Origin of the sequence: Pseudomonas sp. MF5691, assembly GCF_016405645.1 — a bacterium.
Classification (GTDB): domain Bacteria; phylum Pseudomonadota; class Gammaproteobacteria; order Pseudomonadales; family Pseudomonadaceae; genus Aquipseudomonas; species Aquipseudomonas shahriarae.
On record NZ_JAEKDC010000004.1, the window covers coordinates 57,672 to 173,014 of the forward strand.

Consider the following 115,343-nt stretch of genomic DNA (forward strand, 5'->3'; position numbering starts at 1 on the left):
ACATCAGCATTCCAAAACTTGATGGGCTGGAGGTTCTCTGCAGGTTCAATGCAATGAGCACGCCAATGAAAACCCTGATCTTGACGGCACAATCCCCGACACTTTTTGCGACACGCTGCATGCGTTCCGGTGCTGATGGCTATGTTTGCAAAGAAGGCGACCTAAGTGAACTGCTAAGTGCCGTCAGAGCTGTACTTTCAGGTTACAACTATTTCCCAAGCCAGGCATTAAACAGCACTGGCACCGATGTGGGCGAAAACGAAGAATTGAATCTTTTCAAAGCCGTTAATGACCGAGAACTTATGGTCCTACAACTTTTTGCGCAAGGCCGTACAAACAAGGAAATCGCCAAAGGCATGTTCCTTAGCAATAAAACTGTTAGCACTTATAAAAAACGACTTATGCAAAAACTTAAGGCCAAGTCCTTGGTAGAACTTATCGAGATGGCAAAACGCAACGCGTTAGTGTGAGAAACAGGATGCCAAGGCGTTTAAAGGACTATCTAATCATTTTGAGTACCGGGCTGTGCTTGAGTACAGCCGTGCCAGCCGCTCAAACCGCTCCAGAACGCTACGCACTGCTGAGTCGTGCCGGCATCGTTCAGTTGGACACTCAACTGACCCCCACGCAACGCCATTGGCTACAAAACAAACGGGAACTGCTGCTGGGAGCCTCGACACCCGACTACCCACCTTTCGACATCACCGCCAGCGGTCATGACTATGAAGGTATTACTGCCGATTACGCGGGCATCCTCGCCAAAGCCCTGGCATTGCCCGTCACTGTGGTGCGCTACCCCTCGCGGGAGGCGGCAATCCAGGCACTGGAAGAGGGGAAAATCGACCTGCTGGGCAGCGCCAACGGATTTGAAGCGAGCAACGCCGACATCGTCCTGTCAACACCCTATGCGGTCGACCAGCCGGTACTGGTCACCCGTGATACAGAAACCCGCCCGCTCGATGACGGGCTGGCGGGCCTGCGCTTGAGCCTCGTCTACCACTACCTGCCCTTGAAGGAAGTCGAAGCGCTGTACCCCAATGCGATCATCCAGGTCTATCCGTCCTATTTGAATGCGCTGAATGCCGTGGCCTTCGACCAGGCCGATGTGTTTCTCGGCGATACCATTTCCACCCATTACATGATCAACAAGGGCTACCTGAAGAACATCCGCATGGCCAATTTCGGCAAGCACGAAGCATACGGTTTCAGCTTTGCCGTGCACCGCGACCAGCAGACCCTGCTGGACATCGTCGATACGGTCCTCGCCGGTGTCGGGACCTACGAGCGGGAGAACATCGCCAAACGCTGGAGTGCAGGCAGCGATATCCTGCTGACCGACCATAAGTTGCAGTTGAGCCAGCGTGAAGAGCGCTGGATCAAGGATCACCCAGTGGTGAAAGTGGTCATCAACGAAACCTTCGCGCCACTGACGTTCGCCGATTCAGATGGCCAACTGCGGGGCATGACCGCCGACCTGCTGGAGTTGATCCGGCTCCGTACGGGCTTGCGTCTGGAGTTCCAGAACACCCGCAACGTCAACCAGATGATCGAACAGGTGGAGAACGGCAATGCCGACATCATTGCCGCCATCAGCCCCAGCCGCGAACGCGAAGCCAAGCTCAATTTCAGCCGCCCGTACCTGCAGAACTCCTATGTCCTGCTGACACGCAAGGAACCTGGGGCACCCTCGAGTCTTGAGCAACTGGCGGGAAAAAAACTGGCAATCACCGAAGGCAACCCCCTGGTGGAGTACCTGCGCCGCGAATTTGCGCAGATCACCCTGGTAGAGGCTAGCGACACCTTCAAAGCCTCGGAAATGCTGGCCCAGGGGCAGGTAGATGGGGCCGTCAACTCGTTGGTGGTTGCCAACTACTTCCTCTCATCCCACTTCTTTCAGGGCCGGTTGCAGGTCAGTTCGAGTATCGGCACGCAACTGGCCTCTTTTTCCCTGGCGACATCACGCAGCGCCACCGAACTGGCCTCCATTCTTGACAAGGCCCTGCTCAGCATCGCGCCGGACGAACTTGGGGTCATCAACAACCGCTGGCGTGGCTACACGGCCGCCTCCGACAGCTATTGGCGCAACTACCACCGTCTGATTATCCAGATCGTCAGCGCCGCCGGGCTGCTGCTGCTTACATCCCTGGCCTGGAACGGCTACATGCGCCGGCAGATCAAGCAGCGGCAGATGGCGGAGCGGGCCCTGAGCGATCAATACGAATTCATGCGCGCCCTGGTCAATGAGACCCCTCATCCGATCTACGTGCGTGATCGCAATGGTTTGCTACAAACCTGCAATGACAGTTACTTGCAGGTCTTCGGCGTCAAGCGCGAGGACGTCATCGGCAAGAGTGTCATGCAGATCAACCTGGAAAACGAAGCACAAGCCCGTCAGTACCATGCCGACTATCTGCGGGTAGTCGCCGAAGGCAAGCCGCTGATCCTGGATCGCGCCCTGCATATTCATGGGCAGCACCTGACGATCTATCACTGGATCCTGCCGTACCGCGATTCGGTCGGTAAGGTCCAGGGCATCATCGGCAGCTGGATTGATATCAGCGAACGCCGCCAATTGTTCGATGACCTGCGCGGCGCCAAGGACCGTGCCGATGAGGCCAATCGCGCGAAAAGCACATTCCTGGCGACCATGAGTCATGAGATCCGCACCCCCATGAACGCGGTGATCGGCATGCTGGAGCTGACCCTAAAGCGTGCCGACCATGGGCATCTGGATCGTCCGGCCATCGAGGTGGCCTACAACTCGGCCAAGGATTTGCTGGAGTTGATTGGCGACATCCTCGACATCGCACGCATCGAGTCGGGTCGCCTGAGCCTGGCGCCGGAACGCGTCAACCTGCGGGAACTGATCGAGTCGGTGGTGCGTGTGTTCGATGGGCTGGCACGCCAGAAGAGTCTCAATTTGCTACTGGAGTTCAATCCCGGCGTTGAAGAACGTGATGTGCAGATCGACCCCCTGCGCTTCAAACAAGTCCTGTCGAACCTGGTGAGCAATGCCATCAAGTTCACCGAGCAGGGCGAAGTGAAGATCAGGGTGGATATCCAGGCCACCGGCGAGCCACAGCAAATCGAGATGAAACTGGTGGTCGAGGACACCGGCATCGGGATCAGCCGGGACGATCAGCAGCGCCTGTTCGAACCGTTTTCCCAGGCCGACAATTCCGGGCACCTGGCCAGGAGCGGCGCCGGTCTTGGGCTGGTCATCTGTCGTAGCCTATGCGAAATGATGGGAGGGCAACTGACCCTGAGCAGCGTGCCCAGGGTCGGCACCCAGGTGTTTGTCTCGCTGCAGATGACCAGCCTGCCACCTGCCTACCCGCTGATCGAGCTCAAGCCTGCGACCCAGGATGCTGCGGCGGTGCTCAATGTGCTGGTGGTGGACGACCATCCGGCCAACCGCCTGCTCATGTGTCAGCAACTGGGTTTCCTCGGGCACCGGTTCACTGCAGTCCAGCATGGCGCGGCGGGGTTCCAGGCCTGGCGCCAGGAGCACTTCGACCTGATCATTGCTGACTGTAATATGCCGATCATGAACGGCTATGAACTGGCACGGTCGATCCGCGAACATGAACAACGGGAGGACATCACGCCCTGCATCATCCTGGGCTTTACCGCCAATGCCCAGCCGGAGGAAAAACAGCGCTGCCGGGATGCAGGCATGAACGACTGCCTGTTCAAACCCATCAGCCTTACCACACTGGAGCGCCATCTGGCCGAGATCACCCCACTGTCGCCAGGGCGGATCTTTGATCTCGATAGCCTGAACACCCTCACCGGTGGTGATCCACTGTTAAGCCAGCGTCTGTTGGAAGAATTGTTGAGCAGCAGCCGGCGTGATCGCGAGGAACTCATGGCAATGCTCGGACAAGGCACGCTTCAGGACCTGGTCGACCAGGCCCACAAGATCAAGGGCGCTGCCAGGATCGTCCAGGCCCGCACACTGGCCAAGCAATGTGAGGTGCTGGAACAGGCTGGCGAGGCAGCCGACCCGGTGCAGGTCGAGATTTGGATCAAGGCCATAGAACAAGCCATGCTCGACCTTGAGCACGTGCTGCAGGAGCAGTTGGAGAATATGGCGCCATTGTAGGGGCGGGCTTGTCGGGTCGCCGCATCGCGGCGATGGTCATTAACGTAGACGTGGGGGGCCCGCCCCCCAGTGTTCTTCCCGGCGCCATCGCAGGCAAGCCAGCACCCACAAGGAATGCAGCTGCGCTCACTCAGCAGTCAGTCAACCGCAGGAAGATTGCCGCCAGTTGCTCAATCCCCATCTGATCCTCAAGCCTGAAACGCGCCAGTTTCGGGCTATCCAGATCCAGCACCCCAATCAACCGCCCATCCTTGATCAATGGCACCACCAGCTCACTGTTGGAAGCACTGTCGCAAGCAATATGCCCGGCAAAGGCATGCACATCTTCCACCCGCTGGGTTTGCCGTGAAGCCGCCGCCGCACCACACACCCCTCGACCAAACGGGATCCGCACACAGGCGATCTGCCCCTGGAAAGGCCCCAGCACCAGTTCCTCATCACGATTGAGATAGAAGCCCGCCCAGTTCAAGTCATCGAGTTGGTTGAACAGGAACGCCGAAAACTGCGCCGCGTTGGCGATAAAGTCGCGCTCATCGGCCAGCAGCGATTCCAGCTGTGCACAGAGCATGGCGTACCCATCAAGGCCGCTGCCCGACTGTTGCAAATCAATCATGGCTGACGCTCCAGCAATTTAAGCCCCACCCAGTAGCGGGCGAACTGGTAGGCGCAACGGCCGTTGCGATTGCCACGGCCGGTGGCCCAGCGCACCGCAAGGATGTCGAGTGCTTCATCGCGCTGCCACTGCAAACCCGCTTTGTTGGCCAACTCGCCGATCCAGTGCTCCACCACGTCCAGGAAGTGCTCCTGGGTGAAAGGATAGAACGACAGCCACAAGCCAAAACGGTCGGACAAGGCGATCTTGTCTTCCACCGCTTCACTGGGGTGCAGTTCACCGTCCACGCGTTTCCAATTGTCGTTGTCGCTCTGGTTTTCCGGTACCAGGTGACGACGGTTGGAGGTGGCGTACAGCAGCACGTTTTCCGGGGCCTGCTCCAGCGAACCGTCGAGCACGCTCTTGAGCACACGGTAATCGCCTTCGCCGGCCTCGAACGACAGGTCGTCGCAGAACAGGATAAAACGCTGGGGCAGCTTGAGCAGTTGCTCGACCACCCGCGGCAGGTCGGCCAGGTGGTCACGCTCGATTTCGATCAGGCGCAAGCCGGCTTTGGCATGCTGGGCCAGCAAGGCGCGGACCATGGACGATTTGCCAGTGCCACGCGAGCCCCAGAGCAACGCGTGGTTGGCGGGCAAGCCGTCGAGAAACTGCTGGGTATTGCGGGCCAATTGCTCGCGCTGCTTGTCGACTCCAATCAGGTCGGACAGGCGCATATCCAGGCTGACTTCCAGGGGCAGCAGAAAACCGCTGCGCCCCTCACGCTGCCAGCGGGCCGCCAGGCAGTGGTTCCAGTCAATCACCGTGCGAGGCGCTGGCAACAGGGGTTCCAGACGAGCAAGCACCGCATCGGCCCGCTCAAGAAAGGCATTCAATCGAGAATCCATGACTATTCCTGTGGCAAGTTCTTGTAAAAGATGGCGTATTGGCAACCCTGACGCAGTTGCCAGACGACTGCACCTGAAAAAACGATTCATACCGGGCAAGGCGGACGCTGAAGATGTTCAGCTATGCTTGCCAGGCGAAGGGAAACGTAAAGTGGCTCAGCACCCAATGGATATCAAGTTCGCCCACCGCTTGTCTTATAAACAAGCCAGACTGACTGTGCTGGTCGGTTTCGTATTGGGAACCTTGCTCAGCCTGATCCAAATCGGCATTGATTATGCCAGCGAAGACGCGTCCATCAACCGTGAAATACACGCGCTGATTGAAATCAGCCATAACCCCGCCTCACGCATCGCCTACAACATCGACGCCGAACTGGCCCAGGAACTGACCCTGGGCCTGCTGCATTCCCCCGCCATCACGCGGGCACAGTTGGTCGACAACAATGGCCTGGTGCTGGCTGACGTTAATCGGCCGCGCACAGAGAGCAGCTACCGCCCCATCAGCGACTTTTTGTTCGGCGCCAACCGCCAGTTCGAAAACCGGTTGTATCTTACCCATATGCCCGGCGAATCCCTCGGCGTATTGCGCCTTGACGTCGATACGTACGCGTTTGGCAGCCGATTCCTACGCCGAGCGGAGATCACCCTGCTCAATGGCTTTGCTCGCAGCCTGATCCTGACCGGCATCCTTCTGGGCCTGTTCTACGTGATGCTGACCCAACCCCTGGTGCGGATCATCCGCGAGCTGAGCACCCGCAGCCCAGGCAATGCGCCCCTGGCTCGCCTGGACTGCCCGCCGGGGCACGAACACGATGAGATCGGTGTACTGGTCAATGTCGCCAACCAACAGTTCGAGAATATGGAGACCGAAATCCAGCAACGGCGCCACGCCGAGGACCGCCTGACCGAGTACCTCGGCCAACTGGAAGATATTGTTTCGGCGCGTACCACCGAGCTCAAGGCGATCAACCAGCGGCTAAGCCAGTCCAACGAGGAACTGGAAGCGTCGAAAATGACTGCCCTGGGCATGGCCCAGGCGCGTGCGGCCTTCCTCGCCAACATGAGCCATGAAATCCGTACCCCGCTCAACGGCCTGCTCGGCATGATCGCGCTGTCCCTGGACAGCACACTGAATGCCGAGCAGCGCCAACAATTGTCGATTGCCCATGACTCCGGCAAGGTCCTGGTAGAACTGCTCAACGATATTCTCGACCTGTCCAAGTTCGATGCTGGGCAACTGGAACTGGAGAGTATCCCCTTCGACCTCGGCTCCCTGGTGGAAGACACCGCCAACCTGCTGTCGCAGAACGCCGCCCCCAGCGTCGAATTGACCTGCCTGATCGACCCGCAGTTTCCCGCCCAGGTCGTGGGTGATCCGACCCGGGTGCGGCAGATCGTCAGTAACCTGCTGTCGAATGCCTTGAAGTTCACCCGTTTCGGCCGCGTCGACGTACGCCTCAGTGCACAACCCGATGGCGTGCGCATCGAAGTGTGCGACACCGGCATCGGCATTGCCCAGGAGGCCCAGACGCGGATTTTCAAACCTTTCACCCAGGCGGGCGCCGGTATTACCCGTCAGTTTGGCGGGACTGGCCTGGGGTTGGCGCTGACCCACAACCTTTGCGAGGCCATGCGCGGGCGGCTGACCATCAGCTCGGAAACCGGCTTCGGCAGTCAGTTCTGCGCCGAACTGCCACTGCCCGCCCACACACCGGCGGCGCGGCTGGGACCATTGACCGGCGAGGTCGCGGTGATTACCGGGGCCAGCAGTGGCCTGGCAGAACTGCTGCTGACCTTGCTGCCGCACTGGGGATTGACGCCGCAGTGCTACACCATCGACGACGACTTGACCGGCCTGGCGCCGGACATCCTGATCACCGACTGCCCCGAGTGCCTGTTCCGCCTGCGCCCGACCGTCAGCGCACCGATTCTGCTGATTACCGCCTACGGCAACTTCATGCCCAGCGAAGAAGTGGCCGCCCTGGCCCCCCTGCAACAGCAGGCTCGCCCGCTGAGCCGCGCTGCGCTGTATCAGGTCCTGCACCGCACCCTGCGCGCCGACAGCGAAATCGTCCTCGACCTGGCCCAACTGGAAACCGGCCCGGTCGCGCATCGGGCGCGCATTCTTTTGGTGGAGGACAACCCGGTCAATCAACTGGTGGCCAAGGGCATGCTCGGCAAGCTGGGCTGCGAGGTGGTGGTCGCGGCCCATGGCGGCGAGGCACTGAAGCAACTGGAAGAACAGCGCTTCGATATGGTGCTGATGGACTGCAACATGCCGGTGATGGATGGCTACGAGGCGAGCCGGCAGATTCGCCGTAGCGGGCGCTGGCCGGAGCTGCCGATTGTCGCGCTGACCGCCAATGCCCTGGCCGAGGAGCGCGAACGGTGCCGGGCCGCCGGTATGAACGACTACCTGGCCAAACCCTTCCGCCGCGAAGAACTCAACGCCCTGCTCGACCTCTGGGTGCCGACTACGACAAGTCTGTGATCTGCCGGAGCAACTGATCCAGGCCATGGCGCAAGGCGTCCGCCTGGCTCAGGTCCACACCACTGTCACACAACAGGCGGGCCTTCAGCGGCTGGACGCGCTCACGCAACGCCTGGCCCGCGTCGGCAAGACACAAGTGCACTTCGCGCTCATCCCGGGTACTGCGCCGGCGCGTGATCAACGCCAGCTGTTCGAGGCGCTTGAGCAACGGCGTCAACGTGCCGGAGTCGAGCAACAAGCGCTCCCCCAGCGCCTTGACCGTCGGCTGGGGCGGCGCAACGGCGTGCCACTCCCACAACACCAACATGACCAGGTATTGCGGATACGTCAGGCCCAACTCGTCGAGCATCGGTTTGTAGGCCCGCGTCACCGCCCGGGAGGCGGCGTACAGCTTGAAGCACAACTGGTCATCCAGGGCCAGGGATACGGCAGGCAAGTCGGTCATTTGAGCAACGCTTCGATCTCTTGGGTCAGTTCCTGAGGTTTGGTGGTGGGGGCAAAACGCTTGACCACCTGACCGTCGCGACCGATCAGGAACTTGGTGAAGTTCCACTTGATGCCCTTGGAGCCCAGCAGACCCGGTGCGCGCTGTTTCAATTGCACAAACAGCGGGTGGGCCTCGCCGCCGTTGACATCGACCTTCTTGAACAACGGGAAACTGACGCCGAAATTCAGCTCGCAAAACTCTGTAATGGCCCCCTCGTCACCCGGTTCCTGCTTGCCGAACTGATTGCACGGAAAGCCCAATACCACCAGGCCCTGGTCCTTGTACTGCTGCCAAAGCTGTTCAAGGCCTTTGTACTGCGGGGTGAAACCGCACTTGCTGGCGGTATTGACCACCAGGATCGCCTTGCCGGCGAAGTCCGCCAGGGTCTTTTGCTCGCCCTTGATGGTGGTGCAGGGGATGGTCAGCAGGTTGTTGCTCATGAGAACGCCTCGGATGCAGAGAAGGTTGTAAAAACATAGCGAGCAATTAAATTGTATGCAATTTAATTGACCAGACTGATAACCCGACATCAGCTTGTGACGAGGGGGGCTTACCCCCTCATCACCACAGCCCCTCGCTACAGGGGATTTCAGCGGGGAACCAGGTCCAGGCACACCGAGTTGATGCAGTAACGCAAGCCAGTAGGCGGCGGACCATCCGGGAACACATGCCCCAAGTGCGCATCGCACCTGGCACAGGTCACTTCAGTACGGATCATCCCGTGGCTGACATCACGAATCTCAATCATCGCGCTATCAGCAATCGGCTGATAAAAACTGGGCCAGCCACAACCGGCATCGAACTTGGTCTTTGAATCGAACAGTGGCTCATTGCAGCAAATGCAGTGATACACACCATCGGTCGTAGTCGCGTTGTACTTGCCGGAAAACGGCCGCTCGGTGCCCTTGAGACGACACACTTGATACTGCGCCGGGTCGAGCATTTCCCGCCATTCATCCAGGGTCTTATCCAACTTTTCCATCAATCCACCTCGACAACTGAAAAAGCCTGATCTGTGTCTTTTCCATGGATCAGGCGGCACGTATGATTGCGCCTCTTCAAAGCGCCAGTCTGGCACCCGCGTTATCGGCATTCAAACGTATTTATGGGTCAGGCCACACGCAGGATTCCCAGCACGGTAGTCTTCACATCGTCTGGATCGTTCATTTTCGGGATCACATCGCCATGCAGGTCAGCAAATCGAACAAGCTCGCCAACGTCTGCTACGACATTCGCGGCCCAGTGCTCAAGCACGCCAAACGCCTGGAAGAGGAAGGCCATCGCATCCTCAAGCTGAACATTGGCAACCCGGCGCCCTTTGGTTTCGAAGCACCGGACGAAATCCTCCAGGACGTGATCCGCAACCTGCCCACCGCCCAAGGCTATAGCGACTCCAAAGGCTTGTTCAGCGCGCGCAAGGCCGTGATGCAGTACTACCAGCAAAAGCAGGTGGAAGGGGTCGGTATCGAAGATATCTACCTGGGCAACGGCGTCTCCGAGCTGATCGTGATGGCCATGCAGGCCCTGCTCAACAACGGCGACGAAGTGCTGGTGCCGGCGCCTGACTACCCGCTGTGGACGGCGGCCGTGACCCTGGCGGGCGGCCATCCGGTGCATTACCTGTGCGACGAGCAAGCCAACTGGTGGCCGGACCTGGCTGATATCAAGGCCAAGATCACGCCCAATACCAAGGCGCTGGTGATCATCAACCCGAACAACCCGACGGGCGCAGTGTATTCCAAGGAAGTGCTGCTGGGCATGCTGGAACTGGCGCGCCAGCACAACCTGGTGGTGTTCTCCGACGAGATCTACGACAAGATCCTCTACGACGACGCCGTGCACATCTGCACCGCCTCCCTGGCCCCGGACCTGCTGTGCCTGACCTTCAACGGCCTGTCCAAGTCCTACCGGGTGGCGGGTTTCCGTTCCGGCTGGGTGGCCATCTCCGGGCCCAAGCACAATGCCCAGAGCTACATCGAAGGCATCGACATGCTGGCCAATATGCGCCTGTGCGCCAACGTGCCGAGCCAGCACGCGATCCAGACCGCGCTGGGTGGCTACCAGAGCATCAACGACCTGGTACTGCCGGCCGGCCGCCTGCTGGAGCAGCGCAACCGTACCTGGGAACTGCTCAACGACATTCCCGGCGTCAGTTGCGTCAAACCCATGGGCGCCCTGTATGCGTTCCCACGGATTGACCCGAAGGTCTGCCCGATCCACAACGACGAGAAGTTCGTCCTCGACCTGCTGCTGTCGGAAAAGCTGCTGGTGGTCCAGGGCACGGCGTTCAACTGGCCGTGGCCCGACCACTTCCGTGTGGTGACCCTGCCGCGCGTGGATGACCTGGACATGGCCATCGGGCGCATTGGCAACTTCCTGAAGTCCTATCGCCAGTAACCCGGCTTTCGCTGTACGGCCCGCAAAAGGTCGTACAGCGAGTATCTGGCAACACATTCTGTACCCAGACACACCTTCTGCTCCGCCCGCTTCCCCTCTACCCTGTACTTACCCGCAATCGTGGGGCGCAGACGCCAGCCAAGGGCAATTTTCACGGGTCCCAAGCCTCGGAAAATCCCTGCAAGCCTCTACATTCATGCTGTAGGACACAGTTTGAAATAGTCGCCCGGTTGAATAGCCCACTGCCGCACCTTATATACCCCGCAGTACGCGACATATTAAGCATGAGGAGAATTCTACAACCATGATGCGCATCCTGCTGTTCTTGGCCACTAACCTGGCGGTCGTGCTGATTGCCAGCATCACCCTGAGCCTTTTCGGCTTCAACGGGTTCATGGCGGCCAACGGGGTTGATCTGAACCTCAATCAGCTGCTGGTTTTCTGTGCCGTCTTTGGTTTTGCCGGCTCGATCTTCTCGCTGTTCATCTCCAAGTGGATGGCGAAGATGAGCACCAGCACCCAGATCATCACCCAGCCACGCACCCGGCATGAGCAATGGCTGCTGCAGACCGTCGAGCAACTGTCCCGCGAAGCCGGGATCAAGATGCCCGAAGTCGGCATCTTCCCGGCCTACGAGGCCAACGCCTTCGCCACTGGCTGGAACAAGAACGATGCTCTTGTTGCCGTCAGCCAGGGTTTGCTGGAGCGTTTCTCGCCCGACGAAGTGAAGGCCGTGCTGGCCCACGAGATCGGCCACGTCGCCAACGGTGACATGGTCACCCTGGCATTGGTCCAGGGCGTGGTGAACACCTTCGTGATGTTCTTTGCACGGATCATCGGCAACTTTGTCGACAAGGTGATCTTCAAGAACGAAGGCGGCCAGGGTATCGCCTACTACGTGGCGACCATCTTTGCCGAACTGGTACTGGGCTTCCTTGCCAGCTCCATCGTGATGTGGTTCTCGCGCAAACGCGAATTCCGCGCCGACGAAGCCGGCGCGCAACTGGCCGGTACTGCCGCCATGATCGGCGCCCTGCAACGCCTGCGCTCCGAACAGGGCCTGCCGGTGCATATGCCGGACACCCTGAATGCCTTCGGCATCAACGGTGGCGTCAAGCAAGGCCTGGCGCGGATGTTCATGAGCCACCCGCCACTGGAAGAGCGGATCGACGCACTGCGTCGTCGCGGCTGACAGCCAGCGGGTAAAAAAAGGGGCGATTGAATCGCCCCTTTTTTGTGGGCGCGTGATTTACAGCGGCGCCAACCGGTAAACCCGCTCCTCCAGCCGCGTGACACCGCCCTGGGCGAACTTCGGGCTCTCGGCCAGGATATCCCTCTGCTCCAGGACGCTCAGGCGCCAGTGCACTCCCAGCAGCCCACGGACTTCATCGTCGCTCACGGCAAACGGCGGGCCTCCCTTCAGGGCCTGCTCATAGTCCAGGCTGATCAGCAGGCCACTGTCCACCTGCGGCGCAATCGCCTGCAAATGCGCGGCATAACGCTCGCGCATCAACGGCGGCAAAGCGATCAGTGCCGCCCGGTCGTAGAGGGCCGTGCAGCCCGCCACATCTTCGCGGCTCAACTCGAAGAAGTCACCGCACCACAGCTCGATAGCGCCTGCCTGATACACCTTGAAGCTACCCCGTTGGCTGACTTGCGCAACCAGGCGCTGCTCCTGGAAAAACTCTTCAATGGCCTTTTCCGCCAGCTCCACCCCCAGGACTCGATGTCCCTGGTTCGCCAGCCAGACCAGATCCAGGCTCTTGCCACATAGCGGCACCAGCACCCCCACCCCGCCGGCCAACCCCAGGCCCGGCCAGTGTCGCTGCAAATAGGGATTGACCTCGGGCAGGTGAAAGCCGATCTGATTACGTGCCCAGCGGTCATGCCAAAAGGTGGAGTCCATGAATAATCCTGAAAATTCGATCAAATAGCGCTAAAACTTATATTAGATTTAGATCAATGATCTGATTGAAGATGGTCCCATCTTAACCTTGAGGACCCCACTCATGCTGCCCAGCCTGTTTATTTCCCACGGCTCGCCCATGCTTGCCCTGCAACCCGGCGCCAGCGGGCCGGCCCTTGCACGCCTGGCGGCGGACTTGCCACGCCCCAAGGCAATCGTGGTGATGTCCGCACACTGGGAAAGCCGTGAACTGCTGGTCAGCGCCAGCCCCGCCCCAGAGACCTGGCACGACTTCGGCGGCTTCCCCCGCGAACTGTTTTCCGTGCAGTATCCGGCCCCGGGCGATCCGGCACTGGCCCAGCAGATCGTCGAGTTGCTCATCGCCGATGGCTTGCAAGCCCGCCTCGATCACCAGCGCCCGTTCGACCATGGCACCTGGGTGCCGCTGTCGCTGATGTACCCGGCGGCCGACATCCCTGTGGTGCAGGTCTCCCTGCCCAGCCATATGGGCCCAGCCCTGCAAACCCGCATCGGCCAGGCACTGCGCGGCTTGCGCGAACAGAGCGTGCTGTTGATCGGCTCGGGCAGCATCACCCATAACCTCGGCGAACTGGACTGGCAGGCCGGGCCGCAAAGCATCGAGCCCTGGGCACGGGAGTTCCGCGACTGGATCGTCGAGCAGCTCGGCGCCGAGGATGAAGCTGCCTTGCACGACTACCGCCGCCAGGCACCCCATGCAGTGCGCAGCCATCCCAGCGATGAGCACTTGTTGCCACTGTATTTCGCGCGCGGTGCGGGCGGGCAGTTCAGTGTGGTCCACCAGGGGTTCACCCTGGGAGCCTTGGGGATGGATATCTATCGTTTTGCTTAACCACGGTTTTTTGTAGGGCCCCGGGGAAACCCAGGCAAAAAAAATCCCCGAACCAGTCGGGGATTTTTTATGTTCGATCAATCAACCCGAGGGCTGATCAATCTTCGCGATAGCGACGCAGCTTGAGCTGCTTGCCGGCAACGCGGGTGTCTTTCAGCTTGGCCAGCAACTTCTCCAGGCCATCTTCCGGCAGTTCTACCAGAGAGAAGCTGTCACGCACCTGGATGCGACCGATCGCTTCACGTGCCAGGCCACCCTCGTTGAGGATAGCGCCCAGCAGGTTCTTGGCAGCGATGCCATCACGCGCACCCAGCGCGGTACGGCAGCGAGCACGGCCTTCGGCCAATGGAACCGGCGCACGACGCTCACGATCACCACGGTCCGGACGGTCGCCAGTACGCTCTGGACGATCACCGCGCGGGGCGTTGTTCGGCACCAGTGGACGTTCTTTCTCGATCGCCGCCAGGGTCAGGGCCTGACCGTTGGTAGCCTTGCGCAGCAGGGCTGCAGCCAGGGCGCGTGGGGTGCAACCGATATCGGCGGTCAGGCGGTCCAGCAGGTCGCCGTGGGTCGATTCAGCGTCAGCCACCAGCGGCGACAGGCTGTTGGTCAGTTTCTTGATGCGGGCATCGAGAACGGCCTGGGCATCCGGCAGGCGGACTTCGGCAACTTTCTGACCGGTTACACGCTCGATCACTTGCAGCATGCGGCGCTCACGCGGAGTCACCAGCAGCAGTGCACGACCTTCGCGACCGGCACGGCCGGTACGGCCGATACGGTGAACGTAGGACTCTGGGTCGTACGGCATGTCAACGTTGAACACGTGGGTGATACGTGGAACGTCGAGACCACGGGCAGCTACGTCGGTCGCCACAACGATGTCCAGACGGCCATCCTTGAGGGAGTCGATGACGCGCTCACGTTGGTTCTGGGCAATGTCACCGTTCAGCGCAGCGGCTTTGTAGCCTTTGGCTTCCAGGGCACTGGCCAGGTCCAGGGTCGCTTGCTTGGTGCGCACGAACATGATCAGGGCGTCGAAATCTTCGACTTCCAGCAGGCTCAATACAGCCGAGGTCTTCTGGTCAGCGTGAACCAACAGGTGAGCCTGTTCGATCGCGGTAACGGTCTGGGTCTTGGTCTGGATCTTCACGTGTTGCGGATCGCGCAGATGGCGTTCGGCAATGGCACGGATCGACTGTGGCAGGGTAGCCGAGAACAGTACGGTCTGACGGGTCGGTGGCAGCGCCTTGAAGATGACTTCCAGGTCATCCATAAAGCCCAGCTTCAACATTTCGTCAGCTTCGTCGAGAACCAGGTGGTTCACGGTCGACAGGACTTTTTCGTCACGACGCAGGTGGTCGCACAGACGGCCCGGCGTGGCGACAACAATCTGTGCGCCATTACGGATTGCTTTCAGTTGTGGGCCCATAGGCGCGCCGCCGTAAACGGCCACAACGGTAACGCCCGGCATTTGCTTGGCGTAGGTTTCGAAAGCGGTTGCTACTTGCAGCGCCAACTCACGGGTTGGCGCCAGGATCAGGGCTTGCGGCTCGCGCTTGGCAGGATCGATGCAGTGCAGGATTGGCAGGGCGAACGCGGCGGTTTTACCGGTACCGGTTTGCGCCTGGCCAATCATGTCTTGGCCGGCCATGATGATCGGGATCGATTGCTGCTGAATAGCCGAAGGTTCTTCGTAGCCGGTCGCAATGACGGCAGCAAGAATGTTCGGGTTAAGATTAAAAGCGGCGAAGCCGCCGGTTTCCTGGGTCATGGGTCTGCCTCTAAGTGCATCCGCAAAGACCCATGCTCCAAAGCTGCGCATGCCGTGTTGAGACTCAAGAGTCGCCCTGGCTGCTTTGTCGGCGGGGATTTGCGAAAACGAATGAATGAAAAAGATTCGTCAAGGGAGAGTCCGCTGTGCGGACGTGCAGCCGAAGCTGACTTCGGGGAATTGCGCTACCTAAACGCGGCCCGGTTAAAGGCCGGCGCGCACTATACCGGAAATCCCTGAAAAAGGGAGCTTTTTTTATCGGAAAAGGCCATTCCACTGCTCTGTGTCACTGGCTTTGCGCATCTTCGCAGGAACGTCTATTTTTCAAAGGCCCGGCCCCGTTGGTCATTGCGCTTAAACGCTTCACCTTTTGCAGTGGGCCCTTCGGTCCGAAACTGCCTTTCGCGCCCGAGGATGCCCCCATGAGTCAAGCCAGTAGCAGCCGCGTCAGCCGTGAACTACAAGGGCATGTCCTGCTGCTGGGGCTCGATCGGGTAGCCAAGCGCAACGCCTTTGACCTCGATCTGCTCAACGAACTGAGCCTGGCCTATGGCGAATTCGATCGTAATGAAGAAGCGCGGGTGGCCGTGGTGTTCGGGCATGGCGAGCATTTCACCGCCGGGCTGGACCTGATCAACGTCGCCCACACCATGGCCCAAGGCTGGCAGCCGCCGCTGGGAGGTTGCGACCCGTGGGGCGTGTTCGCCGGGCCCAGGGTCAGCAAGCCGGTGATCGTTGCCGCACAGGGCTATTGCCTGACCATCGGTATCGAATTGATGCTCGCGGCAGATATCAACCTGTGTGCCAGCAATACGCGCTTTGCGCAGATGGAAGTCCAGCGTGGGATCTTCCCTTTTGGTGGCGCCACCTTGCGCCTGCACCAGATCGCCGGCTGGGGCAATGCCATGCGCTGGCTACTGACTGGCGATGAGTTCGATGCCCATGAGGCCCTGCGCCTGGGGCTGGTGCAGGAGGTCATGGCCAGCGAAGACCTGCTGCCGCGGGCGCTGGCCCTGGCCAGCCGGATCGCCAGCCAGGCGCCGCTGGGCGTGCAGGCGACTTTGACATCGGCACGCCAGGCGCGGGATGAAGGCGAGACTGCGGCGGCGGCCGGGTTGCCGGTGCTGGTCGAAAAACTGCTTAACAGCGAGGATGCCAAGGAAGGAGTGCGAGCGATGCTGGAGAAGCGGCCGGGGGTGTTCAAAGGTTTGTAAGCAGTCAGTGATGACCTCATCGCAGGCAAGCCCGCTCCCACATTTGACCGCATACACCTGTGGGAGCGGCGGTGCGACGATTCGACTTGCCCGCGATGGGCCAGTACAGACACCTACGTCGCCGGCCGAACAGCCTTGATCAACGCCTGCAACGAATACCCCAGGCGCGGCGCCAGCGCCTCGGCCCGCGCAGAAACCGCCGCCAGGTTTAGCGTCTGGTCCAGGTCCGCCGGCACGATGAGGATCACATTGCCCTCCTTCACCGGCAGCTCCCAATAGTGTCGATGATAAAGCCCGCGCAACAGCGCAGCACCTAGCGGCTTGCCATCATCGGTCGCCCACTGGTTGATCACCAGCCAGCCGCCGGGGTTGAGTTTCTTCTGGCAGTTTTCCAGGAAGGTCCAGGCCAGGTGGCCAACCCCAGGCCCCACATCGGTATACAGGTCGACGAAAATCAGGTCTGCCGGCTCTGCCGTCTCCAGCAATTCCAACGCATCGCCCACGCGGATGTACAACCGCGGGTCATCATCCAACCCTAGATACTCGATAGCCAGGCGCGGCACGTCCGGACGCAGCTCAATGGCCTCGACATCCTCCAGGGGCAGGAACTTGAGGCACGCCTGGGTCAGCGTCCCGGCCCCCAGGCCGAGAAACAGCGCGCTTTCGGGCTGCTCATGGCACAAGGCGCCAATCAACATGGCGCGGGTGTAGTCGTACTCGAGCCAGCTGGGGTCGGCGGTGAACACACAGCTCTGCTCGATGGCATCGCCAAACTCGAGAAAGCGGTAGTCAGCCACTTCCAGCACGCGAATCATGCCGAAGTCATCATGGACCTCAGCCAACAGGCGCTCGACGCGCTCCTCAGTCATTTCATCTCCTAACGGGCCCGGGCACGGGTTCAAGCCGCCTGGTAGCAAGCGGGAAAGGCGCGATTGTCGGCCAAGCAGCGCCAGCAGGTCACGTACTAATTGCTGATAACATGCACACTCCCGACATTCATTCGAGTTCACGATGAGCCAACCTTGGAGCCCCGACAGCTGGCGCGCCCTGCCGATCCAGCAACAACCCCGCTACCCCGACGCCGCACATTTGCTGCAGGTCGAGCAGAGCCTGGCCAGTTACCCGCCACTGGTCTTCGCCGGCGAAGCCCGGGAGCTGCGCCGCCAGTTTGCCGAGGTGACCCAGGGTCGCGCGTTCCTGCTGCAAGGTGGCGACTGCGCCGAGAGCTTTGCCGAGTTCTCCGCCGCAAAGATTCGTGACACGTTTAAAGTGTTGCTGCAAATGGCCATTGTCATGACCTTCGCCGCTGGCTGCCCGGTGGTCAAAGTCGGGCGCATGGCTGGCCAGTTCGCCAAGCCGCGCTCGGCCAACGATGAAACCATCGACGGCATCACCCTGCCCGCTTACCGTGGCGATATCGTCAATGGCATCGGTTTCGACGAGAAAAGCCGCGTCCCGGACCCCGACCGCCTGTTGCAGTCCTACCACCAGTCCACCGCCACCCTGAACCTGCTGCGGGCCTTCGCCCAGGGCGGTTTTGCCGACCTGCATCAGGTGCATAAGTGGAACCTGGACTTTATCGCCAACTCCGCCCTGGCCGACAAGTACAGCCAACTGGCGGATCGCATCGACGAGACCCTGGCCTTCATGCGCGCCTGCGGCATGGACACCTCGCCACAATTGCGCGAGACCAGCTTCTTCACCGCCCACGAAGCGCTGCTGCTCAACTACGAGCAAGCCTTCGTGCGCCGCGACAGCCTGACCAATGATTACTACGACTGCTCGGCCCACATGCTGTGGATCGGCGACCGCACGCGCCAGCTCGATGGCGCACACGTCGAGTTCCTGCGCGGGGTGAACAACCCGATCGGGGTCAAGGTCGGCCCGAGCATGAGCCCCGACGACCTGATTCGCTTGATCGATATCCTCAACCCGGACAACGACCCCGGCCGCCTGAACCTGATCGCGCGCATGGGCGCCAGCAAGGTCGGCGATCACCTGCCCAACCTGATCCGTGCCGTGCAGCGCGAAGGCAAGCAGGTGCTGTGGAGCAGCGACCCGATGCATGGCAACACCATCAAGGCCAGCAGTGGCTACAAGACCCGGGACTTCGCGCAGATCCTCAGCGAAGTGAAGGAATTCTTCCAGGTCCATGAAGCCGAAGGTACATACGCCGGCGGGATTCATATCGAAATGACCGGGCAAAATGTCACCGAGTGCATTGGTGGTGCGCGACCGATTACCGAAGATGGCTTGTCGGACCGCTACCACACCCACTGCGACCCGCGGATGAATGCCGATCAGTCGCTGGAGCTGGCGTTCCTGATTGCCGAGACACTGAAGCAGGTTAAACGCTAGGACCGCGAGGCCCGCTGTGGCGAGCGGGCTTGCCACAGCGGCCCTACCTGCCCGCCTCCATTGCCAGCATCGCCACCCGCAACCGGGCCGCACTGGGCCGCTGACAGTTGATCTGCACCTGTTCCAACCCCAGCCAATCAGCCATCTGCTGCAAATTCAACGCCAACGCCAACATCCCCGCCTCGTCCAACCCCGGCTCTTCTTCGTGCACCGCATGGACCGCCAGCCGCCCGTTGGCGCGCTCGGCCCGTAAATCCAAGCGCGCCGCAATCCGTTCGTTGTGCAGGAATGGCAGCACGTAATAGCCGTACACCCTTTTGTCCTGCGGGGTGTAGATCTCCAACCGATAACGGAATTCGAACAGCCGCTCGGTACGGCTACGCTCCCAGATCAGTGAATCAAAGGGCGACAGCAAGGCGCTGGCCGTGACTTTGCGCGGGACGCTTGGCTCGGGCAGGCAGTACGCCGGCTGTTTCCACCCCTGGACCTGGCAGGCCTGCAATTGCCCATCCTCGACCAGCTCGGCAAGGCGCCCGCGACTGTCTGCTGGCTCAAGGCGAAAATAATCACGCAGGTCCTTTTCCGTCCCCACGCCCAACGCCGTCGCGGCATGCAGCAGCAACCCACGTTGGGCACTGTGCTCACTCAAGGGCGCCTGTTGCAGAATCGCCGGGGCAATGACTCGCTCGGGCAAGTCGTACAACCGCTCGAAACCACGGCGCCCGGCCACCGTCACCAGGCCGGCAGCGAACAACCACTCCAGCGCCTGCTTCTCGTCACTCCAGTCCCACCAGGGCCCGGCGCGTTCCTGACGGGTCGACAGGCTGCCAGCCCCCAGCGCGCCTTGCTGCTCGACGATGGCCAATACCCGGTGGATGGTGGCCTGTTGCTCGCGTCCAAAACGCGCCATCTGCTGATAGATCCCCAGCCCCTCGGACGCACGTTGCATACGCCAGCGCATCAGCGGATACAGGGCCATGGGCAGCAGCGAGGCCTCATGCCCCCAATATTCAAACAACGTGCGCCGCCGCCCCTGACTCCAGGCGGCCTGTTCCAGCAGCAGCGGCGAATAATTGCCCAGGCGGGAAAACAGCGGCAGATAGTGGGAACGCACCACGGCATTGACCGAGTCGATCTGCAACACCCCCAGGCGCTCGATCAAGCGATTGACCTGCACAGCCTTGACCTGCACAGGCGGTTGGCGCCCGGAAAAGCCCTGGGCCGCCAACGCCATGCGACGCGCCTGCTTAAGGGAGAAACTCAGATCTGCGGGCATGTGCATCTCCTGATTTGGCCCACAGACTGTAGCGCGAAGCCGTCATTTACCCAAAGGATCGTTCCAGGAATGCCGGTGGCGCTCATGCTCGACATCCCTGCGGGTCAAGCCGATATCCTTGAGGGATTCATCACTCAACTCTGCCAGCAACTGCCGCTCGCACTGCAGGGCGTACCAACGCGAAACCCTTTGAAACAGCCCAGCAAAGCGGCGCTTCGCCAGTAACCCATGATCGATTCGACCTTTCATCATCTCGCCCTCCACTGGGGATGACTAAAGTCTGTGCCTGGCGCTAACATCAATCCAACGAATGTTTTTTATGAAATACATCTCAGGGATTGATCAATTGCCCAACTACCCCAGTATCGATACCGAAGTGCTGCGCACCTTCGTCGCCATTGCCGACCTGGGTGGTTTTACTCGGGCTGGCGAGCAGATCAATCGCACTCAGTCAGCGGTAAGCATGCAGATGAAGCGCCTGGAAGAGGACGTGCTGCAACGCAAGCTGTTCGAGCGTGACGGCCGACAGGTCAAGCTCACGCCCGAAGGCCAGGTGCTGCTGGGGTATGCGCGGCGCATCCTGAAGCTGCACAGCGAGGTGTTCAATACCTTGCGTGAACCGCACATGGTCGGGCTGGTGCGCATCGGTACGCCGGACGACTACGTGATGCGCTACCTGCCCGGCATTCTCCAGCGGTTCTCCAAGGCGTACCCGCTGATCCAGATCGAGATGCACTGCGAAGGCACGCCAGTGCTGATGCAGCGACGTGACCTGGCATTGACCGTTATCAGTCGCGAACCGGGGAGCGAAGTTGGTGAACTGCTGCGCACCGAACGCATGGTCTGGGTGGCCTCCCACTGCTTCTGCGTGGACGAACATGAAGTCCTGCCCCTGGCAATTTCCGGCATGAACAGTTATTGCACGCACTGGGCCACCGCGGCGCTGGATGCCGCGGGGCGTCCGTATCGCCTGGCCTATCACAGCTCCAATGGCGCAGCGATTCAGGCGGTAGTCGGTGCAGGCCTGGCCGCGATGGTGATGATGGAAAGCCTGGTCACCGACGATCTGCGCATACTCGGCAGCGACGAGGGCTTCGGCACGCTGCCGATGGTCAATTTGCGACTGTTGCGCAATCCCGCCATGGCCTCCCCGATCACCGAATGCCTGGCGCAGTACATTGTTGAGGGCTTCAGACCTTAAAGGTCAACATCACCGCGCACACCACCAGGAAGCCGCAGAACAACCCGCGCAGCAATCGCTCCGGCAATGCGTGGGCGATCTTCACCCCCCAACTGATGCTGAGCAGCCCACCAACGGCGAGGGGCACGCCGATCAGCCAATCCACTTCCTGATGCCAGGCATAGGTCACCAGGGTGACGCTGGTACTGGGCAAAGCCAGCGCCAGGGACAAGCCTTGGGCGACCACTTGGGTGGTGCCGAAAATACTGGTCAACACCGGGGTTGCAACCACCGCACCACCGACGCCGAACAACCCGCCCATGGAGCCGGACACCGCCCCCAACACCCCGAGCCACGGCCAGGAATAGCGCATCTGCGGTGACGGTGGCGCATTGCTGGTGACCATGCGCAACAGGTTGTATGCCGACAGCGCCACCAGAAACGCAATAAAGCCAATACGCATGATCCCCGCATCGATCCCCACCGCCCAGATCGACCCCAACCAGGCAAAACAAAAGCCCATGAGCCCCAGTGGCAAGGCATGACGCAGCTCGATCCGATTGCGCTGGTGATAACGCCACAACGCCAGCATCACATTGGGCACGACCATCACCAACGCAGTCCCTTGGGCGATTTGCTGATCCAGGCCGAACAGCACGCCCAGCACCGGGATCGCGATCAGCCCGCCGCCGATGCCAAACAGACCACCAACGGTACCCAAGGCTACGCCCAGCACCACATACATCGCCATATCCACCACAACTACACCCCCACCGTATCAAGCCCTGCATGCTACGCAGTCCCCTCTGGCATGGAAACGCACAGCAACGCACAATGGCTATGCCAAATCCGCACAAGCGAGCCCCCATGAACCCCACCACCTTGACTGATCAACTGGGCCTGTTCCTCGATGTGTTGGAGGCAGGCAGTTTTTCTGCTGCCGCGCGCCGCCACCCCCTCACGCCTTCCGCCGTGGCCCGCCGGATCGACAGCCTGGAAAGTGCCGTCGGTAGCCGGCTCTTCCTGCGCAGTACCCATGCGGTGCTCCCCACGCCGGCAGGCACGGCGTTTGCCGAGCGTGCACGGCGGATTGTCCGGGAGCTGCAACTGGCCCGAGCCGAGGCCGTGTCCTTGAGCCATGCGCCCGAAGGCCTGATTCGCGTGGATGCACCCGCCGCGTTTGGGCGTCGGCACCTGGCGCCCGCAATCGCAGACTTTCTGACGGTCTACCCGGGGCTGGATGTGCACCTGCACCTGATCGACAGCTTTGTCGACATGCAGGGCGAGCACTTGGGCAAGGTTGATCTGGTGCTGCGCGCGGGGCATATCGTCGATACACGGCTGATCGCCACGCCGCTGGCCAGCATCGTGCGCATCGCCTGCGCCAGCCCGGCCTACCTGAAGAACCGCGGCACTCCGACCCATCCCAGCCAGCTCAACGAGCACGATGGCCTGGACTGGGAAGGCTTGGCGCCAATGTTCGCCTGGCGCTTTGAACTCGATGGCCGCAAGAACACCTACCGTCCGCAGCGCATCCGCATGAGCGCCAACAATGCCGAAGCCCTGCTATCCGGCGCCCTGGCCGGGCTGGGCATCGCACACCTGCCCACCTGGCTGGCCAGCGAGTATCTGGTGCGCGGTGAACTGGTGCCGCTGTTCTGCGAAAACGGCCTGCCTACGGCAGAAACCGCTGGCATCTACGCCCTGCGCCTGGAACAGCAGGCCAACGCCCGCAGCCGCCTGCTGCTGGAGTATCTTAAGAGCCGTTTCAGCCCTGTTCCACCGTGGGATCTGGCGTTACAAAGCGGCTGGGGCTGACCGCTGCCACAGAATTATCTGGCGCGTTAAAGGTTTGGCCGCTAGATTCCAGAGCAAATACGTTTTAAGGCACTGCCATGACCGACACTTGCGATTCCCTGCTCCTCAACAACCAACTGTGTTTTGCCTTGCACTCCACATCGTTGTTGATGACCAAGGTCTACAAACCCCTGCTGCAAGCCATTGGCCTGACCTACCCACAGTATTTGGCGATGATGGTGTTGTGGGAAGAAGATGGTTTGACCGTAGGCGAAATCAGTAGCCGCCTGCTGACCGATCCCGGCTCACTGACACCGCTGCTCAAACGCCTGGAAGCCGAGGGCCTGCTGAGTCGCACCCGTAGCCGCAACGATGAGCGCGTAGTCGTCGTAGAGCTGACCGCAACCGGCCGAGCGCTGCGGGACAAGGCCATGGATATCCCCCAATGCATTCTCGGCGCCAGCGGTATGCAGATGGAGCAACTGCAAAAGCTGCAGGCGGATTTGCTGGAATTGCGCAGGAACCTGCAGGGTAGCGTCTGACCCTCACACTGTTTTCGACCGAACATCCCCCCTATAGGAGCCGGCAAGCCGGCTCCTATAGGGATTGGGATTAGCTTGGAAATTTATATTGCGCACTAAACATTTGCGCGATACATTCACCTCACCACTTACTTAGCGCGCAAACTTTTAGCGCAAACAAAACCGCGAGGAATCTCCCATGCAAACTCTGTATACCGCTGTAGCCACCGCCACTGGCGGCCGTGATGGTCGTGCCGTTTCCAGCGACAACATCCTCGACGTCAAACTTTCTACACCCAAAGAGTTGGGCGGCGCTGGCGGCCAGGCCACCAACCCCGAGCAACTGTTCGCCGCTGGCTATTCGGCCTGCTTTATCGGCGCCCTGAAATTCGTCGCCAGCCAGAGCAAACGCAAAATCCCCGATGACGCCTCGATCACCGCCCACGTGGGCATCGGCCAGATCCCCGGTGGTTTTGGCCTGGACATCGACCTTCACGTGTCCCTGCCAGGCCTGGAACAAGATGAGGCGCAAAGCCTGGTGGATGCCGCACATCAGGTCTGCCCTTACTCCAATGCCACCCGTGGCAACGTCGATGTGCGTTTGCATATCACGGTGTGACTGGTCACCAGGCATAAAAAAACCCGACTCTTGGTCGGGTTTTTTATCAGTAACGCCAGAATTACTTCTTGGCGCGACCTTTGTACGAACCACCTTCACGGGTGTCGATCTCGATCAGGTCGTCGATTTCGATGAAATCAGCCACTTGCAGTTCGGTACCGTTAGCCAGCTTCGCCGGCTTCATCACTTTGCCCGAAGTGTCGCCGCGAGCGGAACCTTCGGTGTAGGCAACCTTACGCACGATGGTGGTCGGCAGCTCTACGGAAACCAGGCGCTCTTCGAAGAAAATCGCTTCGCAGACGTCGGTCATGCCTTCTTCGATAAATGGCAGAACGGCTTCGATGTCTTCAGCGTTCAGCTCGTACATGGTGTAGTCGGTGGTGTCCATGAACGTGTAGGTGTCGCCGCTGATGAAGGACAGGGTCGCTTCTTTACGGTCGAGGATTACGTCGTCCAGCTTGTCATCGGCGCTGTATACGGTTTCGGTCTTGTAACCGGTCAGCAGGTTCTTCAGCTTGGTCTTCATGATTGCGCTGTTACGACCAGACTTGGTGAACTCAGCTTTCTGAACCAACCAAGGGTCGTTGTCGATACGGATCACGGTACCGGGTTTCAGTTCTTTACCAGTTTTCATTACGAATATCCGAAATTTGGATGGGATTTACAAAAATCAAGGTCGCGTATCATATCCAATTTTCATAAAACTGTACCAGCGCCGTCGCAAGATCAGCCTGCAAGGCCTGTTCCAGACACCATTTTTCGGCGTGCTCGGTCAGTTCCGGCCAATGCCCCAGCAGGATTTTCCAGCTTGAGGCCATATCGCTGTCGGTGTTCCAGGCTTGCCATAGGGCGATCAGCGCGGCTTTTGCGGGTGCCGACAGGGCCTGGGTATAGAGCGCGAGGAAGGCATCGAGCTTGTCCAGGTGGATATCTTCGTCCTGGCGGTAGATGTGCCATAGCAACGGGCGCCCAGCCCATTGCGCACGCACAAAGGAGTCTTCGCCGCGCACGGCATTGAAGTCGCAGCACCACAGCAGGCGGTCGTATTGTTCCTGCCGCACGAACGCCAGCACCTGTACCGTCAGCGTCCCGCGCAGGTGAATATCCCCTGCGGCCAACGCCTCCACACCCAACCAGCGCTGCACGTCGCCAAGAATGCGCCCTTCCGGCACCAACAGATGAGTGGCTTGCCCATCAGCCGCCAACACGTCTAGCCAACTGGCCAGCCCGGCGTTTTCATAGGCAAACAGCGACATCAACCGCGCGCCCTTTGCGGGAAAGACGCCCAGCCCTTGCAGGAATTTTTGCCGGCCCTGCAAATCACGCTGAAAGGCTTGGCGCCGCTCGATCAGCCCGGCCTCACGCAGCAAGCCCCCCGTGCCAGGGCGAAATCCCGGAAAGAAGAAATACTTTTGCACACCCTTGAACTTCACCGACGGCAGGCCGTGGCAACCAACGACCCATTCCTCGGCGCTTAAATAGTCGAGGTTCATCCACAGTGGCGAGTGCTCGCACCCCGCCATGGCCTCCATATAGTCATGGGGCAATTGGCAGGCAAATGCGGCAATCACCACATCAGCCGCTGGCGTAGGCGCCCAGTCCTGTGACCAGTGACGTACGTCGACGCCCTCTTGCCACTGCTGGTCCAACTGCACATCCACCTCTGGGCACATGCGCTCGAACGCCCGCAAGTCATCGACCCATAGGCGCACCACGCAGGCGTGTTCTGCTGCCAATTGCCGGGCCAGGCGCCAGGTCACGCCGATGTCGCCGTAGTTGTCGACGACGCTGCAAAAAATATCCCAGCGGGCTTTCATTCCGGGCTCCATCATTCAAAGGCTCGATTGTCCGCATAAATGCCGTCATGCAGAAGGGTTGATCGCGATTATTCTGCACGCTGGCTATGCGACAATCCCTCGCTCACCGCAACTGTCCGCCAGGAGGCCGCCATGTCCGATCGCCCGATGTCGCTGTTCAAACTCAGTATTGCCGTGGCCCTGGGCCTGTGGCTGGGCTTTGTCGCCATCGCGCTGACAGGCTGGCTGGCCTCGCGCTACCTGCTTGAACAACCTGTGGCCGCCGTCACCCAGGCCGTGCAACAACTGGGCAAGCCGCCGACCGTGACGCCAGAGCCGCCCAACCAAATGTTTGAGCAATACCAACAGAACCTGCACAAGCAGGAACAACAACAGACGCTGGACCAGGCGCGGGCCAACCCGCGCAACCTGTCCAACCCCAAATGCCAATTCTGGCTCCAGCAGGACCAGAACGCCCCCAGCGACAAGAGCCGGGCCAACGTCCTGCAATTCTGTGATTGAGCCGCAAGCCCCCATGAATAAACATGCCGTCCTCCAGTTGATCCTGGAAAAACTCGCCGCCGACCTGGATGTGGCGCAACGCGCCGCGCAAACCGCCTACGAGACCGCGACCCACGAAGAAAACATCGCCGAGAACAAATACGACACCCTGGGCCTGGAAGCGTCTTACCTCGCCGCCGGGCAAGCCAAACGCGTGGAGGAAATAAGGCAATCACTGGTGTTGTGCCAGAACCTGAACCTGCGACCCTACGATGAGCAACGGGGTATCGAAGTGGGCACCCTGCTCGGCCTCGAAGATGACAACGGCCGCCAGCAATGGCTGTTCCTCGCGCCGGACGCGGCAGGCCTGAAAGTCTATGTGGTGGGGCAGTTGGTGACCGTCATCACCCCTCGCTCGCCGCTGGGCAAAAGCCTGCTGGGCAAGTTCGAGGGGGATGAGGTGGAGATACTGGTAGCGGGCGCCCGGCAACAGTTCGTGGTGACCGAGGCCCGCTAGGTCGGTCAGTGAACCGGCAGTTCAACGCCGTCGAACAGCTCTTCCAGCTCCTGCTTGTTATGGCACTGGATCGCCTTGGCCATGACTTCACGGGTCAGGTGCGGGGCGAACTTCTCGATGAAATCGCACATGAAGCCACGCAGGAACGTGCCGCGACGGAAGCCGATCTTGGTCACGCTGGACTCGAACAGTTCACTGGCATCGAGCACCACCAGGTCGCTGTCGAGCTTGGTATCGACGGCCATCTTGGCCACGATGCCGACGCCCAGGCCCAGGCGCACGTAAGTCTTGATCACGTCGGCATCAGCCGCGGTGAACACCACTTTGGGCGTGAGGCCGCGATGACTGAAGGCTTCGTCGAGCTTGGAACGGCCGGTGAAGCCAAACACGTAGGTGACAATCGGATATTCCGCCAGCGCTTCCAGGGTCAGCTTCGGCAGCTTAGCCAATGGGTGCCCCTGGGGCACCACGACGCAGCGGTTCCAGCGATAGCACGGCATCATCACCAGGTCGCCGAACAGCTCCAGGGCTTCGGTGGCGATGGCAAAATCGACAGTACCGTCAGCTGCCATTTCCGCGATCTGCATCGGCGAGCCCTGGTGCATGTGCAAGGCCACGTCCGGGTACTGCTTGATGAACGAACTGATCACCGGCGGCAGCGCGTAACGGGCCTGGGTGTGGGTGGTGGCGATCGACAGGGTGCCTTTTTTCTCGTTGGAGAATTCCTGGGCGATCTGCTTGATGCTTTCAACCTTGCGCAGGATCTCACCGGCCGTGGTGATGATGCGCTCACCAGCGGGTGTGACGCGGGTCAGGTGCTTGCCGCTGCGGGCGAACACTTCGACGCCCAATTCGTCTTCGAGCAGGCGGATCTGTTTACTGATACCCGGTTGCGAGGTGTAGAGGCTTTGAGCCGTGGCGGAAACGTTGAGGTCGTGGTGCGCCACTTCCCAGATGTAGCGCAATTGTTGAAGCTTCATATGTGTCCCTCAAAGCAGATAGACGCCACGGATATCAGCGACGGTATATAACTATATTAAAGGTTGGATTGATAAATCTAGAACTTTTTATCGTTTACGCCCCATCACACATCATCACTGCGCCGACGCTGCAGCAAAGGCACCAGATAGACCGGTACCTGAGACAACTGCAACACCCGCGCCGCGGTACGCCCCAGTGGCGTCGAGATCCCTGCGCCCTGGCTATGACTCCCTACGATCAACAAATCCACCGAGAGTTTCTGCGCCTGGTCGAGAATCACTTGGGCGGGATCCCCCTGGATCACCCGCACCGAACGAATCGCCTGCAAGTCCTGCTCGCCGTCCTGCAACTCTTCACGAAAACTGTCCAGCACCCGCTGCTCGATGTTCGCCATTACTGTATTGAGCCCCTGGCTCTGCCATTCGCTCAAGGCCTGTTCATCAAGATAGGTTTGAAGCACCGACTCTGCGAACAGCCCGATCGGCTCTACCACATGAATCACATACAGATCCGCCTTGAACGTGCGTGCCATCGCCAGCGCATGCTGCATCACGTAAGGCGCATAAACACCCAGGTCTGAGGCGTACAACATCGACCGAATCATAGAACCTCCCGGGCTGCCAGGATGGCGGGGATCGTTTCAGCTTAGCAGCGCCTCCGCGACTGCGATGAACTTAGCTCTGGACCTGGACTTTTGGCTCATTGCTCACGCCATGGGGCACATGCCCGGTGGCCACAACCTCCCTGGCTTTCTCGCAATGGCCGGCCTGGTCGTCAAAAAACACGTCGGCGGCGAACGCCTCAAGGAACGCGGATTTTTCCAGGCCGCCAAGAAACAGCGACTCATCCAGGCGGATGTCCCACTCGCGCAACGTACGGATCACCCGTTCGTGGGACGGGGCCGAACGCGCCGTCACCAACGCCGTGCGGATCGGGCAGGACTCATCGGGGAACTCACGTTGCAACAGATTGAGGGCGGCCAGGAACCCTTTGAATGGCCCGCCGCGCAGCGGTTCGCGGGCCGCTTGCCGCTCGCTGGCCTGGAAGGCTTCCAGGCCGCCGCTCTGGTAGACGCGCTCGGATTCGTCGGAAAACAGCACCGCATCGCCATCGAAGGCAATCCGCAATTCGGCACTGCAAGCCCGGCGGGCGCCGCCAGACAGAATGGTCGCAGCCGCAAAACCGGCATCCAGTGCGCTGCGCACATCTTCGGCATGGGTGGAGAGGAACAGGTGGCAGCCAAACGCCGCCAGGTAAGGGTGGGGGTTGCGCCCACCGACAAAGGCCGCGCGGGAAATATCCAGGCCGTAATGCTGGATCGAATTGAACACGCGCAAACCGGTATCGGCACTGTTGCGCGACACCAGCACCACCTCGACCCGCGCGCGGCCCAGGCTGGCATTGAGGGTCAGGAGCTTCTTGACCAGAGGGAACGCATCCCCGGGTTCAAGGATTTCTTCCTCGTGGTCGATCTGGTACTTGCGGTACGCCTCGACGCCCTGGGCCAGATAAACCTTGTGGCTTTCGCCCAGGTCGAACAGTGCCCGCGAGGAAATCGCCAGTACCAGTTTGTCGCTCATGCCTTTGGCCATGTCTGTTCCTCAGCCGTTGCGTCGATCAATAAAGCCCAAGGCTTGATACAGCGCCTGCATCCGCGGCATTTCACAGCCGGCGGCCTGGGCGGCAGCCAGCGGACGGGCGTAGATCGCAGCCAGTTCCAGGGGGCGCTGGTGCAGATGATCGTGATACATGCTGGGCCAATAGTCCGTCAAACGCTCGGTCATGTTGAACATCTGCGCGGCGTAGCCAGGTGCAATTTCATGGCCGCATGCATGGGCGCCTTGCACCACTTCGGCCATCAGGCCCTGGATCAATTCCCGGCTGGATTGGTCAGCCATCAACTCCGAGGTATTGGCACCGAGCAGCACCGACAGGCCGTTGTATGGCACATTCCACACCAGCTTATGCCAGCGTGCCTGGTCCAGGTCAGGCATGGCCTGGGAGTCGATCCCGGCCTGGCGGAACAGCCCGGCGCCCTCCTCCACAATCGCCTGGCGGCGGTCTGCATCCTGTGCGGCATTGCCACTGTGATAGCCAAGATTGACCCGGCCCATGGCCTGGTGCTCGACGATCCCCGGCCCGGAACGGTGTACGCAGATATAACAAAGCCCGCCGAGCAAATGCAGGGACTCAGGCAAATGTTCGCGCAGGCCGTCCTCGACACCCAGGCCATTTTGCAACAGCACGACTTTGGCATCCGGCGCCGCCACCTGGGCAATGGTCGGTGCCAGCTCAACGTTGCCGGTGGTTTTGGTGCCCACCAGCAGCCAGTCGCAAGGCGGCATGTCGGCCGCATTGGCATAGGCCTGGACCGGGTGCAGGCTCAAGGCCCCATGCACCGAACTATTGAGTTGCAAGCCACGTTCGCTCACCGCCGCATATTCGCTGCGCAACAGGAAATGCACGTCAAAACCGGCACGCGCCAGCATCAACCCGTAAAAACCACCGATGGCACCGGTGCCGATAATCCCGATGCGCGGCCCAGGTTCAACTGCACTCGTCATGGCAACTCCTCTGGTTCTTGTTGGAGCGCCTCATTTATAGCGTCGCTGAGGTCACTCGGGTTCAGGCCCACCTGTAGTGCGCCGTGGAGTTGACCCTCGCACACTACAAATAAAGCCGGCAAATGAAAGATCCCGTAGCGCGCAACCGCGCCGCCATTGTGCCCAGCGTCGACCCAGCAGATGCGCGCCACCGGCAGATTCCAGCCGGGTAGCTGCTGGCGCGCCCAACGGCAACTGGAACAGCCGACACTGGTAAACACCAGCAGCGAAGCACCAGGCAGCGCCAGCAACTGCTGGTCGATATCCAAATCCGTCAATTCAAACGCTTTCACTCGATCCGCACCACCACCTTTAACCAGGCAACACACTATCAGGCCACACGACAACACGCGCAATTGCCCATTGTCGAGCAGGCTTGTACGCGCTAAGGTTCGGCTCCCCGCTGCATTTAAATCATGCTGTGCTCCGCCGCACGGGGTTCGCTGGCGGCCGGCACCCGTGACCCTGACGAGTAACACGATGGCTGATTTACCGATCAACGACCTAAACGTCGAATCCAACGAGACCCTGATCACGCCCGATCAGCTCAAGCGCGAAATCCCTTTGAGCGACGCTGCCCTGCAGACTGTCACCAAGGGCCGCGAAGTCATTCGTGACATCCTCGACGGCACTGACCACCGCCTGTTCGTGGTGATCGGCCCTTGCTCGATCCACGACCTCAAGGCTGCCCATGAGTACGCCGAACGCCTCAAGGTGCTGGCTGCGGAAGTGTCCGACACCCTGTACCTAGTGATGCGCGTGTATTTCGAGAAGCCGCGTACTACCGTCGGCTGGAAAGGCCTGATCAACGATCCGTACCTGGACGACTCGTTCAAGATTCAGGACGGCTTGCATATCGGCCGCAAGTTGCTGCTGGACCTGGCTGAAATGGGCCTGCCCACGGCCACCGAAGCCCTGGACCCGATTTCCCCGCAGTACTTGCAAGACCTGATCAGCTGGTCGGCGATCGGTGCACGTACCACCGAATCGCAAACCCACCGCGAAATGGCCTCCGGCCTGTCCTCGGCCGTGGGTTTCAAGAACGGTACCGATGGCGGCCTGACCGTGGCGATCAACGCCTTGCAATCGGTTTCCAGCCCGCATCGTTTCCTGGGGATCAACCAGGAAGGTGGCGTGTCCATCGTCACCACCAAGGGCAACGCCTATGGCCACGTAGTACTGCGTGGCGGTAATGGCAAGCCCAACTACGATTCGGTCAGCGTGGCCTTGTGCGAACAGGCGCTGACCAAGGCGAAGATCAAGCCAAACATCATGGTTGATTGCAGTCACGCCAATTCCAATAAAGATCCGGCACTGCAACCGCTGGTGATGGAGAACGTGGCCAACCAGATCCTGGAAGGCAACCAGTCGATTATCGGCCTGATGGTCGAGAGTCACCTGAACTGGGGTTGCCAGGCGATTCCAAAAGATCTGGCCGACCTGCAATACGGCGTGTCGATCACCGATGCCTGCATCGACTGGTCTGCCACCGAGACCACCCTGCGCAGCATGCACGCCAAGCTCAAGGACGTATTGCCCAAGCGCAAACGTACCTGACGCACACAAAAACGCCGGGCTAAGCCCGGCGTTTTTTTATGTGCACATATTTGCTTTCACAGCTTCGCGGCATGGCGCTGGTGGCGCTCCATGTAGCGCTCCACATAGGAACAGGACGGGATCACCGTATAACCCATGCTCTCGGCGTATTGCAGCGCCTCTTCGGTCAGCGCAGCAGCAATGCCGCGCCCACGCAGGGCATTGGGCACAAACGTGCGGTAGATATCCAGGGTCTGTTTCCCCAGGTCCATGTAGGTCAGATAGGCACGATGACCGTCCACATTGGTCTCGAACTGATGACCAGCCTGGTCATGGTGGATGGACAACGCCTCGCTCATCACTACTCCTCGCGGGTCTTGGTTTCTGACCCCTACCTTACCGATGTTTTTCCGGCGAAGGAACATCTACGCCACCCCGTGCCGGTTTCGACAACGAAAAAAGCCCTACAGCACTCACGCCCCGCACCAAGGAATAGTAGGCACCAATCCTGTCATTGCTCAAGGGACGCTCGTCATCCATCAGGCTGGCGGACATAGAAAGGGCTGATCGAACATCCGATGGTCGATAGCCTGAACATTGCCGGCAGTTGAAGCTTGAGACGAACCGACGCTTTTAAAGTCACCTCTACATGCGCGAAAGATGCCCGTCAGCGCCCGGGCAATCTGAACAATAGTATTTGCGCAGATATATAAATTGACATCGGCTTACAACGTTTAACACTTGCCAGGCGGTGCTTTCAGCCTGGATCCAATGTTTGCCTGCGCAGCAAAAACTGGATATTTTTTATACAAACTCGCTAAAGATTAGCCAAAATAGATTCGGCACAAGAATTTTTTTTGCTTCTTGCGCTACGTCAGTTTACTTACTACAAGTAATGGGTAGTATGTACGCCGGCTATTAGCTCACTCTGAGATAGTAGCCATTAAATAGAAAGTCCTTGAAGGGGAACACGATGAACAACGTTCTGAAATTCTCTGCTCTGGCTCTGGCCGCAGTTCTGGCTACCGGTTGCAGCAGCGTCTCCAAAGAAACCGAAGCTCGTCTGACTGCAACTGAAGACGCAGCAGCTCGCTCCCAGGCCCGTGCAGACGAAGCCTACCGTAAAGCTGATGAAGCTCTGGCTGCTGCTCAAAAAGCACAACAGACTGCTGACGAAGCTAACGAGCGCGCTCTGCGTATGCTTGAAAAAGCTAGCCGCAAGTAATAATCCTTCGGGGTTGTTATCAAGCCGATCCATTTTTGGATCGGCTTTTTATTGCCTGGGATTCAGCTATGGATCCAAGGCAATAAAAAGCCCGCCAGGAGCAATCCATGGCGGGCTTCGATTGACGGCAGGTGTTACTGCTGCAAATCGACCGGCATGCTGGTGACCATCGGCGCCGCTCCCGGCTCGCCGATCTGCGCCGGCAAGCCATCTTCGGCCGCGACGACATCACGCACTTCATCCCAGTTGACCCGCAGGTTGTTGGCCAGGTCTTCGCGCTTGAGCATCGCATTGATGACTGCCGTGTGCTTGTCGACCACCGACGGCGTGCCATCGTCGTTCAATGGCGCATGGGCTTCGAGGTAGACCTTGCCGCCGCTGATGCCGAACTTGTAGGCATCATTGATGATTCGCACAGGCGTGCCCACCGGGACCATCTTGGCCATCTCCAGCACGTTGTTGTTGAACATGCGGAAGCAGCCATGGCTGGTACGGGTACCAATGCCGAACTTCTTGTTGGAACCATGAATCAGGTAGCCCGGCGTGCCCAGGGTGAACTTGAACGGCCCCAGGGGGTTGTCGGGACCTGCCGGCACCACGTTGGGCAACGGGTCGCCGTCGGCAGCGTGCTCGGCCTTGATTGACGCCGGCGGGGTCCAGGTCGGGTTGGGAGTCTTGGCGATGATGCTGGTATGGGCAATCGGCGAGCCCCAGCCTTCACGACCGATTCCAAGCGGGAAGGTGTACACCACGTCCTGGCCCTTGGGGTAGTAGTAAAGACGGTACTCGGCCAGGTTGATCACGATGCCTTCCCGGGGACCCGGCGGCAAAATGAAACGGGTCGGCAGCACAATCTCGGCCCCGGCACCCGGCAACCAGGCATCGACGCCGGGATTGGCCGCGACCATCTCCGAATAGCCCAGGTCATAAGTCACCCCCAGGTCGGCAAAGGTGTCTTCGTACTTGGCCTTGATCACCTGGACCTGGCCGACAATGTCTTCACCCGGTGGTGGCAGGGGCAGTTGCAGGGCCGCAACAGGACCGGCTGCACACAAGGCAGCGAGAGACAGGCAGCGGGTGACGACAGGCAGGCGCGACAACATCCGGAAAATCCTTCGCAGATCGACGGGGGTAAAATGGCGATTGTAGCGTGTACCTGCCCTTAAAGCTCGAAGCGCAGTTCAGGCCAGATAGGCGGCGTACCCCGCTTTTGCGATTCGAGAATCGCCCGGCACAAGGGGCAGAGGCGCTGGTCCTGGAAGATCGAACGATCCACCGAAGACCAGCGTGGCTGGGCCGGCAGCAATGTGCCGCAGAGCGTGCGATCGATGGTACCGCCCAGCTCCAACTGGCGCGTCACCAGATGCACCTTCACTTCCTGGCAGGCGAACAGATCCAGCTGCTCGTCGGGCTCGATCAGTTGGTAGGCAAACAAGGACCAGGCAGGACGCGACGACATCGGGGGCTCCAAATCGGGGGCGCCACCTTAGCCGAAAGACCGCTGCTAGAAAAGCGTCATAACAGCGGTTTTAGCGTCGGCCAGACATTTTCCAGCAACTTGGCCTGGGCACCGACTGCCGGGTGCAGTTGATCGGCCTGCATCATCTCCGGATGACCGCCCACGCCCTCAAGGAAAAACGGCACCAGCGGAACGTTTTTTTCCTTGGCCAGCGCACCATAGACTTGGGCAAACGCAGTGGTATATCGCGGGCCATAATTGGGCGGCAACTGCATCCCCAGCAGCAACACCTTGGCGCCACCGGCCTTGGACTGGTCAATCATCGACGCAAGATTTTGTTGCAATTGCGCAGGCGGCTGCCCACGCAAGCCGTCGTTCCCCCCCAACTCGATAACCACCACGTCGGGCTTATGCTCTGCAAGCGCCGCCGGCAGCCGCGCCAAGCCTCCGGCACTGGTGTCGCCGCTGATGGAGGCGTTGACCACTTTATCGGCGAAACCCTCCTTCTTGAGGCGTTGCTCCAGCAGTGCGACCCACCCTTTGCTGGTATCCAGGCCGAAACCGGCACTGATACTATCGCCAACGATCAGGACAGTACCCGCCGCTGCGTTCTGGGCCATGCACATCAGGGCCAGGCCAGCACTCAAAAACCATATTCGCATCGGATTCTCCATGGGCGCATGCATTCTCACCGCGCAGAACCTTAGCAAAGTGGTTCCCAGCGCGGAAGGTGAACTGACCATCCTGCACGAACTGAGCCTGGAACTGAACAAGGGCGATAGCCTGGCTATCGTCGGCAGCTCCGGTTCCGGAAAATCCACGCTCCTTGGCCTGCTGGCCGGGCTCGACCTGCCCAGCAGCGGTGAAGTGACCCTCGCCGGCCAGGCCCTGAGCGTCCTGGACGAGGATCAACGGGCACGTATCCGCGCTGAACACGTCGGCTTTGTGTTCCAGTCGTTCCAGTTGCTCGACAGCCTCAATGCCCTGGAAAACGTCATGCTGCCCCTGGAGCTGGACGGGCGCAAAGACGCCCGCGAGCGCGCCAGGCACTTGCTCGAACGTGTCGGCCTGGGCCAGCGCCTGACCCATTCACCCCGCCAGCTCTCCGGCGGCGAGCAGCAACGCGTGGCGATTGCCCGGGCGTTCGCGGCCGAGCCGGACGTGCTGTTTGCCGATGAACCCACCGGCAACCTCGACAGCCACACCGGCGAACGCATCAGCGACCTGCTGTTTGAACTCAATAAAGAAAACGGTACCACCCTGGTGCTGGTGACCCACGACGAGCGCCTGGCCCATCGCTGCCGACGCCTGATCCGCCTTGAAGCCGGCCTGATGGTCGAGCCCCTGGAGCCTTGATGGCACGTTTGCCGCTGTTGCGCCTGTTCAGCCTTGCCCTACGCCAGTTATTGCGCGATGCCCGCGCCGGTGAATTGCGCGTGTTGTTCTTCGCCCTGCTGGTGGCCGTGGCCGCCAGCACCGCCATCGGTTATTTCGGGGCGCGGCTCAACGGCGCGATGCTACTGCGCGCCACCGAGTTCCTCGGCGCCGACCTGGTGCTGGAGGGCAGCTCCCCTGCCCGTTCCGAGCAGGTCACCAACGGCACGCAACTGGGCCTGACGCACGCCAGGGTGGTGGAGTTTTCCAGCGTCATCGCGACCGACAACGGCATTCAGCTGTCGAGCATCAAGGCAGTCAACGAGCAGTACCCGCTACGCGGCCAACTGAAAAGCGCGGCCGAACCGTTCGCCGAAGAAACCTCGGGCGGCGGGCCGAAAGCCGGTGAAGCCTGGGTCGAGGCACGTCTGCTTACAGCACTGGACCTGAAAGTCGGCGACAGCATCGACGTGGGCATGAAAACCCTGCGCCTGGCGCGCGTCCTCACCTATGAGCCGGATCGGGCGGGCAACTTCTATAGCCTCACCCCTCGGGTGATGATCAACCTGGCTGACCTTGAGGCCACCGGCGTAGTGCAGCCGGGCAGCCGGGTCAGCTACCGCGAGCTGTGGCGCGCGCCGCCAGCCAGTACCGCCCTGCAGACCTATCGCGACCAGATAACGCCGGGGCTGGCCGCCAACCAGCGCCTGCAGGACGCACGGGACGGCAACCAGCAGATCGGTGGTGCCTTGGGCAAGGCCGAGCGCTACCTGAACATGGCCAGCCTGGTTGCCGTGCTGCTGTCCGGGGTGGCCGTGGCGCTGTCGGCGAACCGCTTTGCCAGCCGCCGCTTCGACGCCAGCGCACTGTTGCGCTGCCTGGGCCTGTCGCGCCGGGAAACCATGCTGTTGTTCAGCCTGCAGCTGACTGTCCTGGGCTTGCTGGCCAGCCTTGCCGGTGCGGCACTGGGCTGGCTCGCACAGTTGGGGCTGTTTTACCTGTTGCACGACCTGCTGCCGGCAGACGTGCCGCCGGGTGGGCTGCTACCCGCCGTAGCCGGCATCGGTACCGGGCTTGTGGCCCTGGCCGGTTTTGCCCTGCCCCCTCTGGCGGCCCTGGGCCGAGTGCCGCCGCTGCGGGTATTGCGGCGCGACTTGCTGCCGATCCCCTCCAGTACCTGGATGGTGTATGGCGCCGCGTTGTTTGCCCTGGGCCTGATCATGTGGCGCCTGAGCCTGGACCTGGTGCTGACCTTCGCCCTACTGGGCGGTGGGGTTATCGCCGCGTTGATCCTCGGGGGCCTGCTCCTGCTGTTGTTGCAAAGCCTGCGCCGCCTGCTGGCACGCGCCGCCCTGCCCTGGCGCCTGGGGCTGGGCCAGTTGTTACGCCACCCATTGGCCGCGGCGGGCCAGTCCCTGGCGTTTGGCCTGATCCTGCTATCGATGGGTTTGATCGCCTTGCTGCGTGGCGAGTTGCTGGACACCTGGCAGAACCAGTTGCCAAAGGATGCTCCCAACTATTTCGCCCTCAACATCCTCCCGGCCGACAAGGACGCCTTCGGTGCCCGCCTGCTTGAACTGCAGGCGCAGGCAGCGCCCTTGTATCCCGTGGTGCCGGGACGCCTGATCAGCATCAACGGCGAGCCGGTGCAGGAAATTGTCAGCAAGGACTCCAGTGGCGATCGTGCGATACAACGGGACCTGAGCCTGACCTGGGCCGCCAACCTGCCCCCAGGCAACACCCTCACATCAGGCACCTGGTGGTCTGATCAGCCGGGCGATGCCATACCAGGCGTGTCGGTCGAGGCCAAGGTCGCCGACAGCCTCAAGCTCAAGCTCAACGACCACCTGATCTTCACCGTTGGCGGGGAAAACCGTGAGGCCCGCGTCACCAGCCTGCGGGAGATCAACTGGGACAACTTCCAACCCAACTTCTTCATGATCTTCCAACCGGGCACCCTCAAGGACCTGCCGGCCACCTACCTGACCAGCTTTTATCTGGCCGCCGGCCATGACCAGCAGATCGTCGACCTGTCCCGAGCCTTTCCGGCAGTGACCATCCTGCAGGTCGAGGCGCTGCTCGCCCAATTGCGCAGCATCCTGGCCCAGGTCACGCTGGCCGTGGAGTACGTGCTGCTGTTTGTCCTGGCGGCTGGCATGGCGGTGCTGTTCTCCGGCCTTCAGGCCACCCTGGACGAACGTATCCGCCAAGGCGCCTTGTTGCGCGCCCTGGGGGCGGAACGCAAGTTGCTGGTCAAGGCCCGGCGCATCGAGTTCGGGCTACTGGGTGCGGTCAGCGGACTGCTGGCGGCGCTGGGTACCGAACTGGTGACGCTGGTCCTGTATCGCTATGCCTTCGACCTGGTCTGGCACCCCCATCCGTGGCTGCTGGTGCTTCCGGTGATTGGTGCCGTGTTGATCGGTGGTGCCGGGGTATTCGGTACGCGTCGGGCGTTGAACGCCAGCCCGCTGGCGGTATTGCGCGAAGGTTGAAACAAAAAAAGCCGGCTCCCCCCTGGGAGCCGGCCTTACTACAGGCGCCATCGCCAGCAAGCCGACTGCTACTTGATGTACTCGATGCCGGTGATCCACCAGCACACTTCACCGCCTGGCGTCTGCACAATGGCTTCATCGTCCACCTCTTTGCGCAGCAATGCCCTGGCCATGGGTGAGTCGATGGAAATGTAGTCCATGCGCTCATAAATCTCGTCATAGCCCACGATTCGAAAACGCTTGGTCTCCCCCTGCTCGTTTTCGATATCCACCCAAGCCCCGAAGAACACCTTGCCCTCCTGCTCGGGCATGTATTCCACCACGCGCATATCTTCCAGGCGTTTGCGCAGGTAACGCACCCGACGATCGATTTCGCGCAGCAGCTTCTTGTTGTACTGGTAGTCGGCGTTCTCGCTGCGGTCTCCCAGGGAAGCTGCCCAAGTCACTTTGCGCGTGGTATCAGGACGCTTTTCTCGCCACAGGTAATCAAGCTCCTTCTTCAGCGCTTCATGACCTTCTTTGGTAATCAGCTTGGTACTCAAAAGCGTCACATCCCCCGCAAACTTCCATTGGTTCAAACCAGCGCTACACCCACCAGAGATGCACTGGCTGCCTGACGGCAACTGGTCGGCCTTGATAATAAATGAACGCCAGAAAGTAGCCAGGCCTGATTCCCAGGGTCAACCGGGACTAGGCAAACTGCCTGCATCCACGCCGCGCTGCACCTCGACCTTTTGCTCGGGAAACAAGGTGGCGTCCAGGCGATTCAACACCGCCTGCAGATCGCCCCTCAGGCCCGATAACTGCCCCATGCTGCTCGCCAGTTGCTCAGCCTGTTGCTGGGTTGCACGGTCCAGCGCCTGCAGCCTGAACGACTCATCTTCGATCTGACGTGCCCAGCCCTCCAGACGGCGTTGTTCTGCCTGCTGCACCTGCGCCTGCTGCTCTTCACGCCCCTTCAACGCCAGGGTTCTTTGCTGCAAGTCAGTTTCCAGCGCCGCCAACTGTTGATTGGCCTGCGCCAATGCATTTTTTTCCCGTAGCAACTGGCTTCTCTGCTGCTCAAGTTCCTCCTGCTGCTCAAACGCCGCACGCTTCTGTTGCGTCAACTCTTGCGCCACCCGGGCAAGATTGGTCAGTGTGGTATCCACCTCATGCAGGGTCGCCTGATCCGGCACCACGGATGGCGGGACGACTTCGGAAGGTGCCACAGGCTCCTGCACTCGCGGAGCCGGCTCCTCGGGCTGCGGCGCCTTCGTCGGAGTAGGTAATGGCTCCTCAGGGATTAACGCCGGCAGAACTACGGCCGGTTCATCGTCCGGCTCCTGCGTCACAGCCTCATTACGATTTGCCGGATTGGGCGGCGACACCATTTTTGACGAGAAACGAATGGACGGCACAATCAACTCGGCGCTCTCGATCGCAGGCAGGCCAATGACTGAAGTCCCCAGGGTGATCACCTTCATCACCAATACCTTCTTGATCATCAGTGAGTGGTGATCTTCAGGCCTCGCCGTCGGTAGCTTGCTGCCCTTCAAGTCAATGAAGTGATACGCCACCTGCGACGACGAGCAATTGCCATCCTTGACCCCGGATGCGGTGGCCAGGGTGATGATCTGCTTGAGCACGCTCATCGCCAGTTGCAGGTTCTCCTTGGACTCGATCCCTCCTAGAAAATACCGCTCGGCCTTTCTGCGCAGTGCGGCGATATAGACCCGCGAACTCCCAGGCTCGACCTCTTCGTCCAGGCTATAGACGAGAAAGTTCGCAGCGATTTGCGGTACCGCAAAGCAACAGAGCAATGCACCGTTAACCGGGGAATCATGACCAGAATGTTCAAGAACAAGAGTACGCAGAAGCATCATGAGTATCGGACTCCTTTACGGTAGTACTTCATATACACGCCATCTATGAAATCAAAATCAACATATCACCAAGAACAACACAATTGTTTCAGCGAGTGATTGAGGCACATGTAGGACTTACCTTATTCCAGCGACTCAGCGTTTCCAAACGCCCCTATTGAACGTACCATTTTTTAACAAAGCAGCGCCTTAAACACTTGATCAGTACTTTTTCCCACAACGTTCGGCAATTCTCAAACCGAAGACACTGGCTTATAGAGCCCCGTCTACTCAGCATGCCCCGGCAAACAACCAAGTAGAAAAGCCCAATGATCGAAATAACAAATCTAACAAAAAAAACAGGACAGACGATTGCCATCGACAACTTGACGTTCAGCGTTCCCTCCCGGGAATGCCTGGGATTGTTTGGACATGAGGGCGCAGGCAAAAGCACATTACTCAAATTGCTCTCAGGCGCAATCAAGGCAACTTCCGGCACCATAAAAATACATGACACAAATATCTCAACCCACCCCATAAGAGCGAAAAAAATAATAGGTTATCAACCTGAAGCGGCACTCGGCCACGGCAACATGACAGTCAAGAACTTCCTCGGTTTCATCGCCGAAGTTCGCGGGCTGCGTGGCCTGCAAAAGCGCAAGATGGTGGATCGGGCAATCACCCGCCTAGAGCTCTGGCGAGTACTTGACTCACCTATCGCCACCCTTCCTGCGGGGCACCAACGCAAAGTGGCGTTGGCCCAAGCCATCCTGCATGACCCCAGGCTGCTGTTACTCGATGAGCCCACAGCAGGCCTGGACCCCTTGCAAAAGCAAAAGGTCGGGACGCTCATCCAGTCCCTGGCGGAAGACATGACGGTAATTGTCGCCTCGCGCAATCCCGAAGAGTTCTCGTGTATTTGTCAACGGGCGCTGGTTATGGCCGAGGGCAGATTGCTGGCCGATGCCCCTGTCAGCGAGCTACAGCGCAGTTCGCACTATTACCAGGCAATCACCCTGGCCGCCGATGCCCCCCTCGACCTGCTGGCGCTGGCCGTGCTCCCGGGAGTGGCCGGCATAGAGGAAGACCGGCATACCGCCGGCAGCGTGACCGTGCTCGCGATGCCGGGGCAAATCATCTATCCACACGTCAATGCCCTGGTCGCCAACCGTCGCTGGAAGATCAATACCTTGAGCCTTGAGCCGGGGCGCCTGAGCGATGTCATCCACCACATGAGCCAGGAGGCACTCAATTGAAACGTCTACCCGTGATATTCAAGCGGCAACTAAGCAGTTACTTGTCGAGCCCGACCACTTACTTAAGCATCGCGACTTTCTTGATTGCCAACACTGTGCTCGGCTTGTTTGTAGGAAACTTCCTGGAAAAAACTCCGGAAAACTTACACGCTTTTTTTCAGTTCCATCCTTGGCTTTACCTTTTTTTCATTCCTATTATTTCAACACTGCTTTGGGCGAACGAGCACAAAGACGATGCATTTTGCTTTACAAGCACCCTGCCAGTCTCCGCCCTGGAGCTGACACTGGGAAAATTCCTGGCCGCCTGGACACTCTGTGCGCTCACGATTTTATTGAACTTCCCATTGGTCATTACCATAAATTATCTGGGCATCGCGGACAATTCGACCATCTTGGCTCAGTCCATCGGGAGTTGGCTACTGGCAGGTGCTTATCTTTCATTCGCCTGCCTCATCTGTGTACTGGCCTATAACCGTCTGATTATTTTTGTGATCACACTCGCGCTACTATTTGCAGTAAGCACGTTATCACTAGTTCTGGATATGTTGGACCATCAGGCGCCCATCTGGCTGATCGATAGTTTGATTTCACTCAATCCACAGATGCGTTTCAGCTCGATAGATAGCGGCCTTCTGACGCTGCATGACACGTTGTACTTCATAAGTATGATCATTGCGTTCCTCACCGCAACCACCCTTACTTTAAATTTCAGGAAAAGCTGAGAAAGGAACCCCCCATGAGGAACCTCATGAACTTCGGCGTGACGTTGATCGTCATCGTCCTGCTTTTTCTTGCCTTTAACCTGGTTTGGGCACTGAAGCTGCCCAATTACCGCCTGGACTTCTCAGAGAAAAAAATCCATACCCTGTCGCCTTCGACGCAGGCCCTGCTCGCGGGGCTTGAAACCCCCATGGAGGTGTATTTTTTCAACGCCAGTCACGCCCGCAAGAGTGAAGCATTGAAAAGCCATGGCGCGTACATCGCGCTGCTGCTCAAAGCCTATGAAGGCGCATCAAACGGCAACATCACGCTGCACCTGATAGACCCTGAGCCCTTTTCAGAGGAGGAGTACCAGGCCGAGTCATTGGGCCTGGATAGAACGCAGGGGCTGTTCGGGCTCATCGGCACCCGCGCCAACCATGAACCTCAGAAAATCGAACGCTTCGACCCGGCCCAGGCGAACTTCCTGGAGTATGAGATCAGCCACTTGGTCCACAACGTCGCACGCCAGGAACAGCCAGTAATCGGCCTGATCAGCGGCTTAACCGTGGACGGCAGCCGGGATGAACGCAATCAGCAAATCACACCGCCTTGGCAGTTGCTCAAGGAAATCCGCGCTCAGTTCAATCTGGTGAGCCTGGGCAACGACATTTCGCGTATCCCCGGGCACATCAAGACCTTGATGGTGGTGCAGCCCGCTCGACTACCGGAACAAGCGCTTTTTGCCATTGATCAATTTGTCCTGGCTGGGGGCAAGCTGCTGATGTTTATCGACCCCCTGGATGAACCGGGCTCAACCACCGAGAACCCAGGCCAGCAAAACCTGCTCGCCGCATGGGGCGTGCAGGTGCCAGCAAACCAGGTTTTGGCAGACAGCCTCTACGCAACGCCGGTAGTGGTGGCGAACGGCCAAGCACCCGTACGCCATCCGGGGGCGCTCACCCTGACCCGAGAATCAATGGCGCAGAGCGATATCAGCAGTTGGGGCGTTGACAGGGTGACACTGTTGAATTCCGGTACGCTCATGCCCCTGAAAAAAAGCCGCACCACCTTCACTCCCCTGCTCTGGAGCTCGGAGCGAGCCTATACGTTCGATGGCGCACGCTTCGCCCAACAGGATGGGTTCGACGCCATGCTCAGCGAAGCCGCCATGCGCGGCCGATCGAGTGTGATCGCCGCACGGATACAGGGACCCGCCTACTCCGCCTTTCCTGACGGCATCAACGGCCAGAAAGCGACGTTGCAAAAAGCCGCCAATATCCATGTAGTGCTAGTTGCCGACACTGACTTGCTCAGTGACCGCGTCTGGCTGGCCGCACGCACTGCCAATGGACACCAAGCGCAGCGTCCGGGCAACGCCAGGTTTGTCTTCAACACCCTGGATAACCTGGCGGCACCTGACACACTAAGCGCTATCAGCCCCCGCGCAAGCGACGGGCCACAGCCAGGGTTGCTGGACAGAATGCGCAACGAGGCCGCGCAGTCCTACCGGAAAAAAGCCAACCTTCTGGAGCAACGTCTGGACCAGGCAGAAAAGGAGTGGCAGACGCTCAACGCGCCTTTATCGAGGCTGGGAAGCCAGGCCCTTTCCTCCAATGCGCTGTTGCAGGCGCTGAACAAAGAACGCCTGCGCTTGCGCCTGGAACTTCACACCCTGAAGAAGGAAGCCTACAAGGACGTTCGGCAGTTGGAGCGCACGGTAGCCCTGCTCACTATCGTCACTGTTCCGTTGATGGTGAGCCTGCTGGGGCTGGGGATTCTCATCTCGCACCGACGCCGCCAACATCCACCCGCCGCGGCGTTCTATTGAGCGTCGCGGTCAGCGGCGGGTAATCAAACCCTGGCGCGCTACGCGGGTCAGGTGTCGGATGAACTCACCGGCATCGTCGGCGTTGGGCGCCTGGATCACCGCCAGGTCAAAGCTGTTCGTGGCAAAGCGCGCCAGGGACTCGCCGTCTTCGACAAACTGGATCAAGAAAGCCGAAGGGCGGCCAGTACGGCGGGGCCAGCCATCCAGATAACGCAATAACGTCGGTTGGTGCTTGCCGCCAAGCAGGATTTTAGGGTTGCGCTGAGTGAGGCCCGCAGTGATCGGGGCCAGGCGTACAAGAGGTCGTAGTGCATTCATCGTGTCGTGTCTCTGCCTCAAAAGTCTGCGGGCAGGTGAGAGGCAACACCGAACCAGCGCTTTAGCGGTATTTCGAAACCTGGAGCAGGCTTCTGTCGGGGCTGCAGTGAGTCCCTGTGGCGCCCCGCAATTAGCTGTTTAAATCGGCGCATGCAGCATCCTAGAGAAGCCGGTGGGGCGGTGTCAAGAATCCCCTACAACGAAAAAGGCCCGCACGGGCGGGCCTTTAACACGTGTGCTGCAAGATCAATTGGCGATGGCGCGATCGACAGACAGTTTGCCAGCACCTTCGAACAGGACCGCCACCGTGCCGCCCAGCAGCGCCAGGGCGAACTCATAGCCGTTGTTGGCCATGAACAAACCGTTGCTGATATGCACCGAGAATATCGCCACCAGCGAGACAATCGTCAGACCCAGCGCCGCTGGGCGTGCCAGCAGGCCAATGATCAGCGCCAGGCCGGCAAAGAACTCAGTGCCGCCCGACAACAGCGCCATCAGCGTACCTGGGGCCAGGCCGATGCTCTCCATCCACTGCGCCGTGCCCGCCAGGCCACCACCGCCGAACCAGCCAAAGAGTTTTTGCGAACCGTGGGCGGCAAAGATGATGCCGACGAAAATCCGCAGGACAGTCAAGCCGAAGCCTGCACGGGTGGACAGAACGTTTCTGATCATTGGGCTCATGTAGATAATCCTTTTCGATGATGGGGTTGGTTGGCCGCTATATTAATCAGTTTATAGAATGATAAAAGCCGAAAATAGCGTTAATCAATATCGATTAATTAGATTATTTGCGTGAGACGATCTTGGACGCCACCGGCTCCAGAGAGTCCCGTTCCCGATCAAATGCCAAGTAGTACTTGTTCACGCTATTAACATAGCTGACGCCACCCATTCCAACCTGCTCCATGGCGATGCGCTCCACCTGGAAGAACCACTGATTGGGGTTCAACCCCCGACGCCTGGCCTCGGCGCGCATGCCCTGCACCCGTTCCGGGCCCATGTTGTAGGCGGCCAGGACGAACGCCATACGTTCGCGCTCATTGAGCTTGGGGCTGGCGAAGAACTTGCGGCGAATCAGCGCCAGGTAGCGCGCCCCTGCCTGCACATTGCTGTCCAGAGTCTGGATATTGTTGACCCCCACACGCTGGGCGGCCGACGGGGTGATCTGCATCAGGCCGGTGGGCCCGCTGCCACTTTTCGCGGCGGGATTGAGGGACGATTCCTTGAAGGCCAGGGCCGCCAGGTTCAGCCAGTCCATGCCCTGTTCCCGGGCATGTTTTTGCAAGACCGGGCGCAGCTTTTCGAGGCGCTGGCGATCGGCCCGCGCCAAGGGGTAACGCACTTGGTAGAGGCGCCGATAGATACGCTGGAACGCTACATCCTGGTCTGACGGGGTCTTGTAGGTTTTCAGGAAGCGGTCGATGCTCGCCCGCAGCATCGACGCATCCTGGCGCACGAACCAGTACTCCTCACCCGGCTCACTGATCGCCACTTGCTTGTCGAAACGCAACTTGGGCAGGATCTTCGACCAGCGCTCGGCAATCGGTCGCTCGACAATGGTCAGGTGGAAGATCCCGGCCTGGACCATCTCCAGCACATCTTCCACCGCCAGGCTGGGGTCCACCCATTCCACCTTGACCGGCGGCAGCTTGCGCAGCGCCAGCTTCTGGTTGATCTGGTTGACCGCCTCCCCTGCTGCGCTGCCCGTGGTCAGGGCCAGGGTGCGCCCGGACAGCTGCTCCAACCGAGTAAACCGCCGCTGGCCCTTGAGACCCACCAGCCACAGCGGCACGTCACTGGCAATCGGGTCACTGCTGCTGATCTTGTGGGCAGCCGTCGCATCCAGCAGCTCACCGGGCGCCACCAGGTCACCTTCGCCACGGGCCAGCGCGCCCAGCAACTGATCCTTGGCCTTGGGAATGATCTTGAGGTTGATTTCCTGGCCATCGCGGGCGCGGCCATTGAGGTAGTGTTCGAAGGCCCGCAGGCGATGATACTCGACACCAATTGACTGGCCCTGGACTTCACCGGAGCTGTTGCGACTCTGGTTGACCAGCACGCGCAACGTGCGACTGCTGCGGATTTCGGCCAGGTCGCGGACCTTGCCCGGCTTGGTCACTTCCAGCGGCCCGTCCAGACGCGCAACCGCCGCGTTGGGCAGCAGTAGCGTCAGGCATACCATGAGCAATGCCGAGGGTCGGATCATCCGCTCTCCGGAAAGAACAAGGCCCCATGCACCGCGAAAAACGCCACATTGGGGGACAGAAACAGAGCGCCAGAGGCGCAGACTTTGGGCGCAAGGGTGTCACAGCAGCAGGCCTTCGGCCAACCACGGTGTGACTTGCGACGTTCAAAGACAGCGATAACTCGTTGTAGTTCTTGGCTTTTCTTATAAATCCACAGCTCTGATAGACTTTCCGGCCGCAGGCGGAGATAGCACCATGCAACTCATTGATATTGGCGTCAACCTGACCAACCCCAGTTTCGACGACAAACACCAGGCCGTGCTCGACCGCGCCTATGCCGCCGGCGTGGGCCAGCTGGTGGTCACCGGCACCAGCGTGCACGGCAGCGAACAAGCCCTGGAACTGTGCCAGCGCTGGGATCCAAGCGCCCGACGCTTGTTCAGCACCGCGGGCATTCACCCCCATAGCGCCAGCGACTGGAACGCCGACAGCGAGCGGCAACTGCGTGACCTGCTCAGCCAGGACCGGGTGCGTGCCGTGGGTGAATGCGGGCTGGACTTCAACCGTGACTTCTCACCCCGCCCCCAGCAGGAAAAAGTCCTCGAAGCCCACCTGGCATTGGCCGTCGAATTGCGCTTGCCGGTGTTTCTCCATGAACGGGACGCCAACCAGCGCCTGCTGGAGATCCTGCGCGACTACCGCGATCAACTGCCCGCCGCCGTGGTGCACTGCTTCACCGGCGAACAACGCGCACTGTTCAGCTACCTCGACCTGGACCTGCATATCGGTATCACCGGCTGGATATGTGACGAACGCCGTGGCACACACCTGCACCCGCTTGTCAGGGAAATCCCCCGGGGCCGCCTGATGCTGGAAAGCGACGCGCCCTACCTGCTACCGCGCACCCTGCGGCCCAAACCGAAGAACGGGCGCAATGAGCCAGCCTACTTGCCGGAGGTGTTGCGCGAAGTGGCCCTGCACCGCGAAGAAAGCCTGGAAGACCTGGCCCAACACAGCACCGCCTGCTCCCGTGCGTTTTTCGGCCTGCCTGCGTTGGATTGACGCGGCGCATTGACCCACATCAACACCCTTTTTCCGAATAGCGGCACAATAATGGCACCTTGCCAAAACTGTTTCCGCTATCAGAGAAAACCTTCCATGGGTGCCTGGCTTAGCAATATCTCGCTGAAGTACAAATTCTGGGCCGTGAATGCGGTCGCTTTCATCACCACGCTGCTGCTGGTGCTGTATGCCGTGCACCTTGAGCAACAGGCCCGCAGCCATGCCTCCCAAGCCTCGGCACAAGCCCAGGGGCGCTTGCTCGGCGCATGGCCGGCGGGGCAGCCGCTGCCCAAGGACGAGCACTGGCTGGTGTTCCAGCGGGGCCTGGCTCCCGAACTGGCAGAGCAGGACCTGTCCGCCCTCAGCGAGGCCAATGGCTGGGTCGAGTTCAACTCTATGCCGCTGTTCGGCGAAAACCCGTTGCTGGGCGCCGAGGTCATCTCCCGCGCCGACGGCCAGCAAATCGCCGTACTGGCGTATGCACCGAGCCTGAGCCAGGTGTTTACCGAACGCTTCACCAACTACGCGGTGGCGGTGCTGATCCTGATGCTGGCGATGCTCTGTGCCTCGCAACTGCTGATCCGCTTTTTGCTCGCCCAACTCAACACCTTGAAAGACGTGATGCTGCACGTAGAAAAAACCGGCGACCTCTCGGCCCGCGTTCCCCTGGCCTGCAAGGACGAAGTCGGGCAGATGGCCAGCGCGTTCAACGCCATGCAGGCCGGCTACCAGCGGGTGGTCAGTACTGTGGCGCGCACCGCCAAACTGCTGGACGACGGCGCCGCGCGCCTGGCCAGCAGCATGAATGAAGTCCAGCACGGCATGCTCGGCCAGCAAAGCGAGACGGACCAGGCAGCCACCGCGATCAATGAAATGACCGCCACCGTGTATCACATTGCCCAGCACGCCGGCGCCACACGGGACTTGTCACAGACCGCCGACACCCTGGCCGGCAGCGGCCAGGAAGTGGTGACCCGGGTCCAGCGTTCGATTGCAGGGTTGTCCACCGGCGTGCAGCAAACCGCCGAGATGATCCAGAAGCTGGCCGAGGACAGTCAGAAGATCAACGGCGTGGTCGGGGTGATCCATAGCATCGCCGAACAGACCAACCTGCTGGCCCTCAACGCCGCCATCGAAGCCGCCCGCGCCGGGGAGATGGGCCGCGGCTTTGCCGTGGTGGCCGATGAAGTGCGCAACCTGGCCAAGCGCGTGCAAAGCTCCACCGATGAGATCACGCGCATGGTCTCGGCCCTGCAGGCCGGCACCCGGGATGCGGTGGATTTTATGCAGGAAAGCTCGTTCAAGGCCGATGACTGCGTGCAGCAGGCCCAGGAAGCCGGCGCCTCACTCGCGGAAATCACCAGTGCCGTGGCGCAGATGCGCGAGAGCAACACGCAGATTGCGGTCGCCGCCGAACAGCAAAGCCATGTGGCCGAAGAGATGAACCGCGCGGTGGTGAGCATCCGTGATGTCACAGAAAACACCGTGCAACAGACCGTGGACTCTGCGACCACCAGCAACGAACTGGCGACCCTGGCTGGCGAGTTGAGCAAGGCGATCGGTCAACTGAAGTTGTGAGGTTTGCCTGCCGTTCAGCCAACGCTTGCCGTTGGCTGAACCCGTCAATTGGCTATAACCCCCATAGCCAACCCCAATTCGCCGCCCCTGCCCGCCCCACCTAAACTCTGTTCATCGAGTATCAATGGACAGAGGATTTATCATCATGGGCAAACGTCACCCCAATCTCCCGGCCTGGCAATGGCGCGCCTACCCGCAGAACCATCAGCACCCGACCAACCTGGTGTTGCACCTGATTGCAGTACCGCTGTTCATCGTCGGGTTTCTGCTGATTGTGTCCGGGGTGTTCAGCCTGAGCTTGGCCAGCTTTGCCATCGGCGTGGTCGGCGTGTTGGCCGGCCTGGCCCTGCAACGTCATGGGCATAGCCTGGAAGCCCAGGCCAGCGAGCCGTTCAGTGATCGTAAGGATGCAGTACAGCGCCTGGTGGTCGAGCAGTTCGTGACCTTTGCGCGCTTTGTCCTCAATGGTGGCTGGTGGCAAGCCTGGCGTCAGCGCCACCGCCACTGACGCGGGCTCAGGCGAAGACCACCACGGTCTGGCGGCTGATGGCGATCAACTGGCCGTCAGGCCCCCACAACATCGCAGCGGCATGACCATAGCCGTCGCGGGCATGCTCGATCTCGACGTGGTACTGGCACCAATCCAGGGTCGTCAATTGCGCCAGAGGCTGGATGAATTCGATGGTCCAGGTCAGGGTGCTGCCCGCTGCAGGCCGCTTCAGGTGCGGTAGCAGGGCCGGCGGCCAGGCATCCACCAGCGCGAGGATATGCGCTTCGGTCAAAGGCTCCTCCTTCACATCCCCGCGCAAACGCACCCAGCCGCCCATCTCCCGGGATTTGTTGCCCGTGAACGGCAAACCGCCGACGCTCCAGCGCATTGCCAGGTAGCGCATGAACTCAGGCGTCACGCCTTTGATATAGGGCAGTTCCTGGCATTCGTCCCAATGCTTGAAGGTTGGCGCGGGCAATGCTGGCACGTCGATCTCCGAAGGCCGTGATGCGCCGAAACTGGCCTGTGCCAGGGTCATTACTTCCCCACCCTGCACCACCCGCCCCAGCAACTGGCTGACCGCCTTGCCTTCGCGCAGCACTTCCACTTGATAGCTGGCAGAGACGTCTGGCGCCACCGGCCCGACAAAGGTCACGGCCAACGAACGCAACGGCCGGTCTGCCGGCACCTGGGCGCGCAAGGCTTCGTATTGCAAGGCGGCGACCAGGCCGCCAAACGTGGCGCGGCCCTGGGCCCATTGCGCCGGGATAGACACGTCCAGCGGGTTATTACGGGCGGCGTCGAGCAAATCACTAAAGCGCATGGCGACCTCACATCAAGAAAATCGATTGTGCGATCTTAACCAGCGTGCCAGCCAGGTACAGCGCTTATTCCGGCCAAATACCCAGACAGATAAGCCGCCGCCTCAGAAACACTCCGCCGCCAGCTTATCCAGTACCCGATCCGCCTTGCCTTCGGCCTGGGCCATGGTGCGATGCCAGACTGCAACACAAGGTTGCAGATCCGCCTGGTGTTCGGCCTGCGCCAGCCATTGCCAGCAGTCATGCCAATCCCCCAGTGCGCCTTGGGCGGATTTGAGACGGGACATGGCCTTGGCCGGCAATTGCCCCAATTGCGGATAAGCCTCGGCCGCGTAACGTACGCGCTTGATCAACAAGCGCAGGCGATGGCGGTCGTGACCGGGATCGTGCAGGGCCGCATCAAGGGTCTGCCATTGCTTGGCCAGCCGTTTTTCGATGCGCGCCCGCAGCCCCTTGAGTAGTTTTTGATGATCTGACGCGCGGATAAAGCGGGGAAAGGCATCCAGGATCAGCAGCAGTTGTGCGACTTCCGGGCTTTGCGCCACCTGCCGATAGGTTTGTGGCTGCTGGCGCAGACGCCGCGCCGCAGCGTCGTGATAACCGTGCTGCTGCAAGTACGCCGCCAGCACCTCACGGTCGCGCAACGGCGTGGTCAATTGGCCGACTGCGCTGGCGGCCGCTTCCAGTTGCTCGACGCCGGGCAGCCCGCGCAAGGGGCGCAGCAGGCTGCGCAGGCGCCGCACCGTGGTGCGCAGGTCATGCAGCGCTTCGTCATCGGTAACCGCCGCCAGGCGCGCCTGGCAACTCAACAATCCGACTTCCAGGCCAATGACCTGGGTGACCAACTGATCCACCAACGCCGACATGCTGCTTCCCCTGATAAACAACGTCCATGTACCTGCGCAAAACAGGCGTCTGGAACTACCTTAACCACTACCCCGGCATGTTGCGCTGACTCGGATCAACGCCCGGCGCGCGACTCACGGATATAGAAACGGGCTTTTTCCGCTTTGCTGGCGCACCCTTCGAACGCTTCGAATTGTTGCTGGGTCTTGGCGCCAGTCAGCAACGACAGGGCCTTGGAATAGCTGACCGTGCCGGCGAAACCTTCAGCCTTGGCCAAATCCAGTTCGTGCCACGCCGCGTCCAATTGGCTGCCGCAGCTATCGCGATAGGCCGTTTTGCCGGCACAACCGGCCAGGGCCAACACAATCACAGGCAAACACATCCAGGCTTTCATCAATGACACCTCAAGAAAAGAAAACAGTCGTGGGATGTAGACGTTGCCTACATCGAAAAGTGCCTTATCACACAGCCTGAAATGCCTAGCGCCGATAGCCAAAGCATACCCGAGCAACTAGCTCGGCTTATGAAAATAATCACTCTTGTCAGCTAGGATTGAAGCAGCCCCCTGGTTGGGTGCATTGTGGACAGCTGTTTTGCGAAGGATCCGATCATGAAAAAACGCGTTGCATTGGTCCTGGGCTCCGGTGGAGCGCGGGGTTATGCCCACATCGGGGTGATCGAAGAGATCGAAAAGCGCGGCTATGAAATCGCCTGTATCGCCGGCTGCTCCATGGGCGCGGTGGTCGGCGGGATCTATGCCGCAGGCAAGCTTAAGGACTACCGCAACTGGATCGAAAGCCTGGACTATCTGGACGTGCTGCGCCTGGTGGATGTGAGTTTTCGCCTGGGCGCGATACGCGGCGAAAAAGTCTTCGGGCAGATCCGCAAGATCGTCGGCGAGATCAATATCGAAGACCTGCGCATTCCCTACACCGCCGTCGCCACTGACCTGACCAACCAACAGGAAATCTGGTTTCAGGAAGGCTGCCTGCACCAGGCCATGCGCGCCTCGGCGGCGATTCCCAGCCTGTTTACCCCGGTGATGCAAGGCAACCGCATGCTGGTGGACGGCGGCCTGCTCAACCCGCTGCCAATCGTGCCGGTGGTGTCGAGCCATTGCGACCTGATCATTGCGGTCAACCTCAACGCCACCAACCAGAAGCACTACACCCTGCCGGTAATCCAGCGCCCGCCGGCGTTCAAGAGCCGCTTCGACAACCTGGTGCGCTCGTTGGGTTCGCACCTGCCGTTTCGGCGCAAACAGGCCGAGCAACTGCTGTTGCTGGAACAGGAAGCGCTGCAGGCGCAAGCCGCTGATATCAACCCCTGGCTCGAGGGCGCCGAGCCCGAAGCCCAGCAACCGGCCGCCGCCCCAGAGTCCGCTGGTGCACCGAAATCCGCTACCGGTTCGTTCATCATCGACAACGTGGGGCCGGCATCGCTGCTGGATCTGATCAACCAGAGTTTCGAGGTGATGCAGACATCGTTGGCCCAGTACAAGATCGCGGGCTACCCGCCGGATGTGCTGATCAACGTGCCCAAACGCGTGTGCCGGTTCTTCGAGTTCTACAAGGCGCCAGAACTGATCGCCCTGGGGCGTGAGATTGCCAGTGATACGTTGGATCGGTATGAGAGTGAGCAGAGTTGAGAGCTTCGCTGGGGCTTGGGGCCCTATCGCGGGCAAGCCCGCTCCCACATTCAGATTTGTGAATGCATTCAAAAAGTGGGAGCGGGCTTGCCCGCGATGAGGCCGGTCCAGCCACCACAATCCCTCAGCCCTCAGCCCCCAACAACCGATACCCCACCCCCGCCTCGGTCACGATAAAGCGTGGCTGGGTCGGGTCGTCCGCCAGCTTCTGGCGCAAGTGCCCCACCACAATGCGCAGGTAGTGGCTGTCTTCGGTATGGGTCGGGCCCCAGATGTCCTTGAGCAACTGCTGCTGGGTAATCACCCGGCCTGGATAACGCGCCAGTTGCGCCAGCACCGCGTATTCCTTGCGGGTCAGGGCCACGTCGACACCGTCCAGCAACACCCGCCGATAGGCCAGGTCGACCGTCAGCGGGCCAAACCGCAGCGCCGCCTGCTGGGCTTCTCCGACAGGCGCCTGGCGTAGCAGCGCACGGACCCGGGCCAGGAACTCCTGGATGCCAAACGGCTTGGTCACATAGTCATTGGCGCCACCGTCCAGCGCCTGGACCTTCTGCCCTTCGCTGGCCCGTACAGACAACACCAGCACCGGGGCCGTCGACCATTCGCGCAACTCACGCAGCACCTGCTGGCCGTCCATATCCGGCAGGCCCAGGTCCAGCACCAGCAGGTCCGGCTTGTTCAATGCGGCCTGGGCCAACCCTTCGGCGCCGGTTCCAGCCTCAATTACCTTATAGCCCTGGGACGCCAGGCTGATGCGCAAGAACTTGCGGATCTGCGGCTCGTCATCAATGACCAAAATCGTCGCAGTCTGGCTCATGGTGTTCCGTCACAATCGCTGAAAAAAAATTAGAGTAGCGCACCTGATATCACGCTTCACTTTCCAGGCTCGGCTGGGTCTGCAATGGCAGGAACAACGTGATGCAAGTGCCCCGCCCGTCGATGCCCTCGGCCACGCTGATATGCCCGCCGTGGGCGCCGACCATGCCCTGGCAGATTGCCAGGCCGAGCCCGGTGCCCTGCCCGCCACGGTCGCCGCGGGCGGCGGTGTAGAACATATCGAAAATCTTCGCCCGCTCCTCTTCAGGAATCCCCGGGCCTTCATCACTGACCGAGAAAAACAACGCCTGGTCCGCCACACCGGCACGCAGTTGCAAGCGACCATGGGGCGGTGAAAAACGCGCGGCGTTTTCCAGCACATTGACCAGGGCTTGCTCGATCAAGGCGGCATGCACATACAGCAGCGGCAACTCGGGCGGCACGTCGGTACTCACCTGCAACGGCGCCAGCACCGCGCGCAAACGGGCGAGGGAACTGCCGACGATATCGCCGGGCGACACCCAGTCGCGCGCCAGCTTCAAGGCGCCATGGCCCAGACGGGTCATGTCCAGCAGGTTCTGAATATAGCGGTCCAGGCGCTCGGCTTCGTCGCGAGTGCCTTCGAGCAGCTCACGGCGATCTTCCAGGGGAATGGCTTCGCCCAGGGCCAGCAGGCTGTCGATGCTGCCGCGCATGGAGGTCAGCGGCGTGCGCAGATCATGGGACACCGAAGCCAGCAAGGCGCTGCGCAGTTGCTCGGTCTCGCCATGCAAACGGGCGGCCTCCAGATTCTGCGCCAGTTGGGCACGGGCCAGCGCCTGGGCCAATGGCTGGCTCAAGGCCGTGAGCAGGCGCCGACGTTGGCCACTGAGTTCCAGGCCGGCCTTGGGGCTGACGCCGAGCAAACCCAATGGACCATTTTCAGCGGACAACGGCCACCACCACCAACGCCCAAACGGCAAGGTGCCAGTGCCCATGCCCGCCGGTTGATCGTGCTGCCAGGCCCAGTCGGCGGCGGCACGTTCGGCTTCGGTGAAGGTGATCGGCCCACCGGTCTCGACTTTCCACTCACTGGGCCCGTCGCGATTGACCAGGCACAACTGCAAATCGCTCCAGCCCTGCAGATGATGGGCCGCTGCGCTGATCACCGCTTGGCGGTCGGTGGCGGCGGTGAGTTTGCGCGACAGGTCGAGGAGCTCGCTGGTTTCTTCCTGAGTGTCGCGCAGGGCTTGCAGTTGCCGACGCTGACGCGCAGCCAGGTTGCCGGTCAGCGCCGCCATCAGCAGGAAAAACAACAGCGTCAGCACATCTTCTTCACGCTGGATGGCGAAGGAAAAATTCGGCGGGATAAACAAAAAGTCATAGGTCATGAACGACAGCGCCGCACAGGCCAATGCCGGGCCCAGACTGCTGCGAACCGCCACCAGCAGCACAGCCGCGAGGAACACCAGGGAGATGTTGGGCAGCGGCAGGATACTCGACACCCCCCACGCCAATGCACTGGCCAGCACGGTTGCCAGCAGCGCCAGGGCGTAGTCGAACCACACCAGGCCCCGCACCTCGGGCAAGCGTGGCGGCACCGGCGTTTCATCGCTGTCGAGGACGTTGATTTCCAAGCCCCGGGCATTGCGCAGCAAGCGCGCCGCCAAACCGCCGCCGAACAGTCGGCGCCGCCAGCGCGGGCGCGACTGCCCCACCAGCACCAGGCTGGCACGGCGTTCGGCCGCGTGCTGGATCAGGGTCTTGGCCACTTCGCCGGCACGCAGCAACACCACTTCGCCACCCAGGCGCTCAGCCAACTGCTGGGCGTTTTGCAGGCGCAGCCGCGACTGCTCGTCGCGCATCCGTCCGTTGTCCACATGCACCAGGCTCCAGGGCAAATGCCGGCGCTGGGCCACACGGCTGGCGTGGCGCACCAGGCGCTCGGCCTCGGCATCGCCATCCACCCCCACCAACAGACGGCCGCGCACGGTCGGCGCGGCCTGGCCCAGTTGCCGGTAGCCCTGGGCCAGATCGTCATCCACGTGAGCGGCGGCGGTCTGCATCGCCAACTCGCGCAGGGCCATGAGGTTGGTCTGGGTAAAGAATGCATCGATGGCGGCCCGCGCCTGCTCCGGCACGTAGACCTTGCCGTCGCGCAGGCGCTCCAGCAATTCGCGGGATGGCAGGTCGATCAGCAGCAGCTCATCGGCTTCCTGCAACACCCAGTCCGGCAGGGTTTCGCGCACTTGCACGCCGGTGATACCGCGCACCTGGTCGTTGAGGCTTTCCAGGTGCTGGACGTTGACCGTCGTAAACACGTTGATGCCGGCGGAGAGCAGTTCCTGGATGTCCTGCCAGCGCTTTTCGTGGCGGCTGCCGGGGGCGTTGCTGTGGGCCAGTTCGTCTACCAGCACCAGCCGGGGCTTGCTGGCGAGCAAGCCGTCGAGGTCCATCTCTTCGAGCATCACCCCACGGTATTCCGAGCGCAGCAACGGCTGCTGGGGCAAGCCACTGAGCAAGGCCTCGGTCTCGGCGCGACCGTGGGTCTCGACCACCCCGGCCACCACTTTGACGCCCTGGCGCAGTTGGGTGTGGGCCGCCTGGAGCATGGCGTAGGTCTTGCCCACGCCGGGGGCGGCACCGAGGAATACTTTGAGCCGGCCACGGCCGTGCTTGGGTAGGTCGGCTAGGAGGGCGTCGGCGCGGCCGGAGTCACTCATGGGAACAGTCTTCTTTCAGTTAGTGATGTGGGGAACATGCTGCCGCCATCGCGGGCAAGCCCGCTCCTACAGGGGCAATGCATTCCTCTGTAGGAGCGGGCTTGCCCGCGATGGCGGCGCCACGGTTTACAACTTTTCCAGCGCCATGTTCAGCGCCAATACATTCACCACCGGCGGCCCCACCAGCGGCTGTTCGATATGCTCGTCCATCAAGCGCTCCAGGGTCGACACCGGCAACTGCCGTGCCGCCGCCACCCGCGCCAGTTGATAGGCAATTGCCTGCGGTGGCAAGTGTGGATCAAGACCACTGCCGGAGGTCGTCAACAGCGCCAGGGGCACGGGGCCCTGGCCTGGCACCTGAATTTTAGCGGCGTCGTCAAACACCCGCGCCGCCAGCGCCGGATTGCTCGGGCCAAGGTTGCTGGCGCTGCTGGAGACGGTGGCAAACGCGCCTGCCGAAGGCCGCGAGTGGAACCAGCGCTCGCCGGTAAATTCCTGGGCAATCAGGCTGGAGCCGCGCACCTTGCCTTCGGCATCGCGCACCAGGCTGCCATTGGCCTGGTCGGGAAAGGCCACCTGGGCGACGCCGGTCACCACCAGCGGATAGGCGACGCCAGTGATCAGGGTCATCAACACCAACAGGCTCAAGGCCGGACGGATCGTACTGGACATTTCATCTTCCTCAATTGATTCGTGACCTGTAGGAGCCAGCTTGTCGGCTCCTACAGGGCTGGGTTAGACCAGGTGCAGCGCGGTCAGCAGCATGTCGATCGCCTTGATCCCGGCGAACGGCACCAAAAGCCCGCCCACGCCATAGATCAACAGGTTGCGCCGCAGCAACGCCGCCGCACTCGCTGCCTGCACTCGCACACCGCGCAGGGCCAGGGGGATGAGCACCACGATGATCAGCGCGTTGAACACAATCGCCGACAGAATCGCGCTCTGCGGGCTGCTCAGGTGCATCACGTTGAGCACGCCCAATTGCGGGTAGATCGAGGCGAACAACGCCGGCAGGATCGCGAAGTACTTGGCCACGTCGTTGGCAATCGAAAAGGTGGTCAGCGCGCCCCGGGTCACCAGCAATTCCTTGCCGATCTGCACCACGTCCAGCAGCTTGGTCGGGTCGCTGTCGAGGTCGACCATGTTCGCCGCCTCGCGGGCCGCCTGGGTCCCGTCATTCATCGCCATGCCCACGTCCGCCTGGGCCAGGGCCGGGGCGTCGTTGGCGCCGTCACCACACATGGCCACCAGGCGCCCGTCGTTCTGCTCGTGGCGGATGCGCGCCAGTTTCTTCTCCGGCGTGGCTTCCGCCAGCACATCATCCACGCCGGCTTCAGCGGCAATCGCGGCGGCGGTCAGCGGGTTGTCGCCGGTTACCATCACCGTGCGGACCCCCAATTTGCGCAGCTCGGCAAAGCGCTCGCGAATGCCGGGCTTGACCACGTCCTTGAGGTGGATCGCGCCGAGCAGTTTGCCGTCGGCACACACCAGCAACGGGGTGCCGCCGCTCTGGGCGATCTTGTCGATTTCCCGGGACAGCGCCGGCAACAGGTCCTGGCGTTTCTGGCCGATAAACGCCAGCAGCGAATCGACAGCGCCTTTACGGTAGACGCGGCCTTGATAGTCCACACCGGACAAGCGCGTTTCGGCACTGAACGGCACGCCCGTCAGCTCTGGCACCGAGGGCTCGGTGTACGGATGCAGGGCCCGCAGGTATTCGACGATGGATTTGCCCTCCGCCGTATCGTCTGCCAGCGAGGCCAACAGCGCGCCTTCGGCCAACTCCTTGCCGTTGACGCCGGGCGCGGCATAGATGCCAGCGCAGCGCCGGTTGCCAAAGGTGATGGTGCCGGTCTTGTCCAGCAACAGCACATGCACGTCCCCCGCCGCTTCCACGGCGCGCCCGGACTTGGCGATCACATTGAGGCGCACCAGGCGATCCATGCCGGCGATGCCGATGGCCGATAACAGGCCACCGATGGTGGTAGGAATCAGCGTGACCAGCAGCGCCACCAGGAACACCAAGGGCAGGCTGCCATTGGCGAAATGGGCGAACGGCTGCAAGGTCACGATCACCAGCAGGAAGATCAGGGTCAGGCCGATCAGCAGGATATCCAACGCCACTTCGTTAGGGGTTTTCTGGCGCTTGGCGCCTTCGACCAGGGCAATCATGCGGTCCAGGGTCGACTCGCCAGGGTTGGCGGTGATGCGAATCACCAGCCAGTCCGAGACCAACCGGGTATTGCCGGTGACCGCCGAGCGGTCGCCGCCGGATTCGCGGATGACCGGCGCGGACTCACCGGTGATCGCCGCTTCGTTGACCGCGGCGATGCCTTCGATGACCTCACCGTCGCCCGGGATCATTTCCCCGGCCGCTACCCGCACCACATCGCCTTTGCGCAGGCTGGTGGCGGGCACCACCTTGAAGCTGCCATCGGCCTCCCGGCGCCGCGCACTCAGGCCCTCACTGCCGGCCTTGAGGCTATCGGCGCGGGCCTTGCCACGGCCCTCGGCCAGGGCTTCGGCGAAGTTGGCGAACAGCACGGTGAACCACAGCCACAGGGCAATCTGCAGCGCGACAAAGGTCGGCACGCTGCTGTCCGGCACCAGGCAGAGCACCGTGGTGAGGATCGCGGTCAGCTCAACCACCAGCATCACCGGCGAACGCTTCAACTGGCGCGGGTCCAGCTTGACGAACGCCTGGACCAACGCAGGGCGCCACAGGGCCGAGATCGCAGTCTTGGCCGATTCCTGGGTCTTGACCGGAGCGGCATTGTTTACAGGCATATTCATGTTCATACCCCTTAGAAGCCCATGCTCAGGTGTTCAGCGATAGGGCCCAGTGCCAGCGTCGGCAGGAACGTCAGGCCGCCCACCAGCAAAATGGTCACGGTCAGCAACGTCACGAACAACGGGCCGTGGGTCGGGAAACTGTTCTGGCCAATCGGTGCGCTTTTCTTCATCGCCAGGCTGCCGGCCAGGGCCAACACCGGGAGGATGTAGCCAAAGCGCCCGATCAACATGCCCAACCCGAGCATCAGGTTGTGAAACGGCGTGTTGGCGCCAAGGCCAGCAAACGCCGAACCGTTGTTGGCACTGGCCGAGGTGTAGGCGTACAGCAACTGGCTGAAGCCATGGGGGCCGGGGTTGGTGATGGTCGCAGCGGTAGCCGGCACGCTGGCGGCAATCGCGCCGAGCACCAACACGCCCACCGGCATTACCAGCAGGGTCACCACCAGCAGTTGCACTTCCCGGGCCTGGAGTTTCTTGCCGAGGTATTCCGGGGTGCGACCAATCATCAAGCCGGCGAGGAATACCGCGATCAGTACGTTAAGCAGCATGCCGTACATGCCGGCGCCGACGCCGCCGAAGATCACTTCGCCCACCATCATATTGACCAGCGCCACCATCCCGCTCAGGGGGCTGAGGCTGTCTTGCATGCCGTTGACCGAGCCGTTGGACGCCGCCGTGGTGGTCACCGACCACAACACCGTACCGGTGGTGCCGAAGCGCGCTTCCTTGCCTTCCAGCGGCGCAGTCTGCTCCACGGCCGGATTGTTCAGGGTCGGGTTGGGTTGGTACTCGGACCACAACGACACCGAACCGCCAATCAGGAACAGCGCGAGCATGCAGCCAAGGATCGCGCGGCTCTGGCGCAGGTCCTTGACGTAGTGGCCAAAGGTGAACACCAGCGCCACCGGGATCATGATGATCGCCGCCACTTCAAACAGGTTGGCCCAGGCCGTCGGGTCTTCGAATGGGTGCGCCGAGTTGACACCGAAGAAGCCACCGCCGTTGGTCCCCAGTTGCTTGATCGCAATCTGGCTGGCGGCCGGGCCGAGCGGGATCACTTGGTCGACACCCTGCAGGGTCAGCGCATCAACGTAGTGGGCGAAGGTTTGCGGCACGCCCTGCCACACCAGGAACAACGCCAGCAGCAGGCACAATGGCAGCAGGCCATAGAGGGTGGCGCGGGTCATGTCCACCCAGAAATTGCCCAGGGTGCTGGCGGACTTGCGACCAATCCCACGGCAAAGGGCGACAAGGACGGCCAGGCCTGTGGCGGCACTGACAAAGTTCTGCACGGTCAGGCCGACCATCTGGCTCAGGTAGCTGAGAGTCGCCTCACCGCTGTAGGACTGCCAGTTGGTGTTGGTCATGAAACTGACCGCGGTGTTGAACGCCTGCGTCCACTCCTGCCCGGGCAATTGCTGCGGGTTGAGGGGCAAGTAGTCCTGGAAGAGCAGGATCGCAAAGAGTAGTAAAAAGCCGGCGAGGTTGAAGGCCAGCAGGGCCAACGTGTACTTCTGCCAACTTTGCTCTTGTTGTGCATCGACCCCAGCCACGCGATAACAAACGCGTTCGACCGGCCCGAACACCGGCGTAAGCCAGGTGCGCTGCCCTTCCATCACCTTGTAGTAGAACCGCCCCAGAAATGGCGCCGGAACCAGCACCACGGCGAAGAAGGCGATGATCAGCCAATAGTCATAACTGTACATAGCCGCTCCTAACCCCGGTCCGCGCGCAACAGCGCAACCAGCAGATAAATGAACAGCGCCACGGCCAATAGCAGTGACACCCCGTCCAGAACACTCATGGAAGTTTCTCCGTCATACGGCGACTGCCGCGTACGGGGGCATTGTCCACAGGAGTGGCGTAAAGGAACGAGGGCGAGGGGGTGGAGGGGGCGTAAAGAGGGCGTAAAGAGTGGGGTGGACGTGAGGTTTGTGGGGCTGTTGAGACCGCTATCGCGGGCAAGCCCGACTCCCACAGTTGACCGGGTACGTCATTTGGAATGCGGCCAACTGTGGGAGCCGGGCTTGCCCGCGATAGCGTCGGCATATCCACCACCGCCCTACCCTGGTGCACGAAATAACGCGCCTCAAACAACAGACTATCTCCCACACGACAGTTCCAGCCCTTTACGACACCCTTTTCCAAGCTGGCATGGCCGCTGCAATGTCCTGAAACATTCCAAACCGTTCAGGGAGCAACACAATGAACACACAACTCAAGCCCACCTTGGGCACCTTGCACCTGTGGGGCATCGCCGTGGGGCTGGTGATCTCCGGCGAGTACTTCGGCTGGAGCTATGGTTGGGGCGTAGCCGGGACCCTGGGTTTCCTGGTGACGTCGTTGATGGTCGCCGCCATGTACACCTGTTTCATCTTCAGCTTCACCGAACTGACCACCGCGATTCCCCACGCAGGTGGGCCGTTTGCCTACAGCCGCCGGGCCTTCGGCGAGAAAGGTGGGTTGATCGCCGGGCTGGCCACCTTGATCGAGTTCGTCTTCGCCCCCCCGGCCATTGCCCTGGCCATTGGCGCCTACCTGAATGTGCAATTCCCGGCTCTGGACCCGAAACACGCGGCGGTCGGAGCCTACTTCGTGTTCATGGGGTTGAATATTCTCGGGGTCAAACTGGCCGCAACTTTCGAACTGGTGGTATGTGTACTCGCCGTGGCCGAACTGCTGGTGTTCATGGGCGTGGTCGCGCCGGCCTTCAGTTTCAGTAATTTCGCCCTCAACGGCTGGGCGGGCTCCGACACCTTTGGCGCCCCGGCGATTGCCGGGATGTTCGCGGCTATCCCCTTCGCCATCTGGTTCTTCCTCGCCATCGAAGGCGCCGCCATGGCCGCCGAAGAAGCCAAGGACCCAAAACGCACGATTCCCAAGGCCTATATCAGCGGCATCCTGACCCTGGTAATCCTGGCCATGGGCGTGATGTTCTTTGCTGGCGGCGTGGGTGACTGGCGCACCCTGTCGAACATCAACGACCCATTACCCCAGGCGATGAAAACCGTGGTGGGCGAAAACTCCGGCTGGCTGCATATGCTGGTGTGGATCGGCCTGTTTGGCCTGGTGGCCAGCTTCCACGGGATCATCCTCGGCTACTCGCGCCAGTTCTTCGCCCTGGCCCGCGCCGGCTACCTGCCCTCCTCCCTGGCCAAACTGTCGCGCTTCCAGACACCCCATCGAGCCATCATCGCCGGCGGCGTGGTGGGCATCGCCGCGATCTACAGCGATGGCCTGATCAACCTCGGCGGCATGACCCTCACCGCCGCAATGATCACCATGGCCGTGTTCGGCGCCATCGTCATGTACATCATGAGCATGCTCAGCCTGTTCAAACTGCGTAAGAGCGAACCGCTGCTGGAGCGCACCTTCCGTGCGCCGGGTTACCCGATCGTGCCGGGCATCGCCCTGGTGTTGGCGCTGGTGTGCCTGGTAGCCATGGCCTGGTTCAACACCCTGATCGGCCTGGTCTTCCTGGGCTTTATGGCGGTGGGTTTTGTCTACTTCCAACTCACGGCACAAGATCGTGCCGATGCACCGGCAGACGCAATGTTGACCGGGCTCTAAACCTGCTGGGTAGAACGGGCCTACAATGGAACCACTGACAAAGCCCGTTACTCAAAGCTGTTATTGCCGTGGGAAATCTTCCCCACGGCAGTCGGCCTCAAGGAGAGCCCTATGCCCTGGTATGCCTGGTTGATTATGGCGGTCGCTATCGGTTCGATCGTCGGTGGTTTGATGATGCTGCGTGACAGCGCCCACAAAGTGGAACTGACCGACGAACAACGCAAGCGCGTGGCCGAGCGCAACGCTCAGGCGGACGCCAAGGATGCGCAGGATCGCTAACCTTTTGTGGGAGGGCTACTGCTCCCACTGCGCCTTGGCAATCTGCAAACCGTGCTGCCCTTTATAGGCGGCACGTTCCGGCTGACTCCAGCCTTGAAGCAACGCCTCTTCCAGGCGGTAAATCTCAACGCCTAACGGACGGCACACGCTCAGTGGGTCTTGCGCGTCGGGCCCCCACATCGGCAACGACAGATCCCCACCCGGACACGTCGACAGCGCACACAACAAATCAATCTCGGCAAAAAACTCCAGATAGTCGCCCTTCTGCGCCGGGCAAGCCTTCATGAAATACATGTCGTCGTGATTCAGGCCGGTGCACTGAAAGATATTCAGCACGTCATGCACATCGAACTCCGTCAGGCCATGAGGTAACACCGCGCGGGTCAGATTCGAATGACAATGGTGATGGAAATCCTCTCCAGTGAGCATTTTGTTCACATAGGGGTCGCAGCGGGTGCCGAGCAAGTCGTGCAAGCGCCCGCCATGCTCATCAATGCCATAACCGGCCAGGCTATCATCCGTGATGGTCACCAACGGCCTTAGGAACGGCAAATTCGACCACAACCGGTCATGGACACTGACATGAGCGCCCTGCAACTGACGAGTGCGCGCGGCCCACAGACGTTCACGAGGGTCATTGGCGTTCCACACATTGAAATCCCCCACCTGCGGCCCGACCGGGGTAGTCACCCGAAACACATGACCGGCAGGCACCTTCCACGCCCTCCCCGTCCGGATCGGCACCTCGAACTGCTCAATCAGCGTGCGCTGACCCGCAGCGTCACGAACACGCTCATAGAACGCCTTGTCGACCTGCAAGGCCGAGCCTTTGCTGACCTGGTAAGCAGCGGGATAGTCTTTGTACATGGTGCAAATCCTCGATCAGGGGTGGGCAAACAGGGCCAGTGACAGGCGTTCCGAATCATCCAGGTACAGACTCATCGCCTCCCCCGCCGCCGGTTTATCGCCTCGGACCAATAACGCGTAAATCTCTCGATCTCGCTCAAGCCAGGGCGACTGGAAACGCTGCTCGTCAGGGGCAGCGCAAAACACCAGGCGCAGTTGGGCAATCACCTGGGCGAAAAACTCGTCGAACAACGGGCTGCATAACAGGCCGACAATCTGCTGATGGAACGTCAGACTGTGGGTCGCCACCGCGCGCCAGTCTTCCCGCTCACGGGCCAGGGTGGTGGCGTCGATAGCGTTGTCCATGCGCTCGGACTGATCGACACTTAAAGGCTTGCTGCTGGCAATAGCCTGCAACTCCAGGGTGCGCCGGACTACAAACAGATCGCGCACTTCCCCCATGTCCAATCGCCGGACCATCACCCCTTTGTGTCGCACATAACGGGTCAGCCCTTCCTGCCCTAGACGATGCAACGCCTCGCGAATGGTGTTGCGCGAAGCGCTGTAGGCCTTGACCAGATCGTTCTCAACCAGCGCCATGCCCGGCAACAGCCGACCGCCAATGATGTCCGCGCGCAACTCCCGCGCAATCTGATCCGCCAAGGACAATGTGGTATTCATCGCCACCTCATGATTGTTCAACAATCGTTGTTGTAGTCGTAATCACTATTCATGCCAAGCTCACCGCCTGTCGCCAATGAGTTCCGCAGCTTTGTAAAGAGTGAGAGGCCGCCGTAAAGCCTGGTTAATATGGGCCACGTTTCGGAGGCCTCTCTAATGCGCTATTCACAAAACCACAAAGCTCAAACCCACCTGCGCATCATTAAAGAGGCCTCGGTACGGTTCCGCCGCGACGGCATCGGCGCCACCGGCCTGCAACCCCTGATGAAATCGCTGAACCTGACCCACGGCGGGTTCTATGCGCACTTCAAGTCCAAGGACGAACTGGTGGAAAAAGCGTTGCAAGCGGCAGGCGAAGAACTGGACACCCATTGCAAGATGTTGTTCAGCCAGGAACGACCACTGGAAGCGTTCATCGACAGCTACCTTTCCGAATGGCACCAGGCATCGCCGGACCAGGGCTGCCCGTTGACCACCATGTCTTCGGAACTGGGGCAACGCGGGCAAAACAGCCCAACCACCGACGCCGTGCTTGGCGCGAGGCTCAAGCAAATTGAAGCGGCATTGGGTAGCCCGAATGCTGACGAGCAAAGCCTGATGATGATGTCGACACTGGTGGGGGCGTTGGTGTTGGCGCGTAGTGTCGAGAGTGAGGCCTTGGCGACGCAGATTCTGGAGGTGGTGCGTGGGAATTTGAAAGTTCAGGCGAATGCAGAAGTCACACGCAGAAAGAAGGCCAGTCAATGACCGGCCTCTTGACTTGGCTGCTGCGCGTTATTTGATTTCCAGCCTGTCGCGGTTCTTCTCCAGAAGCGACTTGCCGATCCCCTTCACTTCCAGCAACTCGTCCACCGCCGTGAACGGGCCACTGGTTTCACGGTAGGCGACAATCGCCTTGGCCTTCGCTGCGCCAATACCGAACAAGTCGCGCCTCAGAGTTTCCGCATCCGCAGTGTTGAGATTGACCTTGGCAATGGTTTTCTCGGCCTTGATCATTTGAGCGGCAATGGGGGTGGGAGCCTCGGGTTTGGCTGACGGGGCTGCGCTGACAGCCAGTGAAATGCTGGTGAGGACAGCAAAAACCAGAGATGAAAAACAGGCTTTACGCATATAGAGACGCTCCATGACATCAGTGAGAAAAGCAGCTTTTCCGAAGCTGCTTTTCAAATTTAGGTGATGTTTGGGGATAGTCAAAAATGGGTGAGTTACAGGGTGTGAGGCCCTTTGCTTGGGCAACAGACAAAGTTTGTTACTCATCGCTCATCTTTTCAGTAAGGCTAGAAATGGTGTCCACTAAAATTGAGTGCACACCATGTCTCGTCTTTTCAGGGCGGGCTAGGTGACTTTGCCGGACGCATACAGATCGGGAGCACAGCTTCAGGCTTCAACTGACGGATTTGAATGTGGGCACGGTGGATCGCTTACAATTTAACGACCTTGATGAGCTTCACGCAGGCATCGACGAGTACATCCAGTATTACAATCACTCGCGTATCAGACTGAAGCTAAACGGCCTGAGTCCTGTTGAATACAGAACTCAGGCCGCACAGGCGTAGATAGAAAACCGTTCAACTTTGTGGGGTCAGTTCAATTTTAAGTGCACACCATGTTTCGTCTTTTCAGGGCTGCCTAGATAACTTTGCCGGACACATACTCTTCCCTTGCGGCCCCTATGGGTTATAAACTCCGAAACATGCGCGAAACAACACTTCAAGTACCGAAAGGTTGCCTTTTACACTACTGATCTTGGTAGGCACTTCACCCTTTGGATAGCGTCGCACAGCCGCCAGTTCGACGCAGCGATAGCCCAGCTTGGGCGCACGATAGGAGAGATAAGCCAATAATTCATAATTCATAAATACGTCACGGAACGGCGCCACTTTACTGTCAAGCAACATTTTTCGGCTGTAGGCACGAAATCCCTGAGTGGTGTCCGTCCACTTAAAGCCTGAGGATACACTTAGCATCGGCGCATGAATAAAGCGTATGGCAAAATCTCGCGACTTGGGCGTGTTCTCTGCTACTCCGCCCTTGACGAAGCGTGAGGCCTGTACGAAGTCTACACCTTGCTGAAGTGCGTCGATAAAGCGCGGTATCGCCTCAGGATCATCCTTATCGTTACCGTCAATGGTAACGATGCCTTCATAGCCCTGCTCAAGCGCAAAAGCGTAGGCGCAACGAAGTTGAGCGCTTAGCTTGCCTGGCGCGGTTTTAACCAATAGCCCCCGTACACCCACCTGTTGTAAAGCTTGTAGCTCAAGCGAGCCATCCGTGGAGCCTCCGTCGACGATGATGATGTCGGCAATACCGACAATATTGATCGCCGCCATTCGGGCAAGCAGGTTCTTGATTCGCTCACCCTCGTTGATCACCGGAATCACCACGCACCAAGGATGCTGACGACCCAGCCAGAGGGGTGTATCAAGGGAAGGGACTTGCCACGTATCACGAACTGCAGAAACACTATCGGAAACAGTCATTTTCTTTACCATCAAGCCACGCGAGCTGTAATCAACCCAACGCCAGCAATTACCAGGACGATTCCTACCCCTGTTGTCCAGTGGAAGGACTCACGAAAAAACACTACTGAAAACAGCGCGACGGTTGCAATGGCACCAGCCGTCAACACCGGATGCGCCACATTCAGCGGGAGCCGAGACAAGGCGGCGGCATAAAGCAAAAAGGCCGCTCCGTATAGCCCAAGACCGAGCCAGAACGGCCAGTTACTCAACGCCGAAGCAGGATCACTGAGAGAGGGAAACTTGCGAGGTGGCATCATGGCCATCTTCACCAGCACACTGGCGGAAGCATTGGAAAGAATACCGAGGATGAGGATCAGCCACTTCAAGCTCATACGTTTACCTCACCTCTCGATAGTGCTTCATCGCCACCTGAAGTGATCGTTCAATCGAGGTCACATGGGGCTCTTCCTTCGTCGCCACCATCTCGATAGTAACCAAATGACCTGGTAAGAAGTGAGCCAAAGTGGATGCCATCAACTCATGGGCAGTACCACCATCACCCAACGGTAACAAGTCAGGCTCACTGACATGTACGTGCCCAATCAGATCGGCACAATCACTCAGGACCACGTGAGGATCCTCTGCGTTAATAGTCAAGGCGCCCGTGTCCAGTTGCATTCGAATGGAGGGGTGAGCAGTACCCCGGACGACCTCAGCAGTTTCTGAACTGCTTGTCATGAAGTTCGCACCGTAGCGAATGGGGTTCGGTTCAAGACAGATCGTTACGCCATAAGCACGAGCAATGTCCCCTAGTTTACGGAAAAACGCTATGGCTACGGTCAAAGCCTCCTGATCGTTCAGCCCGCTGCGATCACGATTTTTCGGCGAACCAAAAACCACCCGAGTTGCCCCCAGCCCTCCTCCAATCCGGCACACCGCCTCCAAATGTGCCAGTAAAGTGGCTTGGCTATCGGCTGAACCAAATACGTTCAATCCTTGGGTGCCGAACAATAACGCCTGCATCCCAACAATCTCAACTCCACGCTGCACCCACCACTGTTTGACTTGAGCAATGTCTTGTTCCGTAGCCTTTGTGGGGTCAGGAAAGTACTTGCCGGGCGCGATATCAATCGCATCAACCGCAAAGTACTGAAGCAATGCAGCAACCGCCTCATCTTCCGTCCGATCCCAAGCGATATTTGAAATCGATACCCTCATTTGCCCACACCTTTTTTTTGAGTGAGCGGTTCTGACTGTGCATACGCCCTGACAGCCTGGATCGTTTCCCGCGCACTGTATTGATAGCGGCCAGACGCGCCAAACAGCTGGGCATGCTTGGTTTGCATATCGTAGGTCCCCACAGGATTATTCAGGGTATTTGTGAAAGGCTTGCCAAAACCGCCTTGTGAAACATCGGTCACACTGACGGGGGCAGCAGTCAAATGAACGAGCCTCAGGTCTGCTTTCAATGCTGTTTGAATGTCATACCAAAGGTTGACCATCGGGTAAAACTGAAAAACCCCTCGACTATCGATTGATTCAAGATTGTTGTCATTTAGAAAGTCGAAGATGACGTTCTTGCGCAACCTCGGACCGACCAATCCAGGCAAGCGGACGATCAGGTGACGAGGGAAATGCTGTTCAATAAATGTCTCAAGCAACCGACGATTCAATCCATAGGCGTGCAGCCCTGACTCGTCAACAGAGGTGTCTTCATCGACCCCTACGGGTCGCTTGAATACATCCACCGTACTGATAAGGATGAAGGTTTTGCACTGGATGGTTTTCAAGTGAGCGATCAGGCCTTCAATTTTCTGCCTATCCAATTCCGGATCACGATTGGCGATCCACTTTTGCGCCGGAGCTCCTGCACAGACGACCGTATCGAACGATTGGCAATCGATTTCGCCAATATCAGTTGAACGATAGCGTGACTCAAAAAAGGTTTGTGCGCATAAGGTACCGCCCACAAAGCCTGAGTATCCGATAAGCGCAGAATTCATCAGTAATCCTCAACCCTTAAATTAATATTTATAAATCAATACTTTATTTGGATACCCATCCAGCGCCGGATTCAAAGGTTCGCCATCAAGAAAAACACTTATGTACTCAGCTGAATAGTCGATTCTTAATATCTCCCTCTTGCCGGAACCTCCTAACAGCAGATTGTCGCCTACCTTCAGAGACTGCCTATTGACGAAATTATTTTCGACAAAAAATGCAGCATTAAACCGGAATATGCCGTCCAACCAATTGCCATCTGTCAGATTGAATGGAGTCACACTCCCTGAATAATACTTGCCCGCCAGACTCAAACTTTCCTTCCAAATGATCACGACGTCAGGAAGCGTGTACTGCCCTACGTCCAACTTACCCAAGCTATAAGGCGGCAACTCAACAACAGCCGTGCAGGAACCATAATACTTGGATAACCACTTCTTACCTTTGCTACTGGAAGGCATCTTGAAATCAAGATTTAGAAACCCGCTATTCATACCAGTATGGCTCTCAGATTTTTCTGGATAGGCATGAACAAAAAATGTGTTATTCAAATCAGCTGCGGCGCAGTCCTTTTTAAAGAAAATTAATTCCTTACTCTTAGACAGTATAACTGTGAAATCAGCTCCTACATCAAACGAATCAACAGACGATTCAAATATGCGATCCTGCTCCTTATCAAGTTCCCTTGCAGATAAAAACATCCCAACCAATACCAAAAGACAAGGTAAAAGAGCAGCTATCACCATCCCCTTGACACCAAGACCTCTCAAAAAGCGATAAGCATCCGCACCGATTATCAAGAGGTAGACAATGACACCATATACCAACGCCTGCATAAAACCGAAATACCAGAGAACATAATTAAGTTGCGTATGTACAAACGAATGCCCCTTTGCCAAAACATACCAAGACATTGGACACAACAAAAAAAACACAATGAGAACCATCGGTTTCAAATCAAAGCCTTTCTTCCTGAAAAAGGAATAACAAAACCCCACCAAAAAAAAGATTGTGGCAAAACTCAACAAGTACGCAGGAATCCCGAAAAACAGGGGAGTCTTCCAATCAAACCAATACTTACGAATCACATCTACAACAGACGCTGTCAAGGACTCTCGAAGTATTGGATCAAAGGCAGCCGGATCACCATATGTCCTTTTCTTTACATCCTGCTCCAATATATTCATAAGTCCACTTGCAACCGAGTCCCCACGCATCTCAGCATGAATAACCAGAGCACATAGAAAACCTACTACGCATGTGGCAAATACCAGTGCTGCCATCCTTACATTGTAGGCGTAATTCACACTTTCAGTTCTAAAAAACGGCCCCACAATAAAAACCGAGCAGGCAAAAATAGTAATCGTTGAAAGATACTCGTATCCGGCAAGACTTTTAATAAATACGGAAAAAAAAACACCAACAAGTAATAAGCCTTTTATCAACGGGCGTTTAGCAAGGTAGAGCATTGAAGAGAGCACTGCTGGCAAAAACCAAAGAAATGGAACCCAATACATATTTCTCGCAAAGGAAACCACCCACGGCGAGGTCACCATTACAAAAAAGAATACCAAGGCAAACTTCCAGTCATACACTCTGATAAACAAGACGGATAACGCCGCTATAACCAGAGAGAAAAAAATCGAGTTTACGAACTGCAGTCCATCTACATCATCTATATTAAATGTATCATGTAACCATAAAAAAAATGCACCCTGGATGCCATAGTGCGACTGATACGGAAAATAAATTACTGATGAAACTTCATTTTTTTTTACCAACTCATTAAACGTATTGAGGTTATTATCCGAATACTCCAACACTCCATTTATCGTTACTGAACCAAGATTCCACCCTTGGTCGTCAACATGCGCATCATGTGCAATAATACGCCCAGTAACAAGTATTTGCGAAAACCTATCAAGTCCAGCAAAAAAATCGTTATCGACCGAGCCCAACATATTTTTTTGAAAACTAACGAGGCCAATGAAGAAGGCAATAAAAAAAGTCAATGGCAGCAGTATTTTGCCGTTATAAAATTTCAATTAACTTCTCCAGAACATCGTAAATGTTATCAATCTTTCCACCCAACACTGAATAACAACCTGGCAACTCATCATGCCGCTCAAAAAGAATCGGACGTCCATCATCGCCTTCGTTCTTGACCAATATGGTTTTCACTTCAAACAGCGACTCTACATACTTAGCTTTCAACATATCCGGAATATACCGTCCGACATCCCTCACCATTCGATCCACCCGTGTTTTCTGTTCGTAATTATGAAGTTTTTCGTAAGGATCGATACCTTGTTGATCAGTCCAATGCAAGTGGGGGGTATAGCGTACATGAGACAGCGTATGTAACTCACGGGCAGGAAATGGCATCATTGAGAAGAAAGGACCATCCATGACCGTAATCCCCAAGCCGTTGAGCGAGGAAGGTATTTGCACCAGGGCCATTTCAGTGATCTCTTGCTTCAGGCCCGTGCTGACACCGGGAAAGTCACCCTTAAATTGGTTCAGCCCACTATAGGTACAATTGAAAACATAGCGACTAGATAGCAGCTCCTGAACACCCCCCTTTGTTTCAGTGATGGTCCGTAGCGTCGAATCCGGACCTTTCGAAATCGCGGTAACATGGGTTTCATAGCGTATTTGCACGGCGCAATTTTTCAGCTCCCTCTCAGCCCATCCGGCAAGCTTCGTCGTATCGAACGCATATTCCTCCACTAGGAACACATCTTCGATCAGGCGAGGTTCAAACAACGCCCTCAATGCAGGATTTGCTGGCTGGATATCTGCACCAATATCACGACAAAAACGCTCGAACTGCTTGGCCGTCACCTTGGAGTTCCGGCGGGCAATAGCGTAGATCTTGGTAAAGTCTTGCTTGACCGCATCGGGCCAGTCCCGGACAAACTTCGGAAGGTTGACCCTGCTACGATAGGCAGTAGTGAAACTACGTGGATAGTGATAGCCGTTATGCACGCGAGCCTGGTTATTGTAAGACGCACGCATCAACAAAGCTGGTTCACGCTCGACCAGCACCACACGTTTAAAGCCGCGTTGCTTGGCCAGGTAAATTGCAATGGCGGCCCCATAGAATCCACCACCGATGACAACAGCATCCTGGATTGGATGTGGGCTCTCCATCAGGACGACTGCTCACTTTTGAAGGTCACGACTTGAGCCGTGCCTGTAACAACCTCTTCGATATTCAGTTTTTCCAGCCTAGTCATACGAGCACTGGTGAACTCCTGGCCCACATGGTAAAGAGGTCCTTCGTTCGACAAGCTGACCATGTTCAGTATGTACTCGCCCAGTACCAGCAGGACAAGGGAAATCAAAAAGAACATCCCCGACTGCTGCAACGAAAAACTGATCCAGCCCGGCGCAACATCAGTTTTTAGAATACCCACAGCGACTACGTAGACGCAGTACACCAAGTTGGCAACAGCTCCAAATAAAGAGAGAGACGTCACCAGCCGCATTGGCGCGCGGGTCGTCGAAACCAGCAATCGCATACCCCGGTCGATACTGTCGCCCAAACGCTTCTTACGCGCCGCCTTTGGCGTCGCACTATAAGTGAGATGCGCCCTAGCGAAGCCTCCTGTGGCAGGAAGATACCGATAAGTCATCGCCGGTTGCGGATGCTGAAGGATGAAATTGATCACTCGTTTACTGAGGATTCTGTACTGGGGAGCCTCCTTGGCAAGATGGACACCGTTGAACGCATTATAGAGCCGATGAAAAATCGCATCCGCCCATCGATAGGCCAGACTTTGGGGGATTTTTTTCTCGTTTTTTGCGAATACAACATCTGCTCCTCTGGCAGCCTTATCAAGCATCTCAGGCACAAAACAAATGTCATCCGCCAATGGGTCGATAACCACAATGAAATCGCCTAATGCATTCTCCATTCCGACCCATGAGGCAGTATCCGCATCGACCTCTTTGGTCAATGCGTATACCTGTAGATTGGCCAATCCATTTTCGCCAGTCAGTGACTTCAATACTAGAACGCTGTCGTCATCGGAAGCATTATCGACCACGATCAACTCATAATCGCTAACCGTCGAGGCAATGATTGAGGCCGCATCAGACAGGATTTTTTCAACCTCATCTGACTGGTTGCGTACAACGAATACCACAGACAAAAAACAAGGAAAAAAGGCCATCTTAAACTCTCTTAAAAACCAACTAAATGTACACAAGGAGTGATCTGAGTTTAGTCAGCGGCCCCGTCATCAGAGATTGCACTACAGGAGTGTGCCCACCATCAATGTATAAATATCTGCCATCGAGACCATTGATGACAAGGGACTACAGACGGTCAATCGAAAGCTAAAGTACCACAACCCACCTACTTATTCATGGCTGACGCCACTCAAAAATTTGGCGCCCCGATGTTTTTCAATCTACGCGAATACTATCTTAGCGCTGTAACTCCACGCCGAACGCGCATTACAAAAGCGGGAACTCAAGGCTCAAGACGACGTTGCTGATAGATCCAGTCGACGATTTCACCGTCGGGTGCATATCCGCTGACAGTGTCCCGCAGCAACTGCCGGACGAGGGTGTAATTATCTTGCTCAATCGCAGCTAGCAGAACGGCCAACTTTTCCTTGAGTACATCCCAAGCCAGATAGTCTTCGTTGGCTCTCATGATCATTGGGTGTTGAGTGGCAATCACGTTGTCACCGATCAGCAACTCTTCGTAAAGCTTTTCGCCGGGACGCAGGCCGGAGAACTCGATGGCGATGTCTCCATGCGGGTTCTTGTCGGAGCGAACACTCAAGCCAGACAGGTGAATCATCTTCTCTGCGAGCTCGACAATCTTCACCGGCTCCCCCATGTCCAACACAAACACGTCACCGCCCAAGCCCATGGAGCCCGCCTGAATCACCAACTGCGCGGCTTCAGGGATGGTCATGAAGTAACGTGTGATCTTCGGATGGGTCACTGTGAGCGGGCCACCCGACTTGATCTGCTTGTGGAACAGCGGAATCACCGAACCCGAAGAGCCCAGCACATTGCCGAAACGCACCATGGTGAAACGGGTTTTGTTCACCCGCGAGATGTTCGACTTGTCACCGAACAATACCGGTGCCAACTCACGACTGAGGGCTTGCAGGGTCAACTCGGCCAGACGCTTGGTACTGCCCATCACATTGGTCGGGCGCACCGCTTTGTCGGTGGAAATCAGCACAAAGTTCGACACACCCGCCTGCAGCGCCGCCTGTGCAGTGTTCAGGGTGCCGATGACATTGTTCAACACGCCTTCGGCGATGTTGTGTTCAACCATCGGTACATGCTTGTAAGCGGCGGCATGGTAGACAGTGTCCACTTGCCAGGTCTTCATCACATCCAGCAGCTTGGATTGATTGCGCACCGAGCCCAGGATCGGCAACAACTTCACCGACAACGACTCGCGGGTGAGACGCTGTTCAAGCTCCGAAAGGATGCTGTAGAGGTTGAATTCACTGTGTTCAAACAGCAGCAACGTGGTCGGACGCAACGCCAGGATCTGCCGGCAGAGCTCTGAACCGATAGAACCGCCCGCCCCGGTCACCAGGACGTTTTGTCCCTTGATACAGTGTTCCAGCAACTCACCCTGCGCAGGCACCGCATCACGTCCCAACAAATCGGCGATGTCGACTTCCTGAATATCATCCACCTTGACCCGGCCGCTGGCCAGGTCCATGAATCCTGGAACGCTTCGCACGTGCAGCGGAAAACCTTCAAGGAAACCAAGGATTTCGCGGCGGCGACCGCGATTGGAGGACGGAATCGCCAGCAGGATCTCTTGCGCACCAGTGGCGTCAATCATGCGTTGGATGTGCTTGGGCTTGTAGACTTGCAGGCCAGAGATAACGCGGTCTGTAATACTCGCGTCGTCATCGATAAATGCCACCGGACGCATCACTCTGCCCATGCGCAACGCAGCAACAAGTTGGTTGCCCGCTGCACCCGCTCCATAAATAGCCACACGCGGCAGACCGTCTTCGCGGCTGGTAAAGGGTACATGCTGGGCTGCGGCAAACCAGTCGCCCAAAAAGTATTGGCGCATGGCCAAACGCAGCCCGCCAACCATGATCAGGCTGAGCCACCAGTAGTTGAATATGATCGAGCGTGGAACCACGTTCTGGTGGTTACTGTACCAGTAGACAACAACCCCCAGGACCAGGGACGACAGACTGACAGCCTTGATAATGGCAATAAGCGCATCGTTGCCAAAATAACGCATGACTGCACGGTACATGCCGAAGCGGACAAACAAAGGAATCGCAACAACAGGAGCAACAAGAAACAGCCACAAATGGTCGCGAAACGGATTGGCCATTTCGTCGACACCCAGGCGCACGACAAAAGCGAGCCACAGAGCGGTCCACACAACACCGACATCAGTGGCTACTTGAATCAGTCTCTTTTTACGGCGTGGCAATCCCACCAGGAAGGCCCGTAACTTTTCCATAACCCCTTCGTCCACCTCAGACTGCTCCCATAATTTTTACGCCATCACCATTCTACGTTTCTCGATACGCCATAGATGATTAAATCGTCAACACCCGTCAGGTCTTTCCAGCTCTCCGGAACGAAATTTGTACGCCAGCGCGATCAACGGCAGATAAGCTAGGATCAGTGCCACTGCTCCGTCCACCCTCAACAGCACCACAGACAACGCCAACGGAAGCAACCAAAACAGATTGATTGCTCCGACCGCCAGTGTAACCGGCAAATGCTTGCCAAACTGTCTAGAGGCAAATTGATAGCCATGGCTGCGATGAGCCTCATACACCTTGTCGCCACGCATCAGGCGCCGCACCAGCGTAAAGGTGGCATCAACGATAAATACCCCCAGCAGGATTAACCAAACCCACAACATCCGCGGGTCGCTCCACGCGGCCTGAAGAGACAAAATGCCCAAGATAATACCCAGGAAACCACTACCGGCATCCCCCATGAATATTTTGGCGGGCGGGAAGTTCCAGCAAAAAAACCCCAACACCGCCGCCGCGAGCAGCAACGGCGTCCATACCAACGAATCAGTACCGGTAAGCCAATAGACAAGGCAGGCGCCTAGGGTAGCTGTAACGGCTTCAATACCGGCAAGACCGTCGATACCATCCATGAAGTTATACAGGTTAAGCATCCAGACTAAGTAAAGCGCCGCAAGGATGTGACCAATCCAGCCGATATCCAGAGATACTCCGAACACGCTAATAGATGGCAAACCACCCATCCAGAAAAGCGCCCATACCGCACTGATAAAATGCGCGAGCAACCTCCAGCGTGCGGCTATATGCCCGTGGTCATCAAGAAAGCCGACAATCGCGATCAAGGCACCCGCCCCCAACAACCCCCAAACCTGGTGCCAGGTGGCAAGGCCCGCGAGCGCAAATAAAGGCAAAACCACCAAGAAGCTAACGACAATAGCTACACCACCGCCCCGAGGGGTCGGCACCGAATGGGAACTGCGGGCATTCGGGACATCAATCAGGCTGTTTTTTAAAGCATAATGGCGTAGCGCCCCTGTTAACCCCAGAGACAGTAAAATAACTGTCACCAGCATCAGCCCTAAAAACTCACCAAAAGAAACGACATTTAGCATTTTAAAAACACCACTTTCAGAAAATCTAAAGCCATTTGAAGTTCTGCCCTGCCTCGACCAACGCCTCCAGGGGAGAGACGATCGGTGTCCACCCCAACAAAGAACGAGACTTGGAAGAATCAATAACCAGCGACTCACAAAGCTGAGAATACATGGCTCGGCGTCTGAGCAATGTTGCACCTGCCAGCAACATCACAGGAGGAACTGCAATAAGGCGACTCTTTTTGCCCATTCCCTTGGCCAGCAACCCAAGGATTTCGCCGATGGACAAGTCCACGCCATCAGAAATCAAAAAAATATTATTCGCCGCGCTGGGATGCTCCAGGCATACGCGAATAAAATCAGTCAAGTTTTCCAATGCAATCATACTGCGACGATTTTTAATCGCTGCAAAAGGTAAAGGCAACTCCTTGGAAACTATTTTCAACAGGCGTTGAAAGTTGCCTGGAGCATCACCGGAATATACCAAGGGTGGTCGGATGATAACCAACTCCATGGAGCTACCCTGGACCAGTGCTTGCAGTCCTTCCTCAGCCTCGAGTTTTGACTCGGCATAATCAGCATGAGGTGCAACAGTAGACTTCTCGCTGAACGCTTCATGGGTTGTATATGAACCATTGACGCCAATGGAACTGATGAAAACGAATCTCTTCACATTCCCAGCCAGAGCTTGCTCGGCCAATCGCAGAGTACCGTCAACGTTGATGGCCTTAAATGCACGTTGTGCAATATCACGCGGCTCGCCTATATTGTGAGCCTTGCCTGCAACATGAACCACCACATCGACATTCTGTAAAAGGAACTCCCAATCGGCATCACGACTCAACGATGGCGAGATGGAAAACTCCGAATTTTTTTCACTCACGGTTCTTGAACAACACGTTACGTCATATTTGACACTTAGCTCTTTAGCCAATCGCCGGCCTACAAATCCATTTGCCCCCGTGAGCAAGATTTTCATGATTTCTGTAACTCAACAAGAGGGGTCAAACTGTCAATGAATTTATTGAGCACCGGTGTCTCTGAATATGTCTTCAAAAAAATACTCCGCGATCGCCCGCTCAATGGTGCAAAGTCAATTGCACATATTTCTATAATCAAGTCAGCCAGATCTTGAGGCTTGGATGGACCACACTGCCACCCCACACCGGTTTCACGAATGACCCTAGAAATCTCTGCACGCTCATCCATAATCGCCAAAAGCGGCTTATCTGCCGCAAGTGAGAAATAGGCCTTGCTGGGAACACCCAGACCAAGCATTCCATTTTCAAGACTGATCAAAGCGACATCACCTGCAGCCAAGCCCAGATTCTTGTCCTTTAGAGGCACAGCGCCAGCATACGCAACATTTCGACTCGGGTATGCACTAATGAATTCCTGCACCTTGGGAACCAGAGCGCCCTCCCCCATAAACAAAAATGCGGCTCGCCCATCCCCTACAAGCGAAATGGCATCAAGAATATTCTCGATACCCTGCAACCTACCAATATTGCCAAAAAACTGAAATACGACTTTATTCTGCCAGCCCATTTTTTCAATGAGCGGCACCTCCCCACGTGGTAAAGGATAAACTTCGGTTTCATCGGCCCAGTTGGAAACATATACAACCTTACTGGGATTTCTGACTTTTTGAGCGACCAATTCCTGCATATCTCTACCAATGACTATCAATAAGTCCGCAGAATCATAAACGACTGAAAAAAGGCGCTTTATGATTGGGTAGAGACACCCATCGCTTTTTATAACACCGGCAGGAACAAGGTTTTCAGGAAATACGTCATGAACAAGCACCCCCCACTTGAAACCTTTGAGTCTCTTCAACAAAGGAAGAATCATCAGTAACAAAGCCGGGTTGGTACCCGTCATGACAACATCGCCTTTTTTTACATGGCGCACGATCCGCCAGCAAAATCCGACAATCTGGCACACCTGTCCAAACACTCTGGCTGACAATTTGTTTTTGTTGAATCGTGGAGCATAAAAAGGAAGTTTATTTACCGTAGCGTCAACAGACTCAGCCGGCAACATAGCCGGCTCCGGGTAAATAACTGATACACGCCCATACTCGCCCCCTACCCGTTTTATGATCCTGGACCAAAAAAAACCGGTAGAGTTTTGTTCGGCATCCACATACTCCGAAACAACAAAAACATTACTCATTACTGCATCCTGCCTCGATCAGTACTTCTTCCATACCACACGCATTACATAGTCGCGATAGCTGTGGATTATCCTTACGACCTTGTCGGATACATTAGGCATACTGTAATCCTGAACCCGTCGCAGCAGGCGGTTTTCACCGGAAGGCTGGGCTTGCAAAATATTCAACCCTTGGAGCACTCGGTCGACCTCAAGGCCGACCATCATGACCGCCGCTTCTTCCATACCTTCCGGACGCTCGTGCGCTTCCCTGATATTCAGGGCGGGAAAGTTAAGGATTGATGACTCTTCGTTAATTGTTCCACTGTCGGATAATACGGCCGTTGATTCCAACTGCAGCTTATTATAGTCCTTAAAACCCAGCGGCTTCAGCAAACGGACGTTTTCATGAAACTTGACACCCATCGCGTCAACACGCTTTTGAGTACGAGGGTGCGTAGAAACAATGACGGGCAAACCAAACGTTTCTGCGGTCGTGTTTAGTACGTCTACCAATTTGAAAAAATTCACATCGGAATCAATGTTTTCTTCCCGGTGAGCGCTGACCACGAAAAACTTACCCGGAATCAAGTTCAAACGCTGAAGTACATCCGAAGCATCAATACCTTCCCGGTAGAAGTTGAGCACTTCAAACATCGGGCTACCTGTCTTGATGACCATGTCTGGCGAAAGCCCTTCGCGCAACAGGTAATCGCGGGCGATTGTACTGTAAGTCAGGTTGATATCCGCTGTGTGGTCAACAATTCGACGGTTGATTTCTTCCGGCACACGCATATCGAAGCAGCGATTACCTGCCTCCATATGGAATGTTGGAATTTTGCGACGTTTGGCAGGAATGACAGCCATGCAGCTGTTCGTGTCCCCCAGAACCAGGAGCGCATCCGGCTGAATTTCAGCAAGTACGTGATCAACACTAATGATCACATTGCCGATGGTCTCTGCACCCGAAGCACCCGCAGCATTCAAAAAGTGATCTGGTTTGCGAATCCCGAGATCTTGAAAGAAAATTTCATTCAATTCGTAATCGTAGTTTTGGCCTGTATGCACCAGGATGTGATCGCAATCCCGGTCAAGAGCGCACATGACACGCGACAGGCGAATGATCTCAGGACGAGTCCCGACTACGGTTACGATTTTCAATTTTTTCATTTTTAAACGTCACATATTTAATAAGTAATAGTAGCGATCAGACTCCAGGCTTCCCTGTGAGTCGGCTGTGGGCCGGCATCAGGAACTGCTAGGCTTCTACAGAGCCAGAAACGAAGGCTGTAGCTGATCACGGCTCAAGTAACGCCTGTTGTTGCCATAGTGACACACTATCTGAACGTACAGGTGGCCGTGACGAAGCACTCCGGTTTTCACTAGAAACACTCCGGCGGATAGCTGGACCTCAAGTTTGCGCAATCAATCCAAGCACCAACAACTCCACCACATGAAAAACGTACAAGCGCACGAAAACTTGGCCGCACGACAGGCGAATCCAAGGATAAAGCGCTGCAGAAGCTCTTCAAAAAGAATAACGCAGCGCTATTGTCCATTACGCCTCCGTGCCGACGGGCAACGCATAGGTGTCCGGAGCCTGACGATCAAAAATCTCGTTGGCCCACAGCATGACAATCATTTCTTCCTGTCCTACGTTACTCACATCATGGGTCCAGCCAGGTACCGTTTCAACAATCTCAGGCTGTTCTCCTGTGGTAAACAACTCGTAAAACTCACCAGAAACGATATGCCGGAACCTGAAGCACGCAGTCCCTTTAATGACTAGGAATTTCTCGGTCTTCGAATGGTGGTAGTGCCCGCCGCGAGTAATACCAGGATGGGCCGTAAAGAACGAAAACTGACCGGCATCCGGAGTTTTCAGCATCTCAACGAATACACCACGCGGATCCTCATACTTCGGAACCTTGTAGGTAAAGTTTTCGGGCGGCAGGTAACTCAGATAAGTAGAATACAACGCGCGAACCAAGCCTGTACCTACACGCTCACTGATCATCGTCGCGCGACTGTCGCGGAACGCGGACAGTTGCTCAACCAGCCCACCGACGCTAATGCTGTACTGAGGCTCAACGCTTACAAAAGACCGTGCGCTTACTTTGCCATCCATTACCGCTATAAACTGTGTGACCACGTCGTCAATGTAGACGAGATTAATCAGTGCAAGCGGATCGTTGACCTTGATCGGAATATCGCGAGCAATGTTATTGCAAAACGTCGCTACTGCAGAATTGTAGTTAGGCCGTGCCCATTTACCAAAAACGTTCGGTAAGCGGAAAATGTAAACGGCGGAACCAGAGGAAGCCTGCAAATTCAGCAGTAACTCCTCGGCACCGCGCTTGCTGCTACCGTAAGGGTTATCCAGTTCAGCTTGGCTGGATGATGTATACAGCACCGGTACTTGACGACCGCTGCTAATGACAGCATCGCAAAGTGCACCGGTAAGATCAGTATTACCCGTATTGAATTCCTGGGGGTCAGTCGGACGGTTGACACCTGCCAGGTGGAAAATAAAATCCACCTGTGCAACCAAGCCAGGCAAGCTCGCCAATGAATCGTCTCGAGTAAACCGCACGAACTCGACGTCAGCACGCTCTCCCAAGTGCGAGATGAGATTCTGGCCGACAAAGCCATTGGCGCCCGTAATCAGAACCTTCATTGCTTATTCCTCAGGTGTCGCGTGCTCGCCGCGCTGAATAGCGCGCATGAAGTCCAACTTTAACAACAATTTTTCCATGCCGGTAGCGTCAAGGCGCTCGGTGTTATGGGAGTTGTAGTCTTCGGTTCTCGAAATCTTGGTTTCACCCTGCTCGACAAACTTAGCGTAGTTCAGATCGCGCAGGTCCGGTGGAATACGGAAGTATTCGCCCATGTCTTCAGCACACGCCATTTCTTCCCGGCTCAACAAGGCTTCAAACAGCTTTTCACCATGACGGGTACCGATCACCTGAATCTCGTGCTCTGGCTTGCCAACCATCGCGGTCAGTGTCTTAGCCAATACTTCCACGGTGGCAGCCGGAGCCTTCTGCACAAACAGATCACCATTGTTGCCATGCTTGAACGCATAAAGTACCAAGTCCACAGCATCCGCGAGGGTCATCATGAAACGCGTCATGTTCGGATCAGTCAGCGTCAGCGGTTGGCCCGCACGGATCTGCTCAATGAACAATGGGATCACGGAACCACGGGATGCCATGACGTTACCGTAACGCGTACCACAGATGACCGTCTTCGTTTCATCAACATTTCGCGACTTCGCTACCATGACCTTTTCCATCATAGCCTTGGAGATTCCCATGGCATTGATCGGATAGACGGCCTTGTCAGTGCTCAGGCACACGACGCGCTTAACCTCATTCTGTATCGCTGCCTCAAGCAGGTTTTCGGTACCGAGAACGTTGGTTTTGACAGCTTCCATCGGGTGAAACTCACACGATGGAACTTGTTTCAGCGCAGCCGCATGGAAAATATAGTCAACACCACGGGTGGCGTTCAGCACACTCTGATAGTCTCGAACATCGCCAATATAAAATTTCAGCTTGGAACTGGCGTAACGCTTACGCATGTCGTCTTGCTTTTTTTCGTCGCGACTAAAAATGCGGACTTCGGCAATATCAGTATCGAGAAAGCGCTTAAGAACAGCGTTACCAAAAGAGCCAGTACCGCCAGTAATGAGTAATTTTTTGCCTTTAAACATAACTCTCTCCTTTAATTGCATCTAACAATTTACGTACCTGTACGCCAGGCATTTTATTTTCAATAATGAATTTTTTGGCAGACTGACCTTTTGCCAAAAGTTCATCGTCAGAAAATCTTGAAACGTCTAACAGCTTTGCCTTCAGCCCGTCATCAACCGGAGGGACAACAAAGCAAAACTCATAATACTCATCGGGTATGCCGTCAAGTTTATACATCAACACAGGTGTGCCTGACGACATGTATTCGATCACTTTGGAAGGAAACGAGTATTTCGTAAATGCAGACTCGTTACTCCTTGGATTAATCAGCAACTTGGCATTACGCTGAAAGCTCAGAACGGCGCTACGATCCAATTGCCCTAGAAACTTGACATGAGGATATTCAGCCGCAATCGCCTCAACGTATCTACGGTCATCACCATCACCGCATATCAGCAATTCGTAGCCATCGATTCCGGCACTCACAAAAGAGTCAAGCAAATTCCTTATGCCATAACGACGATCTAACGTTCCACTATAAAGGAAGTAATTTTTTCTGCCATCCGAATCGTCAGCTGAGATATATTTTTCGTCTGCAATACCTTCTATGACAACCTTCCTTACATCACCTTGAAACTTATTCAACATCTCTGCAGTAATAGCGACAATGCTATCTGACCTATTGACAATAAAATAAGAAACTTTAGAAAGTGTATCAAAAGCGAGTTTCATGAAGCCCGCTCTTACGCTCATGTATTCAGGTAGATCCGGCACAATCACACAAAGGTGCACATCTTTTTTTATACGCTTAACGAGATAGCAGGCAATCAGAAAGGGGAGGTGCATGGAATAACATACGAGCACACACTCTTTCTCGTTATATTGCTTCATCCCAGATAAAATCTGCTTTACCGCGAGAACAACCTTATGGATATTTTTCACCACTGTCAGATTTAGAAAACCGACATTGGAGACTGTGGCGCGCCCTAACGACTCAGTACGTTCCAATGGGTGAAAAAAGACACTGCCATACCGCTTGGGATAGGCACCAATGAAGGGCAGATTAATCACAGAAACGGTCTGCACCATTTCACTTTGACAAAAGCCGTCAATATAATTTTTCTGAAGCGTATCCGCAGCGTATTGCATTCCACCCTTGGACTTCTGGATAATTCGGTCCCTCTCTCGTTCGGTAAAAATCCCACCCAGGAAAAAAATATCCACAAAAACCTCACTTGAACAGAAACGAAGAGAGAGCTGCACTCATCGCATGCAAACGCCTCACACAATACCCTACTTGGCACCTCAGTTCAAAAACAGATTATTTTTCCACATCGGAATATAAGTCTCTTCTGCAACTGGAACCAGAAAAAACAACACCAGGTAGCCAACAAAAATAACGATATACGATAACAAAAACAGATATGTTCGCCGCTTTAAGAACAGAGAGTTCACACAGTGTAAGATATTAAAAAATATGATGACCCTCAACACTCGAATAAAAATATCGGACTCAAAATACAGCCCAAGAAAAAACAACGAAAAAATATTTATATTTAAAATAAACGCGAGTTCTTTATCTCGCCCTGTCGAACAGTCGATTCTGCAAAGACTTTTTCTTTCTGCCATGACCGCAAATACAAACAATACAAACGAAACCAGGTGAGCAAAGATATTTGCGAGGATACTTTTCCATGTCGTACTATAAAAATTGAAATGGCTTGCCATGCTATCCGGTAGTGGCAGAGCGTATCTGGCCAGTACGTAGCAAACTATAACCACCAGATAAGCAAGAAAAAACCTTCCTAGAGGTATGACTCTATTAAGGGGCATAAAGATAAACACCATAAACATCAGCGATGACTGGTGTATGGCCGTCGCCACCAATATAAGAATCGCATACTTCAATCTACAATACTTCCGCCCCTCATAGAGGGTCACTATCCCTTGAAGAAAAACTGCAAATGCAAGAAAATTTCGCATCAGCACGAAATCAAGTGAAAAGAAACAGATCATGTAAAGGATTAACGATACAAACGGTGACAATGTTCGTTTAGCTATATATCTGAAAACCAAAAATAGCGTAACCAACGAAATCAGAATTTGAAACGTTTGAAATGAAAGACCCGATTGATTCGCAATAATATTCAAGTACCCATAACCGATCTCCCCTCCCCAACTGGAGAAAGTGTCACGCGTGTGATAGTACAGCTCGTATACATCTCTGTCGCCGTTCCAGGAGTTCCAACCATACAACCCCCACATTATAAAAAACACCAATAATGCGAAAAATATGGACAACGATCTTTTTTTGTACACCCGCGTCACCCCTTAGAAAACTTACTTTTGAGAAAGCCCGAAATGCTTTGGGCTTTCTTGATACCCAAGTATCTCCTAATTAACCGAGAGGTCATGGAGCGCAGGGAGAAGAATCCGGGATTCAAGATGATTTTCGCAACAGAAATTTCAAATGGGATATCGAGAAGTAAACTATTCGGGTGCTTCAACGGAAACGTCATTGCTTTGGTCTCAAGACCACAAAATCTTTCCACCATCACGTCTTGCAGGCTATTACCGCCGTGAGTAGAATCGTTATCGACACCGATATTTTTAATTTGGTTATATTTTGGCACCACTGCATATACGTTGTGTACACGCATGGAAAAACTCATCTGATAGTCCCATGAATAAAACTTTCCGTGCGCTTCTTTCGCGTCGAGTTCATATTCAAGGTTATACTTATCCTGATAATATAAGTTCTTATATTGATACTCGTCTATCAACCGGCCCCGGACATACTTGTTCTGCCAAAGCGCAAGTTCGCCATCGTAAAATCTATTGAATTTATCAGCCCATGACGCCCAACCACACGGCATCATATTTTTGGTGAACACGTAGCTGGAGCCGTCTTGAGGCTCGTATTCTTTCAGATAGTTCGTACCACAGACCCAAAGCACGCGAGTGTCATTTTTATACTTAACAAGCACTTCTTCGCAAAACTTAAAAAATGAAAGTTCTGGAAAGTTGTCATCCTCAAGAAAAATAGCAACCTTTTCGCGCTGAAATACCCACTTTGCGCCTTCAGCGATGTTGGAATAAACACCTATATTCTCGGACTCATACTTCTTGATGACCTCACAATCCCACGTGATCGCATTTTCAATGGCTTCCCTGCACTTCGCGGCCTGAGCTTTCTCTTCTTCGCTCCGCCCACCATCGGCCAGCAAATAGAGCTTGGCAGGCGCCACCCTGGAAATTTGCTTGATGACCTCCAGTGGCTTATCTATTCTTTTAAACAGAAATAAAACGACTGGGATATTAAACTGTTCCATTACGTTTGCGTACTCCAACTGTCATAGGGACCCTGCTTCCAGTTAAACACTGGCCTGCGGCATAATCATTCAGTGCACAACCATCTGCCTTGATAGACTAATACCCCTCCACCTTCTTGACCAAAGAGAAACTATAGACAATTTCCAGCAACGCCGAACTAACAAGTGCTAGCACCACGGAATAAACACTCCAACTCACCATTAGATAAGCCGCACAAAAGACATAAAACGAAATAACAGAGACGACCTGATTTCGCAAAACAAAATCGTATCGCTGATGCGGGACATATATAAAATATATATGACTACCTACAATCAAGAATGTCATAATATTAAAACTTAACAAAATCGACAAATAATAAGCGTCATGCATATCATGCACTGACACAAGGTCTACCACCCAGTAACCACCCACTATCACTGAAAGAATACACAACAACCCTACAAAAAATTCGATTCTAATTACCTTGCTCACAATATTTTTTTGCGCTTTTTTTACCATCATTGGAAAGAGCGCAGCATTAATGTTAGAAGCTAGCAAGCTCGGCACCGAAAATATCTTGTTCGCCAAATCGTAAATCGCCAACTCTTTCATGCCAAAGAAGGAACCTATTATAATCTCAACGCTTTTTTGCTTTAACGTGTTGGTCGCGGTTGACCAGAAAAAAGGCTGCACCTCACTGAGCAACGCTCTCACATTCGACAGCGCCGGCCACTGCATCGGAGAATTACTCATTTTCAGTGCAACAATAAACGCAACAATCGATGAAATCACGTTAGTCAAAACAACGATAGAGGTATAAACAACAATATCCCCTTCGCCTTTAATCGAAAAATAAATAAGGGGTAGCGACAACAATTTAAACGAAATTTGAATCAGCGTTAGTATTTTCATTTTTTGCAACCCATGAAAATACCAAGTTGGCAAAAACATGCATGACACAGTATTTGCAAAACATAGAACGAACAGCAGACTGTTCGTTCTTAAAAAATCAATATTAAAAACAAGAACAAGGAATACAGCGACAGCTAACACTTCCAAAAAAAGCTTAGCTACAGTAACAGAAGACAACAACGACGCATGCAATTGGCTATCATCTTGGTTCAACGACACCAGCTTTGCAGCGTGCATATCAAAACCAAAATTAATAAAAACCATAAAATAGGTAGCAATACTGGTCGCAAAAACAAACAATCCGTAATTATCAACACCCACCGTATTGATAACGAATGGATAAATTAAAATATAAAAAAAAGAGTTCATGACTTGCAAAATCGTCATATGAGAGTAGTTATTGATTACTCTAATATTTTGCTGATATAGTATTTTGACTGCAGCAAAATTCAACAAACACCTCACAAAAATTTAATATCCAAAAAACACCATTCAACTCAACTCTCAAGACTGCTGGAACCGCCAGCTTGAGGGTGAGGAAAACTCCGTAACAAATCGATTAAAACTAGAGATTTCACCCACGCCCTTAAGGTATGACTGAGATAAGGTCCTCAATGAACAGCTCCTCATTTTATGGATTAATTAAATATCTCATTCCCTGACATTTTGACAGAAAAAACCAAAATTCGCAGTATCAACTCATCGGGGGCACCGAACACCATCCATCGACCTGACGCCCCCCCCTTGACAAGTGCTTTTGGGGAAGAGACCGATATAGCCCTAATCCGACTCGAGCGGTATTCAGACATGACGATGGAGGCAGCATGAGCCTTCGACCGCCTCGAACCCAGCATGCAATGAAACGTGGAGGCACAAGGGCAGCGAACTTTTTCAATGAATGTATCGTTGCCATATAGCTATGCCAGACAAGCATCACCCACTTAACCAGTATCAATTAGCCATCAACCAATTATCGACTTTTTGAAGACTGCTCAATATTTTCCACTACGCCTGCCAAAGCGACAGCGCCCGAAATACGCGACATGCGCTCTGACGAATGTCTGTCGGTAACGCTACGCCAATTGCCAAAGATACTACGCAGCAAGGCAATCGCAATGCCTAAGCCAGCCCCCAGAACGATGCCCAAGGCCAGTATCAAAAACTTCCTCGGCTTAACTGGGCCCAACGGTTCCAGGGCTCGCTTGTCGATGGTGACCATTTTCAGTTGGGTCATGTCGATGTTCAAATTACGTAATCGGGATATCTCTGCTCTTAAAGGCTGGACATTACTCAAGAACAGGTCCTCATTCGTACGGAGCTTCAACATCTCAACCTCACGATTCGACTTCAAAAGCTGAAGCTCTTTTGCGATCTGCGCAATTCGCCCCTCAGTAAAATCATCCGACTTGCGCTGAAGCAACGCAGTCCGCTCAGCTTCCAACGCGTCATATCCCATGAAATACAAAGGCGCTTGCTGGTTATTGATTTCAGTACGCATTACGCTCAAAGCCCCAGGACGCTCAGCATCCCCCAAAGAGGAAGGCGTCGTGGGCTTTTTGATATTCAGTGATTTAGCGATACTAATGGCTTCGCTCAGCTGAACTACTCGGTCAGAGCGCAGCGTCTTGAGCTGGTCACGCAGAGCCTTTAACTCATCTTGCAATTGAGCACGGCGTACATTGTCGACCTCAAGTAAAGATGCAATTCTTGCTTCTTTTTCCGTGTCGTAACTTGAACGGGCGGCGTCGAGTTTTCCCTTCAGCTCTGTCAGTCGATTGCTTACGATAACACCCAAGTCCGCAGCGATTTTATTACGCTCAACTACGGTGACATAGTCAACAAACCCATTTAGAATTGCGACACCATCTATGCCCTTTGGATAATCCATTTCCAGTTTAATATATGAACTTAGAGAATCAGCTTTCTTTGGGTCTGGAAGAACGAGATTAATGGAATTACGGTTAAACGCTTCAAAACTCTGCTCTAACGTACGTCCCGGCTGCTCAAACTGCTTGAATAGCGCCTGATTGGCTCGAAAAAATCCCAGACGTGTATCATAGGACTCCAGAGCGGAGCCCACTTTGATAAGCGCCTCTCCTGGAGGAAGCTGATAGATTTCAGAGCGATTCAGCGCATCCAATTCGTTAATTGCCGCTGGCCGCAAAACACTACTCACTTGATACTGAGGCGTCGCCATAAATGCATAGACGCCAGCGCCCAGAGCAACGATAGCGGTCACCAGCACAATTAGCTTTTTCTGTCTCCAGACAGCCTGATAATACGCAACGAGGTCAATTTCGTCGGATGGAGGGACCAGAGGATCGCGGAAGCTACTACTCACAACAAAAACCTGCCTTCAAGGAGAAACTGCGGGCTCGTTATGCAGACGATCTTGTGGTGATTTTATATTTATAAGAACCGGCCAAAAACCCAGCGTCGCTGCCAAGTCTTGGACACACAAAATGACTGGTATCGAGAACAGGTTGCATTTTGCCATCTCGCCGTCACATTGCAAGACTTGACATAATTTTAAGGCAATTCTCAAACATCGAAGAAGTTGTAAGAATTAAGGCCAGAGAGCCCATTAAAGCCACTATTTCCTGAACACAGAGAAGCGCTTAACGCTTAACCGTCTAGGGAACCGACGCCAAAGGGAAGGCTCAACCCTGCAATACAGCCGACAAACGGTCTGAGCCGTCAGACCAGCCCTACAACACGGGCTTTAGGCGCTTTTTACGACGCACTAGCAAACCCAGAAGCGGCCCCACCAGCATCCCAACAATCAACGCCAATGTCACAAACACCGAAACCGGCAGCTCTGGCGTAGACCATCCCAAAAACGCCAGGGCGACGCCTTGCTGGTTTTCCAGTACGAATGCCAGGATCACCAAGGCGACGATCAGCACAATCAGTACCAGGGCGACGCGCTTTACACCGCGCATAAACTTCTCCTATCCCCAAAAAAACTCAGACGCTTTCTTCTTCGTCTTCGTTCACTCGATCCCGCAATTCCTTGCCCGGTTTGAAGTGGGGCACGAATTTGCCGTCGAGGCTGACGGACTGGCCGGTTTTCGGATTACGGCCCACGCGTGGAGCGCGGTAGTGCAGCGAGAAGCTGCCAAAGCCGCGGATCTCGATCCGATCACCAGTGGCCAGGCACTGGGACATTTGCTCAAGCATGGTCTTGATGGCCAACTCCACATCCTTGGATGAGAGCAGCCCTTGATGGGTGACAATTCGTTCGATCAACTCCGACTTCGTCATATTTTTCCCTTCTTTTTCAAGCAGCTAGGAAAAGCGCTCCGAAGGTTTTAGCATGACCAGATGAATTTGAACAGCCTGTGGCTTGACTTATCTTGCGCAAATTATCGCAACCCCCACAAGACCAAGGATAAGAGCAGGCTCCCCCCAGGAAAGCGCAGGAGACCCTTCCCCAGAAAAGCACTGGAAGTGTGCCTGAATAGCAAGATCACCGCCTGCAAGCAGCCTCAGGACGAACGCACTACACCTGCCAACCTCCCGCCCCGTAAAACCCAAATCACAGGCACAAAAAAGGGCGACCGAAGTCGCCCTTTTTCTATGGTCTGACAGAACTTAGTTCTGTTTTTCCATTTGTGCACGCAACAGGTCGCCCAGAGTGGTCGGACCCGAAGCAATGTCAGAGGTAGCTGGCTTGTCGCGCAGGCTCTGGATTGCTTCTTTCTCTTCGATCTCGTCTTTCGACTTGATGGAGAGTTGGATTACGCGGCTCTTGCGGTCAACGCTGATGATCTTGGCTTCTACTTCCTGGCCTTCTTTCAGAACGTTACGAGCGTCTTCAACGCGGTCACGGCTGATTTCGGAGGCTTTCAGAGTCGCTTCGATATCGTCACCCAAAGTGATGATGGCGCCTTTAGCGTCAACTTCCTTCACGATGCCTTTAACGATTGCACCCTTGTCGTTCTCTTGAACGTACTCGGAGAACGGATCGCTTTCCAGTTGCTTGATACCCAGGGAGATGCGCTCGCGCTCTGGGTCAACCGACAGGATAACGGTGTCCAGCTCGTCGCCCTTCTTGAAACGACGAACAGCTTCTTCGCCAACTTCGTTCCAGGAGATGTCGGACAGGTGAACCAGGCCGTCGATGCCGCCGTCCAGACCAATGAAGATACCGAAATCGGTGATCGACTTGATGGTGCCGGAGATTTTATCGCCCTTGTTGAACTGGCCAGAGAAATCTTCCCATGGGTTAGATTTGCACTGCTTGATGCCCAGGGAGATACGACGACGCTCTTCGTCGATGTCCAGAACCATAACTTCCACTTCGTCGCCGACTTGTACGACTTTCGAAGGGTGGATGTTCTTGTTGGTCCAGTCCATTTCGGAAACGTGTACCAGGCCTTCCACGCCTTCTTCCAGCTCTGCGAAGCAGCCGTAGTCGGTCAGGTTGGTAACACGCGCGGTTACGCGAGTGCTTTCTGGGTAACGGGCTTTGATAGCAACCCATGGATCTTCACCCAGTTGCTTCAGGCCCAGGGAAACACGGTTGCGCTCGCGATCGTATTTCAGAACCTTGACATCGATCTCGTCGCCAACGTTGACGATTTCGGAAGGATGCTTGATACGCTTCCAAGCCATGTCGGTAATGTGCAGCAGGCCATCGACGCCACCCAGATCGACGAATGCGCCGTAATCGGTGAGGTTCTTGACGATACCTTTGACTTGTTGGCCTTCCTGCAGGGATTCCAGCAAAGCTTCACGCTCGGCGGAGTTCTCTGCTTCCAGGACGCTGCGACGGGAAACGACAACGTTGTTGCGCTTCTGATCGAGCTTGATGACCTTGAATTCGAGTTCTTTGCCTTCCAGGTGCGTGGTGTCGCGCACAGGACGAACGTCGACCAAAGAACCTGGCAGGAACGCACGGATGCCGTTAACGTCGACAGTGAAGCCGCCTTTAACCTTACCGTTGATAACGCCCTTGACCACTTCTTCAGCTGCGAAGGCTGCTTCGAGAACAATCCAGCATTCAGCGCGCTTGGCTTTTTCACGGGACAGCTTGGTTTCACCGAAACCGTCTTCAACCGAGTCCAGAGCAACGTGAACTTCGTCACCGACATTGATAGTCAGGTCGCCAGCGTCGTTGTAGAACTGCTCAAGCGGGATGAGTGCTTCAGACTTCAGACCAGCGTGAACGGTTACCCAGCGAGCTTGGTAATCGATATCAACGATAACACCGGTGATGATGGAGCCTGCCTGAAGGTTCAGGGTTTTTAGGCTTTCTTCAAAGAGTTCCGCAAAGCTTTCGCTCATTTTAATTCCTGTTGATAAGGGCGAAGAATACGCCCATCTGCCACACCCCAGACGGTGTGGGTTACGTTCATATAAGAGAAGAAGCCCAGGTCTAGGACTGGTCCCCTGCACTTCCTCTGAGTCATCCGGCGATATCGCGAAGAGCGATTTCACTCAAGATGCGTTCCAACACCTGCTCGATGGACAATTCCGTGGAATCCAGCTGTATGGCGTCAGCCGCCGGTTTGAGCGGGGCTACCGCACGCTGGGTGTCACGCTCATCGCGTGCACGAATCTCATCTAGCAGACTCGACAGACTAACACCATCCACCTTGCCCTTCAACTGCAAGTAACGGCGACGCGCCCGCTCCTCGGCACTGGCCGTCAGGAAAATCTTCAGCGGCGCCTCAGGGAACACCACGGTCCCCATATCACGGCCATCGGCCACAAGGCCCGGTGGCTCCTGGAAAGCCCGTTGACGCTGGAGCAAGGCATCACGCACGGCCGGCAAGGCGGCCACCTGGGAAGCCCAGGAGCCAACCTGCTCGTTACGCAGATCATCGGTTACGTCATCTCCTTCCAGGATAATGCGCAGCGAATGACCTTCGGTCGCGCCGACGAACTGCACGTCAAGGTGAGCCGCCAGCAATACCAACGATGCTTCATTGGTCAGGTCGACGCCATGATTACGTGCGGCGAAAGCCAGCAGGCGATACAACGCCCCGGAGTCCAGCAGACACCACCCCAGACGCTTGGCCAACAAGCCTGCGACGGTGCCTTTGCCAGAGCCGCTCGGCCCGTCGATGGTAATCACCGGTGCTTTGATATTCACAATTGAGCCTCTTGGGCTACACGAATGCCGACTTGGGCAGACAGTGTAAGAAAATTCGGAAAAGATGTAGCTACGTTGGCACAGTCATGGATACGAATCGGCGCAGTGGCACGCAGGGACGCCACACTGAACGCCATGGCGATCCGATGATCACCGTGGGCATGCACTTCACCCCCGGCCATGCCGCCGCCATCAATGATAATCCCATCAGGGGTCGGCACACACTTCACACCCAGCGCCAACAGACCGTCGGCCATTACCTGGATGCGGTCAGACTCCTTGACCCGCAACTCTTCGGCACCACGCAATACCGTGCGCCCCTGGGCGCAAGCGGCGGCGACAAACAGCACTGGGAATTCGTCGATAGCCAGGGGAACCAGCGCTTCGGGAATCTCGATACCCTTGAGCGGTGCCGCGCGTACACGCAGGTCCGCAACCGGTTCACCGCCCACTTCACGCAGGTTTTCCAGGGTGATATCGGCACCCATGAGACGCAGGATATCGATCACCCCGGTGCGGGTAGGATTGATTCCCACATGCTCCAGCAACAATTCGGACCCCTCGGCAATCGAGGCGGCCACCAGGAAGAATGCCGCGGAAGAGATATCACCCGGCACTTCGATGCGCGTGGCCAACAGTGCACGACCCGACTCAACCGCCACCGTTGCGTCAACGACCTCCACCGGGCAGCCAAAACCGCGCAACATCCGCTCGGTATGATCACGGGTGGGCGCAGGCTCGGTCACCGCCGTCCGGCCTTCGGCGTACAAGCCAGCGAGCAACAGACTGGACTTGACCTGGGCGCTAGCCATCGGCAGCGCGTAATTCAACCCCTTGAGCGACTGCCCGCCACGAATAGTCAGCGGTGGCCGGCCTTCCGGCCCGGTTTCGATCACCGCGCCCATCGCCCGTAACGGCTTGGCCACGCGATTCATCGGCCGCTTGGACAGCGAAGCATCGCCGGTCAGGACACTGTCAAAACGCTGCGCCGCCAACAAACCTGACAGCAGGCGCATGGACGTGCCCGAATTGCCGAGATAGATCGGCCCCGGGGCCGGCTTCAAGCCATGCAGGCCCACACCATGGATGGTCACTCGCCCATGATGCGGACCTTCGATCACCACCCCCATGTCGCGGAACGCCTGCAGGGTCGCCAGGGCATCCTCACCCTCAAGGAACCCCTCGACTTCGGTAATACCGTCCGCCAGCGACCCGAGCATGATCGAGCGATGGGAAATGGATTTATCCCCCGGCACCCGGATCTTGCCACTCAATTGCCCACCGGGGCTGGCGACAAACACCACATCGTCAGTGTTGACGGCGGCGTCCATATAGGCACGCCGCGCCAGGATCTTGCTGAAGTGCTCGCGCGCTACCCGTGCACGGGTGAAAACACCCAGCAACTGGTGCCCATCCCCCGCATCGACCGCATCGCGCAAGGCATCCAAGTCACTGCGGAAGGTGTCCAGGGTGCGCAGTACGGCCTCGCGATTGGCGAGAAATATGTCGTGCCACATCACCGGATCGCTCCCGGCAATCCGCGTGAAATCGCGAAAACCGCCGGCGGCGTAACGGAAAATCTCCAGATTTTCGTTGCGCTTGGCCAGGGAGTCGACCAGGCCAAAGGCCAGCAAATGCGGCAGATGACTGGTCGCCGCCAGCACTTCGTCATGGCGCTCGACCTGCATATGCTCGACATCCGCCCCCAGCTCGCGCCACAGCCGATCCACCACCGCCAAGGCGGCGGGATCGGTTTCTGGCAACGGCGTGAGGATCACCTTGTGCCGACGGAACAGTTGGGCGTTGGAGGCTTCCACCCCGCTCTGCTCGGAGCCAGCGATCGGGTGCCCCGGCACGAACCGCGCCGGCATGCCGCCAAACGCCAGCCGCGCCGCGCGCACTACATTGCCTTTGGCACTGCCAACATCAGTGAGGATCGCCTGGCCCAGGTCCATGCCAGCCAGCAGCCCCAGCAGTTTTTCCATGGCCAGGATCGGTACCGCCAACTGAATGACATCGGCGCCCTGGCATGCCAGGGCCAAGTCCGCCTCACAGCGGTCCACCACCCCCAACTCAACCGCCAACCGACGCGATTGCGGGTCCAGATCCACACCGACCACTTCGCCACACAGGCCGCTTTCACGCAGGCCCTTGGCAAAGGAGCCGCCAATCAATCCCAGGCCGACCACCACCAGGCGACCGATCACAGGCACAACAGGTTGCATTGCAATCACATCAACCACGGGCCAGGACCTTGGCCAGCGCCTCAAGGAAGCGACTGTTTTCAGCCGGCAAACCGATGGTGATACGCAGATGGTTGGGCATGCCGTAATTGGCCACCGGACGCACGATCACGCCTTCGCGCAGCAGGCCCTGGAATACCGGAGCGGCCTCCTGGGCGAGATCTACGCAGACAAAGTTGCCCTTGGACTCAATCCAGCCCAGGCCCAACTCACGAAAGCCTTGCTGCAGCTGCTGCATACCGCTTTCGTTGATCCGCCGCCCTTCTTCCAGGTACTCGACATCCTTGAGCGCCGCACAGGCCGCCGCCAGCGCCAGGCTGTTGACGTTGAATGGCTGGCGCACGCGGTTCAGCACATCCGCGACAACGGCTGTGGATAACCCGTAGCCAACCCGCAGCGACGCCAGGCCATAAGCCTTGGAGAACGTGCGCGATACCAGCAGGTTCGGGTAGGCCGCGAGGAAGTCCAGGCCGTTGGGCAAGTCACTGCCTTCGGCGTATTCGATGTAGGCCTCGTCCAGCACCACCAACACGTGCCCAGGCACATCCTGCAGGAACTCGTTCAGCGCGTCGGCACCGAACCAGGTACCGGTCGGGTTGTTCGGGTTGGCGATAAACACTACGCGGGTCTGGGCATCGATGGCCGCCAGCATGGCCGGGAGGTCATGCCCCCAGTCCTTGGCCGCAATCACCCGCGCCTCGGCGCCGACAGCCTGGGTGACAATCGGATACACCGCAAACGCGTGCTCACTGAACACCGCATTCAGGCCCGGGGCCAGATAGGCACGCGCCACCAGTTCCAGGATGTCGTTGGAACCGTTACCCAGGGTCACCTGGCTCAACTCAACCCGGCAGCTCTCGGCCAGCAGGGACTTGAGGGCAAAGCCGTTACCGTCGGGATAACGGGTCAGTTCCGCCAACTCTTCGCGGATCGCCGCCAGCACTTTGGGGCTTGGCCCCAGGGGGTTTTCATTGCTGGCCAGCTTGACGATCTTCGCCGGGTCCAGATTCAACTCGCGCGCCAACTCGTCCACAGGCTTGCCTGGAACGTAAGGCGACAGTTGTTGCACGCCCGGCTGCGCCAGGGCGAGGAAGTTGCCACTCATGTCAAAGCCTCACAAAACCGCTTTCGGGTAGGAACCCAGCACCTTGAGTGCCACGGCTTCCTGACTGATTTTCTCGAGCACACCCTTGACCAGCGGATCACGGTGGTGGCCGACGAAATCGATAAAGAACACATAGGTCCATTTACCGCTGCGCGAAGGACGGGTCTCGATGCGCGTCAGGTCAATCCCGTTGTCATGGAACGGCACCAGCAGCTCATGCAGCGCCCCCGGCTTGTTGCTCATGGAGACGATGATCGACGTCTTGTCGTCGCCGGTCGGCGGCACTTCCTGGCTGCCGATCATCAAGAAGCGCGTGGAGTTGTCCGGGCGATCCTCGATTTTCTCGGCCAGGCGCGTCAGGCCGTACAGGCCCGCAGCCATATCCCCGGCAATCGCCGCCGAATTCCACTCACCCTTGACCCGCTTGGCCGCCTCGGCGTTGCTGGAGACCGCGACGCGCTCGACATTCGGGTAATGAGCGTCCAGCCACTTGCGGCACTGGGCCAGGGACTGAGCGTGGGAGTAAATGCGGCTGATGCTGTCGGTCTTGGTGTTTTCGCCCACCAGCAAGTGGTGGTGAATACGCAGCTCGACTTCGCCACAGATCACCATGTCGTGCTCAAGGAAGCTGTCAAGCGTATGGTTGACCGCGCCTTCGGTGGAGTTTTCCACCGGCACTACGCCGAAGTTCACCGCACCGGCAGCCACTTCGCGGAACACCTCATCGATGGCCGCCATCGGCTTGCTGATCACCGCGTGGCCGAAATGCTTCATCGCCGCCGCCTGGGTGAAGGTGCCTTCGGGGCCGAGGTACGCCACTTTCAATGGCTGCTCGAGGGCCAGGCACGAAGACATGATTTCGCGGAACAACCGCGCCATCTCTTCATTGCCCAGCGGCCCCTGGTTACGCTCCATCACCCGCTTGAGCACTTGGGCTTCGCGCTCTGGACGATAGAACACCGGCACTTCGCCTTCGGCCAGGGAAGCCATCTTGACCCGCGCCACTTCCTGGGCACACCGCGCCCGCTCACTGATCAGCTCCAGGACCTTGGTGTCCAGGGCGTCAATGCGTACACGCAGGGCCTTGAGTTCTTGCTCAGACATTAGCCGTGTTCCTTTTCGAACTCTGCCATGTAGGCCACCAGTGCCTTGATGGCATTGATGTCGACGGCGTTGTAGATGGAGGCGCGCATGCCGCCTACCGAACGATGCCCCTTGAGGTTGAGCAGGCCACGCTCGTCGGCACCCGCCAGGAATGGCTTGTCCAGGCGGTCATCGGCCAGGCGGAACGGCACGTTCATCCACGAACGGGCGCTCAGGCTGATCGGGTTGCTGTACAGGCCGCTGGCGTCGATGAAGTCGTACAGGGTGCGCTTCTTCTCTTCGTTGAGCTTGCCCATGGCTGCCACGCCGCCCTGCTCCTTGAGCCACTCGAACACCAGGCCCGACAGGTACCAGGCAAAAGCCGGCGGAGTGTTGTACATCGAGCCGTTGTCGGCCGCGACCTTGTAGTTGAGCATGGTCGGGCACACCGAGCGGGCACGACCGAGCAGGTCTTCACGGATGATGTTGACCAGGATGCCGCTCGGGCCGATGTTCTTCTGCGCGCCGGCGTAGATCATGCCGTAGCGGGACACATCCATCGGGCGCGAGAGAATGTCCGAGGACATGTCGCACACCAACGGGACATCACCGACTTCAGGTACCCAGTCGAATTCCAGGCCGCCGATGGTTTCGTTCTGGACGTAGTGAACATAGGACGCGTCCTTGGACAACTTCCACTCGTTCTGACCTGGAATAGCGAAATAATCGTAGGGCTTGGCAGTACCGGCCACGTTGATGTTGCCGTAGCGCGATGCCTCTTCAATGGCCTTCTGCCCCCAGATACCGGTATCGATATAGTCAGCAGTGCCGTCTTCCGGCAGCAGGTTCAGCGGGATCTGGGCGAATTGCTGGCTGGCGCCGCCTTGCAGGAACAGCACCTTGTAGTCCGACGGGATGTCCAGCAGGTCACGCAGATCCTGCTCGGCCTTGGTAGCAATGGACACGAACTCATCACTGCGATGGCTCATTTCCATCACGGAGAGGCCTTTGCCATGCCAGTCGAGGAGTTCACCCTGCGCGCGCTGCAGGACTGCTTCAGGAAGTGCCGCGGGACCAGCACAGAAGTTATAGGCTCTCTTGCTCACATCCAATCTCGCTCTGATCTGTTGGTCACATAATTCGTGTTCGACACATAACCCCTGTGGGAGCGGGCTTGCTCGCGAAAGCGGTGTGTCAGCCCGCCTATGCGCTGACTGATACGCCGCTTTCGCGAGCAAGCCCGCTCCCACAGGGGAATGCGCAGTATTGCAAACTTTCAAAAGGGACAAATAACAAGGGGGCGAATCTTCATCCGCCCCCTTGGTTGTCCGCTTATTCCTGCGGTTCTTCTTCGTCTGCGGCAGCATCGAGGGTTGGCTCGTCGACGCTGTCATCGCCGGCTGCGATCACCTCGCCATCGAACTCCTCACCTTCCAGCTCCTCGCCTTCGACTTCCGATGGCTCCTGGACACGCTCCAGGCCCACCAGGGTCTCGTCGCTGGCCAGCTTGATCAAGGTCACGCCCTGGGTGTTACGGCCCAGGCTCGACACTTCATCAACACGGGTACGTACCAGGGTGCCCTGGTCGGAAATCAGCATGATTTCCTCGCCATCCAGCACCTGGACCGCGCCGACCAGACGGCCGTTGCGATCGTTGCTGACCATGGCGATCACTCCCTGGCCGCCACGCTTGTACTCGGGGAACTCGCTGATAGCGGTGCGCTTGCCATAACCACGGGCCGAAGCTGTGAGGATCTGGCTGCCCTCTTCCGGAATCAGCATGGAAATCAGCTTCTGCCCTTCCGGCAGGCGCATCCCGCGCACACCACGGGCGGTACGGCCCATCGCACGCACGTCGGACTCTTTGAAGCGCGTCACTTTGCCACCGTCGGAGAACAGCATGACTTCCCGCTCGCCATCGGTAATGGCCGCAGAGATCAGCACGTCGCCTTCGTCCAGCTCCAGGGCGATCAGGCCCACGCTGCGCTGGCGGCTGAAGGATTCCAGAGGGGTCTTCTTCACGGTGCCTTTGGCGGTTGCCATGAAGATGAAGTGACCCTCGGTGTATTCCTCGACCGGCAGCATGGTGGTGATGTATTCATCGGTGTCTAGCGGCAACAGGTTGACCAGCGGACGGCCACGGGCAGCGCGGGACGCTTCCGGGATTTCGTAGGTCTTGAGCCAGTACACCTTGCCCTTGCTGGAGAACAGCAACAGCGTGGTGTGGCTGTTGGCAACCAGCAGGTGAGCGATGTAGTCCTCATCCTTCACGCCGGTAGCCGATTTACCTTTACCACCGCGGCGCTGGGCCTGGTACGCAGCCAAAGGCTGGGTCTTGGCATAGCCACCGTGGGAAATGGTCACCACGCGCTCTTCTTCCGGGATCATGTCACCCAGGGTCAGGTCGAGGCGCGCATCAAGAATTTCGGTGCGGCGCACGTCGCCGTATTCGGCGCGGATCACTTCCAGCTCTTCGCGGATCACTTCCATCAGGCGCACGGCGCTGTTGAGGATGCGGATCAGCTCGCCGATCTGGTTGAGGATCTCCTGGTACTCGGCCAGCAGCTTCTCGTGCTCCAAACCGGTCAAACGGTGCAGGCGCAGTTCCAGGATGGCCTGGGCCTGTTCCGGCGACAGGAAGTATTTGCCATCACGCAGGCCGTATTGCGGGTCCAGGGTCTCCGGACGGCACGAATCGGCACCGGCACGCTCAACCATCGCCACGACGGCACTGGATTCCCACGGCATCTTGATCAGCGCTTCCTTGGCTTCCGACGGGGTCGGCGAAGCCTTGATCAGGGCGATAACCGGGTCGATGTTCGACAGCGCAACCGCCTGGCCTTCCAGGATGTGCCCGCGCTCGCGGGCCTTGCGCAGTTCGAACACGGTGCGGCGGGTCACCACTTCACGACGGTGACGCACGAAGGCTTCCAGCAGATCCTTGAGGTTCAGGATGCGCGGGCGACCGTCGATCAGGGCCACGACGTTGATACCAAACACGCTTTGCAGTTGGGTCTGGGCGTAGAGGTTGTTGAGGATCACCTCAGGCACTTCGCCACGACGCAGCTCGATCACCACGCGCATACCGTCTTTGTCAGACTCGTCGCGCAGTTCGGTGATGCCTTCGAGCTTCTTCTCTTTAACCAGCTCGGCGATCTTCTCGATCAGACGTGCCTTGTTCAACTGGTACGGGAGTTCGGTGATGACGATCTGCTGGCGGCCACCGACCTTGTCAATGTCTTCGATCATCGAGCGGGCGCGCATATAAATGCGGCCACGGCCGGTGCGATAGGCTTCGATGATGCCGGCGCGGCCGTTGATGATCGCGGCGGTCGGGAAGTCCGGGCCGGGGATGTATTGCATCAGCTCATCGACGGTCAGCTCGGGGTTGTCGATAAGCGCCAGGCAACCGTCGATGACTTCACCGAGGTTGTGTGGCGGGATGTTGGTGGCCATGCCCACGGCGATACCGCTGGAGCCGTTGACCAACAGGTTGGGAATACGGGTCGGCATGACCGCCGGGATCATTTCGGTGCCGTCGTAGTTCGGCACCCAGTCCACGGTTTCTTTGTGCAGGTCGGCCAGCAGCTCGTGTGCCAGCTTGGTCATGCGCACTTCGGTGTATCGCATGGCCGCGGCGTTATCGCCGTCCACCGAACCGAAGTTGCCCTGGCCGTCTACCAGCAGGTAGCGCAGGGAAAACGGCTGGGCCATCCGAACGATGGTGTCGTACACCGCAGTGTCGCCGTGAGGGTGATACTTACCGATCACGTCACCGACAACACGGGCAGATTTCTTGTACGGCTTGTTCCAGTCGTTACCCAGCTCGCTCATCGCGAACAGCACACGCCGGTGCACGGGCTTCAAGCCATCGCGCGCATCAGGCAGTGCCCGCCCGACAATTACGCTCATCGCATAGTCGAGGTAGGACTGTTTCAGCTCGTCTTCGATATTGACCGGGAGGATTTCTTTGGCCAGTTCGCCCATGAGAAGCCTGATTCCTTTTTCGGGTGAAACCTCGTCACATCCATATGGGACGAACGAAGCTCGCCGCCGCCGGCATGATGCCTGGCAACGACTTACGACAAATCAACGAGTTATGACACGGATCTGCGCATTAAAGGTCGCCCCTTGGGGTGACCTTGGAAACCGCCGAATGGTATCACAATCGCCGCCACGCACCTATCCCCCAGATGCGCATGGAGCGTAGTAAGTTGACGGATGACAGGCTTGAGGGCGACGAGAGGGGCTCAGAGCTGAATAGAGGCTAGGATTTGCCTGTGGATCCGAGGGTTTTGCTGGTTTTTCGGGCCAATCGCGGGCAAGCCTGCTCCCACCGTTGTTTTATGAAGGCACTCATAATGTGCGGGCTTGCCCGCGATTGCAATCTGCCAGACACCAAAGCCCTCAATGCAGGCGCTTACGGCACATCAATTTGGCGATCTTGGCAGTATCAGGCCGCTCGACGATGCCTTTTTCGGTGACGATCACGTCGATCAGGTCCGCCGGCGTGACGTCAAACACCGGGTTAAAGGCCGCAACATCGGCAGCAAAGCGTTGCCCGGCAACCTCCAGCAACTCGCCGGCATCGCGCTCTTCCAGGGCGACGTCATCACCAGTAGCCATCATCAGGTCCAGGGTCGAACTCGCCGCCACCACCATAAAGCGTACGCCATGGTGCATGGCGCACACGGCCAACTGGTAGGTGCCGATCTTGCTGATCACATCGCCATTGGCGGCGATGCAGTCAGCGCCCACAATCACCCAGGTCACCCCCTTTGTCTTGAGGATATGCGCGCCAGCCGAGTCGGCATTCACCGTGACCGGAATGCCCGCGCCCGCCAGTTCCCAGGCGGTCAACCGCGAGCCTTGCAGCCAGGGGCGGGTTTCGTTGGCATAGACCTGCTCGACCATGCCCTCCAGAAACGCCGCACGGATCACCCCCAGCGCAGTGCCTACACCACCGCTCGCCAAGGCCCCGGCGTTGCCATGGGTCAGGATCGCCTGGGCATTGCCCTGATGCTTGCGGATCAATTCGACGCCCAATTGCGCCATGGTGAGGTTGGCTTCACGGTCGCTTTCATGGATCGCGATGGCTTCGGCCTCCAGCACCGCCAGCGGATCGGCGTGCTTTTTGAGGCGATCGAGGCGATCACGCATGCGCTTGATGGCCCAGAACAGGTTCGACGCGGTGGGACGGGAATCGGCCAGCAACGCGTAGTCCTCCTCCCATGAAGCCTGCCAGTCACCGCCCTCGGCGATCCGCGCGCGCGCGGCCAGCACCAGCCCATAGGCGGCGCTGATGCCGATGGCCGGTGCGCCCCGCACCATCATCGCACGAATGGCCGCGGCCACTTCGTCGACCGTCGCGCAGGTCACCCAGTTTTCCCGGGAGGGCAGCGCACGCTGATCGAGCAGGTGCAGTGCGCCATCACGCCAATCGATGGCCTTCACTTTCTCCGCTGCCAACAGTCGATCGCGCATCCCTCACCCCGTACTCATCAACAAAAGCCGCGGATTATAGCGATCCGCCAGCCAGGACGCTCGGGTATACTTCGCCCTCTTTATATGACCGCCCTGGACGATGCCCGCTATGACGCCACCTGCCGCCCCGCTCGACTTACTGCTACTGCCAAGCTGGCTGGTACCGGTCGAGCCTGCGGGCGTGGTGCTCAAGGCGCATGGCCTGGGCATCCGCGACGGGCGCATCGCGTTTATCGGCCCGCGCGCGCAGGCGCTGAAACTGGCAGCCCATGAAGTGCGCGAGTTGCCCGGAGTGCTGCTCAGCCCGGGCCTGGTAAACGCCCATGGCCACGCGGCGATGACCCTGTTTCGCGGCCTGGCCGACGACCTGCCACTGATGACCTGGCTGCAACAACATATCTGGCCGGCCGAAGCCAAGTGGGTCGATGAGGCGTTTGTACGTGATGGCACCGACCTGGCGATTGCCGAGCAGATCAAGGGCGGCATCAGTTGCTTCTCAGACATGTACTTCTTCCCCAAGGTCGCCAGCGAACGCGTACACAACAGCGGCCTGCGGGCACAGATTGCCATTCCGATCCTCGACTTCCCGATACCCGGCGCAGCCAATGCCGACGAGGCGATCCGCCAAGGCGTGGAGCTGTTTGGCGACCTCAAGCATCACCCACGGATCAAAATCGCCTTTGGCCCCCATGCGCCTTATACCGTCAGCGATGCAAACCTGGAAAAAGTCCGGGTGATCGCCGAGGAGCTGGACGCCGCCATTCATATGCATGTCCACGAAACCGCCTTTGAAGTGCAGCAGTCCGTGGAACAGTATGGCGAACGCCCCCTGGCCCGACTCGCGCGCCTGGGCCTGCTCGGCCCGCGCTTGCAGGCCGTTCATATGACCCAAATCAGCGAAGACGACCTGGCGTTGCTGGTAGAAAGCAACAGCAGCGTGATCCATTGCCCGGAATCCAACCTGAAACTGGCCAGTGGCTTCTGCCCGGTGGAACGCTTGTGGCAGGCCGGCGTCAATGTGGCAGTAGGCACCGATGACGCAGCAAGCAACAATGACCTGGACCTGTTGGGCGAAACCCGCACCGCTGCGCTGCTGGCCAAGGCCGTCGCCGGCTCGGCCAGCGCCCTGGATGCCCACCGTGCGCTGCGCATGGCCACCCTCAACGGTGCGCGGGCCATGGGCCTGGAGGCTGAAATCGGCTCGCTGGAAGTGGGCAAGGCCGCAGATATCGTGGCCTTCGACCTTTCAGGACTGGCCCAGCAACCGATCTACGATCCGGTCTCGCAGCTTATATATGCCACCGGACGCGATTGTGTGAAACACCTTTGGGTCGGCGGCAAGCAACTGCTCGACGACCGGCAACTGACCCGTATGGATGAGCAGCAACTGAGCGCCATGGCCGCTGCCTGGGGCCAGCGCATCAGTGGACACCACGAATAACGCCGGCCCAGGATCAATATTCCGGCCAGGCACACCGTTTTATCGGATTTAGAGGACTACCCATGAGTAACGTCGACCACGCCGAAATCGCCAAATTCGAAGCCCTGGCCCACCGCTGGTGGGACCGCGAGAGCGAGTTCAAGCCCCTGCACGACATCAACCCGCTGCGGGTCAACTGGATCGACGAGCGCGTCAATCTGGCCGGCAAGAAAGTCCTCGACGTGGGCTGCGGCGGCGGCATCCTCAGCGAGGCCATGGCCCAGCGCGGCGCCACAGTGATGGGCATCGATATGGGCGAGGCGCCTCTGGCCGTGGCCCAGTTGCATCAGTTGGAGTCGGGCGTGAGCGTGGAGTACCGCCAGATCACCGCCGAAGCCCTGGCCGAGGAAATGCCCGAGCAGTTCGACGTGGTGACCTGCCTGGAGATGCTGGAGCACGTGCCCGACCCATCGTCGGTGATCCGCGCGTGTTTTCGTATGGTCAAGCCCGGCGGCCAGGTGTTCTTCTCCACCATCAACCGCAACCCCAAGGCTTACCTGTTCGCGATCATCGGCGCCGAATACATCATGAAGCTGCTGCCGCGCGGCACCCATGACTTCAAGAAATTCATCCGTCCTTCCGAACTGGGTGCCTGGAGCCGCCAGGCCGGGCTGACCGTCAAGGACATCATCGGTTTGACCTACAACCCGCTGACCAAGCACTACAAGCTGGCCAGCGATGTCGACGTCAACTACATGATCCAGACCCTGCGAGAGGAATAAACCTGTGAAGTTGAAAGCGGTTCTTTTCGACATGGACGGTACGCTGCTCGATACCGCGCCGGACTTTATCGCCATCTGCCAGGCCATGCGTGCCGAGCGCGGGCTTGCGCCGATCAACGATCAGCATATCCGCGATGAAGTCTCCGGCGGCGCCCGGGCCATGGTTGCCGTGACGTTTGCCATGGACCCCGAGTCCCCAGGCTTCGAAGCGTTGCGCCTGGAGTTCCTCGAACGCTACCTCAAGGGCTGCGCGATCCATAGCAAGCTGTTTGATGGCATGGCCGAACTGCTGGAAGACATCGAACGGTCCAAGCTGATCTGGGGCGTGGTCACCAACAAGCCGCTGCGCTTTGCCGAGCCGATCATGGAGCAACTGGGCCTGGCCCAACGCTCGGCGCTACTGATCTGCCCGGACCACGTGAAGAACAGCAAGCCTGACCCGGAACCGCTGATCCTGGCCTGCAAGATGCTCGACCTGGACCCGGCCAGCGTACTGTTCGTGGGCGACGACCTGCGGGATATCGAGTCAGGGCGCGACGCCGGCACCCGCACCGCCGCCGTCACCTATGGCTACATCCACCCCGACGACAACGCCCGCAACTGGGGTGCCGACGTTGTGGTCGATCATCCGCTGGAACTGCGCAAAGTGCTCGATAGCGCACTCTGCAGCTGCTGAATGGCTAACCAATGAAGCTCTAATGTGGGAGCGGGCCTGCTCGCGAAGGCGGTGGGTCATCTGATAGAGAGTTGACTGACACTACGCTTTCGCGAGCAAGCCCGCTCCCACATTCAGATATGTGTTGCCCCACTGAATTTTGTTGAGGTCGATTATGTTTGATTACTCCGCACGCCCAGAATTGCTCAAGGACCGGGTCATCCTGGTCACCGGCGCCGGTCGCGGGATTGGTGCTGCTGCGGCCAAGACCTACGCCGCCCACGGCGCCACCGTGCTGTTGCTGGGCAAGACCGAAGCCAACCTGGCCCAGGTCTACGATGAAATCGAAGCCGCCGGCCACCCGCAACCGGTGGTGATCCCGTTCAACCTGGAAACCGCCCTGCCCCATCAATACGATGAGCTGGCGGCAATGATCGAAAAAGAATTCGGCCATCTCGACGGGTTGCTGCACAACGCCTCGATCATCGGCCCGCGCACCCCGATCGAACAGCTGTCGGGCGAGAACTTCATGCGCGTCATGCATATCAACGTCAACGCCATGTTTATGCTGACTGCCACGCTGCTGCCGCTGCTCAAGCTGTCCCAGGACGCGTCGGTGGTGTTTACCTCCAGCAGCGTCGGGCGCAAAGGGCGCGCTTACTGGGGCGCCTATGGCGTATCGAAATTCGCCACCGAAGGCCTGATGCAGACCCTGGCGGACGAAATCGACACCGTTGCCGCAGTGCGCGCCAACAGCATCAACCCAGGCGCCACCCGTACCAGCATGCGGGCCCAGGCTTATCCTGGAGAAAACCCGGCCAACAACCCGCTGCCGGAAGAAATCATGCCGGTGTACCTGTACCTGATGGGCCCGGATAGCTCGGGGATCAATGGGCTGGCATTCGACGCGCAGTAATCCCCACAATGCGGGAGCGGGCTGGCCTGGGATAACCCTACGTCTCTAACTGACGACTTACCCTGTGGCGAGCGGGCTTGCCCCGCGCTGGGCTGCGAAGCAGCCCCACTCCAGGCATCGCGCGTGTTCCAGACATACCGAGCCGGCAGGTTTTGGGGCGGCTCCGCCACCCAACGCGGGCGATGCGGCGCTCCGACAAGCCCGCTCGCCACAACAAACCCACAGGACCTTGCCCACCCATCACATGTGGGAGCTGGCTTGCCTGGGATAATCCTAGGTCTCTACACAACTTTCAGAAACTGACGACTTACCCTGTGGCGAGCGGGCTTGCCCCGCGCTGGGCTACGTAGCAGCCCCACCCCAGACACCGCAGTTGTTTCAGACATACCGAGTCGGCAGGTTTTGGGGCGGCTACGCCACCCGACGCGGGCGATGCGGCGTTCCGACAAGCCCGCTCGCCACAACAAGCCCCCCCCACAGGGGCTGGCGCCAAATTCCCAGCGCTGTGCATACGCACTAAATCCCATCCCCTTGTTTTATAAGCAATAAAAAATATTGCACGAAATGGCACGCTTTTCGCTCCAATTTGCTTCAAACAGGCGGCACGACGTAAAGACGTGTGGCATGGGATCAGGGGTTATAACCCCCGGCAAAGCGGACTAGACTGTTACCTATGTTTTACGGAACTGAAGGAACAGTAAGGCGCCCGCCAGCAGCCGCTCCCATTGAGCCTGTAAGACAGCATTAAGTGCTTAGAGGCCTACCCGCTTATGAAAACACCGACCCAGACCAACGCAATTGACTTCGACAGTGCCAAATTGCAACGCCTGGGCTTTGGCCAGCCTTCCCTTATCGCACGGCGCCCCATCAGCCTCGGGCAACTGCGCCAGCAACTGAACCTGCAATTGCAGACCAGCCTGGAGGCGGAGCGAATCCTTGGCCTGTTCTTTCGCGAAGTGCAACGCCTTGTGCCCCTGGATGCCCTGCAATACCGCCATGAAGCCAGCGACCTGCGCCTGGAATACGGCCAGCGTGGCCATCACTCCGTGAGCTACAGCCTCAGCCACGAGGGCGAGCACCTGGGAGAGTTGGTGTTTCGCCGCAACCAGCGTTTCACGGAGGAGGAACAGGGCAATCTGGAGTCGCTGCTGGCCAGCCTGCTCTACCCGATGCGCAACGCCTTGCTGTATCGCTCCGCGACCCGCACCGCCCTGCGCGATCCACTGACCGAGACCGGCAACCGCGTCGCCATGGACCAGACCCTGGGCCGCGAGATCGAAATGGCCAAGCGGCACCTGCATCCGCTGTCCTTGCTGATGCTCGACATCGATCACTTCAAGCACATCAACGACAGCCACGGCCACGCCACCGGCGACAAAGTGCTCAAGGCCGTCGCTGCCTCGATCAAAAGCCAGTTGCGCAATGTGGATATGGTGTTTCGGTTTGGTGGGGACGAGTTCATGATCCTGCTTTCCAACACCAGCCGCGAGGCCGCCACCCTGGTCGGCGAACGCCTGCGCCAGGCAGCGCAGGCCCGGGACTACTGGGCAGACGCTACGCGTATCGAATTGACGGTGAGCCTGGGTTGCGCGACGTTGCTGGCGGGCGAGTCGGCCGAGAGCCTGCTGCGCCGCGCCGACAATGCCTTGTACGTGGCCAAGCGCGAAGGCCGTAACCGCCTGGCAATGGCGGGGTAAACGCTACCCCGCCATGCCCGGGTCAGGCTTCGCTGGTCGCCAGGACTTGACGCTCGCGGGTCACCGGAGCTTTCTCCAACTGCATGCAGCGCTCCAGGAACAGGTACATATAGTCGTAGCTTTTGCACACAGCCTGGCGCAACTCCACTTGCAACGCCTTGCTCGGGTTCATCCCCGCCAGGGTGCAAATAATCTCCAGCGCTTCCCACGGGTGGGCGTCGTCATACTGGGCATGCATCTTCAGCCACTTCATGGCGCGCTTGCGGTCTTCTTCAGGGAAAGCAGCGGCATACACGCCCGTTGAACACACCAGCGCAGACCACTCCCCAGTGGCGCCTTCGATGGCGTAGTTGGTGGCGGCAATGGCAACGATCAACGAATCGGCCGAACTGGTGTGCCAGCACCAATGACTCAGCGCATGCAACTCTGGCGGTACGTGTTGCGCCTGCAGCTCTTCCAGGCCGACGCCATGGGCGCGCGCCCAGTGCATCCAATAATCGGCATGGTTCAGTTCCACACGAATATTGCGCATCAACCAACGTCGCGCCATATCCTCCCCAGGATGTCGGGCAAACTTGGTCTTGGTCAGGTTTTGTGCCATGTACAACGCGAACTGTTCCACCACTGGCCAGCCACCGATCAGGTAGTGGCGCATGGTCTTGGCGCTGAGCTTGTTATCGCGCATGCGCTGGTACAGTTCGTGTTCGACAACGCGGCGCTTGCTCTCGCTACAGTCCTGGATCAATTGCTGAGCCCAGGCGGGGTAACTTGAGGCTTCCATAAGCGGGCCGGTTCTGCTGAATGTGTCGATCACTGTCGGGCTCCTTTTGATTTGTGATGTGTACAGACCAGCAGATGTTTCAGCGGAACGTGCCGGGCGCCCTGAATAACAGAGGCTGCGGGCGCGCAGGTCGACATTGCAAACTATCGAAGGTAAACAATTGCGGGCGCTCAATCAGGTAGCCCTGAGCGTAGTCCACGCCGATCTCGAGCAGTGCCTGCTCGATGTGCGGCGTTTCGACAAACTCGGCAATCGTGCGTTTACCCATGACATGGCCGATGTGATTGATCACTTCGACCATGGCGCGGTTAATCGGGTCGTCCAGCATATCCTTTACGAAACTTCCATCGATCTTCAGGAAGTCTACAGGTAAATGTTTGAGGTAGGCGAATGAGGACATTCCGGCACAAAAGTCATCCAGGGAGAAGCAGCAACCCAACGCCTTGAGCTCATTGATAAAACGAATCGCGCTGCCCAGGTTGGAAATGGCGCTGGTTTCGGTGATTTCAAAACAGATCATGCCCGGGGGAATCCCATAGGCACTGAACTTCTCCCGCAGGAAACGCAGGAAATCGTCATCGCCAATGGTGATGCCCGACAGGTTGATCGCACACATCGCCATGGGCCTGCCAGGTCGCTCGAGCATGCAACGGGCGATCAGCTTGAACACGTTCTCTACCACCCAGCGGTCCAGCGAGGTCATCAACCCGTAGCGTTCGGCGGCCGGGATAAAGCTGTCAGGCAAAATGATCCGCCCCGCTTCATCGTGCAGGCGCAGCAGGATCTCGATATGCCCGGCCCCCGCCTCGGTGTGGCCCAAGGGCGCGATTTCCTGGGCATACAGGCAGAAGCGGTCCTCTTCCAGGGCCATGTGCAGGCGCTGGATCCAGGCCATTTCGCCAAAGCGCAACGACAGCTCAGTGTCGTCGGCATGATAGACCTGCACCCGGTTGCGTCCCTTCTCCTTGGCCATGTAGCAGGCCATATCCGCGGCACGCAATGACGTCTCCAGGGTGGTCGGGGTGTGCGAGATATGCACCAGGCCGATACTGACCGTGGTGACAAACGGTCGGCCTTTCCAGACGAAGTGCAGGTTTTGCACGGTATGTCGCAGGCTCTCGGCGATCTTCTCGGCCACCGGCGCCGGGCAGTTTTCCAGCAGGATGCCGAACTCGTCCCCACCCAGGCGGGCCAGGGTATCGCCTTCGCGCAGGTCCGATTGCAGCAAGGCGCAGATATGCCGCAACAGTTCATCGCCCGCCGCATGGCCACAGGTGTCGTTGACCAGCTTGAACTGGTCCAGGTCGAGGAACATCAAGGCATGGCGCGCCGACTGCTGACGCCCGACGCCATGCAGCACCTGCTCCAGGCGATATTCAAATTCACGCCGATTGGCCAGCCCGGTCAAGGCATCATGGGTCGCCTGCCAGGACAGATTGGCAATGTACTGGCGCTCCTGGGTCATGTCGTGCAACACCAGCACCGCGCCACTGACCTTGCCGGCACTGCGGATCGGTGCCCCCACGAGGGTCACGGAGACGGTACTGCCATCCAGGCGCTGGATCAGCTTGGAGTGCTCGCTGCCACCGCTGAGTTGGCCGTCAAGAATATGGTCGATCAGGGTAAACCCGTCGGCCTGGGCGTGCTCATCCAGCAGATTGAACAACGCAGCCAACGGCAGCCCTTGCGCCTGGGCCGCGTTCCAGTGGGTCAGGGATTCCGCCGCCGGGTTCATGTAGGCGATAGCCCCATCGACATCGGTAGTGATCACCCCATCGCCGATGGACTCCAGGGTGATCTGCGCCCGCTCCTTCTCCAGCTGCAAGGCATCGGCAAACGCATGGCGCTGGGCCAATAGCTTGCGCGTGCGCAGCAACGCCAAGGCGATCAGCCCCAAGGCAGTGGCCAGGTTGGTGATCAGCAACAGGCGCAGAATCACCCTGGAGCCTTCACCCAAGGCATCGCTGAAGGCCTTGGCCGCCGGCGTCACCCCCTCGTTGATGGCGATGATACGGTTTTTCCAGGCATGGATATCGGCACTGCTGACCCGATCGGCGATGATTTGCCGGTGCATCTCCTGCGCCAGCTCATCAAGTTGCACCAGGTAGCTGTCACCGACGGTCCACAGCTCGATGGCTTTTTCCAGGTAGCTGAAATGGCGAAAGTTGAGGTACAGCCAGATCAGGCTCGACACGTCGTCAGGATGATTGCCGCCTTTAAGGATCCCCTGGCGCGCCGCCGCCAGGTCAGGACTGGAGCGATCCAGGGCGATACGCAGCTCGTGCCCGCCCTGGGGTACGGCAATGGCGTTCTGGTATTTGAGAAAGGTCGCCTGGTCGCGGTTGTCGGCGTACAGGGTCAGGTAGTAGATGGCGTCTTTCTGGCCTTTGGACCACAGGCTCTCGCCCGCCACATAGCCGCGCACGGCCGACAGCACGTAAAGACTGACGCAGCCCAGCAACGCCTGGAACAGCACGACGGCAATAAAGGGCCAGACAATACCGAGCAACCGGGGTGTTCCGAGAGTTCGCTTCTGCTTCATGAGATCCCTTGCATCAGCACAGGCGAGTAAAAACTGCTCCTGACAGCACAGCCGAGGCCAAACACGACCCCTTCAGGGCCGGAGCCGGGATCGATTCAGCGAACTTGTTGCAAGTGTCCATAAAGCTTGGCGTACAAGCCGCCATCGGCTATCAGTTGCTGGTGGTCGCCATCTTCGGCGATGTGTCCACCGTCAAACACCAATACCCTATCAGCCTGCTTCACCGCCGACAAACGGTGAGCAATGATCAGTGTAGTACGCCCACTGAGAAACCGCGCCAGAGCCTGGTGCAGGTTGTACTCGGTAGCCGCATCCAGGGCCGAGGTGGCTTCGTCGAGAATTACCACTTTTGGCTCGGCCAGCACCATCCGGGCAATCGCCAGGCGTTGGCGCTGGCCACCGGACAAACGCACGCCCGAGCGCCCGACAATACTGTCCAGACCTTGAGGCAACCCTTTGACCGTAGCATCCAACTGGGCAATTTCAAGGGCCTGCCAACAGGCCTGGTCAGTGCGCTCGCGGCCCATGGTGAGGTTGGCGCGCACGGTGTCGTTGAACAACGCCGGATGCTGCAGCACCACCGCGACATGCTCGCGAATGGTTTCCAGGCCAATGGCCTGCTGGGTCGCGCCGCCGAAGCGGATCGTCCCCGCTTGTGGGGTGTAGAGCCCCAACAGCAGTTGCACCAGGGTGCTTTTACCGCCGCCACTGGCACCGACGATCGCGACCTTTTCCCCGGGGGCAATCGCCAGGTTCAACTGGTTGAGCACCAGGTCTTCGCCATAGCCGAAGTCCAGGCCCCGCACTTCGATGCCCACGGTCTGGTGTCCGGTAAACGGATCTTCGCCCCCGGCATATTGCGGTTCGTCGGCACGGGCCAGCAGTTCGTTGATGCGCGTCAGCGCACCGCCGGCGGCGTAGTAGGCGTACTGCAGGTTCAGCAGTTGTTCCACCGGGCCGATCATGAACCACAGGTAGCTGAACACCGCGAGCATCTGGCCGATGGACAGGTCGGAAAACAGCACCGTGAGCATCGCTGCCGCACGGAAGATATCGATCCCGAACTGGAACAGCAGGCCGCTGGCGCGGCTGGATGCATCGCTTTTCCACTGGGAGTTGATGGCAAAGTCACGTACTTCCTGGGCACGCTGCCCCAGGCGCCCGAGGAAAAAGCCCTGGCGATTGCCCGCGCGCACTTCCTGGATGGCGTCCAGGGTTTCCGTGAGGGCCTGGGTGAACCGCGAGGTGCTGTCGTTTTCCAGCTTCTTCAGGTGTTTGACCCGCTTGCCCAACTGCACCGTGGCGTAGATCACCAATGGGTTGAACAACAGGATCAACAGCGCCAGCTTCCAGTGCATCCACATCAGGATGCCGGAGGTGCCGACCAGGGTCAGCATCGCCACCAGGAAGCGGCTCAAGGTTTCACCGATAAACTTGTCCACGGTGTCCAGGTCGGTCACCAGGTGCGTAGTCACGGTACCGCCGCCCAGGCTTTCGTATTCACTCAGGGAGATGCGCTTGAGCCGTTCGATCAGGCGCACGCGGATGCGATAGACAATGTCCTTGGCCAGCCCGGCAAACAGGCGCGCCTGGACCACGTTGAACACCAGCGCCGCGCAACGCAGCACCAGGGTGATCAGCAGCATTAGGCCGATATAGCCTGCGGCCTGCTGCCAGGGTGCTGGCAACGCGTGGTTCATCACCTTCAGTGCGGCATCGCCATTGCCCAGCAACACCTCGTCCACCAGCAATGGCAGGAGCAAGGGAATCGGTACGCTGCACAGGGTCGCCAGAACGGCGACACCATTGGCGATCCACAGGGCTTTTTTATGACGCAGGGCCAGGCGGCGGATTTCTGCCCAGGTCAGCCGATCAACGCGTACGGCGGGTTGATCAGCCACAGGCGGCTCGCTCCAGCCAGCGACCGAGCAACGGCGACAACTCGGACAGCGGCTGGTAGCCGTTGGTCAACAAGGCCAATTGGCCATTGCGCTCGGCCAACAAGGTGGGAAAACCGGCGATGCCCAGGTCCTGGACCCAGGTGAAATCAGCGGCCGTGGCGGCATGCTGTTCGGCGCGGTCAAAAGCCTCGGCAAACTCGATACGCGGCACCCCGGCGGTCTCGGCCAGTTCCACCAGCACACTGGCGCGGGTCACATCGCGACCCTCGACGTAAAATGCCTGCTGGATCAGCCCGAGCAAGGTCCAGGCGCAATCCGGCGCCAGGCTGCGCGCGGTGACCAGGGCCCGGCATGCCGGCTCCGTGTCATACACAAACCCGTCAGGCAAGGCGCCCTCCAGGCGGAACGGCTGGCCAGTGGCTTCAGTCACCGCCTGCCAGTGTTCCAGGATATAGCGCCGGGTGGCCGGCTCCAGCGCCGAACCACTGCCGGTGCGCAAACCGCCGACCACCAGGTGCAATTCCACGCCAGCCGCCTGGGCCTGCTCAACCAGGGCCTTGGCTACCGGGGCGAAACCCCAGCACCAGGAACACATCGGGTCCATTACATAGAGCAGGCGCGCGGACATGGTTCAAGCCTCGGTGGATGGTTGCTTGTAGTTGTAACCAATCGGGTGCGGCATATTGCGGGCCTTGGCCAGCTCGATCTGCTTCTGGCGGTCGATCGCACTGCGACGGGTCTTCTCGGACAGCTTATCCCAGCAATGCGGGCAACTGATGCCGGCCACGTAATGCTCGGATGCGCGGTCCTCTACGCTAACCGGTGTGCGGCAGGCATGACATTGATCGTAGTCACCTTCGCTCAAGTCGTGGCGCACGGTCACGCGGTTATCGAACACGAAGCAGTCACCCTGCCACTTGGTTTGTTCCTGGGGCACCTCTTCGAGGTATTTGAGGATGCCGCCCTTGAGGTGATACACCTCATCGAACCCTTCGCTGAGCATGTAGCTGGAGGCCTTTTCACAGCGAATGCCGCCGGTGCAGAACATGGCGACTTTCTTGTGCTTGGCCGGGTCGAAGTTGGCTTTGATATAGTCGGGAAATTCGCGAAAACTCGTGGTTTTCGGGTCGATCGCCCCTTCAAAGGTGCCGATCGACACTTCATAGTCGTTACGGGTGTCGATCAACAGCACTTCTGGGTCGCTGATCAGGGCGTTCCAGTCTTGTGGATCAACATAGGTGCCGACTTTCTT

Annotated in this window: 106 protein-coding genes and 1 pseudogene (2 of these 107 cut by a window edge); 34 read left to right on the forward strand and 73 right to left on the reverse strand. The window is 57.9% G+C overall.

The window, feature by feature from the left end; genetic code table 11:
- Positions 1–470, forward strand: the 3' portion of a protein-coding gene (locus JFT44_RS07760) for a response regulator transcription factor (protein WP_057439169.1). It extends 157 nt beyond the left edge of the window; the window shows 470 of its 627 coding nt (coding positions 158–627); its start codon lies off the left edge, out of view; its stop codon occupies positions 468–470.
- Positions 471–478: 8 nt separating this feature from the next.
- Positions 479–4,105 (forward strand): transporter substrate-binding domain-containing protein, encoded by a 3,627-nt coding sequence (locus JFT44_RS07765; RefSeq protein WP_198830499.1) that lies wholly within the window; start codon positions 479–481, stop codon positions 4,103–4,105.
- Between the two features lie 130 nt (positions 4,106–4,235).
- Here the strand turns inward: JFT44_RS07765 and JFT44_RS07770 are convergent, their stop codons facing one another.
- Positions 4,236–4,718 (reverse strand): GAF domain-containing protein, encoded by a 483-nt coding sequence (locus tag JFT44_RS07770; RefSeq protein ID WP_057958944.1) that lies wholly within the window; start codon positions 4,716–4,718, stop codon positions 4,236–4,238.
- The gene (locus JFT44_RS07775; RefSeq protein WP_198830500.1) at positions 4,715–5,605 is read right to left on the reverse strand and encodes an ATP-binding protein; all 891 of its coding nucleotides are present in this window, start codon (positions 5,603–5,605) and stop codon (positions 4,715–4,717) included. Before JFT44_RS07775 ends, JFT44_RS07770 begins: the two co-directional genes overlap by 4 nt.
- 166 nt (positions 5,606–5,771) lie before the next feature.
- Between JFT44_RS07775 and JFT44_RS07780 the strand changes: the two genes are divergently transcribed.
- On the forward strand, positions 5,772–8,096 hold the full coding sequence (locus tag JFT44_RS07780) for a response regulator (protein ID WP_115127856.1): 2,325 nt from the start codon (positions 5,772–5,774) through the stop codon (positions 8,094–8,096).
- Here JFT44_RS07780 and JFT44_RS07785 read toward each other — a convergent pair.
- The 3 genes from JFT44_RS07785 to msrB all read right to left on the reverse strand — a co-directional run bounded on the left by JFT44_RS07785 (position 8,080) and on the right by msrB (position 9,565).
- Positions 8,080–8,541 (reverse strand): MarR family winged helix-turn-helix transcriptional regulator, encoded by a 462-nt coding sequence (locus JFT44_RS07785; RefSeq protein ID WP_057439172.1) that lies wholly within the window; start codon positions 8,539–8,541, stop codon positions 8,080–8,082. The genes JFT44_RS07780 and JFT44_RS07785 overlap by 17 nt on opposite strands.
- Positions 8,538–9,023 carry a glutathione peroxidase gene (locus JFT44_RS07790; protein ID WP_057439173.1) on the reverse strand — a complete coding sequence of 162 codons (486 nt, stop codon included), beginning with the start codon at positions 9,021–9,023 and terminating at the stop codon, positions 8,538–8,540. Before JFT44_RS07790 ends, JFT44_RS07785 begins: the two co-directional genes overlap by 4 nt.
- Before the next feature lie 149 nt (positions 9,024–9,172).
- Entirely contained in the window at positions 9,173–9,565 is a 393-nt protein-coding gene (gene msrB / locus JFT44_RS07795; protein ID WP_120732399.1) for a peptide-methionine (R)-S-oxide reductase MsrB, read from the reverse strand.
- A 203-nt stretch (positions 9,566–9,768) separates the two neighbouring features.
- Here msrB and JFT44_RS07800 point away from each other — a divergent pair, with 203 nt between their 5' ends.
- Positions 9,769–10,980: a pyridoxal phosphate-dependent aminotransferase gene (locus tag JFT44_RS07800; RefSeq protein WP_029298044.1), complete on the forward strand. Its 1,212-nt coding sequence runs from the start codon at positions 9,769–9,771 to the stop codon at positions 10,978–10,980.
- Between the two features lie 304 nt (positions 10,981–11,284).
- Positions 11,285–12,172: a protease HtpX gene (gene htpX, locus JFT44_RS07805; RefSeq protein WP_029298042.1), complete on the forward strand. Its 888-nt coding sequence runs from the start codon at positions 11,285–11,287 to the stop codon at positions 12,170–12,172.
- 57 nt (positions 12,173–12,229) lie between these two features.
- Here the strand turns inward: htpX and JFT44_RS07810 are convergent, their stop codons facing one another.
- Positions 12,230–12,886 carry a thiopurine S-methyltransferase gene (locus JFT44_RS07810; RefSeq protein ID WP_198830501.1) on the reverse strand — a complete coding sequence of 219 codons (657 nt, stop codon included), beginning with the start codon at positions 12,884–12,886 and terminating at the stop codon, positions 12,230–12,232.
- Positions 12,887–12,989: 103 nt separating this feature from the next.
- Here JFT44_RS07810 and JFT44_RS07815 point away from each other — a divergent pair, with 103 nt between their 5' ends.
- Positions 12,990–13,757 carry a class III extradiol ring-cleavage dioxygenase gene (locus tag JFT44_RS07815; protein WP_198830502.1) on the forward strand — a complete coding sequence of 256 codons (768 nt, stop codon included), beginning with the start codon at positions 12,990–12,992 and terminating at the stop codon, positions 13,755–13,757.
- Between the two features lie 97 nt (positions 13,758–13,854).
- Here JFT44_RS07815 and JFT44_RS07820 read toward each other — a convergent pair whose 3' ends face one another.
- Entirely contained in the window at positions 13,855–15,528 is a 1,674-nt protein-coding gene (locus tag JFT44_RS07820) for a DEAD/DEAH box helicase (RefSeq protein ID WP_017136163.1), read from the reverse strand.
- A gap of 422 nt (positions 15,529–15,950) precedes the next feature.
- Between JFT44_RS07820 and JFT44_RS07825 the strand changes: the two genes are divergently transcribed.
- Positions 15,951–16,742 (forward strand): crotonase/enoyl-CoA hydratase family protein, encoded by a 792-nt coding sequence (locus JFT44_RS07825; protein WP_198830503.1) that lies wholly within the window; start codon positions 15,951–15,953, stop codon positions 16,740–16,742.
- A 113-nt stretch (positions 16,743–16,855) separates the two neighbouring features.
- Here the strand turns inward: JFT44_RS07825 and JFT44_RS07830 are convergent, their stop codons facing one another.
- On the reverse strand, positions 16,856–17,611 hold the full coding sequence (locus JFT44_RS07830; protein ID WP_198830504.1) for a spermidine synthase: 756 nt from the start codon (positions 17,609–17,611) through the stop codon (positions 16,856–16,858).
- Between the two features lie 142 nt (positions 17,612–17,753).
- Here JFT44_RS07830 and JFT44_RS07835 point away from each other — a divergent pair, with 142 nt between their 5' ends.
- A complete protein-coding gene (locus JFT44_RS07835; protein WP_198830505.1) occupies positions 17,754–19,100 on the forward strand; it encodes a class II 3-deoxy-7-phosphoheptulonate synthase in 1,347 nt (448 codons plus the stop codon).
- 43 nt (positions 19,101–19,143) lie between these two features.
- Here the strand turns inward: JFT44_RS07835 and JFT44_RS07840 are convergent, their stop codons facing one another.
- Together JFT44_RS07840 and JFT44_RS07845 are read right to left on the reverse strand one after the other, a co-directional pair.
- On the reverse strand, positions 19,144–20,376 hold the full coding sequence (locus JFT44_RS07840; RefSeq protein ID WP_198830506.1) for a winged helix-turn-helix domain-containing protein: 1,233 nt from the start codon (positions 20,374–20,376) through the stop codon (positions 19,144–19,146).
- A gap of 42 nt (positions 20,377–20,418) precedes the next feature.
- Entirely contained in the window at positions 20,419–20,628 is a 210-nt protein-coding gene (locus tag JFT44_RS07845) for a DUF1127 domain-containing protein (protein ID WP_071610041.1), read from the reverse strand.
- A gap of 67 nt (positions 20,629–20,695) precedes the next feature.
- Between JFT44_RS07845 and JFT44_RS07850 the strand changes: the two genes are divergently transcribed.
- Complete coding sequence (locus tag JFT44_RS07850) at positions 20,696–21,577, forward strand: LysR family transcriptional regulator (protein WP_198830507.1); 882 nt, start codon at positions 20,696–20,698, stop codon at positions 21,575–21,577.
- On the opposite strand, the gene JFT44_RS07855 is transcribed toward JFT44_RS07850, so the two are convergent.
- Positions 21,567–22,316 (reverse strand): sulfite exporter TauE/SafE family protein, encoded by a 750-nt coding sequence (locus tag JFT44_RS07855; protein WP_029298023.1) that lies wholly within the window; start codon positions 22,314–22,316, stop codon positions 21,567–21,569. The genes JFT44_RS07850 and JFT44_RS07855 overlap by 11 nt on opposite strands.
- A 107-nt stretch (positions 22,317–22,423) precedes the next feature.
- Here JFT44_RS07855 and JFT44_RS07860 point away from each other — a divergent pair, with 107 nt between their 5' ends.
- From JFT44_RS07860 to JFT44_RS07870, 3 genes are all read left to right on the forward strand, one after another.
- Positions 22,424–23,374, forward strand: coding sequence for a LysR family transcriptional regulator (locus JFT44_RS07860; protein WP_029298022.1), 951 nt, complete (start codon positions 22,424–22,426; stop codon positions 23,372–23,374).
- Between the two features lie 77 nt (positions 23,375–23,451).
- Positions 23,452–23,895 carry a MarR family winged helix-turn-helix transcriptional regulator gene (locus JFT44_RS07865; RefSeq protein ID WP_029298021.1) on the forward strand — a complete coding sequence of 148 codons (444 nt, stop codon included), beginning with the start codon at positions 23,452–23,454 and terminating at the stop codon, positions 23,893–23,895.
- 178 nt (positions 23,896–24,073) lie between these two features.
- Positions 24,074–24,493: an organic hydroperoxide resistance protein gene (locus JFT44_RS07870; protein ID WP_070995455.1), complete on the forward strand. Its 420-nt coding sequence runs from the start codon at positions 24,074–24,076 to the stop codon at positions 24,491–24,493.
- Positions 24,494–24,554: 61 nt separating this feature from the next.
- On the opposite strand, the gene JFT44_RS07875 is transcribed toward JFT44_RS07870, so the two are convergent.
- Together JFT44_RS07875 and earP are read right to left on the reverse strand one after the other, a co-directional pair.
- Positions 24,555–25,127, reverse strand: coding sequence for an elongation factor P (locus JFT44_RS07875; protein WP_029298017.1), 573 nt, complete (start codon positions 25,125–25,127; stop codon positions 24,555–24,557).
- A gap of 49 nt (positions 25,128–25,176) precedes the next feature.
- Positions 25,177–26,310, reverse strand: coding sequence for an elongation factor P maturation arginine rhamnosyltransferase EarP (gene earP / locus JFT44_RS07880; protein ID WP_029298015.1), 1,134 nt, complete (start codon positions 26,308–26,310; stop codon positions 25,177–25,179).
- A 132-nt stretch (positions 26,311–26,442) separates the two neighbouring features.
- On the opposite strand from earP, the gene JFT44_RS07885 reads away from it, so the two are divergent.
- On the forward strand, positions 26,443–26,811 hold the full coding sequence (locus JFT44_RS07885; RefSeq protein ID WP_029298013.1) for a hypothetical protein: 369 nt from the start codon (positions 26,443–26,445) through the stop codon (positions 26,809–26,811).
- 13 nt (positions 26,812–26,824) lie between these two features.
- Positions 26,825–27,307 (forward strand): GreA/GreB family elongation factor, encoded by a 483-nt coding sequence (locus JFT44_RS07890; protein ID WP_029298009.1) that lies wholly within the window; start codon positions 26,825–26,827, stop codon positions 27,305–27,307.
- Between the two features lie 5 nt (positions 27,308–27,312).
- Here JFT44_RS07890 and cysB read toward each other — a convergent pair whose 3' ends face one another.
- The 5 genes from cysB to JFT44_RS07915 form a co-directional block, all read right to left on the reverse strand.
- A complete protein-coding gene (cysB, locus tag JFT44_RS07895) occupies positions 27,313–28,287 on the reverse strand; it encodes an HTH-type transcriptional regulator CysB (RefSeq protein ID WP_010176165.1) in 975 nt (324 codons plus the stop codon).
- A gap of 104 nt (positions 28,288–28,391) precedes the next feature.
- Positions 28,392–28,892, reverse strand: a complete 501-nt coding sequence (locus JFT44_RS07900) for a universal stress protein (protein WP_029298005.1) — start codon at positions 28,890–28,892, stop codon at positions 28,392–28,394.
- Between the two features lie 70 nt (positions 28,893–28,962).
- Positions 28,963–29,880, reverse strand: coding sequence for a 5'-nucleotidase (locus JFT44_RS07905; RefSeq protein ID WP_029298003.1), 918 nt, complete (start codon positions 29,878–29,880; stop codon positions 28,963–28,965).
- A 9-nt stretch (positions 29,881–29,889) separates the two neighbouring features.
- A complete protein-coding gene (locus JFT44_RS07910; protein WP_029297999.1) occupies positions 29,890–30,852 on the reverse strand; it encodes a putative 2-dehydropantoate 2-reductase in 963 nt (320 codons plus the stop codon).
- A complete protein-coding gene (locus JFT44_RS07915; RefSeq protein ID WP_029297997.1) occupies positions 30,849–31,226 on the reverse strand; it encodes a hypothetical protein in 378 nt (125 codons plus the stop codon). Before JFT44_RS07915 ends, JFT44_RS07910 begins: the two co-directional genes overlap by 4 nt.
- A gap of 145 nt (positions 31,227–31,371) precedes the next feature.
- Between JFT44_RS07915 and JFT44_RS07920 the strand changes: the two genes are divergently transcribed.
- Positions 31,372–32,448 carry a 3-deoxy-7-phosphoheptulonate synthase gene (locus tag JFT44_RS07920; protein WP_029297994.1) on the forward strand — a complete coding sequence of 359 codons (1,077 nt, stop codon included), beginning with the start codon at positions 31,372–31,374 and terminating at the stop codon, positions 32,446–32,448.
- Positions 32,449–32,504: 56 nt separating this feature from the next.
- On the opposite strand, the gene JFT44_RS07925 is transcribed toward JFT44_RS07920, so the two are convergent.
- On the reverse strand, positions 32,505–32,786 hold the full coding sequence (locus JFT44_RS07925; RefSeq protein WP_029297992.1) for a GNAT family N-acetyltransferase: 282 nt from the start codon (positions 32,784–32,786) through the stop codon (positions 32,505–32,507).
- Between the two features lie 614 nt (positions 32,787–33,400).
- Between JFT44_RS07925 and oprI the strand changes: the two genes are divergently transcribed.
- A complete protein-coding gene (oprI, locus tag JFT44_RS07930) occupies positions 33,401–33,652 on the forward strand; it encodes an outer membrane lipoprotei OprI (RefSeq protein WP_003172710.1) in 252 nt (83 codons plus the stop codon).
- A gap of 134 nt (positions 33,653–33,786) precedes the next feature.
- Here oprI and JFT44_RS07935 read toward each other — a convergent pair whose 3' ends face one another.
- Genes JFT44_RS07935 through JFT44_RS07945 form a run of 3 tightly spaced genes read right to left on the reverse strand, consistent with a single transcriptional unit; the run spans position 33,787 to position 35,773 of the window.
- On the reverse strand, positions 33,787–34,755 hold the full coding sequence (locus JFT44_RS07935; RefSeq protein ID WP_029297978.1) for a L,D-transpeptidase family protein: 969 nt from the start codon (positions 34,753–34,755) through the stop codon (positions 33,787–33,789).
- Between the two features lie 59 nt (positions 34,756–34,814).
- Positions 34,815–35,111, reverse strand: coding sequence for a hypothetical protein (locus JFT44_RS07940; protein ID WP_029297976.1), 297 nt, complete (start codon positions 35,109–35,111; stop codon positions 34,815–34,817).
- A 56-nt stretch (positions 35,112–35,167) separates the two neighbouring features.
- On the reverse strand, positions 35,168–35,773 hold the full coding sequence (locus tag JFT44_RS07945) for an arylesterase (protein WP_029297974.1): 606 nt from the start codon (positions 35,771–35,773) through the stop codon (positions 35,168–35,170).
- A gap of 10 nt (positions 35,774–35,783) precedes the next feature.
- Between JFT44_RS07945 and JFT44_RS07950 the strand changes: the two genes are divergently transcribed.
- Both JFT44_RS07950 and JFT44_RS07955 read left to right on the forward strand, forming a co-directional pair.
- Positions 35,784–36,467 carry an ABC transporter ATP-binding protein gene (locus JFT44_RS07950; protein WP_029297972.1) on the forward strand — a complete coding sequence of 228 codons (684 nt, stop codon included), beginning with the start codon at positions 35,784–35,786 and terminating at the stop codon, positions 36,465–36,467.
- The gene (locus JFT44_RS07955) at positions 36,467–38,977 is read left to right on the forward strand and encodes an ABC transporter permease (RefSeq protein ID WP_154907614.1); all 2,511 of its coding nucleotides are present in this window, start codon (positions 36,467–36,469) and stop codon (positions 38,975–38,977) included. The genes JFT44_RS07950 and JFT44_RS07955 overlap by 1 nt, the downstream gene beginning before the upstream one ends.
- Positions 38,978–39,045: 68 nt before the next feature.
- Here JFT44_RS07955 and greB read toward each other — a convergent pair whose 3' ends face one another.
- Together greB and JFT44_RS07965 are read right to left on the reverse strand one after the other, a co-directional pair.
- Complete coding sequence (gene greB, locus JFT44_RS07960; RefSeq protein ID WP_029297967.1) at positions 39,046–39,519, reverse strand: transcription elongation factor GreB; 474 nt, start codon at positions 39,517–39,519, stop codon at positions 39,046–39,048.
- A gap of 138 nt (positions 39,520–39,657) precedes the next feature.
- Positions 39,658–40,842: a hypothetical protein gene (locus JFT44_RS07965; protein ID WP_198830508.1), complete on the reverse strand. Its 1,185-nt coding sequence runs from the start codon at positions 40,840–40,842 to the stop codon at positions 39,658–39,660.
- 308 nt (positions 40,843–41,150) lie between these two features.
- On the opposite strand from JFT44_RS07965, the gene JFT44_RS07970 reads away from it, so the two are divergent.
- Genes JFT44_RS07970 through JFT44_RS07980 form a run of 3 tightly spaced genes read left to right on the forward strand, consistent with a single transcriptional unit; the run spans position 41,151 to position 44,607 of the window.
- Positions 41,151–42,077 (forward strand): ABC transporter ATP-binding protein, encoded by a 927-nt coding sequence (locus JFT44_RS07970; RefSeq protein ID WP_198830509.1) that lies wholly within the window; start codon positions 41,151–41,153, stop codon positions 42,075–42,077.
- Positions 42,074–42,799, forward strand: a complete 726-nt coding sequence (locus tag JFT44_RS07975; RefSeq protein WP_029297960.1) for an ABC transporter permease — start codon at positions 42,074–42,076, stop codon at positions 42,797–42,799. Before JFT44_RS07970 ends, JFT44_RS07975 begins: the two co-directional genes overlap by 4 nt.
- 14 nt (positions 42,800–42,813) lie before the next feature.
- Positions 42,814–44,607 carry a Gldg family protein gene (locus JFT44_RS07980; protein WP_198830510.1) on the forward strand — a complete coding sequence of 598 codons (1,794 nt, stop codon included), beginning with the start codon at positions 42,814–42,816 and terminating at the stop codon, positions 44,605–44,607.
- A gap of 9 nt (positions 44,608–44,616) precedes the next feature.
- Here the strand turns inward: JFT44_RS07980 and JFT44_RS07985 are convergent, their stop codons facing one another.
- From JFT44_RS07985 to JFT44_RS07995, 3 genes are all read right to left on the reverse strand, one after another.
- On the reverse strand, positions 44,617–44,925 hold the full coding sequence (locus JFT44_RS07985) for a hypothetical protein (protein ID WP_029297956.1): 309 nt from the start codon (positions 44,923–44,925) through the stop codon (positions 44,617–44,619).
- Between the two features lie 246 nt (positions 44,926–45,171).
- Positions 45,172–45,606, reverse strand: a complete 435-nt coding sequence (locus JFT44_RS07990) for a DoxX family protein (RefSeq protein WP_029297954.1) — start codon at positions 45,604–45,606, stop codon at positions 45,172–45,174.
- 103 nt (positions 45,607–45,709) lie between these two features.
- Positions 45,710–47,131 carry a transglycosylase SLT domain-containing protein gene (locus tag JFT44_RS07995; RefSeq protein ID WP_159906998.1) on the reverse strand — a complete coding sequence of 474 codons (1,422 nt, stop codon included), beginning with the start codon at positions 47,129–47,131 and terminating at the stop codon, positions 45,710–45,712.
- A 235-nt stretch (positions 47,132–47,366) separates the two neighbouring features.
- Here JFT44_RS07995 and JFT44_RS08000 point away from each other — a divergent pair, with 235 nt between their 5' ends.
- From JFT44_RS08000 to JFT44_RS08010, 3 genes are all read left to right on the forward strand, one after another.
- Positions 47,367–48,173: a TatD family hydrolase gene (locus tag JFT44_RS08000; protein ID WP_159906997.1), complete on the forward strand. Its 807-nt coding sequence runs from the start codon at positions 47,367–47,369 to the stop codon at positions 48,171–48,173.
- 96 nt (positions 48,174–48,269) lie between these two features.
- On the forward strand, positions 48,270–49,751 hold the full coding sequence (locus JFT44_RS08005) for a methyl-accepting chemotaxis protein (protein ID WP_029297948.1): 1,482 nt from the start codon (positions 48,270–48,272) through the stop codon (positions 49,749–49,751).
- Between the two features lie 145 nt (positions 49,752–49,896).
- Positions 49,897–50,259, forward strand: coding sequence for an Mpo1-like protein (locus tag JFT44_RS08010; RefSeq protein ID WP_070995442.1), 363 nt, complete (start codon positions 49,897–49,899; stop codon positions 50,257–50,259).
- Positions 50,260–50,266: 7 nt separating this feature from the next.
- Here the strand turns inward: JFT44_RS08010 and JFT44_RS08015 are convergent, their stop codons facing one another.
- The 3 genes from JFT44_RS08015 to JFT44_RS08025 all read right to left on the reverse strand — a co-directional run bounded on the left by JFT44_RS08015 (position 50,267) and on the right by JFT44_RS08025 (position 52,302).
- On the reverse strand, positions 50,267–51,064 hold the full coding sequence (locus JFT44_RS08015) for an acyl-CoA thioesterase II (protein WP_029300793.1): 798 nt from the start codon (positions 51,062–51,064) through the stop codon (positions 50,267–50,269).
- Positions 51,065–51,166: 102 nt separating this feature from the next.
- The gene (locus JFT44_RS08020) at positions 51,167–51,928 is read right to left on the reverse strand and encodes a CHAD domain-containing protein (protein WP_070995441.1); all 762 of its coding nucleotides are present in this window, start codon (positions 51,926–51,928) and stop codon (positions 51,167–51,169) included.
- A 95-nt stretch (positions 51,929–52,023) separates the two neighbouring features.
- Complete coding sequence (locus JFT44_RS08025) at positions 52,024–52,302, reverse strand: hypothetical protein (RefSeq protein WP_029300795.1); 279 nt, start codon at positions 52,300–52,302, stop codon at positions 52,024–52,026.
- Between the two features lie 216 nt (positions 52,303–52,518).
- Between JFT44_RS08025 and JFT44_RS08030 the strand changes: the two genes are divergently transcribed.
- On the forward strand, positions 52,519–53,556 hold the full coding sequence (locus tag JFT44_RS08030) for a patatin-like phospholipase family protein (RefSeq protein ID WP_029300796.1): 1,038 nt from the start codon (positions 52,519–52,521) through the stop codon (positions 53,554–53,556).
- A gap of 124 nt (positions 53,557–53,680) precedes the next feature.
- On the opposite strand, the gene JFT44_RS08035 is transcribed toward JFT44_RS08030, so the two are convergent.
- The 6 genes from JFT44_RS08035 to kdpF form a co-directional block, all read right to left on the reverse strand.
- A complete protein-coding gene (locus tag JFT44_RS08035) occupies positions 53,681–54,376 on the reverse strand; it encodes a response regulator (protein ID WP_169851538.1) in 696 nt (231 codons plus the stop codon).
- A gap of 49 nt (positions 54,377–54,425) precedes the next feature.
- Positions 54,426–57,077: a sensor histidine kinase KdpD gene (locus JFT44_RS08040; protein ID WP_070995180.1), complete on the reverse strand. Its 2,652-nt coding sequence runs from the start codon at positions 57,075–57,077 to the stop codon at positions 54,426–54,428.
- Positions 57,078–57,203: 126 nt separating this feature from the next.
- A complete protein-coding gene (gene kdpC / locus JFT44_RS08045) occupies positions 57,204–57,749 on the reverse strand; it encodes a potassium-transporting ATPase subunit KdpC (RefSeq protein ID WP_029300757.1) in 546 nt (181 codons plus the stop codon).
- A gap of 63 nt (positions 57,750–57,812) precedes the next feature.
- Positions 57,813–59,876 (reverse strand): potassium-transporting ATPase subunit KdpB, encoded by a 2,064-nt coding sequence (kdpB, locus tag JFT44_RS08050; RefSeq protein ID WP_198830511.1) that lies wholly within the window; start codon positions 59,874–59,876, stop codon positions 57,813–57,815.
- A 5-nt stretch (positions 59,877–59,881) separates the two neighbouring features.
- Positions 59,882–61,576, reverse strand: a complete 1,695-nt coding sequence (gene kdpA, locus JFT44_RS08055; protein ID WP_198830512.1) for a potassium-transporting ATPase subunit KdpA — start codon at positions 61,574–61,576, stop codon at positions 59,882–59,884.
- Between the two features lie 8 nt (positions 61,577–61,584).
- Positions 61,585–61,674, reverse strand: a complete 90-nt coding sequence (gene kdpF, locus JFT44_RS08060) for a K(+)-transporting ATPase subunit F (protein ID WP_032863112.1) — start codon at positions 61,672–61,674, stop codon at positions 61,585–61,587.
- 401 nt (positions 61,675–62,075) lie between these two features.
- On the opposite strand from kdpF, the gene eat reads away from it, so the two are divergent.
- Entirely contained in the window at positions 62,076–63,440 is a 1,365-nt protein-coding gene (eat, locus tag JFT44_RS08065; protein WP_198830513.1) for an ethanolamine permease, read from the forward strand.
- A gap of 111 nt (positions 63,441–63,551) precedes the next feature.
- Entirely contained in the window at positions 63,552–63,719 is a 168-nt protein-coding gene (locus tag JFT44_RS08070) for a DUF2897 family protein (RefSeq protein ID WP_133098895.1), read from the forward strand.
- 15 nt (positions 63,720–63,734) lie between these two features.
- Here JFT44_RS08070 and JFT44_RS08075 read toward each other — a convergent pair whose 3' ends face one another.
- Both JFT44_RS08075 and JFT44_RS08080 read right to left on the reverse strand, forming a co-directional pair.
- Positions 63,735–64,586: a DUF1989 domain-containing protein gene (locus tag JFT44_RS08075; protein WP_198830514.1), complete on the reverse strand. Its 852-nt coding sequence runs from the start codon at positions 64,584–64,586 to the stop codon at positions 63,735–63,737.
- A gap of 15 nt (positions 64,587–64,601) precedes the next feature.
- Entirely contained in the window at positions 64,602–65,246 is a 645-nt protein-coding gene (locus JFT44_RS08080) for a GntR family transcriptional regulator (RefSeq protein ID WP_198830515.1), read from the reverse strand.
- Positions 65,247–65,402: 156 nt separating this feature from the next.
- Here JFT44_RS08080 and JFT44_RS08085 point away from each other — a divergent pair, with 156 nt between their 5' ends.
- Complete coding sequence (locus JFT44_RS08085) at positions 65,403–65,993, forward strand: TetR/AcrR family transcriptional regulator (protein ID WP_198830516.1); 591 nt, start codon at positions 65,403–65,405, stop codon at positions 65,991–65,993.
- 27 nt (positions 65,994–66,020) lie between these two features.
- Here JFT44_RS08085 and JFT44_RS08090 read toward each other — a convergent pair whose 3' ends face one another.
- On the reverse strand, positions 66,021–66,356 hold the full coding sequence (locus tag JFT44_RS08090) for a ComEA family DNA-binding protein (protein ID WP_374067564.1): 336 nt from the start codon (positions 66,354–66,356) through the stop codon (positions 66,021–66,023).
- A 314-nt stretch (positions 66,357–66,670) separates the two neighbouring features.
- Between JFT44_RS08090 and JFT44_RS08095 the strand changes: the two are divergent.
- Positions 66,671–66,802: pseudogene (locus tag JFT44_RS08095) on the forward strand (IS3 family transposase); the annotation flags it as partial.
- A gap of 114 nt (positions 66,803–66,916) precedes the next feature.
- Here JFT44_RS08095 and JFT44_RS08100 read toward each other — a convergent pair.
- From JFT44_RS08100 to mtnA, 29 genes are all read right to left on the reverse strand, one after another.
- Positions 66,917–67,726 carry a glycosyltransferase family 2 protein gene (locus JFT44_RS08100; protein WP_198830517.1) on the reverse strand — a complete coding sequence of 270 codons (810 nt, stop codon included), beginning with the start codon at positions 67,724–67,726 and terminating at the stop codon, positions 66,917–66,919.
- An 11-nt stretch (positions 67,727–67,737) separates the two neighbouring features.
- On the reverse strand, positions 67,738–68,094 hold the full coding sequence (locus tag JFT44_RS08105) for a multidrug efflux SMR transporter (RefSeq protein ID WP_198830574.1): 357 nt from the start codon (positions 68,092–68,094) through the stop codon (positions 67,738–67,740).
- Positions 68,095–68,104: 10 nt separating this feature from the next.
- On the reverse strand, positions 68,105–68,926 hold the full coding sequence (locus JFT44_RS08110; RefSeq protein ID WP_198830518.1) for a sugar phosphate isomerase/epimerase: 822 nt from the start codon (positions 68,924–68,926) through the stop codon (positions 68,105–68,107).
- Entirely contained in the window at positions 68,923–69,711 is a 789-nt protein-coding gene (locus JFT44_RS08115; RefSeq protein WP_198830519.1) for an NAD(P)-dependent oxidoreductase, read from the reverse strand. The genes JFT44_RS08110 and JFT44_RS08115 overlap by 4 nt, the downstream gene beginning before the upstream one ends.
- 21 nt (positions 69,712–69,732) lie before the next feature.
- Entirely contained in the window at positions 69,733–71,754 is a 2,022-nt protein-coding gene (locus tag JFT44_RS08120; RefSeq protein WP_198830520.1) for a hypothetical protein, read from the reverse strand.
- Positions 71,741–72,862, reverse strand: a complete 1,122-nt coding sequence (locus tag JFT44_RS08125) for an FAD-dependent oxidoreductase (RefSeq protein WP_198830521.1) — start codon at positions 72,860–72,862, stop codon at positions 71,741–71,743. The genes JFT44_RS08120 and JFT44_RS08125 overlap by 14 nt, the downstream gene beginning before the upstream one ends.
- Positions 72,862–73,887, reverse strand: a complete 1,026-nt coding sequence (locus JFT44_RS08130) for a glycosyltransferase (RefSeq protein ID WP_198830522.1) — start codon at positions 73,885–73,887, stop codon at positions 72,862–72,864. The genes JFT44_RS08125 and JFT44_RS08130 overlap by 1 nt, the downstream gene beginning before the upstream one ends.
- Before the next feature lie 302 nt (positions 73,888–74,189).
- Positions 74,190–76,184, reverse strand: a complete 1,995-nt coding sequence (locus JFT44_RS08135; protein ID WP_198830523.1) for a nucleoside-diphosphate sugar epimerase/dehydratase — start codon at positions 76,182–76,184, stop codon at positions 74,190–74,192.
- An 87-nt stretch (positions 76,185–76,271) separates the two neighbouring features.
- The gene (locus JFT44_RS08140) at positions 76,272–77,321 is read right to left on the reverse strand and encodes a glycosyltransferase family 4 protein (RefSeq protein ID WP_233098313.1); all 1,050 of its coding nucleotides are present in this window, start codon (positions 77,319–77,321) and stop codon (positions 76,272–76,274) included.
- A 25-nt stretch (positions 77,322–77,346) separates the two neighbouring features.
- Positions 77,347–78,282, reverse strand: coding sequence for an NAD-dependent epimerase/dehydratase family protein (locus JFT44_RS08145; protein WP_198830524.1), 936 nt, complete (start codon positions 78,280–78,282; stop codon positions 77,347–77,349).
- Positions 78,279–79,481, reverse strand: a complete 1,203-nt coding sequence (locus JFT44_RS08150; RefSeq protein WP_198830525.1) for a glycosyltransferase family 4 protein — start codon at positions 79,479–79,481, stop codon at positions 78,279–78,281. Before JFT44_RS08150 ends, JFT44_RS08145 begins: the two co-directional genes overlap by 4 nt.
- 18 nt (positions 79,482–79,499) lie before the next feature.
- Entirely contained in the window at positions 79,500–80,630 is a 1,131-nt protein-coding gene (wecB, locus tag JFT44_RS08155) for a non-hydrolyzing UDP-N-acetylglucosamine 2-epimerase (RefSeq protein WP_198830526.1), read from the reverse strand.
- Positions 80,631–81,018: 388 nt separating this feature from the next.
- Positions 81,019–82,137: an NAD-dependent epimerase/dehydratase family protein gene (locus JFT44_RS08160; RefSeq protein ID WP_198830527.1), complete on the reverse strand. Its 1,119-nt coding sequence runs from the start codon at positions 82,135–82,137 to the stop codon at positions 81,019–81,021.
- 3 nt (positions 82,138–82,140) lie between these two features.
- The gene (locus JFT44_RS08165) at positions 82,141–83,175 is read right to left on the reverse strand and encodes a polysaccharide biosynthesis protein (RefSeq protein WP_198830528.1); all 1,035 of its coding nucleotides are present in this window, start codon (positions 83,173–83,175) and stop codon (positions 82,141–82,143) included.
- Complete coding sequence (locus JFT44_RS28960) at positions 83,168–84,379, reverse strand: glycosyltransferase (protein ID WP_198830529.1); 1,212 nt, start codon at positions 84,377–84,379, stop codon at positions 83,168–83,170. Before JFT44_RS28960 ends, JFT44_RS08165 begins: the two co-directional genes overlap by 8 nt.
- An 81-nt stretch (positions 84,380–84,460) precedes the next feature.
- Entirely contained in the window at positions 84,461–85,483 is a 1,023-nt protein-coding gene (locus JFT44_RS29055) for an EpsG family protein (RefSeq protein ID WP_374067469.1), read from the reverse strand.
- Positions 85,480–86,487 carry a glycosyltransferase family 2 protein gene (locus JFT44_RS08180; RefSeq protein WP_198830531.1) on the reverse strand — a complete coding sequence of 336 codons (1,008 nt, stop codon included), beginning with the start codon at positions 86,485–86,487 and terminating at the stop codon, positions 85,480–85,482. The genes JFT44_RS29055 and JFT44_RS08180 overlap by 4 nt, the downstream gene beginning before the upstream one ends.
- A gap of 97 nt (positions 86,488–86,584) precedes the next feature.
- Positions 86,585–87,769, reverse strand: a complete 1,185-nt coding sequence (locus JFT44_RS08185; RefSeq protein ID WP_269835603.1) for an oligosaccharide flippase family protein — start codon at positions 87,767–87,769, stop codon at positions 86,585–86,587.
- 583 nt (positions 87,770–88,352) lie between these two features.
- Positions 88,353–89,723 carry a Wzz/FepE/Etk N-terminal domain-containing protein gene (locus JFT44_RS08190; protein ID WP_198830533.1) on the reverse strand — a complete coding sequence of 457 codons (1,371 nt, stop codon included), beginning with the start codon at positions 89,721–89,723 and terminating at the stop codon, positions 88,353–88,355.
- Positions 89,724–90,090: 367 nt separating this feature from the next.
- The gene (locus JFT44_RS08195; protein WP_198830534.1) at positions 90,091–90,324 is read right to left on the reverse strand and encodes a lipopolysaccharide assembly protein LapA domain-containing protein; all 234 of its coding nucleotides are present in this window, start codon (positions 90,322–90,324) and stop codon (positions 90,091–90,093) included.
- A gap of 25 nt (positions 90,325–90,349) precedes the next feature.
- Positions 90,350–90,646: an integration host factor subunit beta gene (ihfB, locus tag JFT44_RS08200; RefSeq protein ID WP_008437689.1), complete on the reverse strand. Its 297-nt coding sequence runs from the start codon at positions 90,644–90,646 to the stop codon at positions 90,350–90,352.
- A 330-nt stretch (positions 90,647–90,976) separates the two neighbouring features.
- Complete coding sequence (gene rpsA, locus JFT44_RS08205; protein WP_029298694.1) at positions 90,977–92,671, reverse strand: 30S ribosomal protein S1; 1,695 nt, start codon at positions 92,669–92,671, stop codon at positions 90,977–90,979.
- Positions 92,672–92,792: 121 nt separating this feature from the next.
- Positions 92,793–93,482: a (d)CMP kinase gene (gene cmk, locus JFT44_RS08210; RefSeq protein ID WP_029298696.1), complete on the reverse strand. Its 690-nt coding sequence runs from the start codon at positions 93,480–93,482 to the stop codon at positions 92,793–92,795.
- On the reverse strand, positions 93,479–95,689 hold the full coding sequence (locus JFT44_RS08215; protein WP_198830576.1) for a bifunctional prephenate dehydrogenase/3-phosphoshikimate 1-carboxyvinyltransferase: 2,211 nt from the start codon (positions 95,687–95,689) through the stop codon (positions 93,479–93,481). The genes cmk and JFT44_RS08215 overlap by 4 nt, the downstream gene beginning before the upstream one ends.
- 28 nt (positions 95,690–95,717) lie before the next feature.
- Positions 95,718–96,830, reverse strand: a complete 1,113-nt coding sequence (gene hisC, locus JFT44_RS08220; protein ID WP_169389656.1) for a histidinol-phosphate transaminase — start codon at positions 96,828–96,830, stop codon at positions 95,718–95,720.
- A gap of 9 nt (positions 96,831–96,839) precedes the next feature.
- Positions 96,840–97,934, reverse strand: a complete 1,095-nt coding sequence (pheA, locus tag JFT44_RS08225; protein WP_029298704.1) for a prephenate dehydratase — start codon at positions 97,932–97,934, stop codon at positions 96,840–96,842.
- Positions 97,934–99,019, reverse strand: coding sequence for a 3-phosphoserine/phosphohydroxythreonine transaminase (serC, locus tag JFT44_RS08230; protein ID WP_029298706.1), 1,086 nt, complete (start codon positions 99,017–99,019; stop codon positions 97,934–97,936). The genes pheA and serC overlap by 1 nt, the downstream gene beginning before the upstream one ends.
- Before the next feature lie 226 nt (positions 99,020–99,245).
- Positions 99,246–101,900, reverse strand: a complete 2,655-nt coding sequence (gene gyrA / locus JFT44_RS08235; RefSeq protein WP_029298707.1) for a DNA gyrase subunit A — start codon at positions 101,898–101,900, stop codon at positions 99,246–99,248.
- Positions 101,901–102,320: 420 nt separating this feature from the next.
- Positions 102,321–103,397: an S-methyl-5-thioribose-1-phosphate isomerase gene (mtnA, locus tag JFT44_RS08240; RefSeq protein ID WP_198830535.1), complete on the reverse strand. Its 1,077-nt coding sequence runs from the start codon at positions 103,395–103,397 to the stop codon at positions 102,321–102,323.
- A 109-nt stretch (positions 103,398–103,506) separates the two neighbouring features.
- On the opposite strand from mtnA, the gene JFT44_RS08245 reads away from it, so the two are divergent.
- From JFT44_RS08245 to JFT44_RS08265, 5 genes are all read left to right on the forward strand, one after another.
- The gene (locus JFT44_RS08245; protein ID WP_198830536.1) at positions 103,507–104,838 is read left to right on the forward strand and encodes a TRZ/ATZ family hydrolase; all 1,332 of its coding nucleotides are present in this window, start codon (positions 103,507–103,509) and stop codon (positions 104,836–104,838) included.
- Positions 104,839–104,900: 62 nt separating this feature from the next.
- Entirely contained in the window at positions 104,901–105,599 is a 699-nt protein-coding gene (gene ubiG / locus JFT44_RS08250; protein ID WP_003172645.1) for a bifunctional 2-polyprenyl-6-hydroxyphenol methylase/3-demethylubiquinol 3-O-methyltransferase UbiG, read from the forward strand.
- A gap of 4 nt (positions 105,600–105,603) precedes the next feature.
- A complete protein-coding gene (gene mupP / locus JFT44_RS08255) occupies positions 105,604–106,275 on the forward strand; it encodes an N-acetylmuramic acid 6-phosphate phosphatase MupP (RefSeq protein WP_029298714.1) in 672 nt (223 codons plus the stop codon).
- Positions 106,276–106,429: 154 nt separating this feature from the next.
- Positions 106,430–107,170 (forward strand): YciK family oxidoreductase, encoded by a 741-nt coding sequence (locus tag JFT44_RS08260; protein WP_198830537.1) that lies wholly within the window; start codon positions 106,430–106,432, stop codon positions 107,168–107,170.
- A 770-nt stretch (positions 107,171–107,940) separates the two neighbouring features.
- Positions 107,941–108,867 carry a GGDEF domain-containing protein gene (locus JFT44_RS08265; protein WP_198830538.1) on the forward strand — a complete coding sequence of 309 codons (927 nt, stop codon included), beginning with the start codon at positions 107,941–107,943 and terminating at the stop codon, positions 108,865–108,867.
- A gap of 22 nt (positions 108,868–108,889) precedes the next feature.
- Here JFT44_RS08265 and JFT44_RS08270 read toward each other — a convergent pair whose 3' ends face one another.
- From JFT44_RS08270 to JFT44_RS08290, 5 genes are all read right to left on the reverse strand, one after another.
- A complete protein-coding gene (locus tag JFT44_RS08270) occupies positions 108,890–109,648 on the reverse strand; it encodes a TenA family transcriptional regulator (RefSeq protein WP_186351725.1) in 759 nt (252 codons plus the stop codon).
- A 79-nt stretch (positions 109,649–109,727) separates the two neighbouring features.
- Complete coding sequence (locus tag JFT44_RS08275) at positions 109,728–112,190, reverse strand: EAL domain-containing protein (protein ID WP_029298722.1); 2,463 nt, start codon at positions 112,188–112,190, stop codon at positions 109,728–109,730.
- A 95-nt stretch (positions 112,191–112,285) separates the two neighbouring features.
- On the reverse strand, positions 112,286–114,091 hold the full coding sequence (locus tag JFT44_RS08280; protein ID WP_198830539.1) for an ABC transporter ATP-binding protein: 1,806 nt from the start codon (positions 114,089–114,091) through the stop codon (positions 112,286–112,288).
- Complete coding sequence (locus JFT44_RS08285) at positions 114,084–114,686, reverse strand: DsbA family protein (RefSeq protein ID WP_169851649.1); 603 nt, start codon at positions 114,684–114,686, stop codon at positions 114,084–114,086. The genes JFT44_RS08280 and JFT44_RS08285 overlap by 8 nt, the downstream gene beginning before the upstream one ends.
- 36 nt (positions 114,687–114,722) lie before the next feature.
- A protein-coding gene (locus JFT44_RS08290; RefSeq protein WP_029298728.1) for a rhodanese-related sulfurtransferase crosses the window boundary here: on the reverse strand, positions 114,723–115,343 show its 3' portion. It continues 321 nt past the right edge of the window; the window shows 621 of its 942 coding nt (coding positions 322–942); its start codon lies beyond the right edge, outside the window; its stop codon occupies positions 114,723–114,725.

What these genes read in the sequence shown, in the direction of transcription:
- JFT44_RS07765 (WP_198830499.1), top strand. Translation starts at nt 479, where the DNA reads ATGCCAAGGCGTTTAAAGGACTATCTAATCATTTTGAGTACCGGGCTG.
- JFT44_RS07770 (WP_057958944.1), bottom strand. Translation starts at nt 4,718, where the DNA reads ATGATTGATTTGCAACAGTCGGGCAGCGGCCTTGATGGGTACGCCATG.
- JFT44_RS07775 (WP_198830500.1), bottom strand. Translation starts at nt 5,605, where the DNA reads ATGGATTCTCGATTGAATGCCTTTCTTGAGCGGGCCGATGCGGTGCTT.
- JFT44_RS07780 (WP_115127856.1), top strand. Translation starts at nt 5,772, where the DNA reads ATGGATATCAAGTTCGCCCACCGCTTGTCTTATAAACAAGCCAGACTG.
- JFT44_RS07785 (WP_057439172.1), bottom strand. Translation starts at nt 8,541, where the DNA reads ATGACCGACTTGCCTGCCGTATCCCTGGCCCTGGATGACCAGTTGTGC.
- JFT44_RS07790 (WP_057439173.1), bottom strand. Translation starts at nt 9,023, where the DNA reads ATGAGCAACAACCTGCTGACCATCCCCTGCACCACCATCAAGGGCGAG.
- msrB (WP_120732399.1), bottom strand. Translation starts at nt 9,565, where the DNA reads ATGGAAAAGTTGGATAAGACCCTGGATGAATGGCGGGAAATGCTCGAC.
- JFT44_RS07800 (WP_029298044.1), top strand. Translation starts at nt 9,769, where the DNA reads ATGCAGGTCAGCAAATCGAACAAGCTCGCCAACGTCTGCTACGACATT.
- htpX (WP_029298042.1), top strand. Translation starts at nt 11,285, where the DNA reads ATGATGCGCATCCTGCTGTTCTTGGCCACTAACCTGGCGGTCGTGCTG.
- JFT44_RS07810 (WP_198830501.1), bottom strand. Translation starts at nt 12,886, where the DNA reads ATGGACTCCACCTTTTGGCATGACCGCTGGGCACGTAATCAGATCGGC.
- JFT44_RS07815 (WP_198830502.1), top strand. Translation starts at nt 12,990, where the DNA reads ATGCTGCCCAGCCTGTTTATTTCCCACGGCTCGCCCATGCTTGCCCTG.
- JFT44_RS07820 (WP_017136163.1), bottom strand. Translation starts at nt 15,528, where the DNA reads ATGACCCAGGAAACCGGCGGCTTCGCCGCTTTTAATCTTAACCCGAAC.
- JFT44_RS07825 (WP_198830503.1), top strand. Translation starts at nt 15,951, where the DNA reads ATGAGTCAAGCCAGTAGCAGCCGCGTCAGCCGTGAACTACAAGGGCAT.
- JFT44_RS07830 (WP_198830504.1), bottom strand. Translation starts at nt 17,611, where the DNA reads ATGACTGAGGAGCGCGTCGAGCGCCTGTTGGCTGAGGTCCATGATGAC.
- JFT44_RS07835 (WP_198830505.1), top strand. Translation starts at nt 17,754, where the DNA reads ATGAGCCAACCTTGGAGCCCCGACAGCTGGCGCGCCCTGCCGATCCAG.
- JFT44_RS07840 (WP_198830506.1), bottom strand. Translation starts at nt 20,376, where the DNA reads ATGCCCGCAGATCTGAGTTTCTCCCTTAAGCAGGCGCGTCGCATGGCG.
- JFT44_RS07845 (WP_071610041.1), bottom strand. Translation starts at nt 20,628, where the DNA reads ATGATGAAAGGTCGAATCGATCATGGGTTACTGGCGAAGCGCCGCTTT.
- JFT44_RS07850 (WP_198830507.1), top strand. Translation starts at nt 20,696, where the DNA reads ATGAAATACATCTCAGGGATTGATCAATTGCCCAACTACCCCAGTATC.
- JFT44_RS07860 (WP_029298022.1), top strand. Translation starts at nt 22,424, where the DNA reads ATGAACCCCACCACCTTGACTGATCAACTGGGCCTGTTCCTCGATGTG.
- JFT44_RS07865 (WP_029298021.1), top strand. Translation starts at nt 23,452, where the DNA reads ATGACCGACACTTGCGATTCCCTGCTCCTCAACAACCAACTGTGTTTT.
- JFT44_RS07870 (WP_070995455.1), top strand. Translation starts at nt 24,074, where the DNA reads ATGCAAACTCTGTATACCGCTGTAGCCACCGCCACTGGCGGCCGTGAT.
- JFT44_RS07875 (WP_029298017.1), bottom strand. Translation starts at nt 25,127, where the DNA reads ATGAAAACTGGTAAAGAACTGAAACCCGGTACCGTGATCCGTATCGAC.
- earP (WP_029298015.1), bottom strand. Translation starts at nt 26,310, where the DNA reads ATGAAAGCCCGCTGGGATATTTTTTGCAGCGTCGTCGACAACTACGGC.
- JFT44_RS07885 (WP_029298013.1), top strand. Translation starts at nt 26,443, where the DNA reads ATGTCCGATCGCCCGATGTCGCTGTTCAAACTCAGTATTGCCGTGGCC.
- JFT44_RS07890 (WP_029298009.1), top strand. Translation starts at nt 26,825, where the DNA reads ATGAATAAACATGCCGTCCTCCAGTTGATCCTGGAAAAACTCGCCGCC.
- cysB (WP_010176165.1), bottom strand. Translation starts at nt 28,287, where the DNA reads ATGAAGCTTCAACAATTGCGCTACATCTGGGAAGTGGCGCACCACGAC.
- JFT44_RS07900 (WP_029298005.1), bottom strand. Translation starts at nt 28,892, where the DNA reads ATGATTCGGTCGATGTTGTACGCCTCAGACCTGGGTGTTTATGCGCCT.
- JFT44_RS07905 (WP_029298003.1), bottom strand. Translation starts at nt 29,880, where the DNA reads ATGGCCAAAGGCATGAGCGACAAACTGGTACTGGCGATTTCCTCGCGG.
- JFT44_RS07910 (WP_029297999.1), bottom strand. Translation starts at nt 30,852, where the DNA reads ATGACGAGTGCAGTTGAACCTGGGCCGCGCATCGGGATTATCGGCACC.
- JFT44_RS07920 (WP_029297994.1), top strand. Translation starts at nt 31,372, where the DNA reads ATGGCTGATTTACCGATCAACGACCTAAACGTCGAATCCAACGAGACC.
- JFT44_RS07925 (WP_029297992.1), bottom strand. Translation starts at nt 32,786, where the DNA reads ATGAGCGAGGCGTTGTCCATCCACCATGACCAGGCTGGTCATCAGTTC.
- oprI (WP_003172710.1), top strand. Translation starts at nt 33,401, where the DNA reads ATGAACAACGTTCTGAAATTCTCTGCTCTGGCTCTGGCCGCAGTTCTG.
- JFT44_RS07935 (WP_029297978.1), bottom strand. Translation starts at nt 34,755, where the DNA reads ATGTTGTCGCGCCTGCCTGTCGTCACCCGCTGCCTGTCTCTCGCTGCC.
- JFT44_RS07940 (WP_029297976.1), bottom strand. Translation starts at nt 35,111, where the DNA reads ATGTCGTCGCGTCCTGCCTGGTCCTTGTTTGCCTACCAACTGATCGAG.
- JFT44_RS07945 (WP_029297974.1), bottom strand. Translation starts at nt 35,773, where the DNA reads ATGCGAATATGGTTTTTGAGTGCTGGCCTGGCCCTGATGTGCATGGCC.
- JFT44_RS07950 (WP_029297972.1), top strand. Translation starts at nt 35,784, where the DNA reads ATGGGCGCATGCATTCTCACCGCGCAGAACCTTAGCAAAGTGGTTCCC.
- JFT44_RS07955 (WP_154907614.1), top strand. Translation starts at nt 36,467, where the DNA reads ATGGCACGTTTGCCGCTGTTGCGCCTGTTCAGCCTTGCCCTACGCCAG.
- JFT44_RS07965 (WP_198830508.1), bottom strand. Translation starts at nt 40,842, where the DNA reads ATGATGCTTCTGCGTACTCTTGTTCTTGAACATTCTGGTCATGATTCC.
- JFT44_RS07970 (WP_198830509.1), top strand. Translation starts at nt 41,151, where the DNA reads ATGATCGAAATAACAAATCTAACAAAAAAAACAGGACAGACGATTGCC.
- JFT44_RS07980 (WP_198830510.1), top strand. Translation starts at nt 42,814, where the DNA reads ATGAGGAACCTCATGAACTTCGGCGTGACGTTGATCGTCATCGTCCTG.
- JFT44_RS07985 (WP_029297956.1), bottom strand. Translation starts at nt 44,925, where the DNA reads ATGAATGCACTACGACCTCTTGTACGCCTGGCCCCGATCACTGCGGGC.
- JFT44_RS07990 (WP_029297954.1), bottom strand. Translation starts at nt 45,606, where the DNA reads ATGAGCCCAATGATCAGAAACGTTCTGTCCACCCGTGCAGGCTTCGGC.
- JFT44_RS07995 (WP_159906998.1), bottom strand. Translation starts at nt 47,131, where the DNA reads ATGATCCGACCCTCGGCATTGCTCATGGTATGCCTGACGCTACTGCTG.
- JFT44_RS08000 (WP_159906997.1), top strand. Translation starts at nt 47,367, where the DNA reads ATGCAACTCATTGATATTGGCGTCAACCTGACCAACCCCAGTTTCGAC.
- JFT44_RS08005 (WP_029297948.1), top strand. Translation starts at nt 48,270, where the DNA reads ATGGGTGCCTGGCTTAGCAATATCTCGCTGAAGTACAAATTCTGGGCC.
- JFT44_RS08010 (WP_070995442.1), top strand. Translation starts at nt 49,897, where the DNA reads ATGGGCAAACGTCACCCCAATCTCCCGGCCTGGCAATGGCGCGCCTAC.
- JFT44_RS08015 (WP_029300793.1), bottom strand. Translation starts at nt 51,064, where the DNA reads ATGCGCTTTAGTGATTTGCTCGACGCCGCCCGTAATAACCCGCTGGAC.
- JFT44_RS08020 (WP_070995441.1), bottom strand. Translation starts at nt 51,928, where the DNA reads ATGTCGGCGTTGGTGGATCAGTTGGTCACCCAGGTCATTGGCCTGGAA.
- JFT44_RS08025 (WP_029300795.1), bottom strand. Translation starts at nt 52,302, where the DNA reads ATGAAAGCCTGGATGTGTTTGCCTGTGATTGTGTTGGCCCTGGCCGGT.
- JFT44_RS08030 (WP_029300796.1), top strand. Translation starts at nt 52,519, where the DNA reads ATGAAAAAACGCGTTGCATTGGTCCTGGGCTCCGGTGGAGCGCGGGGT.
- JFT44_RS08035 (WP_169851538.1), bottom strand. Translation starts at nt 54,376, where the DNA reads ATGAGCCAGACTGCGACGATTTTGGTCATTGATGACGAGCCGCAGATC.
- JFT44_RS08040 (WP_070995180.1), bottom strand. Translation starts at nt 57,077, where the DNA reads ATGAGTGACTCCGGCCGCGCCGACGCCCTCCTAGCCGACCTACCCAAG.
- kdpC (WP_029300757.1), bottom strand. Translation starts at nt 57,749, where the DNA reads ATGTCCAGTACGATCCGTCCGGCCTTGAGCCTGTTGGTGTTGATGACC.
- kdpB (WP_198830511.1), bottom strand. Translation starts at nt 59,876, where the DNA reads ATGAACATGAATATGCCTGTAAACAATGCCGCTCCGGTCAAGACCCAG.
- kdpA (WP_198830512.1), bottom strand. Translation starts at nt 61,576, where the DNA reads ATGTACAGTTATGACTATTGGCTGATCATCGCCTTCTTCGCCGTGGTG.
- kdpF (WP_032863112.1), bottom strand. Translation starts at nt 61,674, where the DNA reads ATGAGTGTTCTGGACGGGGTGTCACTGCTATTGGCCGTGGCGCTGTTC.
- eat (WP_198830513.1), top strand. Translation starts at nt 62,076, where the DNA reads ATGAACACACAACTCAAGCCCACCTTGGGCACCTTGCACCTGTGGGGC.
- JFT44_RS08070 (WP_133098895.1), top strand. Translation starts at nt 63,552, where the DNA reads ATGCCCTGGTATGCCTGGTTGATTATGGCGGTCGCTATCGGTTCGATC.
- JFT44_RS08075 (WP_198830514.1), bottom strand. Translation starts at nt 64,586, where the DNA reads ATGTACAAAGACTATCCCGCTGCTTACCAGGTCAGCAAAGGCTCGGCC.
- JFT44_RS08080 (WP_198830515.1), bottom strand. Translation starts at nt 65,246, where the DNA reads ATGAATACCACATTGTCCTTGGCGGATCAGATTGCGCGGGAGTTGCGC.
- JFT44_RS08085 (WP_198830516.1), top strand. Translation starts at nt 65,403, where the DNA reads ATGCGCTATTCACAAAACCACAAAGCTCAAACCCACCTGCGCATCATT.
- JFT44_RS08090 (WP_374067564.1), bottom strand. Translation starts at nt 66,356, where the DNA reads ATGCGTAAAGCCTGTTTTTCATCTCTGGTTTTTGCTGTCCTCACCAGC.
- JFT44_RS08100 (WP_198830517.1), bottom strand. Translation starts at nt 67,726, where the DNA reads ATGACTGTTTCCGATAGTGTTTCTGCAGTTCGTGATACGTGGCAAGTC.
- JFT44_RS08110 (WP_198830518.1), bottom strand. Translation starts at nt 68,926, where the DNA reads ATGAGGGTATCGATTTCAAATATCGCTTGGGATCGGACGGAAGATGAG.
- JFT44_RS08115 (WP_198830519.1), bottom strand. Translation starts at nt 69,711, where the DNA reads ATGAATTCTGCGCTTATCGGATACTCAGGCTTTGTGGGCGGTACCTTA.
- JFT44_RS08125 (WP_198830521.1), bottom strand. Translation starts at nt 72,862, where the DNA reads ATGGAGAGCCCACATCCAATCCAGGATGCTGTTGTCATCGGTGGTGGA.
- JFT44_RS08130 (WP_198830522.1), bottom strand. Translation starts at nt 73,887, where the DNA reads ATGGCCTTTTTTCCTTGTTTTTTGTCTGTGGTATTCGTTGTACGCAAC.
- JFT44_RS08135 (WP_198830523.1), bottom strand. Translation starts at nt 76,184, where the DNA reads ATGGAAAAGTTACGGGCCTTCCTGGTGGGATTGCCACGCCGTAAAAAG.
- JFT44_RS08140 (WP_233098313.1), bottom strand. Translation starts at nt 77,321, where the DNA reads ATGCTAAATGTCGTTTCTTTTGGTGAGTTTTTAGGGCTGATGCTGGTG.
- JFT44_RS08145 (WP_198830524.1), bottom strand. Translation starts at nt 78,282, where the DNA reads ATGAAAATCTTGCTCACGGGGGCAAATGGATTTGTAGGCCGGCGATTG.
- JFT44_RS08150 (WP_198830525.1), bottom strand. Translation starts at nt 79,481, where the DNA reads ATGAGTAATGTTTTTGTTGTTTCGGAGTATGTGGATGCCGAACAAAAC.
- wecB (WP_198830526.1), bottom strand. Translation starts at nt 80,630, where the DNA reads ATGAAAAAATTGAAAATCGTAACCGTAGTCGGGACTCGTCCTGAGATC.
- JFT44_RS08160 (WP_198830527.1), bottom strand. Translation starts at nt 82,137, where the DNA reads ATGAAGGTTCTGATTACGGGCGCCAATGGCTTTGTCGGCCAGAATCTC.
- JFT44_RS08165 (WP_198830528.1), bottom strand. Translation starts at nt 83,175, where the DNA reads ATGTTTAAAGGCAAAAAATTACTCATTACTGGCGGTACTGGCTCTTTT.
- JFT44_RS08180 (WP_198830531.1), bottom strand. Translation starts at nt 86,487, where the DNA reads ATGGAACAGTTTAATATCCCAGTCGTTTTATTTCTGTTTAAAAGAATA.
- JFT44_RS08185 (WP_269835603.1), bottom strand. Translation starts at nt 87,769, where the DNA reads ATGACGATTTTGCAAGTCATGAACTCTTTTTTTTATATTTTAATTTAT.
- JFT44_RS08195 (WP_198830534.1), bottom strand. Translation starts at nt 90,324, where the DNA reads ATGCGCGGTGTAAAGCGCGTCGCCCTGGTACTGATTGTGCTGATCGTC.
- ihfB (WP_008437689.1), bottom strand. Translation starts at nt 90,646, where the DNA reads ATGACGAAGTCGGAGTTGATCGAACGAATTGTCACCCATCAAGGGCTG.
- rpsA (WP_029298694.1), bottom strand. Translation starts at nt 92,671, where the DNA reads ATGAGCGAAAGCTTTGCGGAACTCTTTGAAGAAAGCCTAAAAACCCTG.
- hisC (WP_169389656.1), bottom strand. Translation starts at nt 96,830, where the DNA reads ATGAGTGGCAACTTCCTCGCCCTGGCGCAGCCGGGCGTGCAACAACTG.
- pheA (WP_029298704.1), bottom strand. Translation starts at nt 97,934, where the DNA reads ATGTCTGAGCAAGAACTCAAGGCCCTGCGTGTACGCATTGACGCCCTG.
- gyrA (WP_029298707.1), bottom strand. Translation starts at nt 101,900, where the DNA reads ATGGGCGAACTGGCCAAAGAAATCCTCCCGGTCAATATCGAAGACGAG.
- mtnA (WP_198830535.1), bottom strand. Translation starts at nt 103,397, where the DNA reads ATGCGCGATCGACTGTTGGCAGCGGAGAAAGTGAAGGCCATCGATTGG.
- JFT44_RS08245 (WP_198830536.1), top strand. Translation starts at nt 103,507, where the DNA reads ATGACGCCACCTGCCGCCCCGCTCGACTTACTGCTACTGCCAAGCTGG.
- ubiG (WP_003172645.1), top strand. Translation starts at nt 104,901, where the DNA reads ATGAGTAACGTCGACCACGCCGAAATCGCCAAATTCGAAGCCCTGGCC.
- JFT44_RS08260 (WP_198830537.1), top strand. Translation starts at nt 106,430, where the DNA reads ATGTTTGATTACTCCGCACGCCCAGAATTGCTCAAGGACCGGGTCATC.
- JFT44_RS08265 (WP_198830538.1), top strand. Translation starts at nt 107,941, where the DNA reads ATGAAAACACCGACCCAGACCAACGCAATTGACTTCGACAGTGCCAAA.
- JFT44_RS08270 (WP_186351725.1), bottom strand. Translation starts at nt 109,648, where the DNA reads ATGGAAGCCTCAAGTTACCCCGCCTGGGCTCAGCAATTGATCCAGGAC.
- JFT44_RS08275 (WP_029298722.1), bottom strand. Translation starts at nt 112,190, where the DNA reads ATGAAGCAGAAGCGAACTCTCGGAACACCCCGGTTGCTCGGTATTGTC.
- JFT44_RS08285 (WP_169851649.1), bottom strand. Translation starts at nt 114,686, where the DNA reads ATGTGTTCCTGGTGCTGGGGTTTCGCCCCGGTAGCCAAGGCCCTGGTT.